This window comes from Microbacterium sp. LBN7 (assembly GCF_045690345.1).
GTDB lineage: Bacteria > Actinomycetota > Actinomycetes > Actinomycetales > Microbacteriaceae > Microbacterium.
The window spans coordinates 3,097,460-3,210,116 of the sequence record NZ_CP147856.1; the positions used below are offsets into that span (position 1 = coordinate 3,097,460).

The 112,657-nt window shown below is 69.7% G+C and carries 111 protein-coding genes, 4 tRNA genes and 1 other RNA gene (2 of these 116 cut by a window edge); 68 read left to right on the forward strand and 48 right to left on the reverse strand.

The annotated features are described in order from the left end of the window. The 3 genes in view from LBN7_RS15000 to LBN7_RS15010 are tightly spaced (at most 60 nt apart) and all read left to right on the forward strand, a layout consistent with a single transcriptional unit that may run on beyond the window. A protein-coding gene (locus LBN7_RS15000) for an ABC transporter permease (protein ID WP_407360101.1) crosses the window boundary here: on the forward strand, positions 1–638 show its 3' portion. Its footprint begins 91 nt before the window's first position; only the last 638 of its 729 coding nucleotides appear in the window; the start codon falls outside the window, past its left edge; it ends in the stop codon at positions 636–638. Continuing rightward, on the forward strand, positions 635–1,369 hold the full coding sequence (locus tag LBN7_RS15005; protein WP_407360102.1) for a hypothetical protein: 735 nt from the start codon (positions 635–637) through the stop codon (positions 1,367–1,369). The genes LBN7_RS15000 and LBN7_RS15005 overlap by 4 nt, the downstream gene beginning before the upstream one ends. Before the next feature lie 60 nt (positions 1,370–1,429). Next, positions 1,430–2,320, forward strand: a complete 891-nt coding sequence (locus LBN7_RS15010; RefSeq protein ID WP_407360103.1) for a rhodanese-related sulfurtransferase — start codon at positions 1,430–1,432, stop codon at positions 2,318–2,320. Positions 2,321–2,327: 7 nt separating this feature from the next. Here the strand turns inward: LBN7_RS15010 and LBN7_RS15015 are convergent, their stop codons facing one another. The 3 genes from LBN7_RS15015 to LBN7_RS15025 are packed head-to-tail and all read right to left on the reverse strand — an operon-like array spanning position 2,328 to position 6,771. Further along, positions 2,328–4,592: a transglutaminaseTgpA domain-containing protein gene (locus LBN7_RS15015; RefSeq protein ID WP_407361725.1), complete on the reverse strand. Its 2,265-nt coding sequence runs from the start codon at positions 4,590–4,592 to the stop codon at positions 2,328–2,330. Then, positions 4,579–5,769 (reverse strand): DUF58 domain-containing protein, encoded by a 1,191-nt coding sequence (locus LBN7_RS15020; protein ID WP_407360104.1) that lies wholly within the window; start codon positions 5,767–5,769, stop codon positions 4,579–4,581. The genes LBN7_RS15015 and LBN7_RS15020 overlap by 14 nt, the downstream gene beginning before the upstream one ends. A gap of 12 nt (positions 5,770–5,781) precedes the next feature. Then, positions 5,782–6,771 (reverse strand): AAA family ATPase, encoded by a 990-nt coding sequence (locus LBN7_RS15025; RefSeq protein ID WP_407360105.1) that lies wholly within the window; start codon positions 6,769–6,771, stop codon positions 5,782–5,784. Between the two features lie 144 nt (positions 6,772–6,915). On the opposite strand from LBN7_RS15025, the gene ffs reads away from it, so the two are divergent. The 17 genes from ffs to LBN7_RS15110 all read left to right on the forward strand — a co-directional run bounded on the left by ffs (position 6,916) and on the right by LBN7_RS15110 (position 27,886). Next, positions 6,916–7,012, forward strand: an RNA gene (gene ffs, locus LBN7_RS15030) — signal recognition particle sRNA small type. 266 nt (positions 7,013–7,278) lie between these two features. Continuing rightward, a complete protein-coding gene (locus LBN7_RS15035) occupies positions 7,279–8,769 on the forward strand; it encodes a DUF222 domain-containing protein (protein WP_407360106.1) in 1,491 nt (496 codons plus the stop codon). Positions 8,770–8,889: 120 nt separating this feature from the next. Continuing rightward, on the forward strand, positions 8,890–9,510 hold the full coding sequence (locus tag LBN7_RS15040) for a rhomboid family intramembrane serine protease (RefSeq protein ID WP_407361726.1): 621 nt from the start codon (positions 8,890–8,892) through the stop codon (positions 9,508–9,510). Positions 9,511–9,653: 143 nt separating this feature from the next. After that, entirely contained in the window at positions 9,654–10,250 is a 597-nt protein-coding gene (locus LBN7_RS15045; RefSeq protein WP_407360107.1) for a hypothetical protein, read from the forward strand. A gap of 9 nt (positions 10,251–10,259) precedes the next feature. Beyond that, on the forward strand, positions 10,260–12,416 hold the full coding sequence (pta, locus tag LBN7_RS15050; protein WP_407360108.1) for a phosphate acetyltransferase: 2,157 nt from the start codon (positions 10,260–10,262) through the stop codon (positions 12,414–12,416). After that, the gene (locus tag LBN7_RS15055) at positions 12,413–13,633 is read left to right on the forward strand and encodes an acetate/propionate family kinase (RefSeq protein ID WP_407360109.1); all 1,221 of its coding nucleotides are present in this window, start codon (positions 12,413–12,415) and stop codon (positions 13,631–13,633) included. The genes pta and LBN7_RS15055 overlap by 4 nt, the downstream gene beginning before the upstream one ends. Before the next feature lie 105 nt (positions 13,634–13,738). After that, on the forward strand, positions 13,739–14,497 hold the full coding sequence (locus LBN7_RS15060) for an HAD-IA family hydrolase (protein ID WP_116635766.1): 759 nt from the start codon (positions 13,739–13,741) through the stop codon (positions 14,495–14,497). Beyond that, positions 14,494–17,007: a glycosyl hydrolase family 65 protein gene (locus LBN7_RS15065; protein WP_341944827.1), complete on the forward strand. Its 2,514-nt coding sequence runs from the start codon at positions 14,494–14,496 to the stop codon at positions 17,005–17,007. Before LBN7_RS15060 ends, LBN7_RS15065 begins: the two co-directional genes overlap by 4 nt. Before the next feature lie 46 nt (positions 17,008–17,053). After that, on the forward strand, positions 17,054–19,315 hold the full coding sequence (locus LBN7_RS15070) for a DNA polymerase III subunit gamma and tau (protein ID WP_407360110.1): 2,262 nt from the start codon (positions 17,054–17,056) through the stop codon (positions 19,313–19,315). Further along, complete coding sequence (recR, locus tag LBN7_RS15075; protein WP_407360111.1) at positions 19,315–19,908, forward strand: recombination mediator RecR; 594 nt, start codon at positions 19,315–19,317, stop codon at positions 19,906–19,908. Before LBN7_RS15070 ends, recR begins: the two co-directional genes overlap by 1 nt. Next, positions 19,905–20,867 (forward strand): DMT family transporter, encoded by a 963-nt coding sequence (locus LBN7_RS15080; RefSeq protein WP_407360112.1) that lies wholly within the window; start codon positions 19,905–19,907, stop codon positions 20,865–20,867. Before recR ends, LBN7_RS15080 begins: the two co-directional genes overlap by 4 nt. 115 nt (positions 20,868–20,982) lie before the next feature. After that, positions 20,983–22,263: an aspartate kinase gene (locus tag LBN7_RS15085; protein ID WP_116635958.1), complete on the forward strand. Its 1,281-nt coding sequence runs from the start codon at positions 20,983–20,985 to the stop codon at positions 22,261–22,263. A gap of 135 nt (positions 22,264–22,398) precedes the next feature. Continuing rightward, entirely contained in the window at positions 22,399–23,469 is a 1,071-nt protein-coding gene (locus tag LBN7_RS15090) for an aspartate-semialdehyde dehydrogenase (RefSeq protein ID WP_407360113.1), read from the forward strand. 93 nt (positions 23,470–23,562) lie between these two features. After that, complete coding sequence (locus LBN7_RS15095) at positions 23,563–25,035, forward strand: malate:quinone oxidoreductase (RefSeq protein WP_407360114.1); 1,473 nt, start codon at positions 23,563–23,565, stop codon at positions 25,033–25,035. A 9-nt stretch (positions 25,036–25,044) separates the two neighbouring features. Continuing rightward, positions 25,045–25,698, forward strand: a complete 654-nt coding sequence (locus LBN7_RS15100) for a thymidine kinase (protein WP_116635772.1) — start codon at positions 25,045–25,047, stop codon at positions 25,696–25,698. Positions 25,699–25,866: 168 nt separating this feature from the next. Continuing rightward, positions 25,867–26,571 carry a FadR/GntR family transcriptional regulator gene (locus tag LBN7_RS15105; protein WP_116635773.1) on the forward strand — a complete coding sequence of 235 codons (705 nt, stop codon included), beginning with the start codon at positions 25,867–25,869 and terminating at the stop codon, positions 26,569–26,571. 34 nt (positions 26,572–26,605) lie between these two features. Then, positions 26,606–27,886: an alpha-hydroxy acid oxidase gene (locus LBN7_RS15110; protein WP_341944834.1), complete on the forward strand. Its 1,281-nt coding sequence runs from the start codon at positions 26,606–26,608 to the stop codon at positions 27,884–27,886. Positions 27,887–27,898: 12 nt separating this feature from the next. Here the strand turns inward: LBN7_RS15110 and LBN7_RS15115 are convergent, their stop codons facing one another. The 6 genes from LBN7_RS15115 to LBN7_RS15140 all read right to left on the reverse strand — a co-directional run bounded on the left by LBN7_RS15115 (position 27,899) and on the right by LBN7_RS15140 (position 33,692). Next, entirely contained in the window at positions 27,899–28,741 is an 843-nt protein-coding gene (locus LBN7_RS15115; RefSeq protein WP_341944835.1) for a DUF1295 domain-containing protein, read from the reverse strand. Positions 28,742–28,779: 38 nt separating this feature from the next. Beyond that, a complete protein-coding gene (locus tag LBN7_RS15120; protein ID WP_341944836.1) occupies positions 28,780–29,541 on the reverse strand; it encodes an HAD-IIB family hydrolase in 762 nt (253 codons plus the stop codon). Further along, the gene (locus LBN7_RS15125) at positions 29,538–30,014 is read right to left on the reverse strand and encodes a VanZ family protein (protein ID WP_341944837.1); all 477 of its coding nucleotides are present in this window, start codon (positions 30,012–30,014) and stop codon (positions 29,538–29,540) included. The genes LBN7_RS15120 and LBN7_RS15125 overlap by 4 nt, the downstream gene beginning before the upstream one ends. Positions 30,015–30,080: 66 nt before the next feature. Beyond that, positions 30,081–30,157, reverse strand: a tRNA-Pro gene (locus LBN7_RS15130). A gap of 56 nt (positions 30,158–30,213) precedes the next feature. Continuing rightward, entirely contained in the window at positions 30,214–31,155 is a 942-nt protein-coding gene (locus LBN7_RS15135; RefSeq protein WP_341944838.1) for a metallophosphoesterase, read from the reverse strand. After that, a complete protein-coding gene (locus LBN7_RS15140; RefSeq protein WP_243408931.1) occupies positions 31,146–33,692 on the reverse strand; it encodes a transglycosylase domain-containing protein in 2,547 nt (848 codons plus the stop codon). Before LBN7_RS15140 ends, LBN7_RS15135 begins: the two co-directional genes overlap by 10 nt. 139 nt (positions 33,693–33,831) lie before the next feature. Here LBN7_RS15140 and LBN7_RS15145 point away from each other — a divergent pair, with 139 nt between their 5' ends. After that, complete coding sequence (locus LBN7_RS15145; protein WP_116635780.1) at positions 33,832–34,056, forward strand: hypothetical protein; 225 nt, start codon at positions 33,832–33,834, stop codon at positions 34,054–34,056. Next, positions 34,053–34,511 carry a RidA family protein gene (locus LBN7_RS15150; protein ID WP_407360115.1) on the forward strand — a complete coding sequence of 153 codons (459 nt, stop codon included), beginning with the start codon at positions 34,053–34,055 and terminating at the stop codon, positions 34,509–34,511. The genes LBN7_RS15145 and LBN7_RS15150 overlap by 4 nt, the downstream gene beginning before the upstream one ends. Before the next feature lie 54 nt (positions 34,512–34,565). Here the strand turns inward: LBN7_RS15150 and acs are convergent, their stop codons facing one another. After that, positions 34,566–36,533, reverse strand: coding sequence for an acetate--CoA ligase (acs, locus tag LBN7_RS15155; protein WP_116635782.1), 1,968 nt, complete (start codon positions 36,531–36,533; stop codon positions 34,566–34,568). A gap of 406 nt (positions 36,534–36,939) precedes the next feature. Between acs and LBN7_RS15160 the strand changes: the two genes are divergently transcribed. The 13 genes from LBN7_RS15160 (at position 36,940) to LBN7_RS15220 (ending at position 48,106) form a co-directional block, all read left to right on the forward strand. Continuing rightward, a complete protein-coding gene (locus LBN7_RS15160) occupies positions 36,940–37,950 on the forward strand; it encodes a TadA family conjugal transfer-associated ATPase (protein ID WP_407360116.1) in 1,011 nt (336 codons plus the stop codon). Then, the gene (locus LBN7_RS15165) at positions 37,944–38,846 is read left to right on the forward strand and encodes a type II secretion system F family protein (protein WP_407360117.1); all 903 of its coding nucleotides are present in this window, start codon (positions 37,944–37,946) and stop codon (positions 38,844–38,846) included. The genes LBN7_RS15160 and LBN7_RS15165 overlap by 7 nt, the downstream gene beginning before the upstream one ends. A 38-nt stretch (positions 38,847–38,884) precedes the next feature. Then, positions 38,885–39,082, forward strand: a complete 198-nt coding sequence (locus LBN7_RS15170; protein ID WP_341944843.1) for a DUF4244 domain-containing protein — start codon at positions 38,885–38,887, stop codon at positions 39,080–39,082. Then, positions 39,079–39,438, forward strand: a complete 360-nt coding sequence (locus LBN7_RS15175) for a TadE family type IV pilus minor pilin (RefSeq protein ID WP_407360118.1) — start codon at positions 39,079–39,081, stop codon at positions 39,436–39,438. Before LBN7_RS15170 ends, LBN7_RS15175 begins: the two co-directional genes overlap by 4 nt. Beyond that, positions 39,438–39,767 (forward strand): helicase, encoded by a 330-nt coding sequence (locus LBN7_RS15180; protein ID WP_116635786.1) that lies wholly within the window; start codon positions 39,438–39,440, stop codon positions 39,765–39,767. The genes LBN7_RS15175 and LBN7_RS15180 overlap by 1 nt, the downstream gene beginning before the upstream one ends. A gap of 77 nt (positions 39,768–39,844) precedes the next feature. Beyond that, positions 39,845–42,739, forward strand: a complete 2,895-nt coding sequence (topA, locus tag LBN7_RS15185; protein WP_407360119.1) for a type I DNA topoisomerase — start codon at positions 39,845–39,847, stop codon at positions 42,737–42,739. Beyond that, positions 42,736–43,371, forward strand: coding sequence for a dTMP kinase (gene tmk, locus LBN7_RS15190; protein WP_341944845.1), 636 nt, complete (start codon positions 42,736–42,738; stop codon positions 43,369–43,371). The genes topA and tmk overlap by 4 nt, the downstream gene beginning before the upstream one ends. A 74-nt stretch (positions 43,372–43,445) precedes the next feature. After that, positions 43,446–44,603 carry a DNA polymerase III subunit delta' gene (locus LBN7_RS15195; protein WP_116635789.1) on the forward strand — a complete coding sequence of 386 codons (1,158 nt, stop codon included), beginning with the start codon at positions 43,446–43,448 and terminating at the stop codon, positions 44,601–44,603. Then, a complete protein-coding gene (locus LBN7_RS15200; RefSeq protein WP_407360120.1) occupies positions 44,600–46,156 on the forward strand; it encodes an alpha/beta hydrolase in 1,557 nt (518 codons plus the stop codon). Before LBN7_RS15195 ends, LBN7_RS15200 begins: the two co-directional genes overlap by 4 nt. 69 nt (positions 46,157–46,225) lie before the next feature. Continuing rightward, a tRNA-Thr gene (locus LBN7_RS15205) sits at positions 46,226–46,298 on the forward strand. 67 nt (positions 46,299–46,365) lie between these two features. Then, positions 46,366–46,947, forward strand: coding sequence for an isochorismatase family protein (locus tag LBN7_RS15210; RefSeq protein ID WP_407360121.1), 582 nt, complete (start codon positions 46,366–46,368; stop codon positions 46,945–46,947). After that, positions 46,944–47,477 (forward strand): DUF1697 domain-containing protein, encoded by a 534-nt coding sequence (locus LBN7_RS15215; RefSeq protein WP_407360122.1) that lies wholly within the window; start codon positions 46,944–46,946, stop codon positions 47,475–47,477. The genes LBN7_RS15210 and LBN7_RS15215 overlap by 4 nt, the downstream gene beginning before the upstream one ends. Then, positions 47,474–48,106, forward strand: coding sequence for a M23 family metallopeptidase (locus tag LBN7_RS15220; RefSeq protein ID WP_407360123.1), 633 nt, complete (start codon positions 47,474–47,476; stop codon positions 48,104–48,106). Before LBN7_RS15215 ends, LBN7_RS15220 begins: the two co-directional genes overlap by 4 nt. 9 nt (positions 48,107–48,115) lie before the next feature. Here LBN7_RS15220 and LBN7_RS15225 read toward each other — a convergent pair whose 3' ends face one another. Then, positions 48,116–48,331: a hypothetical protein gene (locus tag LBN7_RS15225; protein ID WP_407360124.1), complete on the reverse strand. Its 216-nt coding sequence runs from the start codon at positions 48,329–48,331 to the stop codon at positions 48,116–48,118. A 25-nt stretch (positions 48,332–48,356) separates the two neighbouring features. Between LBN7_RS15225 and LBN7_RS15230 the strand changes: the two genes are divergently transcribed. Beyond that, positions 48,357–48,875: a CGNR zinc finger domain-containing protein gene (locus tag LBN7_RS15230; RefSeq protein ID WP_407360125.1), complete on the forward strand. Its 519-nt coding sequence runs from the start codon at positions 48,357–48,359 to the stop codon at positions 48,873–48,875. 9 nt (positions 48,876–48,884) lie between these two features. Here LBN7_RS15230 and LBN7_RS15235 read toward each other — a convergent pair whose 3' ends face one another. From LBN7_RS15235 to LBN7_RS15260, 6 genes are all read right to left on the reverse strand, one after another. After that, entirely contained in the window at positions 48,885–49,430 is a 546-nt protein-coding gene (locus LBN7_RS15235; RefSeq protein ID WP_407360126.1) for a type 1 glutamine amidotransferase domain-containing protein, read from the reverse strand. 121 nt (positions 49,431–49,551) lie between these two features. Further along, positions 49,552–50,013 carry an SRPBCC domain-containing protein gene (locus LBN7_RS15240; RefSeq protein ID WP_341944852.1) on the reverse strand — a complete coding sequence of 154 codons (462 nt, stop codon included), beginning with the start codon at positions 50,011–50,013 and terminating at the stop codon, positions 49,552–49,554. Beyond that, positions 50,010–50,672: a dihydrofolate reductase family protein gene (locus LBN7_RS15245; RefSeq protein ID WP_407360127.1), complete on the reverse strand. Its 663-nt coding sequence runs from the start codon at positions 50,670–50,672 to the stop codon at positions 50,010–50,012. The genes LBN7_RS15240 and LBN7_RS15245 overlap by 4 nt, the downstream gene beginning before the upstream one ends. Before the next feature lies 1 nt (position 50,673). Then, a complete protein-coding gene (locus tag LBN7_RS15250; protein ID WP_407360128.1) occupies positions 50,674–51,012 on the reverse strand; it encodes an ArsR/SmtB family transcription factor in 339 nt (112 codons plus the stop codon). 4 nt (positions 51,013–51,016) lie between these two features. After that, positions 51,017–51,538, reverse strand: a complete 522-nt coding sequence (locus tag LBN7_RS15255) for a hypothetical protein (protein ID WP_407360129.1) — start codon at positions 51,536–51,538, stop codon at positions 51,017–51,019. A 517-nt stretch (positions 51,539–52,055) separates the two neighbouring features. After that, complete coding sequence (locus tag LBN7_RS15260; protein ID WP_116635798.1) at positions 52,056–52,712, reverse strand: fasciclin domain-containing protein; 657 nt, start codon at positions 52,710–52,712, stop codon at positions 52,056–52,058. A gap of 198 nt (positions 52,713–52,910) precedes the next feature. Here LBN7_RS15260 and sigK point away from each other — a divergent pair, with 198 nt between their 5' ends. From sigK to LBN7_RS15280, 4 genes are all read left to right on the forward strand, one after another. After that, positions 52,911–53,498 carry an ECF RNA polymerase sigma factor SigK gene (gene sigK, locus LBN7_RS15265; protein ID WP_407360130.1) on the forward strand — a complete coding sequence of 196 codons (588 nt, stop codon included), beginning with the start codon at positions 52,911–52,913 and terminating at the stop codon, positions 53,496–53,498. Next, positions 53,495–54,301, forward strand: a complete 807-nt coding sequence (locus LBN7_RS15270; RefSeq protein ID WP_407360131.1) for an anti-sigma factor domain-containing protein — start codon at positions 53,495–53,497, stop codon at positions 54,299–54,301. The genes sigK and LBN7_RS15270 overlap by 4 nt, the downstream gene beginning before the upstream one ends. 29 nt (positions 54,302–54,330) lie before the next feature. Further along, positions 54,331–54,960, forward strand: a complete 630-nt coding sequence (locus LBN7_RS15275; protein WP_116635801.1) for a DNA-directed RNA polymerase subunit beta — start codon at positions 54,331–54,333, stop codon at positions 54,958–54,960. 176 nt (positions 54,961–55,136) lie between these two features. Beyond that, complete coding sequence (locus LBN7_RS15280) at positions 55,137–56,021, forward strand: aminodeoxychorismate lyase (protein ID WP_116635802.1); 885 nt, start codon at positions 55,137–55,139, stop codon at positions 56,019–56,021. Positions 56,022–56,135: 114 nt separating this feature from the next. Here LBN7_RS15280 and LBN7_RS15285 read toward each other — a convergent pair whose 3' ends face one another. From LBN7_RS15285 to LBN7_RS15320, 8 genes are all read right to left on the reverse strand, one after another. Further along, entirely contained in the window at positions 56,136–56,936 is an 801-nt protein-coding gene (locus LBN7_RS15285; protein ID WP_407360132.1) for a DUF559 domain-containing protein, read from the reverse strand. 257 nt (positions 56,937–57,193) lie between these two features. After that, complete coding sequence (pstB, locus tag LBN7_RS15290) at positions 57,194–57,973, reverse strand: phosphate ABC transporter ATP-binding protein PstB (protein ID WP_116635803.1); 780 nt, start codon at positions 57,971–57,973, stop codon at positions 57,194–57,196. Positions 57,974–58,002: 29 nt separating this feature from the next. Then, on the reverse strand, positions 58,003–59,094 hold the full coding sequence (gene pstA / locus LBN7_RS15295) for a phosphate ABC transporter permease PstA (RefSeq protein WP_407360133.1): 1,092 nt from the start codon (positions 59,092–59,094) through the stop codon (positions 58,003–58,005). A gap of 1 nt (position 59,095) precedes the next feature. Next, a complete protein-coding gene (pstC, locus tag LBN7_RS15300) occupies positions 59,096–60,073 on the reverse strand; it encodes a phosphate ABC transporter permease subunit PstC (protein ID WP_116635805.1) in 978 nt (325 codons plus the stop codon). A gap of 105 nt (positions 60,074–60,178) precedes the next feature. Next, entirely contained in the window at positions 60,179–61,282 is a 1,104-nt protein-coding gene (locus LBN7_RS15305) for a phosphate ABC transporter substrate-binding protein PstS (protein WP_407360134.1), read from the reverse strand. Between the two features lie 159 nt (positions 61,283–61,441). Further along, a complete protein-coding gene (locus LBN7_RS15310; RefSeq protein ID WP_407360135.1) occupies positions 61,442–62,440 on the reverse strand; it encodes an NUDIX hydrolase in 999 nt (332 codons plus the stop codon). Continuing rightward, positions 62,437–64,602 (reverse strand): RNA degradosome polyphosphate kinase, encoded by a 2,166-nt coding sequence (locus LBN7_RS15315; protein WP_407360136.1) that lies wholly within the window; start codon positions 64,600–64,602, stop codon positions 62,437–62,439. Before LBN7_RS15315 ends, LBN7_RS15310 begins: the two co-directional genes overlap by 4 nt. Positions 64,603–64,654: 52 nt before the next feature. Continuing rightward, positions 64,655–65,338 carry a response regulator transcription factor gene (locus tag LBN7_RS15320; RefSeq protein ID WP_116635807.1) on the reverse strand — a complete coding sequence of 228 codons (684 nt, stop codon included), beginning with the start codon at positions 65,336–65,338 and terminating at the stop codon, positions 64,655–64,657. 74 nt (positions 65,339–65,412) lie between these two features. On the opposite strand from LBN7_RS15320, the gene LBN7_RS15325 reads away from it, so the two are divergent. The 3 genes from LBN7_RS15325 (at position 65,413) to LBN7_RS15335 (ending at position 67,598) form a co-directional block, all read left to right on the forward strand. After that, complete coding sequence (locus tag LBN7_RS15325) at positions 65,413–65,703, forward strand: hypothetical protein (protein ID WP_116635964.1); 291 nt, start codon at positions 65,413–65,415, stop codon at positions 65,701–65,703. 153 nt (positions 65,704–65,856) lie between these two features. Then, positions 65,857–66,459, forward strand: coding sequence for an FABP family protein (locus LBN7_RS15330; protein ID WP_341944862.1), 603 nt, complete (start codon positions 65,857–65,859; stop codon positions 66,457–66,459). 17 nt (positions 66,460–66,476) lie between these two features. Beyond that, positions 66,477–67,598 carry a YgfZ/GcvT domain-containing protein gene (locus LBN7_RS15335; RefSeq protein ID WP_407360137.1) on the forward strand — a complete coding sequence of 374 codons (1,122 nt, stop codon included), beginning with the start codon at positions 66,477–66,479 and terminating at the stop codon, positions 67,596–67,598. On the opposite strand, the gene LBN7_RS15340 is transcribed toward LBN7_RS15335, so the two are convergent. Then, on the reverse strand, positions 67,595–68,431 hold the full coding sequence (locus tag LBN7_RS15340) for a class I SAM-dependent methyltransferase (protein WP_407360138.1): 837 nt from the start codon (positions 68,429–68,431) through the stop codon (positions 67,595–67,597). The two genes, LBN7_RS15335 and LBN7_RS15340, sit on opposite strands and share 4 nt — an antisense overlap. A gap of 68 nt (positions 68,432–68,499) precedes the next feature. Here LBN7_RS15340 and LBN7_RS15345 point away from each other — a divergent pair, with 68 nt between their 5' ends. Beyond that, entirely contained in the window at positions 68,500–69,249 is a 750-nt protein-coding gene (locus LBN7_RS15345) for a phosphoglyceromutase (RefSeq protein ID WP_407360139.1), read from the forward strand. A gap of 64 nt (positions 69,250–69,313) precedes the next feature. On the opposite strand, the gene phoU is transcribed toward LBN7_RS15345, so the two are convergent. Next, positions 69,314–70,012, reverse strand: coding sequence for a phosphate signaling complex protein PhoU (gene phoU / locus LBN7_RS15350; RefSeq protein ID WP_116635811.1), 699 nt, complete (start codon positions 70,010–70,012; stop codon positions 69,314–69,316). A gap of 219 nt (positions 70,013–70,231) precedes the next feature. Between phoU and LBN7_RS15355 the strand changes: the two genes are divergently transcribed. Together LBN7_RS15355 and LBN7_RS15360 are read left to right on the forward strand one after the other, a co-directional pair. Continuing rightward, positions 70,232–71,452, forward strand: coding sequence for a sensor histidine kinase (locus LBN7_RS15355; RefSeq protein ID WP_407360140.1), 1,221 nt, complete (start codon positions 70,232–70,234; stop codon positions 71,450–71,452). After that, on the forward strand, positions 71,449–72,132 hold the full coding sequence (locus LBN7_RS15360; RefSeq protein ID WP_116635813.1) for a response regulator transcription factor: 684 nt from the start codon (positions 71,449–71,451) through the stop codon (positions 72,130–72,132). Before LBN7_RS15355 ends, LBN7_RS15360 begins: the two co-directional genes overlap by 4 nt. 70 nt (positions 72,133–72,202) lie before the next feature. Here LBN7_RS15360 and LBN7_RS15365 read toward each other — a convergent pair whose 3' ends face one another. Next, positions 72,203–72,742 (reverse strand): DNA modification methylase, encoded by a 540-nt coding sequence (locus LBN7_RS15365; RefSeq protein WP_341944866.1) that lies wholly within the window; start codon positions 72,740–72,742, stop codon positions 72,203–72,205. 135 nt (positions 72,743–72,877) lie between these two features. Between LBN7_RS15365 and LBN7_RS15370 the strand changes: the two genes are divergently transcribed. From LBN7_RS15370 to LBN7_RS15390, 5 genes are all read left to right on the forward strand, one after another. After that, a complete protein-coding gene (locus tag LBN7_RS15370) occupies positions 72,878–73,360 on the forward strand; it encodes a CarD family transcriptional regulator (RefSeq protein WP_017201416.1) in 483 nt (160 codons plus the stop codon). 93 nt (positions 73,361–73,453) lie between these two features. Further along, on the forward strand, positions 73,454–74,683 hold the full coding sequence (gene ispD / locus LBN7_RS15375) for a 2-C-methyl-D-erythritol 4-phosphate cytidylyltransferase (RefSeq protein ID WP_407360141.1): 1,230 nt from the start codon (positions 73,454–73,456) through the stop codon (positions 74,681–74,683). A gap of 103 nt (positions 74,684–74,786) precedes the next feature. Beyond that, complete coding sequence (cysS, locus tag LBN7_RS15380; protein ID WP_407360142.1) at positions 74,787–76,253, forward strand: cysteine--tRNA ligase; 1,467 nt, start codon at positions 74,787–74,789, stop codon at positions 76,251–76,253. After that, positions 76,246–77,259: a 23S rRNA (guanosine(2251)-2'-O)-methyltransferase RlmB gene (rlmB, locus tag LBN7_RS15385; protein ID WP_407360143.1), complete on the forward strand. Its 1,014-nt coding sequence runs from the start codon at positions 76,246–76,248 to the stop codon at positions 77,257–77,259. Before cysS ends, rlmB begins: the two co-directional genes overlap by 8 nt. A gap of 11 nt (positions 77,260–77,270) precedes the next feature. Further along, entirely contained in the window at positions 77,271–77,912 is a 642-nt protein-coding gene (locus tag LBN7_RS15390) for an NAD(P)-dependent oxidoreductase (RefSeq protein ID WP_407360144.1), read from the forward strand. Positions 77,913–77,924: 12 nt separating this feature from the next. On the opposite strand, the gene LBN7_RS15395 is transcribed toward LBN7_RS15390, so the two are convergent. Continuing rightward, positions 77,925–79,229 carry a DUF4032 domain-containing protein gene (locus tag LBN7_RS15395; protein WP_116635819.1) on the reverse strand — a complete coding sequence of 435 codons (1,305 nt, stop codon included), beginning with the start codon at positions 79,227–79,229 and terminating at the stop codon, positions 77,925–77,927. Positions 79,230–79,309: 80 nt separating this feature from the next. Then, positions 79,310–80,416 (reverse strand): ABC transporter ATP-binding protein, encoded by a 1,107-nt coding sequence (locus LBN7_RS15400; RefSeq protein ID WP_116635820.1) that lies wholly within the window; start codon positions 80,414–80,416, stop codon positions 79,310–79,312. A gap of 233 nt (positions 80,417–80,649) precedes the next feature. Here LBN7_RS15400 and LBN7_RS15405 point away from each other — a divergent pair, with 233 nt between their 5' ends. Together LBN7_RS15405 and LBN7_RS15410 are read left to right on the forward strand one after the other, a co-directional pair. Next, complete coding sequence (locus LBN7_RS15405) at positions 80,650–81,603, forward strand: DsbA family protein (protein WP_407360145.1); 954 nt, start codon at positions 80,650–80,652, stop codon at positions 81,601–81,603. 41 nt (positions 81,604–81,644) lie between these two features. Further along, positions 81,645–81,717 (forward strand) — tRNA-Thr (locus LBN7_RS15410). A 96-nt stretch (positions 81,718–81,813) separates the two neighbouring features. Here LBN7_RS15410 and LBN7_RS15415 read toward each other — a convergent pair. Further along, positions 81,814–82,287, reverse strand: coding sequence for a hypothetical protein (locus LBN7_RS15415; protein WP_116635870.1), 474 nt, complete (start codon positions 82,285–82,287; stop codon positions 81,814–81,816). 243 nt (positions 82,288–82,530) lie between these two features. Between LBN7_RS15415 and LBN7_RS15420 the strand changes: the two genes are divergently transcribed. The 4 genes from LBN7_RS15420 to LBN7_RS15435 all read left to right on the forward strand — a co-directional run bounded on the left by LBN7_RS15420 (position 82,531) and on the right by LBN7_RS15435 (position 88,205). Further along, a complete protein-coding gene (locus LBN7_RS15420; RefSeq protein ID WP_407360146.1) occupies positions 82,531–83,313 on the forward strand; it encodes a hypothetical protein in 783 nt (260 codons plus the stop codon). Continuing rightward, on the forward strand, positions 83,310–85,196 hold the full coding sequence (locus tag LBN7_RS15425) for a VaFE repeat-containing surface-anchored protein (protein ID WP_407360147.1): 1,887 nt from the start codon (positions 83,310–83,312) through the stop codon (positions 85,194–85,196). Before LBN7_RS15420 ends, LBN7_RS15425 begins: the two co-directional genes overlap by 4 nt. Positions 85,197–85,401: 205 nt before the next feature. After that, positions 85,402–87,189 carry a sigma-70 family RNA polymerase sigma factor gene (locus tag LBN7_RS15430; RefSeq protein ID WP_407360148.1) on the forward strand — a complete coding sequence of 596 codons (1,788 nt, stop codon included), beginning with the start codon at positions 85,402–85,404 and terminating at the stop codon, positions 87,187–87,189. Between the two features lie 62 nt (positions 87,190–87,251). Next, positions 87,252–88,205, forward strand: a complete 954-nt coding sequence (locus LBN7_RS15435) for an aldo/keto reductase (RefSeq protein ID WP_407360149.1) — start codon at positions 87,252–87,254, stop codon at positions 88,203–88,205. Positions 88,206–88,232: 27 nt separating this feature from the next. Here the strand turns inward: LBN7_RS15435 and LBN7_RS15440 are convergent, their stop codons facing one another. From LBN7_RS15440 to LBN7_RS15465, 6 genes are all read right to left on the reverse strand, one after another. After that, positions 88,233–88,910 (reverse strand): response regulator transcription factor, encoded by a 678-nt coding sequence (locus tag LBN7_RS15440; protein ID WP_116635874.1) that lies wholly within the window; start codon positions 88,908–88,910, stop codon positions 88,233–88,235. Beyond that, positions 88,907–90,178, reverse strand: coding sequence for a sensor histidine kinase (locus LBN7_RS15445; RefSeq protein WP_407360150.1), 1,272 nt, complete (start codon positions 90,176–90,178; stop codon positions 88,907–88,909). Before LBN7_RS15445 ends, LBN7_RS15440 begins: the two co-directional genes overlap by 4 nt. Before the next feature lie 9 nt (positions 90,179–90,187). Continuing rightward, on the reverse strand, positions 90,188–90,994 hold the full coding sequence (locus tag LBN7_RS15450) for an ABC transporter permease subunit (protein WP_116635876.1): 807 nt from the start codon (positions 90,992–90,994) through the stop codon (positions 90,188–90,190). Next, positions 90,991–91,902: an ABC transporter ATP-binding protein gene (locus tag LBN7_RS15455; protein WP_116635968.1), complete on the reverse strand. Its 912-nt coding sequence runs from the start codon at positions 91,900–91,902 to the stop codon at positions 90,991–90,993. Before LBN7_RS15455 ends, LBN7_RS15450 begins: the two co-directional genes overlap by 4 nt. Before the next feature lie 107 nt (positions 91,903–92,009). Beyond that, positions 92,010–92,393 (reverse strand): MmcQ/YjbR family DNA-binding protein, encoded by a 384-nt coding sequence (locus LBN7_RS15460; RefSeq protein WP_407360151.1) that lies wholly within the window; start codon positions 92,391–92,393, stop codon positions 92,010–92,012. A 3-nt stretch (positions 92,394–92,396) separates the two neighbouring features. Beyond that, positions 92,397–93,050, reverse strand: coding sequence for an SOS response-associated peptidase family protein (locus LBN7_RS15465; protein WP_407360152.1), 654 nt, complete (start codon positions 93,048–93,050; stop codon positions 92,397–92,399). Positions 93,051–93,122: 72 nt separating this feature from the next. Here LBN7_RS15465 and LBN7_RS15470 point away from each other — a divergent pair, with 72 nt between their 5' ends. Then, positions 93,123–94,061 carry a DMT family transporter gene (locus tag LBN7_RS15470; protein ID WP_407360153.1) on the forward strand — a complete coding sequence of 313 codons (939 nt, stop codon included), beginning with the start codon at positions 93,123–93,125 and terminating at the stop codon, positions 94,059–94,061. Positions 94,062–94,064: 3 nt separating this feature from the next. Here the strand turns inward: LBN7_RS15470 and LBN7_RS15475 are convergent, their stop codons facing one another. Further along, positions 94,065–94,655 carry a nitroreductase family protein gene (locus tag LBN7_RS15475; RefSeq protein WP_407360154.1) on the reverse strand — a complete coding sequence of 197 codons (591 nt, stop codon included), beginning with the start codon at positions 94,653–94,655 and terminating at the stop codon, positions 94,065–94,067. Beyond that, positions 94,652–95,056 (reverse strand): peptide-methionine (R)-S-oxide reductase MsrB, encoded by a 405-nt coding sequence (gene msrB / locus LBN7_RS15480; RefSeq protein ID WP_116635880.1) that lies wholly within the window; start codon positions 95,054–95,056, stop codon positions 94,652–94,654. Before msrB ends, LBN7_RS15475 begins: the two co-directional genes overlap by 4 nt. 71 nt (positions 95,057–95,127) lie before the next feature. Between msrB and LBN7_RS15485 the strand changes: the two genes are divergently transcribed. The 4 genes from LBN7_RS15485 (at position 95,128) to groL (ending at position 98,781) form a co-directional block, all read left to right on the forward strand. Further along, complete coding sequence (locus LBN7_RS15485; protein WP_407360155.1) at positions 95,128–96,120, forward strand: DUF2332 family protein; 993 nt, start codon at positions 95,128–95,130, stop codon at positions 96,118–96,120. Between the two features lie 9 nt (positions 96,121–96,129). Beyond that, positions 96,130–96,387 (forward strand): DUF3263 domain-containing protein, encoded by a 258-nt coding sequence (locus tag LBN7_RS15490; protein WP_407360156.1) that lies wholly within the window; start codon positions 96,130–96,132, stop codon positions 96,385–96,387. Between the two features lie 71 nt (positions 96,388–96,458). After that, positions 96,459–97,037: a LytR C-terminal domain-containing protein gene (locus LBN7_RS15495; RefSeq protein ID WP_243408937.1), complete on the forward strand. Its 579-nt coding sequence runs from the start codon at positions 96,459–96,461 to the stop codon at positions 97,035–97,037. 124 nt (positions 97,038–97,161) lie between these two features. Next, positions 97,162–98,781 (forward strand): chaperonin GroEL, encoded by a 1,620-nt coding sequence (gene groL, locus LBN7_RS15500; RefSeq protein ID WP_116635883.1) that lies wholly within the window; start codon positions 97,162–97,164, stop codon positions 98,779–98,781. A 92-nt stretch (positions 98,782–98,873) separates the two neighbouring features. Here the strand turns inward: groL and LBN7_RS15505 are convergent, their stop codons facing one another. From LBN7_RS15505 to LBN7_RS15515, 3 genes are all read right to left on the reverse strand, one after another. Then, the gene (locus tag LBN7_RS15505; RefSeq protein WP_116635884.1) at positions 98,874–99,161 is read right to left on the reverse strand and encodes a WXG100 family type VII secretion target; all 288 of its coding nucleotides are present in this window, start codon (positions 99,159–99,161) and stop codon (positions 98,874–98,876) included. 121 nt (positions 99,162–99,282) lie between these two features. Continuing rightward, a complete protein-coding gene (locus LBN7_RS15510; protein ID WP_407360157.1) occupies positions 99,283–100,974 on the reverse strand; it encodes a sensor histidine kinase in 1,692 nt (563 codons plus the stop codon). 58 nt (positions 100,975–101,032) lie between these two features. Further along, positions 101,033–101,725, reverse strand: a complete 693-nt coding sequence (locus LBN7_RS15515) for a response regulator transcription factor (protein ID WP_116635886.1) — start codon at positions 101,723–101,725, stop codon at positions 101,033–101,035. Between the two features lie 133 nt (positions 101,726–101,858). On the opposite strand from LBN7_RS15515, the gene LBN7_RS15520 reads away from it, so the two are divergent. Then, positions 101,859–102,881 (forward strand): CPBP family intramembrane glutamic endopeptidase, encoded by a 1,023-nt coding sequence (locus tag LBN7_RS15520; RefSeq protein ID WP_407360158.1) that lies wholly within the window; start codon positions 101,859–101,861, stop codon positions 102,879–102,881. A 24-nt stretch (positions 102,882–102,905) separates the two neighbouring features. Here LBN7_RS15520 and LBN7_RS15525 read toward each other — a convergent pair whose 3' ends face one another. The 3 genes from LBN7_RS15525 to LBN7_RS15535 are packed head-to-tail and all read right to left on the reverse strand — an operon-like array spanning position 102,906 to position 106,578. After that, on the reverse strand, positions 102,906–104,546 hold the full coding sequence (locus LBN7_RS15525) for a DNA repair helicase XPB (RefSeq protein ID WP_341944885.1): 1,641 nt from the start codon (positions 104,544–104,546) through the stop codon (positions 102,906–102,908). A gap of 36 nt (positions 104,547–104,582) precedes the next feature. Further along, complete coding sequence (locus LBN7_RS15530; RefSeq protein WP_407360159.1) at positions 104,583–106,292, reverse strand: helicase-associated domain-containing protein; 1,710 nt, start codon at positions 106,290–106,292, stop codon at positions 104,583–104,585. Positions 106,293–106,302: 10 nt separating this feature from the next. Then, on the reverse strand, positions 106,303–106,578 hold the full coding sequence (locus LBN7_RS15535; protein WP_116635890.1) for a multidrug ABC transporter ATPase: 276 nt from the start codon (positions 106,576–106,578) through the stop codon (positions 106,303–106,305). 119 nt (positions 106,579–106,697) lie between these two features. Between LBN7_RS15535 and LBN7_RS15540 the strand changes: the two genes are divergently transcribed. Both LBN7_RS15540 and LBN7_RS15545 read left to right on the forward strand, forming a co-directional pair. Beyond that, positions 106,698–107,078: a cold-shock protein gene (locus LBN7_RS15540; RefSeq protein ID WP_116635891.1), complete on the forward strand. Its 381-nt coding sequence runs from the start codon at positions 106,698–106,700 to the stop codon at positions 107,076–107,078. Continuing rightward, positions 107,062–107,700 (forward strand): DUF3027 domain-containing protein, encoded by a 639-nt coding sequence (locus tag LBN7_RS15545; protein WP_341944887.1) that lies wholly within the window; start codon positions 107,062–107,064, stop codon positions 107,698–107,700. Before LBN7_RS15540 ends, LBN7_RS15545 begins: the two co-directional genes overlap by 17 nt. Positions 107,701–107,709: 9 nt before the next feature. On the opposite strand, the gene serC is transcribed toward LBN7_RS15545, so the two are convergent. Beyond that, positions 107,710–108,822 carry a phosphoserine transaminase gene (serC, locus tag LBN7_RS15550; protein ID WP_116635893.1) on the reverse strand — a complete coding sequence of 371 codons (1,113 nt, stop codon included), beginning with the start codon at positions 108,820–108,822 and terminating at the stop codon, positions 107,710–107,712. Positions 108,823–108,923: 101 nt separating this feature from the next. Here serC and LBN7_RS15555 point away from each other — a divergent pair, with 101 nt between their 5' ends. The 3 genes from LBN7_RS15555 (at position 108,924) to LBN7_RS15565 (ending at position 111,487) form a co-directional block, all read left to right on the forward strand. Next, positions 108,924–109,625 carry a metal-dependent transcriptional regulator gene (locus LBN7_RS15555; protein WP_116635894.1) on the forward strand — a complete coding sequence of 234 codons (702 nt, stop codon included), beginning with the start codon at positions 108,924–108,926 and terminating at the stop codon, positions 109,623–109,625. A gap of 323 nt (positions 109,626–109,948) precedes the next feature. Next, positions 109,949–110,680, forward strand: coding sequence for a M23 family metallopeptidase (locus tag LBN7_RS15560; RefSeq protein ID WP_341944888.1), 732 nt, complete (start codon positions 109,949–109,951; stop codon positions 110,678–110,680). A 309-nt stretch (positions 110,681–110,989) separates the two neighbouring features. Then, the gene (locus tag LBN7_RS15565) at positions 110,990–111,487 is read left to right on the forward strand and encodes an HNH endonuclease (protein WP_116635896.1); all 498 of its coding nucleotides are present in this window, start codon (positions 110,990–110,992) and stop codon (positions 111,485–111,487) included. A 66-nt stretch (positions 111,488–111,553) separates the two neighbouring features. On the opposite strand, the gene LBN7_RS15570 is transcribed toward LBN7_RS15565, so the two are convergent. Both LBN7_RS15570 and LBN7_RS15575 read right to left on the reverse strand, forming a co-directional pair. Beyond that, positions 111,554–111,626, reverse strand: a tRNA-Arg gene (locus tag LBN7_RS15570). A 39-nt stretch (positions 111,627–111,665) separates the two neighbouring features. After that, positions 111,666–112,657 carry the final stretch of an MMPL family transporter gene (locus LBN7_RS15575; RefSeq protein ID WP_407360160.1) on the reverse strand. It continues 1,195 nt past the right edge of the window, so only the last 992 of its 2,187 coding nucleotides appear in the window; its start codon lies off the right edge, out of view; its stop codon occupies positions 111,666–111,668.

A 112,657-nucleotide genomic window follows, 5' to 3' on the forward strand; every position in this document is an offset into this window, starting at 1 on the left:
TCGTTCTCTTCTCCGACGGTTCGCGCTTGGCTCTCGCCGGGCTCGACTCCGGCGCGGCCACCGTTCGACTTCTGGAGCCGCTCGCCTGGTCCGGGATCTCCGCGGCGTTCGTGGGTGCGTACGGGGTCACACGTGAGTACTACTACGGCTCGATCGAAAGGACGCTCACCGGAGTCGGCTTCGGTCGCGCCTTCTCGGGAAAGCTGGTGGCGGGTGCCGCCATCTCCATCGTGTTGTCCGCGGGCATCTTCGTGATCTGGACAGCAGGTGTATCGCTCATCCTGGCCCAGAACGGGCTGGGGCTCACTCTCACACAGGATGCGTGGCGCGTGTACGCGGGTGCTCTGGTCGGTGCGATTCTCGGTGCACTCATCGGAGGAGCTGTCGGCTGGATCACCCGGAACTACTACGTCACCGCCGCCATCGTCCTGGTCTTCCCGATGGCGGTGGAATTCGCATTGCTGCGCACCGCACCCGAGGTGGCGAGGTTCTCGCCGGGGATGGCCATCGCCGCCTTGAGTGTCCCGGGACATCAGGACCGCCTGCTCGAGTTCCTCCCGGCCCTCGGCGTCGGTGTCGCGTGGGCCGCCGGGCTGGTCGCGATCGCGTGGGCCCGTGGCCGCAGGAGGGTGGGGTGATCGGCCAGGCTCTTCGAGCGCACGTTCGCACGTTCGCGGGCGACATCGTTCTGCTCTGGGTGGTGGTGGCGGCGCTCGCGGTCTCTCTCTCCCTGGCGACCAGCATCCCGCCGGAACTCGCCGAGGCGCCGGCCGACGTCCGGACAGCACTCACCGCGCCGTTCACCGCCGTGCTCGCGACGTACGGCGCAGTCCTCGCGTCCGTCTACGGTTCCTTCCGCTACACCCTCGATCGGCGCGACGGTGTGGTGGCCCAGCGTCTGGTGCTGCAGCCCCGGTGGGTGACTCTCCTCGTCAGGGCACCCGCTTCTGCCCTCGGCGGGGCGGTCGTGGCTCTTGCGGGACTCGCCGGCGGTCACGCGGCGTTGGCCTTCGCGATCGGCGGCATCGCGCTGGACGGGACAGCGGTCGGATCCACGCTCGCGCTCGGCGCCATCGCCGGGCTCTGGGGGATGGGGCTCGGAATCGTCGTACAGGCTCATCTCGTGGCTCTGTTCGCCGCGTCGCTGTCGATGGGTGCTGGGCTTCTGGTCGCGATCTTCTGGAAGGCCGGGGCCGTCTATCTGCCCCTTCTTGCGATGCTGCAGGCCCTTCGATTCGACGTCGCTGCCGTGGGGATCATGCCGGGAGAGAGTCTCGACGGCTCCACGGCCGTCCTCGTGACGGCCGGATGGGTGACGGCGGCTCTCCTGGCAGGGTTGCTCTCGTTCATGAACCGTGACGTGAGATGAGGCAGCCGCGCAGCGTCCCAGCGTTCGGACCGGCCGGGGGACACGACGTAGGATCCCTAGGTGGCAACCCCGAAGATCGTCCTGTTCTATGCCTTCACGCCGCTCGCCGATCCCGAGGCTATCCGCCTCTGGCAGCGCGACCTCGGCGAGGCGCTGGGCCTGCGCGGGCGCCTCATCATCTCGAAGGACGGCGTGAACGGCACGCTCGGAGGCGATGTCCGTGCGCTGAAGAAGTGGTCGCGCTCCTTCCGCTCCTACGTCCCTTTCGCCGATGCCGACATCAAGTGGAGCGAGGGGACCGGGCTGGATGCCGAGGGACGCAGCCTCGACTTCCCCAAGCTCAGCGTCAAGGTGCGCGACGAGATCGTGTCTTTCGGCGCCCCAGGTGAGCTGAAGGTCGACGAGCGCGGCGTGATCGGCGGAGGAACGAGGCTCACGCCCGAAGCGCTGCACGAGCTCGTGGACGAGCGTGGTGACGACGTCGTCTTCTTCGATGGGCGTAACGCCCTCGAGGCGCAGATCGGTCGCTTTCGGGGAGCGGTCGTTCCCGACACCGAGACCACGAGGGACTTCGTCGAGCTCCTCGACTCCGGCGCCTACGACGATCTCAAGGGCAAGCCCGTCGTCACGTACTGCACCGGTGGCATCCGCTGCGAAGTGCTGTCCAGCCTGATGACGGCGCGCGGGTTCGGCGAGGTGTATCAGTTGGAAGGCGGGATCGTCCGCTACGGCGAGAAGTACGGCGACGACGGCCTGTGGGAGGGCTCGCTCTACGTCTTCGACAAGCGTGGCTCGATCGACTTCTCCGAGCATGCGCAGATCGTCGGCGAATGCGTCGGCTGCGGTGCGGCGACCAAGCGCACGGCCAACTGCCCCGATCTCTCCTGCCGAGCCCAGTTCGTCGTCTGCGCCGACTGCGAGTCCGTGCCCTGCGCCGCGCACGCGGCCTGACGCAGATTCAGGCCGCAACCGCCCCCGCCGTGCTCCTCGTCGCGAACAGCGAGCGGGGGAGGAGCAGGGCGCGCACCTGCGTCGGACGATCGACGCTGCGACGCAGGCGTCCGAGGACGACACCCAACGGGGCGGCGAGGTCGATCGGCTCCGCACCGGTGCGCGCGTAGTTCGCCCGTTCGACGGCATCCGTCAGCCGGCTCATCGCCTCCGGATCGACGGCGCTGTCCCGGATGAGGTCAGCCGCACGCATCCGCGGGGTGTCGGCATCCGAGACCGGCAGCTGCAGATCGATCAGGGTGTCGCGCAGCTCGGCCCACACCGCCGCCGCATCGCCCCGTGCCGCGCGGCGCAGACGCAGCACCCGCTCGATGCGGCGGATCAGAGCGGGGAGGAGCAGCAGCACGATCGCTCCCACCGCCGTGAGAACCACGGGCAACGGGTCGAGTCGGCGCAGCTCTCCGCCGGCGCCGGCATCGTCCGCCGCGTCGCCGCGTTCGATCTCGGGTCCCGAGGACTCCTCGGCCTGCGGAGCCGTCGTCGGTGCGGGAGCGGAAGGTCCGCCCGTCCCGCCGCCCTCGACCGTGCCGGCACGGAAGGCCGTCGGAACACCGAGCGAGGCGGTGGGCTCGAACGGCACCCACCCCACGCCGGGGAACAGCACCTCCGGCCAGGAGTGCAGCTGATCGCTGGACACCGAGAACACGGACTCCTCGCCGCGCTTCTCGTCGGTCAGCGCTCCGGGCAGGTAGCCGACGACGATGCGCGTCTGCATCCCGAGGCTCTCCGCCATGAGCGCGAACGCCCCCGCGAAGTGCACGCAGTAACCCGATCGCTCATCGAGGAACTGGGCGACCGCTTCCGCGCCGGTGCCGTCGAAGCCCTCTTCGACGGGGGTCTCCAGCGAGTAGATGAACTCGGAGCGGAACCAGGTCTGCAGGGCGACGAGCCGGTCGTAGTCGGTGCCGGCCTCCGCTGTGACCTCGTCTGCGAGAGCCGCGATGATCTCGGGCAGCTCGACCGGTTCCGCGTCGGGATCGATGACGGGCTGCGCGGCATCGAGGGCGCGGATCTGCTCGAGGGTCGGGGTCACTCGCGTCGATCCGACCGTGTAGTCGTTGCCCGCGGCATCAGCGCTGCGCGAGACGAGGGTGCGGTTGTCGACCGACACCCGCCAGGAGCCGGTGAGACCCTGCACGCTGGTGGCCGGATAGGGAACGGGCAGCCAGGAACTCGACATGCGGAGGATGCGGATCGAGGTCGTCTGCTCCTCGGTCGCGACGTCCGGGCTCCACTCCGGGTCGCCGAAGCCTTCGTCCTGCGACTGCAGATCGCCGCGATCCGGCTGCCAGACGCGGCCGTCGAAGCGCGACAGGGTGGTGAGGCGCAGGTACGGGGCGATCTCGCCCTTCGCCGCGACGGTGAGCACCTCGACCGGGTTCGGCTGGCGCAGATCGTCGCCCAGCCGCAGGGAGGCGTCGACCGTGACGCCGACCCCGGTTCCCGCGAGGTTCGCGGCCACCGGGAGCGCGGGGGCGATCACGACGGTCGCCGCCAGGGCCGCCGCGCCGACGGTGACGGCGATCGACGTGGACGAGCGGCTCGGGGAGAGCGGATGCCGCCGCGCGGTGAACCGGAACAGGATGAGGACCAGCACGCCGAGCATCACGAACCAGACGACGTGGGGTTCGCCCAGCGTGACGATCATCGGGATCGCGCCGACCACTCCGGTCAGCAGCGCCGCGATCACGGCGGAGCGGTGCGCGACGAGGTGATCCAGGAGGATCGCGATGACAGCGAACCCCGAGCCCATGGCCGCCGCGAGCCCGGGTGAGGGGTCGAGTGGTGCTGTTCCGAAGACGACCTGCTCCCAGGCGGCGGCGCCGAGGGCGCCGAAGAGGGTCAGCGTCGTCGAGGTCGGGAAGATGCCGAGGAACGCGGTGTCGCCGGCGACCAGCTGCGTGACCACGGCGACCGCCACCACCAGCTGGACGGCGAATGTCAGCACGTCGCCGAGCCACGGCGGCCGCCGCCGCAGGAGGTGGCGCATCAGCATCCCGGTACCCGCCACCACGACGACGACGATGACGACGGTGAACGACCACGCGCCCGGATCGATGACGGAGGTGAACGGCCACAGGGCGACAAAGGAGGCCGCTGCGGCGAGTGCCCCCGTGGCGACCACACGGGCCGGGTCCTCGTGCTCGCGGTGCCAGCGCGGCGGCGCCGTCGGGCGCGCGCTCGCCGTCGCCGCTCGCTCAGCGCGGAACATCACCGACACCGATCCGCGCGGAGACCGCGTCTTCCCAGGCCTCGGCGACGTCGGCTCCCAGGGGCGACACGGTCCAGCCGTGCTGAGTGGCGGCGGCCGCGGCGCCGTCGAGGAGCTCGGTGCTGAACAGCATCGGCGCTGTCGCTCCGGACGGACGGAGCAGGGCGGCGTCCTCCTCGTCCAGGCGACCCGTGATGTACACCAGCGGCCCCGGCGGCGTTCCCCCGATGAGCGTGGCGAGGTCCCGGCTCTCTCCGCGCGGCGCGACCATGGCGAGCGCCACCAGCAGCCCGTCGCGATCGTCCTCGTGGCCGCGCAGCGTGCCGAGCAGCGCGCCGGCGCTGTCGATCACGTCGACGCTGTATCCCTCGCCGGCCAGGTGCACGGCCGTCGAGGCGCACATCGACACCGCGGTCTCGAAGGCCGGGTCGGCGTGCGCACCCGGGGTGTCCCACCGTCGACCGCTGCGGTCGAGCACGACCACGGCATCCGGGCTGGACTCCTCTTCCTCCTGCCGCACCATCAGCTGCCCGCGGTGCGCGGTCGCCCGCCAGTGGATGCGGCGCATGGAGTCGCCGGGGATGTAGCCGCGCGGCGAGAGGTTGTCGCTGCCCTGACCGAGACGGCTCGACGACGTGTGCGCGGTGCCGCCGGCGGCTCCCACGCGCACGGCGAGCGGTGCGAGCGTGAAGATCTCCGGCACGACGGTGATGCTCCGGGTGTCGCCGAACGACTGCTCGCGCTGCGCCAGGCCGAAGGGGTCGACGGTGCGCAGTATCAGCGGTCCGAGAGGCCAGACGCCGCGGCGCACTCCGGTGATCAGATAGCTGAGCTGTCCCGTCTCCGGCGGATACTCGCCGCCGGAATCGCCGGTCACCGCATCGGGCAGCACATCATGCCAGAGTCCGCGCGGCACCCGCAGAGCGCGGAGGGTGAAGCGCACGGTCACCCGAGACGCCTCCGACACGGTGAGCAGGTCGGTGGAGATGCGCCGCGTCACGGTGCCGGAGCGACGGGGCACGCGGACGGCGATGACCGAGAACAGCGTCAGCAGCGCGAGCAGCAGGCCGAGATAGAGGAGGATGCGCGCGCCGACGAGGTTGGCGGCGATCATGCACCCCAGCGCCGCGACGAGCGCACCCGTGCCCCGTGCGGTGAGTGTTCGGCGGCGGCGCATCGGGGGTCCCGGTCAGGAGCGCGTCGCGACGGGGACGCGCACCCGTTCCACGATCTGGGTGAGAGCGGCCTCGACGGGCTGCGCGCCGGCGCGATGCGCACCGCGTGCGGGAAGAAGTCGATGGGCGAGCACCGGGATCAGCAGCGCGGTGATGTCGTCCGGGATCACGAAGTCGCGCCCGTCGAGTGCTGCCCAGACCTTGGCCGATCGGACGAGCTGCAGCGTGGCGCGGGGGCTCGCCCCGAGGTGGAGGTTCGGGTCGGAGCGCGTGGCCTGGGCGAGCGCGACCGCGTACTCCTCGAGGGCCGGGGCGACATGGACCGACCGGGCCCAGGCGATCAGCTGCGAGATCGACACCGCGTTCGCCACCGGCGAGACCGCGGCCAGCGGATTCACCACATCGCGCTGGCGGAGCATGAGGGCTTCGGCGGCGGCATCCGGATACCCCATCGAGATGCGCATCATGAACCTGTCGCGCTGGGCCTCCGGCAGCGCGTAGGTGCCCTCCATCTCCAGGGGATTCTGCGTCGCGACCACGAGGAACGGCTTCGGCAGCGGATGCGTGGCGCCGTCGACCGTGACCTGGCCCTCCTCCATCGCCTCGAGCAGGGCGGACTGCGTCTTGGGGGAGGAGCGGTTGATCTCGTCGGCGATCACGATGTGCGCGAAGATCGCTCCGCGCTTGAACTCGAACTCGCGGTCGACCGGGTTGTAGACCGAGACGCCGGTCACGTCGCCGGGGAGCAGGTCGGGGGTGAACTGGATGCGGCGCACCGTCGCGTCGACGCTCGCAGCGAGGGCTCGAGCCAGCATGGTCTTGCCGACCCCGGGAACGTCCTCGATGAGAAGGTGGCCCTCCGCCAGCAGACAGACGAGAGCGCTGCGCACGGCATCCGGCTTCCCGTCGATCACCTGGCCGATCGACGACAGGATCGCCGAGGTCTGCGCGGCGAACGCGTCGGCGTCGATCATCGCCGGGATCCGGGGGGAGTTCTCTGGCATGCGTTCCCTCTCGCGTTGGCGCCTCGGTGCGCGTTACTCGATCGTAACCCTGCGGAGGGGTCGGCGCTCTGGCAGCTTTCCCTGAGGATGCGGACGCGGTCGCCCCACGATTCGGGGGTTCGTGCGCGTCGGGTTAGGATGGATCTCGGCTCTCCGCGTGGCGGCATCCAGGCCAATTCCCCCAGGGCGGAAACGCAGCAAGGGTAACCGGGCTCTGCTGGGTGCGCGGAGGGTCATTTTCTTTGCCCTCGAGCGGGTCGATGCCATGTGCGTCCCTGCGTCCGCGGCATCTTCCCCCGATTCCGAAATCGTGGAGGTGCCGGATGCCGTGGGTCCTTGAATGCGTCGACGAGCCATGTCTGTGCTGTCGCGGCTTCGGCGGTGGTCGTCTGCTCGGGCGGAGACGAAGCGAAGGCTCTGGAACTGCATTCTGATATACCGGAAAAGCATTCTGATCGGGGTCTTTTATGGGTCTGAATGTCGGTGGCCCCAGGTTGACTGGGGGTTATGAACAGCCGCACGGACATCTTGGATCGGGTCGTCGCCGAGCTCGATTCTGTGCTGTCCGGTGACGGGTTGGCGGGTCTGCCTGACGCGGAGCGGATGGATGTGCTGCGTATCGCGGGGGCGGCGTTCCGGCGTATCGAGGCGGTGGTGGTCGAGACGACCGCGTCCGCGGATCCGGATTTCTCGCACTCGTTCGGCTGTCGGGGGCAGAACGAGTTGTTGCAGCGGGTGTTGCGGGTGGATGTGGCCGGGGCGACGCGGGTCGGGAAGGTCGCGGATGCGGTGCGCCGGGACGTGAGCCCGTCGTCAGGGGAGCGGTTGCCTGCCCGGTATCCGGCGTTGCGGGAAGCGCTGCTCGACGGTGTGGTCGGGGTTGCGGGTTTCCTTGCGGCGATCACGACGATCGACAGGGCCGCGCACCGGTTCGGGCGCGAAATTCTCTGGGAAGCGGATGCCGCGCTCGCGGATTACGCCCGCGGGTGCCGTGCAGCGGAGCGGGATGTCGAGACCGACGCGGATGACAGCGACATCGACGCTGCACCCGAGGCGGATGACGCGCCCGCGGCGACGCCGGAGGATCTGCGGCAGTTCGCGCAGGTGTTGGCGATGGTGTGGGACCCGGACGGTCCGGAGCCGTCGGAGCAGGGCGCGCGGCATCAGCGGTCCCTCACGATCGGCCGGTTGAAGGACGGGTTGCATGCGATCCGCGGGCATCTGCTCCCGGATGTCGCGGCGCAGTTGCAGGCGATCATCGACGCGCGATGCAACCCGAAGACCGACGGACCCCCGATGCCCGGCGTGCAGTTCCAGGACTCCGATCAGCCCCCAGGGGACGCAGCGCGCACGGATGAGCCGCACCGGAATGACTCGGCCGCCGATGAGCCGGAGGCGTTTGATCGGCGCAGTGCGGGACAGAAGCGGCACGACGCGCTCGCTGCGGCGCTGGGGATCGCGGCGCGGCATGAGGAGATGCCCACTCTGGGTGGAGCGTCGCCGACGCTGGTCGTGCACGTGGACGCGAAGGATGTCGCGGCCGGTACCGGGTGGGCGCGGATCGCCGGGTCCCTCGCCCCAGTCGGGCTGCATGTCGCTGCGCACACGGCCTGTGCCGGGTCGATCCAACGTGTCCTTTTCGACGAGGGACGGATCGGGGGCATCAGTGTCACCGATCGGGTGTTCCCGGTGCATCAACGGCGGGCGATCCTCGCTCGCGACAAGGAGTGCCTGATCCCCGGGTGTCATGTCCCGGCGTCGTGGTGTGAGATCCATCACGTGGTCGAGCATGCGCGGGGTGGGCCGACCCATACCGATAACGGGGTCGCGTTGTGCTGGTGGCATCACCGGTCGCTGGACACGTCGGGGTGGGAGATCCGGATGAACGCCGGCGTCCCCGAGATCCGCGGACCGGCCTGGTGGGACCCCCACGGGAGATGGCGCGCCCCGAGACCGAGCATCCCCACCCGCCTCACCCACATCCGCGCCGGCAGCTGAACCCGAACCTGGCATCCGCGGCCGACGTCGCTGCCGCGCGCTCGACCGCGATGCGACCGATCGGCTTGCCGTGCTCAGTCGTCTCCGGGGTACGCCTGCGACAATCAGCAGGTGACCGTCATGCCGCCCGGCAACAGCCCGAACACCCAGAGCACCTCGAACGCTCTCGGCCGTTTCGTGTCGCCGGTCGCGCTGCTCGCGTTGATGTGGCTCGTCCAGACCCTCGACGCGATCCTGCCCGGTTCGTTCACCGGATTCGGCCTGCGGTCCTGGGACGTCACCGGTCTCGGCGGCATCGTGCTCGGCCCGCTGTTGCACGCGAACTGGGCTCACCTCATCGCCAACTCCGTGCCTTTCCTCGTGCTCGGCTGCCTGGTCGCCGTCGAAGGCGCACGGCGGTTCTGGGCGGTCACGTCGATCGTCGCGATCGTCGGCGGACTCGGCACGTGGCTCGTCAACGCGCCCGGCACCCTGACCGTCGGCGCCTCCGTCCTGGTGTTCGGCTACTTCGGCTATGTCGTGATGCGCGTCTTCGCTCCCGGCCGCGTCGCGCACCGTATCCTCTATGCCGTCATCGCCCTCATCGTCATCTCCCTCTACGGAGGGTCGATGCTCGCCGGTGTCTTCGGGGCGGCGGAAGGCGTGTCCTGGCAGGGGCATCTGTTCGGCGCCATCGGCGGCGGCGTCGCCGCGCTCGCCGGGCGGCGACGACGACCGGATCGCGAAGTGCTGACCCCATGAGCCGCGGTCGGGCCAACCCGCAGCGAAGGGCGCGACCTCGGAAGACCTCGAAGCCCCGCGCCGCCGCGGCGCGAACCGCCGCGCGGGGGACGACGAGGAAGAGGGCGACCAGGCGCCGGAAGCCCGGAGCCCGCCGTCAGGCGGTGAGCCGCCTGCGTCGTCGGCGGATGCTGCGTCGCATCCTGATCTCGACCGGAGCGGTCGCGGCGGCCGTCGCGCTCCTGGTGCTGATCCCACTCGGGCTCGCCCGCGATCCCGCGGCGATCTGCCTCGACGACCCGAAGACCTTCCCGGAGGCGGGCATCGAAGGCTGGAGCGGCGAGCAGCTCGAGAACGCCGCGACCATCGTGCGCACGGCATCCGCCCTCGGGTTCGGACGCGACGGGCAGATCCTCGGCGTCATGACGGCGATGGGGGAGAGCAGCCTGGAGAACATCGACTACGGCGACTGGGAGACCAGGGGCTTCACCAACCCCGACGGCACGCCCACCACCAGCATCGGCCTGTTCCAGCAGCAGGAGTGGTGGGGCACGGTCGAGGCGCGGATGGATCCGGCCACCGCGGCGACGATGTTCTACGAGCGACTCGGACGACTGCCCGACTGGCAGCAGCTGCCGCCCTCGCACGCGATCCATCGCGTGCAGATCAATACCGACCGCGACTACTACGCCCGCTTCCAGGAGGACGCCACCGCGATCGTCGACACCCTGTCCGGCGCGTGCACGGCAGACCCCGCCTAAGCTGAACCCGTGGCGCGGAGCATCTACATCACCTCGGCCGAAGGCCATACCGGAAAGTCGACGATCGCCCTGGGGGCGCTCGACGCCTTGATGCGCGTGTCGCCGCGGGTGGGCGTGTTCCGCCCGATCGCCCGGTCGGTCACCGAGCGCGACGAGATCCTCGACCTGATGCTCGCCCACGACGGCGTGCATCTCGACTACGACGACTGCATCGGCGTCACCTACGACGACGTCCGCGGCGATCCCGACGCCGCGCTGTCGACCATCGTCGCGCGTTTCAAGGCGGTCGAGGCGCAGTGCGACGCGGTCGTGATCATCGGCAGCGACTACACCGACGTCGCGAGCCCGGCCGAACTCGGCTACAACGCCCGGATCGCCGCGAACCTCGGATCTCCCGTGCTGCTCGTGCTCAGCGGCCGCGATCAGCAGCGTCAGGCCGAGCAGCTCGGCACGACGACCGCGCGCACCGCGTCGGCCGTCAGCCAGATCGCCGCCCTCGCGCTGTCGGAGCTCGCCGAGGAGCGCGCCGAGCTGTTCGCGGTGGTCGTCAACCGCGCCGATCCCGCCGCCCTCGACGACATCGTCGCCGAGGTCTCCGGAGCGCTTCCGGAGGCAGGGACGCCCGTCTGGGCGATCCCGGAGGACCGTGCGCTGGTCGCGCCCTCGATCCGCAGCATCCTCGCCGCCGTCGACGGAAAGCTCCTCAAGGGCGACGACGACAGGCTCGGACGCGAGGCGCTCACGATCGTCGTCGCCGGGATGTCGATGGTGAACGTGCTCCCGCGCCTGACCGAGGAGGCGGTCGTGGTGATCCCGGCGGATCGCACCGAGGTGCTCCTCGCGGCGCTGCTCGCCGATTCGTCCGGCACGTTCCCGCGCATCGCCGGCATCATCCTCAACGGACCGTTCCCTCTTCCGGAGCCGATCGTGCAGCTCCTCGACGGCTTCTCGTCGTCAGTGCCGATCATCACGACCGACCTCGGCACCTACGACACGGCGGTGCGGGTGATGGGCACCCGCGGCCTGATCTCGCCGGACTCGCGAGCCCGCTACGATCGCGCCCTCGGCCTCTTCCAGACGCACGTCGACATCACCGAGCTGACCACGCAGCTCGGGCTCGCCGAATCGCGGGTGGTGACGCCGCTCATGTTCGAGTACGGCCTCATCGAGCGGGCGCGCGCCGACCGGCGCCACATCGTCCTCCCCGAGGGCGACGACGACCGCATCCTCCGTGCCGCCGCCACGCTGCTCGCCCGGGAGGTCGCGGATCTCACGATCCTCGGCGACGAGGCGTCGGTGCGGGCGCGGGCCGTCGAGCTCGGCGTCGACATCACCGCGGCCCGGGTCGTCAGCACCACCGATCCCGAACTGGTCGAGCGCTTCGCCGCCGAGTACGCCCGCCTGCGGGCGCACAAGGGCATCACCCTGGCGCAGGCGGCCGACACCGTGACCGACGTCTCGTACTTCGGCACGATGATGGTGCACCTTGGCCTGGCCGACGGCATGGTCTCGGGTGCCGCGCACACGACGGCGCACACGATCCGGCCGTCGTTCGAGATCATCAAGACGAAGCCGGGCGTGACCGTCGTCTCCAGCGTCTTCCTCATGGCGCTCGCCGACCGCGTGCTCGTCTACGGAGACTGCGCCGTGATCCCCGACCCGACGAGCGAGCAGCTCGCCGACATCGCCGTGTCCTCGGCGGCGACGGCCCGCCAGTTCGGCATCGAGCCGCGCATCGCGATGCTCTCGTATTCGACGGGGGAGTCGGGATCCGGAGCCGACGTCGACAAGGTCCGTGCGGCCACCGCCCTGGTGCGCGAACGGGCTCCCGAGCTGCTCGTCGAAGGCCCGATCCAGTACGACGCGGCGGCGGACGCCGCCGTCGCCAAAGCCAAGCTCCCCGACTCCGCGGTGGCGGGCCGGGCGACCGTCTTCGTCTTCCCCGACCTCAACACCGGCAACAACACGTACAAGGCGGTGCAGCGCTCCGCCGGCGCCGTCGCCATCGGGCCGGTGCTGCAGGGCCTCAACAAGCCGATCAACGACCTCTCCCGCGGGGCTCTCGTCGACGACATCGTCAACACGGTGGCGATCACGGCCATCCAGGCCCAGAGCGCGAGAGACCGGAGCGCGGAAGACCAGAGCGCGGACGAGGGCGCGGCATGAGCGCCATCCTGGTGATCAACAGCGGATCCTCCTCGTTGAAGTACAGCCTGATCGACGTCGAGACCGAGGAAGAGCTCGCGAACGGCCTGATCGAGCGGATCGGCCAGGACGCCAGCCCGGTCTCGCACACGGTCCGGCCGGAGACGACCGCGGATGCCGTGCCGACCGTGCTCGATGCGACCTACCGGTCCGAGCTGCCGGTGGCCGACCACCACGCCGCCTTCGCCGTGATGCTGGAGCAGTTCGCGGCGCACGGCCCGTCGCTGGAGGAGCGCCCGCCGGTGGCCGTCGGCCATCGCGTGGTGCACGGCGGCGCCCGGTTCTACGCCCCGACGCTGATCGACGCCGACGTCGAACGCCAGATCGACGAGCTCGCGGTGCTCGCGCCGCTGCACAATCCGGCGAACCTGGCCGGCATCCGTGCGGCGAAGGCCGTGTTCACCGCCGTGCCGCACGTCGCCGTGTTCGACACCGCCTTCCACCAGACGCTGCCGCCGGCCGCCTTCACCTACGCGATCGACGCCGCGCTCGCCGCCGAGCACCGGGTGCGCCGCTATGGCTTCCACGGCACCAGCCACCAGTACGTGAGCGAGAAGGCGGCAACGTTCCTCGGCAGAGATCTCGCCGACCTCCGGCAGATCGTCTTCCACCTCGGCAACGGCGCCTCGGTCACCGCGATCGACGGCGGTCGCTCGGTCGAGACGTCGATGGGCCTCACCCCGCTCGAGGGCCTCGTGATGGGCACCCGATCCGGCGACCTCGATCCCGCCGCCCTCGTGCACCTGTCGCGGCGCGCCGGGCTGTCGATCGACGACCTCGACCGCCTGCTCAACAGCCGCAGCGGGCTCCTCGGCCTCGCCGGTCGCAGCGACATGCGCGACATCCTCGCCGGTGTGGACGAGGGAGACGATGCCGCGACGCTCGCCTTCGACGTCTACATCCATCGACTCCGCGCGTACGCCGGCGCCTACATCGCCCAGTTGAGCGGGGTGGACGTCATCTCCTTCACGGCGGGCGTGGGAGAGAACGCGGCGCGCGTGAGAGCCGAAGCCCTGGCGACCCTCGGATTCGCCGGGGTCGAGATCGACCCCTCGCGCAACGAGGCTCGCGAGCGCGGCATCCGTCGCATCTCCGCCGATGCGTCTCCCGTCACGGTCCTCGTGGTCCCGACGAACGAGGAGCTGCAGATCGCCCGCCAGACCGCAGGGCTCCTCTGATCGGATGCCGGGTCAGGGGTTACCCCGCCGGGCCGCACCGCATTACGCTTGCACAGTGGCACGGAGAGGTGCCGAACCCTCATCGCCCTTCTCCTGGAGGCTCCTGTGCCAGAAGCCCTGCCCGATCTGCTCCACGCCGACGGTGTGCTCTTCGACCTCGACGGCGTCCTGACGCCGACGGCGGAGGTGCACATGCGGGCATGGAAGGTCGTGTTCGACGACGTCTTCGCACGCTGGGGCATCACTCCTGCGTACACCGACGCCGACTACTTCGACTTCGTCGACGGCAAGAAGCGCTACGACGGCGTCGCCAGCCTGATGCAGAGCCGCAACGTCGAGGTCCCCTGGGGCGACGTCGACGACGATCCCGCCGCCGAGACGATCTGCGGCATCGGCAACCGCAAGAACGCCGCCTTCGCGGTCTCGCTGCGCAGCGAGGGCATCGCGCCGTACCCCGGATCACTCGCCCTCGTCGAGAAGCTGCACGCCGCCGGTGTGCCCCTGGGCGTGGTGTCGAGCTCGAAGAACGCCGAGGAGGTGCTCGGGGCCGCAGGGCTCCGTGACTTCTTCCGGATCGTCGTCGACGGCGTCGTCGCCGAGCGCGACGGCCTCGCCTCCAAGCCCGCCGCCGACATGTTCGCCGCGGGCGCCGCCGCCCTCGGCGTCGACCCGGCCCGGTCCGTGGCCGTCGAGGACGCCACGTCGGGCGCCGCATCCGCCGCCGCAGCCGGCTTCGCCACGGTCGTCGGCGTCGATCGCGGTACGGGCGCCGACGCGCTGCGCGACGCCGGGGCCACCGTCGTCGTCGACGACCTCGATGTCTTCCTTTCCGAGACCCGCACCGAGAACCCGGAGACCGCATGATCGACCGCGACCGCTTCCCCGTCGACCCGTGGCGTCTCATCGAGACGAGCTACTCCGAGGAGGGCGTGGGCGAGACGCTGTTCTCGGTCGGCAACGGCTACCTCGGCCTCCGCGGCAACCACATCGAGGGCCGCGGCGCCCACGAGCACGGAACCTTCATCAACGGGCTCCACGAGACCTGGCCGATCCGCCACGCCGAGCAGGCCTACGGCTTCGCCGAGGTGGGGCAGACCATCGTCAACGCGCCCGACGCGAAGATCATGCGCGTCTACGTCGACGACGAGCCGATGTCGTTCGACGAGGCCGACGTGCGCGAGTACCAGCGCACCCTCGACATGCGCACCGGCGTCCTGGAGCGACTCGTCGTCTGGGAGACCCCGTCGGGCAAGCGCGTGCGCATCCGCGACGAGCGCATCGTCAGCTTCGAGGAGCGGCACCTGGCGATCCTCCGCCTCGAGGTCACGGTCGAGAACTCCGACGCCCCGGTGACGATCAGCTGCCAGCTGCTCAACCGGCAGGACGGCGGCAACGTCTATGCCGGAACGCCGGTGGCGGCGCAGAAGAAGAAGGCCGGCTTCGACCCTCGCAAGGCCGAGAAGATCGCGGATCGGGTGCTCGAGCCCGCCGAGTACTGGCAGGACGGCCTCCGCGCGACGCTGTCGTACCAGGTGGCCGACTCGGGCATGACGGTCGCGGTGGTCGCCGACCACATCATCGAGACCGACAACGAGTACAGCGCCCGTCAGCTCGTCGAACCCGACATCGCCAAGAACGTGTTCCGCGTGCAGGCGAAGGCCGGCGTCCCGATCCGGATCACCAAGCTCGTCAGCTACCACACCTCGCGGGGTGTGCCGCCGCGCGAGCTCGTCGACCGCTGCCGCCGCTCCCTCGACCGGGTCGCGGTGGAGGGCGTCGAGACGCAGTTCCGTCGGCAGGCCGACTGGCTCGCCGCGTTCTGGGAGCGCAGCGACGTGCAGATCGGCGGGCGCGACGACATCCAGCAGGCGACCAGGTGGTGCCTGCTGCAGCTCGCGCAGGCATCCGCGCGCGCCGACGGCACCGGCGTGCCGGCCAAGGGCGTCTCGGGCTCGGGTTACAGCGGCCACTACTTCTGGGACACCGAGATCTACGTGCTGCCGTTCCTCACGTACACGTCGCCGCAGTGGGCGCGCAACGCCCTCCGCGCTCGCGTGCAGATGCTGCCCGCCGCCCGCCGCAGGGCCGCGCAGCTGAACGAGGCTGGCGCGCTGTTCCCGTGGCGCACCATCAACGGCGAGGAGGCATCGGCCTACTACGCCGCCGGCACCGCGCAGTACCACATCAACGCCGACGTGAGCTTCGCGCTCGGCAAGTACGTGCGCGCCACGGGCGACGAGGACTTCCTGCGTCGCGAGGGCGCGGACATCGCGATCGAGACGGCGCGTCTCTGGGCGACCCTCGGATTCTGGCGGGGCTCGCGGCTGATGGAGGAGCCCGGCGCGGGGGAGACGATCGAGACCTTCCACATCCACGGCGTGACCGGCCCCGACGAGTACACGACCGTCGTGAACGACAATCTGTACACGAACGTGATGGCGCGGTACAACCTCCGCTATGCGGCGCGGATCGTGCGGGAGATCCAGGAGACGTATCCCGAGGACTACACCCGGCTCGTCGAGCGCACGGGTCTCGGTTCGGGCGAGGCGGAGGCGTGGGAGCGCGCCGCAGAGGCCATGTTCATCCCGTACAGCGAGAGCCTCGGCATCCACCCGCAGGATTCGCTCTTCCTCGAGCGCGAGGTCTGGGACCTCGCCCAGACGCCGGCCGATCAGCGTCCGCTGCTGCTGCACTTCCACCCGCTGGTGATCTACCGGTTCCAGGTGCTGAAGCAGGCGGATGTCGTGCTCGCCCTGTTCCTGCAGGGCAACCACTTCACCCCGGAGGAGAAGCGGGCCGACTTCGACTACTACGACCCGCTGACGACCGGTGATTCCACGCTGTCGGCGGTCGTGCAGTCCATCCTCGCCGCCGAGGTGGGATATCAGGACCTCGCCCAGCGGTACTTCGAGCAGTCGCTGTTCGTCGACCTGCACGATCTGCACCACAACGCCGCCGACGGTGTGCACGTCGCCTCCGCCGGCGGGGTGTGGACGGCGCTCGTCTGCGGCTTCGGCGGCATGCGCGATTACGCGGGCGAGCTCAGCTTCGATCCGCGCCTGCCGGCGGACTGGCCCTCGCTGTCGTTCCCGCTGCAGTGGCAGGGATCGGATCTGCAGGTCACGGTGACGAAGGATCAGCTCCGGCTGCGGGTGCGCAGCGGGGCGCCCGTCGCGTTCACCGTGCGGGACGTCGCGTACATCGCGACGACCGACGAGGCCATCGTGGTCCCGCTCGCCGACCAGGGGCCGCTGATCCCCGGACGCCCGACGCTGCGGCAGTTCGCCGACGCGCTGCGCGAGGACGGCACGAGGCTCTCGGCATCCGTTCCGGTCATCACGACGACGATCCCGATCATCGAGCCGATCGACTGATCAGGTGACCCGCCGAAGTGTCGGTGGCACGCCGTAGGCTGTTGAGGTGACCACAGCCCTCTACCGCCGCTACCGACCCGAGACGTTCGGCGAGATGATCGGGCAGTCCCAGGTGACCGACCCGCTGATGACCGCGCTCCGCGGAGACCGTGTCGGGCACGCCTACCTGTTCTCCGGGCCGCGCGGGTGCGGCAAGACGACCTCGGCGCGCATCCTCGCCCGCTGCCTGAACTGCGCGGCAGGGCCGACCGACACGCCCTGCGGCACCTGCGACAGCTGCGTCGAGCTCTCCCGCGCCGGCGGGGGATCGCTCGACGTCGTCGAGATCGACGCCGCGAGTCACAACGGCGTCGACGACGCGCGCGACCTCCGCGAGCGGGCGACGTTCGCCCCGAGCCGTGACCGCTACAAGATCTTCATCCTCGACGAGGCGCACATGGTGACGCCGCAGGGGTTCAACGCGCTGCTGAAGCTCGTCGAGGAGCCGCCGGAGCACGTGAAGTTCATCTTCGCGACGACCGAGCCCGAGAAGGTGCTCGGCACGATCCGCTCGCGCACGCACCACTACCCGTTCCGGCTCGTCCCGCCCGCCGCGATGCTCGAGTACGTCGCGAAGCTCTGCGGCGAAGAGGGCGTGATCGTCGAGCAGGGCGTGCTCCCGCTCGTGGTCCGTGCCGGCGGAGGGTCTCCGCGAGACACCCTGTCGCTGCTCGACCAGCTGATCGCCGGCTCCGACGCCCCGGCCGGCTCCGAGACCGTCACCGTCGGGTACGCCCGTGCCGTCGCCCTCCTCGGGTACACGCACGCCGCCCTGCTCGACGAGATCGTCGACGCGCTCGCCGCGGGCGACGCCGCAGCCGCCTTCCCCGCGATCGACCGCGTCGTGCAGACCGGTCAGGACCCCCGTCGCTTCGTCGACGACCTGCTCGAGCGGCTGCGCGACCTCATCGTGATCGCCGCCGTCGGCGCCGGCGCGTCCGCTGTCCTGCGCGGCATCGCCGAAGACGACCTCGAGCGCATGCGCGGGCAGGCGGCGGCCTTCGGCGCGTCGCGCCTCTCGCGCACGGCCGACGTCGTCAGCGCGGCTCTCGACGACATGAGCGGTGCGACGTCCCCGCGCCTGCACCTCGAGCTCATGGTGGCGCGCGTGCTCGCCGGAGCGACGGATGCCGTGGCGACCGCTCCAGCGGCCGCTGCCGAGCGCCCGGCGGCTCCCGTCGCCCGTGCCCAGGTGCCGGCCGCCGAGGCATCGAGGCCCGCCGCGGCGCCGGCACCCGCGGCATCCGCACCGGCACCGGCCGCTGCGGCACCCGCGCCGACGGCCGCTGCTGTCGCGACCCCTGCCGTCGATGCTCCGACCGTCGAGACCTCGGCCGAGGTCTCGGCCGATACGACGGCGGCTCCGGATGCCGTGGCGCCCGAGCCGGAAGCCGCTCCCGCAGCGGCCGTCCCCACGGGGCCCGTCACCTTGGAGAGCGTCACCGCCGCCTGGCCCGCCGTGCTCACGCGTCTCGAGGGCATCAGCCGCACGTCCTGGCTGCTCGCGACAGCGGTGCAGCCGCTGGCGTACGTCACGGAGAGCGACGTGCTCACGCTCGGCTTCACGAGCCAGCACGACGTGGCCAAGTTCAAGGGGACGACGCCCGGCTCCGGACCGTCCGACCACCTGCGCACGGCCATCGAGCAGGAGCTCGGCGTGCGTGTGAAGTACATCCCCGCTCCGATGCCTTCCGGCGGTGCGCCGCGCCAGCCCGCGGCATCCGCCGCCTCGGCACCGTCCGACGCCGCGCCCGCATCGGAGCCTGCGTCAGCGGGATCCTCCCGTCCGCAGGTCCGTGGCGCGTCCGCTCCCTCCGTGACGGAGTGGGCCGTCGCCCCCATCCCCACGGCGGAGCCCGCGGATGCCGCGCCGGCGCCGGCATCCCCGCTTCCCGTCGATGACGAGCCCGAAGAGGTCGAGGCGGCGGCATCCGCGCCCGTTCCCCCCGCCGACGGCGCCGTGGATCGTGACGAGCCTCCCCTTCCGGGCGACGACGATGCTCCCGCCTTCGACGACGAGCCGCCGTACGACCCGGCCTACGAGCCGGCCGGAGCGTCACAGGGACCGCCGCCGCGTCAGGAACAGCGGGGGCCGTCCGCTCCCGCTGCTCCCCGGGCGCAGCGTGCGCCCTCCGCCCCTCCGGTCGTCACCGAACGCGCACCCTCCGTCGGGGGAGTGCAGCGCTACGGTGAGGCCGTGATCCGCCAAGTGCTCGGCGCGACCTTCCTGCGCGAAGAGCCCTACGAGCCCCCGACGAGGTTCTCCTGATGTACGACGGCATCGTTCAGGAGCTGATCGACGAGTTCGGTCGGCTCCCCGGCATCGGGCCGAAGTCGGCCCAGCGCATCGCGTTCCACATCCTGCAGACACCGACGTTCGACGTCGCCCGCCTCGCGGAGCTTCTGTCGGAGATTCGTCTGCGTGTGCGCTTCTGCGAGGTCTGCGGCAACGTCGCGGAGCAGGAGCGGTGCGCGATCTGCCGCGATCCGCGTCGCAGCCAGGCTCTGATCTGCGTCGTCGAAGACGCGAAGGATGTCGCGGCCATCGAGCGCACCCGGGAGTTCCGGGGCCTGTACCACGTGCTCGGCGGCGTGATCAGTCCCATCGCCGGTATCGGCCCCGACGACCTGCGCATCGCCCAGCTCATGACGCGCCTGGCAGACGGCACCGTGCAGGAGGTCATCCTCGCGACCAACCCGAACCTCGAGGGCGAGGCGACGGCGAGCTACCTCAGCCGGCTCCTGACCACGATGCAGATCACCGTCTCGCGGCTGGCCTCCGGCCTGCCCGTCGGCGGCGACCTCGAGTACGCCGACGAGGTCACCCTCGGTCGCGCCTTCGAGGGCCGGCGCGTCCTGTGAACACCCAGGGAGGGTTCTCCCGACGCGGCTGGCTCCTCTTCGGCGCGATGGCGCTGCTGTGGGGCGTGCCCTATCTCTTCATCAGCATCGCGGTCGAGTCGCTCTCCCCGCCCGCGATCGTGGCCGGACGCACTCTCATCGCCGCAGTGCTGCTGCTGCCGTTCGCCCTCCGCGGCGGGGCGCTGCGCGCCGCCCTCAAGCACTGGCCGTGGGTGCTGGCCTTCGGGCTGGTCGAGATGGCCGGTCCCTTCGTGCTGCTGGGGCATGCCGAGATGACGTTGCCCTCGGGCATGACCGGTCTGTTGGTCGCCACGGTGCCCCTTTTCGCGGCCCTGATCGCCCTCGGCGGAGGGGATCGCGGCGTGCTCCGCCCTGCGCGGGGCATCGGCCTCCTCGTCGGCTTCGTGGGCGTCGGGATCGTGGTGGCGGGACCGGGGCTGTTCGGCGGCGAGGTCAGCCTGCTCGCCGCGGGCGAGGTGCTGCTCGTCGCGGTCCTCTACGCGATCGCCCCGTTCATCGTGGCGCGCAAGCTCACCGATGTGCCCTCGCTCGGCACGATCACGCTGTCGCTGCTGATGATCGGCATCCTCTACCTCCCGATCGGTCTGCTCACCCAGCACGAGGTCCCGACGCTGCCGTCCATCGGCGCGCTCCTCGCTCTCGCGGTGATCTGCACGGCCGTCGCGTTCCTCGCGTTCTTCGCCCTCATCCGCGAGGTCGGACCGGTGCGCGCGCCGCTGTTCACCTACGTGAACCCCGTCGTGGCGATCGTGCTCGGCGCGATCGTGCTCTCCGAACCGCTGACGCCCGGGCTCCTCATCGGATTCCCGCTGATCATCGCCGGATGCTGGTTCGCGGCGACCGGCGGGCGCCTGCGGCGCGCCACCGGCGACCCGCTCGGCTCCGATCCGCTCGGCTCCGATCCGCCTCCCGCCGCGGCGCTGCCGCCGGCTCCCTGACGCCTCGTCGCGCGGCCCGTCTGCTCGTCCCTCCACGACACATGCGCGGCGGGGTATACGGGCCGATCGTAGAATGAGCGGTGGGCGGATCCGCCCGACATCCCCGGGAGTGAACGTGGCCCTCATCGTGCAGAAGTACGGCGGCTCCTCTGTCGCCGACGCAGAGAGCATCAAGCGCGTCGCCAAGCGCATCGTCGACACGCGTCGCGCCGGGCACGACGTGGTCGTCGCCGTCAGCGCCATGGGCGACACGACCGACGAGCTGCTCGACCTCGCGAACGAGGTCGCTCCCATCCCCGCGCCGCGCGAACTGGACATGCTCCTCTCGAGCGGTGAGCGCATCTCGATGGCGCTGCTGGCGATGGCCATCCATTCGATGGGTTTCGAGGCGCGTTCCTTCACCGGCAGCCAGGCCGGCATGATCACCGACTCGCAGCACGGCGCGGCCCGCATCGTCGATGTGACGCCGGTGCGCCTGCGCGAAGCGCTCGACGAGGGCGCGATCGTCATCGTCGCCGGCTTCCAGGGCTTCAACCGCGACACCCGAGACATCACGACCCTCGGCCGCGGCGGCTCCGACACCACGGCCGTCGCCCTGGCCGCAGCGCTCGGGGCCGACGTCTGCGAGATCTACAGCGACGTCGACGGCATCTACACGGCGGACCCCCGGGTGATCCCGAAGGCGCAGAAGCTCGATCACGTCTCGACGGAGGAGATGCTCGAGCTCGCCGCCAACGGCGCCAAGGTGCTGTACATCCGCGCCGTCGAATACGCACGCCGTCACGGCGTGCTCATCCACTCCCGGTCGACGTTCTCGTCGGCCGAGGGCACGTACGTTCTGGGCGAGGGTATGAAGAACCCGCGCGAAGCCGAGGGAGCAGTCATGGAAGAACCGATCGTCGCCGGTGTGGCCACCGATTTCAGCCATGCCAAGATCACCGTCGCCGGTGTCCCCGACGTGCCGGGCAAGGCGGCCGAGATCTTCAAGATCGTGGCGAGGTCCGGCGCGAACGTCGACATGATCGTGCAGAACGTCTCCGCGACGGGCCGCACCGACATCTCGTTCACCGTCCCCAAGGCGGATGCCGCGGCAGCGCTCAAGGCCCTGGCCGCCGAGCAGAACGAGGTCGGATTCCAGAACCTCGTGCACGACGACCAGATCGGCAAGCTCTCGGTCGTCGGCGCCGGCATGCGCACGCACTCCGGCGTCTCGGCGACGCTGTTCGAGGCCCTCTCGGCCGGCGGCATCAACATCGAGATGATCTCGACCTCCGAGATCCGCATCTCGGTCGTGCTGCGTGGTGACGACCTCGCCGAGGCGGCACGCACCGTGCACACGGCCTACGGCCTCGACGGCGACTCCGAGGCCACCGTCCACGCCGGCACAGGTCGTTGACCCCACCCGCCCTCGCCCCCGTGACGGCGCGGTAGACTCACCGCAACCCTGACACCGGCGCCAGGCGCGGCATCCGCATCCCGACGCTGCGCCCGACGCTTCGTACGCAGCATCCGCACGACGCCAAGGAACATCATGACCCGCATCTCCGATTCAGGACTCTCCGTCGCCATCGTCGGCGCCACCGGCCAGGTGGGCACCGTCATGCGCGAGATTCTCGCCGAGCGGGCGTTCCCGATCCGCGAGCTGCGGCTCTTCTCGTCGTCGCGCTCCGCGGGCACGGCGATCGAGTTCGGCGGAGCGACCGTGATCGTCGAAGACGTCGAGACAGCGGATGCCGCCGGCATCGACATCGCCCTGTTCTCCGCCGGCGCGACCGCCAGCCGCGCCTACGCGCCGCGCTTCGCCGCGGCGGGCGCCGTGGTCGTCGACAACTCGAGCGCCTGGCGCAACGACCCCGAGGTCCCGCTCGTCGTCAGCGAGGTCAACCCGCACGCGATCGATGACCGCCCCAAGGGCATCATCGCGAACCCGAACTGCACCACGATGGCGGCCATGCCCGTCCTGAAGGCGCTGCACGCGGATGCCGGCCTCGAGCGCCTGATCGTCTCGACGTATCAGGCGGTCTCCGGCTCCGGCCTCGCCGGTGCGCAGGAGCTGCTCGGACAGGTCGAGGGGGTCCTCGCTCAGGGCGACACTCTCCGCCTCGTGCACGACGGCTCGGCCGTCGACTTCCCCCAGCCCGAGAAGTACGTCGCCCCCATCGCCTTCGACGTCATCCCGTTCGCGGGCAACCTCGTCGACGACGGACAGAACGAGACCGACGAGGAGAAGAAGCTCCGCAACGAGAGCCGCAAGATCCTCGAGCTGCCCGACCTGCGCGTCGCCGGCACCTGCGTGCGTGTCCCGGTCTTCACCGGGCACTCGCTGTCGATCCACGCCGAGTTCTCGAAGGACATCACACCGGAGCGCGCCACCGAGCTGCTCGCGGCGGCCCCCGGCGTCGCCCTCGAAGAGGTTCCGACCCCGCTCCAGGCAGCCGGCAAGGACCCGAGCTTCGTCGGTCGCATCCGCGCCGACCAGTCCGCACCCGAGGGCAAGGGTCTCGTGCTGTTCATCAGCAACGACAACCTGCGCAAGGGAGCGGCGCTCAACGCGGTGCAGATCGCCGAGGCGCTCGCCGAGCGTCTCGCCGTCATAGCCTGACCGCATCGCCGCCATGCGCATCCGGTCTCATCGGGCCGTCCGCGCGGACCTGGGCTGGCTCTGAGACCCGTGCGGCCGAACTAGACTGATCTGGTGACTGAAAACGTCGATGTCGTCCTGATCGGCGGTGGCATCATGAGCGCCACCCTGGGTACTCTGCTGCACGAGCTGCAGCCGGAGTGGAAGATCGTCGCCTTCGAGCGACTCTCCGATGTCGCCCAGGAGAGCTCGAACCCCTGGAACAACGCAGGAACCGGTCACGCCGCCCTGTGCGAGCTGAATTACATGCCGCAGCAGGGCGACGCGCCTCTCGACCCGGCGAAGGCCGTCTCGATCAACGAGCAGTTCCAGCAGAGCCGTCAGTTCTGGTCGTCGCTGGTCGACAAGGGCGTGCTCGACGCGCCGTCGACCTTCATCAACGCGACTCCGCACATGACCTTCGTGCGTGGCGAGAAGGACGTCGCCTACCTCAAGGCCCGCTACGAGGTGCTCAAGGAGCAGCCGCTGTTCGCGGGCATCGAGTACAGCGAGGACTCGCGCGTCATCAACAAGTGGGCGCCGCTCCTCATGCAGCAGCGTCGCAAGGGCGAGCCGTTCGCGGCCACACGCGTTCCGGCGGGGACCGACGTCGACTTCGGCGCCCTCACGCACCAGCTGTTCGACCACCTCACCGCCTCCGGCGTCGAGCTGCGCACGAACCACGAGGTGCGCAGCCTGAAGAAGCAGAAGGACGGCGGCTGGCTGGTCAAGTACCGCACGACGATCGGCCGCACCCCGAACGAGGTCAAGGCGCGCTTCGTGTTCGTCGGTGCGGGCGGCTGGGCGCTCAAGCTGCTGCAGAACTCCGGCATCCCCGAGATCAAGGGCTACGGCGTCTTCCCCATCGGAGGACAGTTCCTCAAGACGACGAACCCGACGGTCGTCGCGCAGCACAAGGCGAAGGTGTACTCGCAGGCCTCGGTCGGCGCCCCGCCCATGTCGGTCCCGCACCTCGACACCCGCGTCGTGGGCGGAGAGGCCTCGCTCATGTTCGGCCCCTTCGCGACGTTCAGCCCCAAGTTCCTCAAGAACGGCTCGATGCTCGACATCATCTCGCAGGTGCGCGCGCACAACCTGATGCCGATGCTGCAGGTCGCGGTCAAGAACCCCGATCTCATCACGTATCTCGTGGGCGAGCTGCTGAAGAACCACGCGAAGAAGGTCGACAGCCTGCGCACCTTCATGCCGACCGCGAAGGACGAGGACTGGACCCTCATCGACGCCGGTCAGCGTGCCCAGGTGATGAAGAAGGATCCGCAGAAGGGCGGCATCCTCCAGTTCGGCACCGAGGTGGTCTCGTCGGCCGACGGATCGATCGCCGGTCTCCTCGGCGCATCGCCCGGCGCATCGACGGCCGTCCCGATCATGCTCCAGCTGCTCAAGACCTGCTTCCCGGCTGAGTACGCGGGCTGGGAGCCCGAGCTGCGCGCGCTCATCCCGACGTTCGGCGAGCAGCTGAACAAGGATGCCGAGCTCGCGGAGGAGTCCACGGCGGCGACCGCCGCTACCCTCGGCATCAACGCCTGAGCCGGCACCGTGGCGAAGCTCTACTTCCGCTACGGCGCGATGAACTCCGGCAAGTCGACCTCGCTGCTGCAGGCCGCGTACAACTACGAGGAGCGCGGGCAGCATGTGCTGCTCGCCAAGCCCGCGATCGACACCAAGGGGGCGTCCGAGATCGCCAGCCGGCTCGGCGTCACGCGCGAGGTGGACTTCCTGATCGGCCCGGGGGACGACGCCCGGCGCCTGTTCGGCGAGCACCGCGAGCGCATCCGGCGTTCGGCGGAAGAGGAGCTGATCCCGAGCGGGCCGATCGACGTGGCCTGCCTCCTGATCGACGAGGCGCAGTTCCTCACGCCGCCCCAGGTCGACGACCTGTTCCGGATCGCGATCGAGGATCGCATCCCGGTCATGGCCTACGGCATCCGCAACGACTTCCTGACCCATGCGTTCCCCGGCTCCGCCCGCCTGCTGGCGATCGCGCACTCGCTGGAGGAGCTCAAGACGATCTGCCGCTGCGGACGGAAGGCCGTGTTCAACGGCCGCGTCATCGGAGGACGGTTCGTCTTCGACGGCGATCAGGTCGCGATCGACGAGGGGGCCGACGGCTCCGCCGCGCCCGAGCTGACGACGTACGAGTCGCTGTGCGGCACCTGCTACCTCGAGGAGTCCGGCGGACGCCTGGGCTGAGCGCTCGCCCTCTTCTCGCCCACTCTCTTCTCGCCGACTCTCTTCTCGCCGACTCTCTTCTCGCCGAGGTTCGCGCCGCCGACGTTGCGTGGTCTGACCACACGCGCTACTGTGGTCAGACCACATGCCGGCGGCACCCGCGACCGCGTGCCGCAACGAGGAGGACGGATGCCGGAGCAGCAGCCCGCGCGCGCCTGGCGTCTCGTGCTCGAGCACATCGAGCGCGATCTCCTCGACGGACGCCTCGGCCCGGGCGACCGGCTGGCCTCGGAGCGGGACCTGGCGAGCGAACTGGGTGTCGGTCGATCGAGCGTGCGCGAGGCCTTCCGCGTCCTCGAGGTCATGGGGCTGATCCGCACAGCCACGGGCTCCGGGCCCCAGTCCGGTGCCATCGTGATCGCGACCCCGACCGGCGGGATGTCGGCGCTGCTGCGGCTCCAGGTCGCGGCCCAGGGGTTTCCGCTCGCCGACGTGGTGCAGACGCGTCTGGTGCTCGAAGACGCCGTCGTCGGGGCTATGGCGGCATCCGATGAGCGGGACACGGCCCGCGCACACGAGCTCCTCGAGGCGATGGACGCGGCAGACCTCACCCCGGAGGAGTTCCTCGCCCTCGACGCGCAGCTGCACCTCTCTCTGGCCGAGGGCAGCGGCAACACCGTCATCGCGGCGATGATGGCGGGGCTGCGCTCGTCGATCGAGTCGTACGTGCAGGGCGGGGTCGCCGCGATCCCCGACTGGGAGGCCATGGCCGCCCGGCTGCGCATCGAGCACCACGAGCTGGTCTCCGCGATCGACGCCGGCGACGCCGATGCCGCGCGATCCCTTGTGCGCGCCCACATCACCGGCTACTACACGCAGATACTGACCCCCTGATCCCGACCCCCTGATCCGCACCGAGAGGCACACCATGGTCCAGCGCCAGCTTCCCAACCCCGCAGAGCTGCTCGAGCTCATGAAGTTCAAGAAGCCCGAGCTCGACGGCCGCAAGCGCCGCCTCGACGCCGCTCTCACGATCGACGATCTGCGCTCGATCGCCAAGCGCCGCACCCCGAAGGCGGCCTTCGACTACACCGACGGCGCCGCTGAGGGCGAGCTCTCGCTCACCCGCGCGCGTCAGGCGTTCCAGGACGTGGAGTTCCACCCGGGCATCCTCCGCCCAGCGCCGACCGTCGACACGAGCGTCGAGATCCTCGGCGGGCCGTCCGCTCTGCCGTTCGGCATCGCCCCCACCGGCTTCACGCGGCTCATGCAGACCGAGGGCGAGGTCGCCGGTGCCGGGGCAGCGGCCGCCGCCGGCATCCCGTTCACCCTCTCGACGCTCGGCACGACGTCGATCGAGGGCGTCAAGGCCGCCACCCTTCGAGAGCCTCAGGGACCGGTCCCCGGACGGAACTGGTTCCAGCTGTACGTGATGCGCGACCGTGAGATCTCCTACGAGCTCACCCGCCGCGCGGCCGCCGCCGGCTTCGACACCCTGCAGTTCACGGTCGACACCCCGGTCGCCGGCGCCCGTCTGCGCGACAAGCGCAACGGCTTCAGCATCCCTCCGCAGCTGACGCTCGGCACGATCATCAACGCGATCCCGCGGCCCTGGTGGTGGTTCGACTTCCTGACCACCCCGAAGCTCGAGTTCGCGTCGCTGAGCACCACGGGCGGTACCGTCGGCGAGCTGCTGGACGCCGCGATGGACCCGACGATCAGCTACGACGACCTGGCGGTGATCCGCGACCTATGGCCCGGCAAGATCGTCATCAAGGGCGTGCAGAACGTCGAGGACTCGATCCGCCTGCGCGATGAGGGCGTCGACGGCATCGTGCTCTCGAACCACGGCGGGCGCCAGCTCGACCGCGCCCCGATCCCGTTCCACCTGCTTCCCGAGGTCCGCAAGGCGGTCGGGGACGACTTCACGGTGATGATCGACACCGGCATCATGAACGGCGCCGACATCGTGGCGGCGGTGGCGCTGGGGGCGGACTTCACGCTCATCGGGCGCGCCTACCTGTACGGACTGATGGCGGGTGGTCGCCAGGGCGTCGATCGCACGATCGCGATCCTGCGCAGCGAGATCGAGCGCACCATGCGGCTGCTCGGCGTCTCGTCGCTCGCGGAGCTCGAGCCCGGACACGTCACGCAGCTCACCCGCCTGGTGCCGGTGTCGCGCGCGGTGACCGAGGCGGTCGTCCGCTGACCGGGGAAGCGGTCAGGCCGAGGTGACGGCGGCGCGGGCGCGTGGCGGCCAGGGCACGAGCATCGAGGTGGTGCGCCGGTACTCCGCATAGGCGGGATACTTGCCCGCTGTGATGGACTCGGTGAAGATCGTCGATCCGATGAACAGCACGGTGAGCAGGGCGGGACCGATGATGGTCGGGTTCAGCGCTCCGCCCAGGATGCCGGCGCCCCCGGCCACCGCGGCCGTCGCGCCGATGGCGTAGAACGCCCACCACTGCGCCTGCTCGAAGAAGAAGTTCGGGTGGCGGCTGTAGCGGAACAGGCCGTCGGTCGCGAAGCCGGGAGCGAGCGTGCCGCCGGCATTCTTCTTGCGCTGGTGGAAGCGCCACTGCTGCTGGTCGGCGACGGTCTCACCCACGAGGAACCCCAGGAACGCGGCCACGAAGAGCGCGTCCCACCCGGTGAGGCCGGAGGGGTTCTGCGCGGCGACGGCGGCGGGGAGCGTGATCAGCACCAGCAGCGTCATCTGGTAGCCGATGATGAACAGCACGTTGAAGACCTGGAACTGCCACGGCTTCATCCGCTTCCGCAGGATGGCCCACCGGTAGTCCTCCATGCCCGTGTACCCGCCCTTGCGGGCGAAGTTGAAGGTCAGACGTACGCCCCACAGGGTGGCGAGCACCCCCATCAGCACCACGCGCGCCGAGCCGTCGCCCGCGGCGAAGGCCCCGCCGACGAAGATCCACACGTACACGACCGGAACGATCGACCAGGCGCGATCCACCCAGGACGTGTCACGGGTGATCAGCGAGAGCGCCCAGCAGGCGAGACCGGCGATCGCGGCGACGATGATGACGATCAGCAGGGCATCCATGACGCCATGCTAGATCCCCGTCGCGGATCGGCGGCGATTCAGAGCGTCGGGAGGAGCGCGTCGAGCCGGTCGGCGGTGTCTTCCCAGCCCTCGACCGACACGGACGGCACGCCGATCGCGAGCACCGGGTAGTCGTTGCCGCCCTCGTCGAGGCGGTCGCCGTAGAAGAGCATGGCGGACAGGGGGATGCCGGTGTGCTCGGCGAGCCGCCGCATGCCGAACGCCTTGTCGATGCCCGCCTGCGTGATGTCGATCGAGGTCGACCCGCCGGAGCGCACCTCGAGCCCGGGCAGCCGTGCGCTGACGGCGTCACGCAGCAGGGCGCGCTTGGAGCCCGTCGGGTCCCACGCGTGCTTCGCCGCGCGCGGGGCGCGCTGGCCGAGGGCCGAGAAGGTGATCTGCGAACCTCGGTCCTCGAGGATCTCGCCCCAGGGCTCTGTCTCCCACAGCCCGAGGCGTTCGGCCTCCTCGCGGAGCGCGGTCAGCGCGGCGGTCTTCTCGGCGTCGCTGAGGTCGTGCGCGTACACGGGAGTGAAGTCGGTGCCGTCGTGCCGAAGGTACCGCGTGCCGCAGGTCGGCAGCAGGTGCAGGCGCGCGAGGTCGGCGGCATCCGCGTCGCCGAGCCGGGCGATCACCTGCGTGCGGAACTGCGCCTCGTTGCCGCCCGAGATGATCGCGACATCGACGGAGCGCAGCAGCGCCCGGAGGAGGTCGGCGATGCGCTGGTCGATCAGGCCCTTCGACGGAGCGAGCGTGTCGTCGAGGTCGAAGGCGACGAGTGCGGGAGCGGGAGCGGTCATGATGCCTCCAGCGTAGGAGATGGCTGCGGAGCGAAGCGCGGCGCGAACGCGAGTGTGCACAGCACAGCGAACGCGACGCCGGCGGTCGCTCCGGAGGAGTTGGCGATCACGTCGGTCAGGGTCGCCGCGCGGTGCGGCAGCGCGACACGCTGAGCCGCCTCGATCGAGAGCGACAGCAGCGGGCCGACCAGCAGTGACAGCAGCCACACCCGGCGGGGGAGCAGCACGAAGGCGAGCACCCCGACCGGGAGGAAGACGAGGATGTTGGCGATGACTTCGAGGCGCGTGAAGTCGAGGGCGGTCCACCCCAGCTGCTGGATCGTCGAGAGCACGAGATCCAGCAGATTCGGCATCGTCTGCTCGACCCGCGACGGCGTCAGCGTCAGCAGGGCGAGGCCGGCAAGGAAGGGGATGCCGAGGGCCAGAGCCCATGCGCGGGTGTGACGGCGCGGCGGGGGAAGCAGAGAGCCCATGAGTCCCTTCCGTGCGCTGTCTCCGTACAGAGAAGGCCGCCCCTGAGGGCGGCCTTCCGGTGTCACTGGTCGGGGTGACAGGATTTGAACCTGCGACCTCTTCGTCCCGAACGAAGCGCGCTACCAAGCTGCGCCACACCCCGTTTGCAACCCTCCGAGTCTACAGGGAAATGTCCCGTGCGCCGAATCGTGAGCGCGATCACGTCCGAGCGGTCAGGGTGAGCAGCGTGGCCTCCGGGCGGCAGGCGAAACGGACCGGTGCATAGATCGAGTGGCCGCAGCCGGCGCTGACGTTCAGGGGGACCGTGCGGTCGCCGTGGGACCAGGTGCTGAGTCCCTTGGCCTGCTTCAGCGGGATGTCGCAGTTCGCCACCAGCGCGCCGTAGCCGGGCAGGCACACCTGGCCGCCGTGCGTGTGGCCCCCGAAGATCGCGTCCGCGCCGAGGCCGGTGAAGCCGTTGAGGATCCGCTGGTACGGAGCATGGGTGACGCCGAGCCGCGTGATGCCGGCATCCGCTGCGCCGAGGTCGCCGATCGCGGCGGGCAGCAGATCGAGCCGATCCCAGTCGCGGTGCGCGTCGTTCACGCCGAAGAAGTCGACCGTGTTGCCGGCGACGGTCAGCCGCGCGGCCGCGTTATCGAGATCGGTCCAGCCGAGCTCGTCGGTGAAGTACCGATCCAGCGCCTCGGTGTCGAGGGTCTCGGGTTCGTGCTGCTTCTTCGACGGGCCGAGGAAGTACCGCAGCGGATTGCGCGGAGACGGGCCGACGACATCGTTCGAGCCGTGCACGAACACCCCGGGGATGCCGGCGAACGGATCGAACGCGCGGCGGATGCCCACGAGTCCGTCGCGGTGCCCGAGGTTGTCGCCGGTGTTGACGACGAGGTCGGGCTTCAGCTGCGCGAGCGACGCCAGCCAGTCCTGCTTGCGATGCTGCCAGGGCGCCATGTGCGCATCCGAGATGTGCAGGACGCGGATGGGCGTCGAGCCGGGGGAGAGCGCGGGTGCCGTCTCCTCACGAAGCGTGAAGAGATAGCGCTCGATGCCGATGCCCCACACCGCCGCCGCGACACCCGCGGCCCCCACCGCGCCGAGCGCGATGAGGGCCGGGTGTGCGGATCGGCCGGAGGCTACTGGCACGTCACGCCGACGGTGGTGGCCTTGCTGGCCGCGGCTCCCGGGGCGGGATCCGACCCGGTCACGGCGGCCGTCGGAGGATTGCAGGAGGCGTCGAAGCTGATCTTCGTGAAGCCCGCCGCGATCAGTGCGGCCTGAGCCTGCGCCTTCGACATCCCCACCAGGTTCGCGGGCACGGTCGTTCCGGAGCCGTTGCTGGTCGCGACTGTGATCGTCGCACCGGCCGGAGCCTGGCCGTTCGGATCCTGGGCCGCGACGAGACCGGCGGCGAGGTTGCTGTCGATCTCTCCACCCTGCGAGAACTGGAAGCCGGCGCCCTCGAGGGTCGCCTTCGCGGCATCCACGGTCATGCCCACCACGCTGGGCACGTCCGTCAGAACGACCTTGGTGAGGTTGCGGTCGGGCTGCGGGAAGTCGTCACCGCCGTAGGCCGCGTTCGCGGCGGCCTGCGCCACCTCGGCCAGCGGGTAGCGCAGATCGTTGAGCTGCCAGTCGCCGTACCACTCGCGGTAGATGTTGTCCTGACCCTGGGTGCGGCCGACCCACGCGGCGGTCGCGACCTTGGTGCTGGCCTCGATCATCATCGTGCCGTATTCGTTGTGCGTGCCCGTCTTTCCGATCAGCGGCGTGCCGTCGCCCGGGTTGGCCCGGCTTCCGGTGCCGCCCGAGTTCATGACGCCCTGGAGGGCATAGGCGGCGGTCGCCGCGACCTCGGGGCTGATGACGCCGGCGGTGCACGATGATGCCGGGAGCTCGCGGTCCTTGCCGTCGGCGCCGATGACGCGATCGATCGCGCGGGGGGTGCACAGCGTGCCGCCGCTCGCGACCGTCGCGTAGGCGTTGGCCATGGCCAGCGGCGAGATGTTCTTCGAGCCGAGCACGTCGAAGGGGACGTTGCTGTCGGTGGTCTTCTCGCCCGTGGCGACCGTGACGCCCATGCGGTCGGCGACCTTGTTGATGTCGCAGAGGTCGAGCTTGGACGCCATCGCGAAGAAACCGCTGTTCAGCGACTGCGCCGTGAAGTTCATCACGGTCCCGGTGTAGCCGGCCGCGCTGTTGAAGTTCCCGATCTCGCGGGTGTTGGCGGTCATGGTGCCGCCGCCGCAGGCCGCCGCGGTGAACTTCATGTTCGTCTGCAGGCTGCCGTCGACCCGCTCGTTGACGGAGTGCCCCTTCTCGAGCCAGTCGATCAGGGTGAAGAGCTTGTATGTCGACCCGACGGGGAACCCGACCGAGTCGCCGTTCTTCTTGTCGCCGGCGAACACCAGCGAGGTGTAGTCCGGACTGTCGGTGATCGTCTCGCTGAACAGCGTGTTCTGCGTCATCGAAAGGATGCGGCCGGTGCCGACCTCGATCGAGGTGCCCGTCGCACCGAAGTACGCGCCGTAGCTCGTCGGGACGATGTCGGCCATCGTCTGGGCGGCCGGCTCCTGGATGCGGAAGTCCAGCGACGTGAAGATCTTGAGGCCACCGCGGCGGAGCAGATCACGACGATCCTGCAGGGTCTCGCCGAACGACGGGTCCGTCTCGATGATCGACTTCACGTACTGGCAGAAGTACGCGTTGCGTCCGGCCGACGCGCAGCCCTGCGTCGGCGGGTTGAGCAGCGGCTCGATGGCGGAGGCATCCGCCTCGTCGTACTGCGCCTGCGTGATCTTGCCGTCGGTGAGCATGCGGCCGAGCACGTAGTGACGCCGGTCCTTGGTCAGCGAGTACCCGTCTTCGGCTCCGTTGACCGCGGTGCCGTCGTCGTTCGTCGACGTGCCCTCCGGCTGGTCGATGCGGAAGGTGTTCGGGTTCTGCACGATGCCGGCGAGCGTCGCCGCCTGCGCGACGGTGAGGTTCGCGGCGGTCGTGGAGAAGTAGTAGTTGGCTGCGGATTCGATGCCGTAGACCGTGCCGCCGAAGTTGGCGATGTTGAGGTAGCCGAGAAGGATGTCGTTCTTCGAGAAGTCCTTCTCGATCTGGATCGCGTAGCGCATCTCCTGGAGCTTGCGCTCGATGCCCTTGCTGCCGACCGCGTTCGTCGCGTCGAGCCAGCACTGCTGCAGCTCTTCCGAGTACGTCTCGGAGGTCGTGTCGACCTCCTGCTCGCACTGCTGGATCAGCACGTTCTTGACGAACTGCTGGCTGATCGTCGAGGCGCCGCGACTCGACGTGCCGCGCACGTTGTCGACCAGGGCCTTGACGGTGGCGCCGACGTTCACGCCGCCGTGGCTGTAGAAGTTCTTGTCCTCGCTCGAGAGGATCGCGTCGTACAGTGCCGGGGCGACCTGCTCATAGGTGACCGGGACGCGGTTCTGCTCGTAGAACGAGGCGAGCTCGACCGGGGTGCCGTCGGGAGCCGTCGCGTAGATGGTCGACTGCTCCATCGGAGTACCCGGGTTGAGGTTCTCGGGGAGCTGGTCGAACAGGGTCAGAGCCTGGGTGCCGGCGACTCCGGTCATGGCGAGGACCGGGGTGACGCTCGCCGTGACCAGCAGACCGGCGACGGCGCTCAGACCGACGAGCCCGACGAGACCGCCGAGCACGCCTCTCACCGTTCGATTCTTCTTTTGGGGCATACGCTTGATCGTAGGGGAGTTCCCTGAATACCGCCTTTGACGAGCCTGCACCCTCGAACCGCCGGGTTTCGAGCCTGCCACCACGGGGTGCGGCGCCCGAATCGACAGGAGTGCCATGACCACGTGGGAATACCTGACCACGCCGCTGCTGATCCACAACACGGCTGCGATCCTCAACAACTGGGGCAAGCAGGGCTGGGAGCTGGTCCAGGTCGTACAGGGTCCGGAGGGCGGTCTGGTCGCCTACCTGAAGCGTCCCGTGACGTCCGACGCCTCGGCGAACGCCGGCCTCGCGGCCGCGGCTGAAGCCGCTCGCCAGTTCGAGGGAGGCGCGGCATGACCGTCTCCGCACGCCTCGCCGAGCTCGGCATCAAGCTGCCGGCCGTCGCCGCTCCCGTCGCGGCATACGTGCCCGCCGTCGTCCACGACGGCCTCGTCTACACCTCCGGTCAGCTGCCGTTCACCGCGGGCGCCCTCCCCGCGACGGGCAAGCTCGGCGCAGAGGTCACGGCTGAGGACGCCAAGGGCTACGCCCGCACCTGCGCGCTGAACGCGCTCGCCGCGGCAGCGGATGCCGCGGGCGGCGTCGACCGCATCGCCGGCGTGCTGCGGGTCGGCGGCTTCGTGGCATCCGTCCCGGAGTTCTCCGGGCAGCCGGGCGTCATCAACGGAGCCAGTGAGGTCCTCGGCGAGATCTTCGGCGACGCCGGGCGGCACGCGCGCGCCGCCGTCGGTGTGCCGGTGCTCCCGCTCGACAGCCCGGTCGAGGTCGAGGTCACGTTCATCCTCGCCTGACACGTCGACAGGCTCAGCGACCGGTGGGTCCCTGAGCCTGTCGAAGGGCGCCGGCTACTTGACCTGCGCCGAGATGATGCTCATGACCGCCGTGTCGGCCAGTGTCGTGGTGTCGCCGACCTCGCGTCCCTCCGCGACATCGCGCAGCAGACGGCGCATGATCTTCCCCGAGCGCGTCTTCGGCAGCTCGCCGACGATGTACACGTCGCGAGGACGCGCGATCGCGCCGATCTGCTCGCCGACCCAGAGCCGCAGCAGCTGGGCGAGTCCCGCGGGGTCGTGCGCGGCGAGGTAGCTCTCCTTGATGATCACGAAGGCGACCACCGCCTGGCCCGTGGTCTCATCCGAGGCGCCGACGACCGCCGCCTCGGCCGTGGCCTCGTGCGCCACCAGCGAGGACTCGATCTCGGCGGTCGACAGGCGGTGACCCGACACGTTCATGACGTCGTCCACGCGTCCGAGCAGCCAGAGGTCGCCGTCCTCGTCGAGGCGCGCGCCGTCGCCGGCGAAGTAGTACCCCTGCTCCTCGAACTTCTCCCAGTACGTCTCGCGGAAGCGCTCCGGGTCGCCCCAGATGCCGCGCAGCATGCTGGGCCACGGCTCGGTGACGACGAGGAGTCCGCCGCTGCCGTTGCCGACCTCGACGCCCTTCTCGTCGACCACGTCGATCGTGATGCCGGGCAGCGGCACCTGCGCGGAGCCGGGCTTGGTCGCGGTGACCCCGGGGAGGGCCGAGACCATGATCGCGCCGGTCTCGGTCTGCCACCAGGTGTCGACGATCGGCGCCTTGTTCGCGCCGATGACCTCGCGGTACCACATCCACGCCTCGGGGTTGATCGGCTCGCCCACCGAGCCCAGCAGGCGGAGCGACGAGAGGTCGAACTTCGCGGGGATGCTGCGTCCGATCTTCATGAACGAACGGATCGCGGTCGGTGCGGTGTAGAAGATCGAGACCTTGTACTTCTCGATGATCTCCCACCAACGGCCGGGGTGCGGAGCATCCGGCGTGCCCTCGTACAGCACCTGCGTGGCGCCGTTGGCGAGCGGACCGTAGGCGACGTACGAGTGCCCGGTCACCCAGCCGATGTCGGCCGTGCACCAGTACACGTCCGTCTCCGGGTGGAGGTCGAACACGTACTTGTGCGAGTACGCCGCCTGGGTGAGGTAGCCGCCGGACGTGTGCAGGATCCCCTTCGGCTTCCCCGTGGTGCCGGAGGTGTAGAGGATGAAGAGCGGGTTCTCGGCGGGGAAGGCCTCGGCCGTGTGATCGGCGGATGCCGTGGGCACGGCGTCGTGCCACCAGACATCGCGACCCTCCACCCAGTCGACGTCGTTTCCGCCGCGCTGGACGACGAGCACGTGCTCGACCGTCTGCTGCTCGCCCTCTCCGCGGTCGCCGAGCGCCTGGTCGACGGCCGGCTTCAGCGCGGACACCTTGCCCTTGCGGTAGCCGCCGTCGGCCGTGATGACGACCTTCGCGCCCGCGTCGTCGATGCGTGCGCGGAGGCTGTCGGCGCTGAATCCGCCGAAGACCACGGAGTGGATGGCACCCAGTCGGGCCACGGCGAGCATGGAGGCGATGGCCTCGGGGATCATCGGCAGGTAGATCGCCACGCGGTCGCCCTGGCCGACGCCGAAGCCCGCCAGCACGTTGGCCGTGCGCTTGACCTCATCGGTGAGCTCGGCGTACGTGATGCTGCGGCTGTCGCCGGGCTCGCCCTCCCAGTGCAGCGCGATCCGGTCGCCGTTGCCCTCCTCGACGTGGCGGTCGAGGCAGTTGTACGCGACGTTGAGCTCGCCGTCGTCGAACCACTTCGCGAACGGCGGGTTGGTCCAGTCGAGAACCTGCGTGAAAGGCGTGTGCCAGTGCAGGAGGTCGCGGGACTGCTCGCCCCAGAAGGCCTCGCGATCCGCGGACGCGCGCTCGTAGAGCTCGGGCGACGACACGGACTGGGCGACGAATTCCTCCGACGGCGGGAACTTCCGGGTCTCGTCGAGAAGGTGGTCGATCTGGCTGCTCATCAGCAGGCGCTCCTTTGCGGCATCACGGGTCATGCGGGCACGGCGTGACTCTGCCACCGCCGTGTCAGGGCGAATCTATCCCCGGCGCCCGAGCGCGCATACTGCCGAAAGTCGGTAGTGGAGCGGGTTTTGTCAGGACGGTCGCCTTGCGTACACTCGACGTCAGCCGAATTCTCATTCGTGCCTTGGTGCGCCCGATTCCCCCGATCGTGGCCCACCGTGGGCGGCATCTCATTCCCCCCGTGAGATGCCGCCCATTTCCGTTGGGAGCGCTCTCGCTCTCAACTGGTGCTGCGCCATCTCCCGGTTCTGCACGGGAACACCGATGCCGGGGCTTCTGCACAGCACACGGCGTCGGCCGCTGTGCGGCGGTCGCCGTGACCGAGGCTCGGCATAGCTTCGCGTCATGGCCGATTCCTTCGTCATCCAGCCGCGAGGCGGAACGCGCTCAGCGCTCGCCGCAGCCGGCGCCCCCGAGCGACTGCGTGTGGACCCGGCCTTCGGACCGCTCGCCGAGCACTGCGTCGATGACACCGTCACCGACGTCTTCGTCAACGGAGCGGACGGATTGTTCATCGACCGGGGGAGCGGCGCCGAGCCCGTGCCCACCTGGAGGGCGTCGGAGTGCGAGGTCCGCGACCTGGCGGTAGCGCTCGTCGGGCTCGGAGGTCGGCACCTCGACGATCAGGCGCCGTGCGTCGATGTGCGCCTCGACTCCGGCATCCGCGTCCACGCCGTGCTGGCGCCGGTGTCGACGACGGGGACCGCGCTGTCCATCCGGATTCCTCGTGTGCGCGCCGCCGACCTCGATGCACTCGCGGCGCTCGGATCCTTCGACGCCCGCCAGCAGAGCTGGCTCACGACGCTGGTCGCCGAGCGGGCGAACATCCTCATCACGGGCGGCACCGGCACGGGCAAGACGACCCTGCTCTCGGCGCTGCTGTCCGAGGTCTCCGCCGCCGAGCGCATCGTCACGATCGAAGACGTCGCGGAGCTCCGCCCTCGCCACCCTCATCACGTCGCGCTCGAGGCGCGTCAGGCCAACCTCGAGGGCGCGGGCGGGATCAGTCTCGCCCGGCTGGTGCGGGAGTCGCTGCGCATGCGGCCCGATCGCCTCGTGGTCGGGGAGTGTCGCGGTGAGGAGGTGCGGGAGCTGCTCACCGCCCTGAACACCGGGCACGACGGCGGCGCGGGCACCTTGCACGCGAGCGGTCTGCGCGACGTGCCGGCGCGCCTCGAGGCGCTCGGGGCCCTCGCCGGGATGGATGCCACGGCGCTCGCCCGGCAGGCCGTCAGCGCCTTCACGATTGTGCTGCACCTCGAGCGCGCGCCCGACGGCACCCGGCGCATCGCCCAGGCGGGACGGCTCGTCCTGGACCGAGAGCGACTCGGCATCGAGGAGGTCCGGCCGTGGTGATCCGGTTCGGCCGACCGGCCGTGATCGAACCCGATGCGGCGGATGCGGCGACCTCGGTGCAGACCCTCGCCGTGCTGCTCCAGGCGGGTGCCGTGCCGCTCGTCGCCTGGCGACACCTCGCCGAGACGGGCGATCGACATGCCGCGTCCGTCGTGGACCGCGTGGCGTCCGGGATTCCCCTGCTCGACGCGATCGAGGCCGAGGGTGGCGCGTGGGCCGATCTGGCCGCCGCGTGGGAGATCGCGACGACCGTCGGCGCGCCGCTGGCCGAGGTGCTCCGCATGATCGCCGAGACGCTGCGTGACGCGGCCTCCGCGGCCGACGACGTGCGCATCGCGCTGGCGGAGCCCGCGGGAACCGCGCGCCTCCTGCTGTGGATGCCGTTCGGCGGACTGCTGCTGGGCTTCGCCCTCGGCTTCGACACGCTGGGCGTGATCATCGCCAACCCGCTCGGCGCCGCGTGTGTGGTGGCGGGGCTGCTGTTGGTGGTGGCCGCGCGGCAGTGGACGCGGAGCCTGCTGAAGAAGGCGCGTCCTGCTCCGGGCACCCCGGGTATGAGGGCCGAGCTGGTCGCCGTCGCGCTCGCCGGCGGTGCCTCCATCGACCGGGCGCTTCGGCTCGTCGCGGAGAGTGCGGTCTCCGGAGCCGGAGAAGAGGAGCGCGTGAGGACCGTGCTCGACCTCTCCCGCGCGGCAGGCGTTCCGGCGGGCGAACTGCTCCGAGCAGCCGCGGCCCAGGACCGGCATTCCGCTCGAGTGCAGGGCCGCCTGCGCGCGGCGAAGCTCTCGACGCGCCTGCTCATCCCGCTCGGCGTCTGCACGCTGCCGGCATTCCTGCTGCTGGGCGTGGCACCGCTGCTGCTCAGCGTGCTCGCCTCGACCCCGCTTCCGCTGTGAACGACAGCGGAAGACATCACAGAGAAAGAAGGAACACCATGAACGCCCTTCCCACGCTGGATCGCCGCCGCGCGGCACGTCTCTTCGGCGACGACACCGGAGCAGCCACAGCCGAGTACGCGATCACGACCATGGCCGCCGTGGCCTTCGCCGGACTGCTCGTCGTCATCATGAGGTCGGACGAGGTGCGCGGCATCCTCACCGACCTCGTGCGCCGAGCGCTCACGGTGGCGTGAGCGTGCTCTCCGCGGCAGCGCGCCTCGGCGGGGAGCGCGGCTCGGTGGCCGCCGAGCTCGCGCTCGCGCTCCCGGCTGTGCTCCTCGCTCTCCTCCTGGGCGCCGGCGCCCTCGGGGCGGCATCCCGTCAGGTCGCTCTGCAGGATGCCGCCGCCGATGCCGCTCGTCTCCTCGGGCGCGGCGAGGGGGCCGGTGCGGCGGAGGGGATCGTGGGCCGCGCTGTCCCGGGAGCGGGGATCTCGTCATCCCGCTCCGGCGACCTCGTGTGCGTCACCGCATCGATCGACGTGTCGCTCGGCGCCGTCATCCGTCTCCCGTTGCAGGCATCGAGCTGCGCGCTCGACGGCGGCCGCTGATGGCCGGCACGGCGCTCGCGGCGGGCCTCCTGACCGTCGCGGCGGCGCTCTCCCTGGGGCTCGCCGCCGTCGGCGGGGCGGCTGTGACGGCTCAGCGCGCCGCCGGGGCAGCCGACGCCGCCGCGCTCGCCGCCGCCGATGCCGCCAGCGGTGCGGTGCCGTCGGCCGACGGCCCCTGCGCACTCGCGGCGCGGGTGGCGGGAGCCTCCGGAGCGACCCTCACCGGCTGCACCGTGCAGGGCTTCGTGGCGACTGTGCAGGTGCAGGCGGCGTACGCTGGTCTGGCTGCCGTCTCCCGCGCCCGTGCCGGGCCACCCGAGGGTCACTGACGGCCGCGCGACCTCACTCACTGTGAACGACCCCACACAGTGGTGTGTATGGTGTGCTTCGAAGAAAGGACGCCCCCTTGGCTGAAGGCAAGAAGCTCGTCATCGTCGAGTCCCCGACGAAGATGCGGTCTATTCAGGGATACCTCGGCGACGGCTATGAGGTGCTCAGCTCCGTCGGCCACATCCGCGACCTCGCTGACAAGAAGGACATCCCGGCCGCCGACAAGGAGGCGTACGGGAAGTACTCGATCGACATCGAGAACGGCTTCGACCCGTACTACGTCGTGTCCGATCGGAAGACCAAGACGGTCGCCGAGCTCAAGCGCGCGCTCAAGACCGCCGACGAGCTCCTGCTCGCCACTGATGAGGACCGCGAGGGCGAGGCGATCGCCTGGCACCTGCTCGAGACTCTGAAGCCCAAGGTTCCCGTCAAACGCATGGTCTTCCACGAGATCACCAAGGACGCGATCCAGGCGGCTGTGGGAAACACCCGCGAGCTCGACCACGACCTCGTCGACGCGCAGGAGACCCGCCGCATCCTCGACCGCCTCTACGGCTGGGACGTCTCGCCGGTGCTCTGGTACAAGGTCAAGACCGGCATCTCCGCCGGGCGCGTGCAGTCCGCCGCCACCCGCCTGATCGTCGACCGCGAACGCGAGCGCATGGCGTTCGTCTCGGCGGAGTACTGGGACGTCGATGCCGCCGCCGCAGCGACGGGGACGTCCTTCAAGATCCGCCTCGTCCGGGTCGACGGCGGGCAGCTCGCCCGCGGCACCGACTTCGACGACACCGGCAAGCTCAAGAAGGCCGTCGTCATCCTCGACGAGGCCACGGCCGCGTCGCTCGCCCAAGCCGTCGACGCCGTCGGTGCCGGCACCGTGACCAAGGTCGAGGCGAAGCCCGGAACCCGCAGCCCCTACGCGCCGTTCACGACCTCGACCATGCAGCAGGAAGCCGGCCGCAAGCTCTCGATGGGCGCGAAGCAGGCGATGGGCGTCGCCCAGCGTCTGTACGAAAAGGGCTACATCACCTATATGCGTACCGACTCCACGGCGCTGAGCACCCAGGCGGTGCAGGCGGCGCGGAGCCAGGCGGTCGCGCTCTACGGCGACGCCGCGGTGCCGCTGAAGCCGCGCGTCTACAAGTCGAAGAGCAAGAACGCGCAGGAGGCTCACGAGGCGATCCGTCCCTCGGGCGAGAACTTCCGCACGCCGGCATCCCTCTCCAGCGAGCTCGACCGCGACGAGCAGCGTCTCTACGACCTCATCTGGAAGCGCACCGTCGCCAGCCAGATGGCCGACGCGAAGTACGAGACGACGACCGTCACGATCGCCGTCGACACTTCCGCGGAGCTCAAGGGGCAGGGTGCCGCCCAGCTCGCCGAGTTCACGGCATCCGGCACCGTCTACACCTTCAAGGGCTTCCTCGAGGCCTATGAAGAGGGGCGCGACGAGAAGCGCGGGGATGCGGACGCGGCGGAGAACCAGTCCCTGCCCGCCGTCGCCGTCGGCGACGCGCTCGCCGTCTCGGATGCCGAGGCCAAGGGCCACCGCACCACGCCCAAGCCCCGCTACACCGAGGCCTCGCTCGTCAAGGTGCTCGAGGAGAAGGGCATCGGCCGCCCGTCGACCTTCGCCTCGATCCCCGAGACGATCCTCGACCGCGGCTACGCCGTCAAGCGCGGTCAGGCGCTCGTTCCCACCTGGCTCGCGTTCAGCGTGGTGCGTCTGCTCGAGGAGCACTTCGCCGCGCTCGTCGACTACGACTTCACTGCGGCGCTCGAAGACGATCTCGACACGATCGCGCGCGGCGAGCAGAACCGGGTGGAGTGGCTCAAGTCGTTCTACTTCGGATCCGAGAGCCGCACCGGCCTCCGCCAGGTCGTCGACAACCTCGGCGAGATCGACGCCCGTGCGCTGAACTCCACCCGCATCACCGACACGGCCACGCTCCGATTCGGCAAGTACGGTCCCTACCTCGAGGTCGCCGATCCGGAGAACCCCGATGCCAAGCCGCGCATCGTCAACGTGCCGGAGGACCTCGCGCCCGACGAGCTCACGCAGGCGAAGGCGCAGGAGCTCATCGATGCTCCCGTCGCCGGCGACCGCGTGCTGGGGGAGAACCCCGAGAACGGCAAGATCATCGTCGTCAAGGACGGTCGATTCGGTCCCTATGTGCAGGAGAACGACCCGGTGTCGGAGGATGCCGCGGTCGACGAGTCGACCGGCGAGGTCGTCGAGGCTCCCAAGCCCAAGCGGGGAGCCAAGAAGGAGACCGCCCCCAAGCCCCGCACCGGGTCGCTGTTCCGCTCGATGTCGGTCGACTCGATCGATCTCGAGACGGCCCTGCAGCTGCTGAACCTCCCGCGCGTCGTCGGCACCGATCCGGAGTCGGGTGAGGAGATCACGGCCCAGAACGGTCGGTTCGGTCCGTACCTGAAGAAGGGCACGGACTCGCGGTCGCTCGAGAGCGAATCGCAGATCTTCGATGTCACGCTCGAGCAGGCGCTCGAGATCTACGCGCAGCCGAAGTACGGCGCTCGACGCGCGTCCAGCGCGCTCGCCGAGTTCGACGCCGACCCGGTCAGCGGCAAGCCGATCCGCATCCGCGACGGTCGTTTCGGGGCGTACGTGACCGACAGCGAGACCAACGTCACGATCCCGCGCGGACAGAAGGTCGAGGACATCACGTTCGAGATCGCCGTGCAGATGCTCGCCGACAAGCGCGCGAAGGGGTCGGCTCCCAAACGCGGCGCCAAGAAGCCCGCAGCGAAGAAGGCTCCCGCGAAGAAGCCGGCGGCGAAGACCACGGCGGCGAAGACCGCGACGGCGAAGACCGCGGCCAAGAAGCCGGCCGCCAAGAAGCCGGCCGCCAAGAAGACGGATGCCGCGACCTCGGCCGCGCGCTCGGCCGCGGCGAAGAAGGCCGCCGCGACACGGGCCGCGAACGCCGCTGCGAAGGCGGGCTCGTGACCCCAGGCGGTGGTGTGTGGATCACGCTCGAAGGCGGCGACGGCTCGGGCAAGACCACGCAGTCGAATCTGCTCGCCTCCTGGTTGACGGATGCCGGGCGCACGGTCGTGCGTACCCGTGAACCCGGCGGGTCAGAGGTCGGTCAGCTGATCCGCGACATCGTGCTGCATCACCGCGGCGATATCGCGCCGCGTGCGGAGGCGCTGCTGTATGCGGCCGACCGGGCGCACCATGTCGCGACCGTGGTCCGGCCCGCCCTCGACCGCGGCGAGGTCGTGCTGCAGGACCGCTATCTCGACTCCTCGGTCGCGTATCAGGGTGCGGGACGCGTGCTCGACGCGACCGAGATCCGCGACCTGTCGCTCTGGGCCGCCGAGGGCGCGCTGCCCGATCTCACGATCCTGCTCGACCTTGACCCCGGCGCGGCGCGCGTGCGCCTCGATTCCGCGGACAAGCCCTTCGATCGGCTCGAGGCGGAGCAGGTCGACTTCCACGCGCGGGTCAGGGACGCCTACCTGGCGCTGGCCGCTGCCGAGCCCGAACGGTTCCTGGTGGTCGACGCCGCCGCATCCGCCGACGACATCGCCGGGCTGATCCGCGCCCGCGTCGACAGCCTGCTCGCCTCACGGTGAGCCGGCACCCGCGGTCGCGGGGGCCGCGCCGATGCCGTGCCGCGGGCGTCGGTGCTCCCGATTAGGCTGAGGTCATGCCCCAGACCGTCGCCGCCCCGTTCCCGTGGGCCGATGTGTGGGGGCAGGACGCAGCGGTCGAGACGCTCCGCGCCGCAGCATCCGATCCCGCAGCGCTCTCGCACGCCTGGCTGATCACCGGTCCACCCGGGTCCGGCCGTTCGACGCTCGCGCACGCCTTCGCCGCCGCGCTGGTCGCCGATCGTCCCGACGACGAGGCGGCGATGCGCCAGGTGCTCGCCGGCACGCATCCCGACGTCACGGCGCTGCGCACCGACAAGGTCATCATCACCATCGCCGAGGCGCGCGCGCTCGTCGAGCGCTCGTACTTCGCGCCCTCCGCCGGACGATACCGGGTGATCGTTGTCGAAGACGCCGATCGCATGGTCGAGCGCACCTCGAACGTGCTGCTGAAAGCGCTGGAGGAGCCCCCGGAGCAGACCGTCTGGATCCTGTGCGCCCCGAGCGAGGCCGACCTGCTGCCGACCATCCGCTCCCGGGTGCGGTCGCTGCGGCTCCGCGAGCCCGACGTGGCCGACGTCGCGCGTCTGATCAGCCTGCGGACCGGCGTCGACGGGGAGATCGCCGAGCAGGCCGCCCGGCATGCGCAACGCCACATCGGCATGGCGCAGCGGCTCGCGACCGATGAATCGGCTCGCCGTCGGCGCGACGAGACCCTGCGCTCCGTCCTCGGCGTGCGCGGTGTCGGCGACGCCGTCGAGGTGGCCGGTCGCATCATCCAGGCCGCCACCGAGGACGCGAAAGCGCTCACGGCCGAGCGCGATGCGACGGAGAGGGCCTCGATGCTCCGGACCGTGGGCATCGCCGAGGGGCAGCCCGTCCCGCCGGCTCTGCGCACGCAGCTCTCCGCTCTCGAGGACGACCAGAAGAAGCGCGCCACGCGCAGTCTGCGTGACGGCATCGACCGGGTGCTCACCGACCTCCAATCCCTGTTCCGCGACGTCGTCATGCTGCAGTTCGGCAGAGATGACGATCTGATCAACACCGAGCTGCGCGCCGAGCTGGCAGGCCTCGCATCCGCCTGGCCCGAGACACGTACTCTTGTCGTACTTGACCACCTTGCCGAGACGCGGCAGTCGCTGGAGCGCAACGTCGCCCCGCTGCTCGCCCTGGAGAGCTTGCTCGTGACGATCACGAGCGGGAGGAAACCGTGAACAACCGATCGACTTCCCGCTTCCGCCGCGCCGCCGCGATCGTCGCCGGCCTGGCAGCGGCATCCGTCGCCCTCTCCGGGTGCCTGTACGCCATGATCCCCGAGCAGGCGGCTCCGCGGCCCTCGTCGACGAACGCGCCCGACACCGAGGGCGTCTCCGCCGATCTGCTCCCGTTCTACTCGCAGACGCTCACGTGGACGACGTGCGGCACCGGCTTCGACTGCACAGACGTGACGGCGCCGCTCGACTGGGAGAACCCGAGCGCGGGGGAGATCACGCTCTCCGTGGTGCGCCACCAGGCCGAGGGCACCGCGATCGGCTCCCTGCTGACCAACCCGGGCGGGCCCGGTGCCAGCGGCGTCGAGCTCATCCAGGGCAGCCTCGACTTCGCGGTCGGAGCAGACCTCATCGAGAACTATGACGTGATCGGCTTCGATCCTCGCGGTGTCGGCGCTTCGACGGCCGTCACCTGCTACGACGCAGCGCAGATGGACGACTACCTCTACACGATCCCCGACGCCCCGCGCGGGACGCCCGAGTGGGAGGCCGAGCTGCTCGAGTCGCACAAGGCCTTCGCCGAGGCGTGCGACGCGAACAGCGGCGGCATCCTGCCCCACATCACCACGATCAACTCCGCTCGCGACATGGATCTGATCCGTGCGGTGCTCGGCGACAAGCAGTTGAACTACCTCGGCTACTCCTACGGCACCTTCCTCGGCGCCACCTACGCGAAGCTGTACCCCGAGAAGGCCGGTCGGCTCGTGCTCGACGGCGCGATCGACCCCGCGGTCCCGGGCCTCGAGGTCGGCGCGACCCAGGCCCTCGGCTTCGAATCGGCGCTGCGCGCCTACATGCAGAACTGCCTCGATTCCGGAAGCTGCCCGTTCAACGGCACGGTCGACGAGGCGATGGCCGATCTCGGAGCCCTGCTCGCGAGCGCCGACCGCACGCCGCTCAAGAACGGCGACGGACGCCTGATGGGCGCCGACTCGATGATGACCGCCATCATCGCGGCGCTCTACTCGGAAGACAGCTGGGGCTACCTCACCCAGGCGCTCGACGAGGCGCTGCAGGGCGACCCGACGACCGCCTTCCTGCTCGCCGACTTCTACAACGAGCGGGAGAACGGCGCCTACCTCAGCAACTCCTCCGAGGCGTTCCGTGCGTACAACTGCATGGACTACCCGGTCGAGGACGACCCCGATGCCGAGGCCGCGATCACGAAGAAGATCGCCGAGGGCGCTCCGACCATCGCCCCGTACTGGAACGGCCCCGACTCGTGCTCGGTCTGGCCCTACCCGCCCACGGGAACCCGCGGTGAGATCAAGGCCGAGGGCGCGGGGCCGATCCTCGTGATCGGCACCACGAACGATCCGGCGACGCCGTACGAGTGGTCCGAGTCGCTCGCGAACCAGCTGGAGGAGGGTGTCCTCATCACCCGTGTCGGCGAAGGCCACACCGGCTACAACAAGGGCAACGCCTGTGTCGACGACGCCGTGGAGGCATTCCTGCTCGACGACGTGGTGCCGGAGGACGGTCTGCGCTGCGAGTGATGCGGGCTCGATTCGCGACGAGCCGCGAGACAGGGTAATATCGGTGATCGCGCCGCTCACGCGTCGCACGCCGCTTTAGCTCAGTCGGCAGAGCATTTCACTCGTAATGAAAAGGTCGTCAGTTCGATTCTGACAAGCGGCTCCGAAGGCCCCGTGATGCGAAGAACATCACGGGGCCTTTCCCTTTCCCCACGGCGTACCCTCGAACCATGAGCAGAGCGCTTCTCATCGTCGATGTCCAGAACGACTTCACCGAAGGCGGCGCCCTCGCCGTCGCCGGGGGTGACGCGGTCGCCTCCGCCGTCTCCACGTTCCTGGCCGTGCACGCAGCCGACTATGCGGTGATCGTCGCGTCGCGCGACTGGCACGATGCCGAGGGCGACAACGGCGGGCACTTCGCGGCGGAGCCGGACTACGTCGACACCTGGCCGGTCCACTGCGTCGCCGGAACCGAGGGGGCGGAGTACGACCCCCTGTTGACGACGGATGCCGTGACGCATCATGTGCAGAAGGGACAGGGCGTTGCCGCCTACTCGATGTTCGAGGGCGTGACAGAGGAGGGATCGACCGTCGGCGCCGTGCTCACCGGAGCCGGGGTGCTCACAGCGGATGTCGTGGGCATCGCGACCGACCACTGCGTACGGGCGACCGCCCTCGACGCGATCGCCCACGGCGTGCGGGTGCGCGTGCTCACCGATCTCGTCGCGGGCGTCGGTGCGGAATCCAGCGAGGCTGCCCTCACAGAGCTCGCGCACGCGGGCGCCGAGCTCGTCGAGAGCGCAGAGGCGTGACCCGCAGCGTCCTGCTGCTGCGGGCCGTGAACGTGAGCGGGCGCAACAGCGTGCCGATGGCGCGGCTACGCGACGTCCTGGCCGCGGAGACCGACCTCGAGGACGTCTCCACGTACATCGCCAGCGGGAACATCATCTGCGAGACGCCGACCACGCCGGATGCGGCCTGCACCGCCGTGCGGAAGGCGATCGCCGCGGAGTTCGGCGTCGACACCCCCGTGATCCATCGCCGCCATGCCCAGCTCGTGGCCTCCGAGAAGGCTCAGCCGTTCCCCGACGGTGAGGAGAAGTTCGTGCACGCCATGTTCCTCGAGAGGGCCGGCAAGGCGGGCGCGCTCGAGGCGCTGGAGGAGCGGCTCCAGCCCGGAGAGCGCCTCGCGCTCGTGGACGACGATCTCTGGATCGACTATGGCAGCGGCGGCGTGCACTCGACGAAGCTGACGAAGGCGGTGCTGGACCGCGCTCTCGGCGTCGCGGGCACGGCGCGCAACCTCCGCACGGTCCGGAAGCTCATCGAGCTGACCGCGTGAGCGCTGCGGATGCCGTCGAGCTGGCGCTGCCCTTCACCGGGCGGTGGCTGGTGCAGAACAGCCCGGCTGCGCGAGTTCCCAGCCACGGCACCACGCTCTTCGGCACCTCGCACGCGATCGACTTCGTGCCCGTCGGCGAAGACGGACGGAGTGCACCTCGCACGCTGAGGAGCGTCTTCGGCACGGAGCGCCCCGAGTCGTTCATCGGCTTCGGTCGGCCGATCCTCGCTCCGGCATCCGGAGAGGTCGTCTCGGTGCTCGACGGCGAGAGCGATCACGTGGCACGCCGCTCCGTGATCGCGCTGCTCGGGTACGCGCTCAGCCAGCCGTCCCGCGTCCGCCGCGGCGCCTCCGCGATCGCCGGCAATCACGTCGTGATCAGGGTGGGTGGAGCGCTGGTGCTGCTCGCACACCTGCGCCGAGGGAGCATTCGCGTGCGCCCGGGGCAGCGCGTGACGGCGGGGGACGTGCTCGGCGAATGCGGGAACTCCGGCAACAGCACCGAGCCGCACGTGCACGTGCAGGCGTCGGAGTCGTTCGGGCGGAACGCCCGCGGCATCCCCCTCGTCTTCACGAGCGCGGCCGGTGTGCGGCGAGTGCCCGAGAACGGCGAGATCGTCGTCGCCTGAGCCTCCGAGTCAGTTCGTGCGCGCGGAGACCTCGGTGCTGAGCGCCGAAGGAGGGGTGTGCGGGTGCGGCTGCAGGTCGACGCGCCGCACTGCGCATCCGGCGCAGCGGACGTAGAGCACGATGCCGTCGCTCGTCGGATGCCGCGATTCGACGAGCCATGCGTGCTCGTGCGGCGTCGTGGATCGAGGGATGCGGGGGATCGGGCGGGTGTGCAATGCGGTCATGCATCCAGCGTGATGTAATGCTCTTATGCATCTCAACCCTTACGGCGAGTACGCGGTCCTGCTGGCGGCGTCGCTCGCCAACGACTGGCCGGCGGACCGCACGGGAATCGAGGAACGCACGCTCGAGCTCGGGATGACGCAGACCTTCCCACCTGCTCCGGGCGATCATGCCGAGGTCAGGGCGGTCATCGACGATTGGCTGAAGATCGTCGACGAGCCGGATCCCGCCGCCCGAGCCGACCTGCTGAACGCCGAGCTCGCCGCGACGGCCGCCTACCCGCGGCTGACGAACCACGACGGCGAGGGATGGCACCTGCACTACCGCGACGACGTGAAGTCGCTGCCCTACGTGCTCCGGGCCGTCATCAACCTGGGAACCTCGCTGCATCTCGTCACTCGCGGCATGAGCAGGCTGGGTCGCTGTCAGGCTTCGCCGTGCACGAACGTCGTCGCGGACGTCACGCGCAACGGTCGCCAGCGCTTCTGCTCGGTGCGCTGCGCGAACCGGGCGGCGGTCCGCCGGCATCGGGCGCGAGCAGCCTGACCGCGCGGATCAGGCGGTCTGGCCGGCGTGCGGCCCCTCGCCGATCTCCTCGACGAGCTTCGCGTTGAAGGCCGGCAGATCATCGGGGGTGCGGCTGGAGACCAGGCCCTGGTCGACCACGACCTCCTCGTCGACCCAGGATGCCCCGGCGTTGCGGAGGTCGGTCTGCAGGCTCGGGTAGCTGGTGAGGGTGCGGCCGTTCACGACGCCGGCCTCGATGAGGATCCACGCGCCGTGGCAGATCACTCCCACCGGCTTGTGCTGCTCGAAGAAGGCGCGGGCGAGAGCGATCGAGGGTGGGTCCATGCGCAGGTGGTCGGCGTTCACGACGCCTCCGGGGAGCACGAGGGCGTCGAACTGCTCGGCGGCCGCCTCTGCGGCGGTGAGGTCCACCGACTGCTCATGACCGTTCTTGCCGGTTATCCGGCCGCCGTCGGGGGCGATCAATGTCGCGGATGCGCCCTCTGCGGTCACGGCATCCCACGGGCTCGTCAGCTCGCTGTCCTCGAATCCGTCTGTCGCCAGGAATGCCACTCGGCTGCCGGTGAGAGTCATCGTTCGTCCTTTCGTGGGAGAGTCGTCCCCGCAGGTCTCGGGGACGTGTCGACTCTCTCGCGGGCCCCCGGAGGAGTGAAGGGGGTGGCCGAAGTCGGGCGGCGGTGATACGGCGGGTGCGTCAGCCGAGGTATCGGCCGAGCGCCCCCAGCAGTCCTCGCGTGCCGTCCTCGCGCCCCTGCCCGTCGGCCCAGAACCTATCGAAGAAGACGCCGTGCTCGATGTGCGTGAACCGTGTCCCGCCGTCGATCGGCTCGAACTCCAGCGACGCCACGGATGTCGACATGTGCGCCCCGTCGATCCACATGTCGTAGGTGGTGACGATGCGGATGTGCTCGACGATGTCGGTGTAGGTCGCCTCGTAGCGCGAGACCGGACGATCGTGGAACCGGCTCTCGGCGACGTCGCGACCGCCGACGCGGAAGTCGAACGCCCACTCGCGCGTCTTCATCGACTCGCCGGCGCCCCACCAGCGGAGCTTCTGCTCCTCCACGGCGAAGGCGTCCCAGACGCGCTCGACGCCGGCGGGGTAGTCGCGGGTCAGGGTGAATCCGGAACGGGCGAGTCGGCGTTCTGTCGTCATCGGTCGCCCTCCCGTGTCAGGGTGACGTGGATCTCGCCGCTCTCGGCGACCTCCGTCGTCACGGTGTGGGTGAGGTCGAAGCCGCGCAGATCATCCCAGAGACGGTGGCCGCGGCCGAGGAAGATCGGCGCCACCATGAGGTGCAGGTCGTCGACCAGGCCCGCGCGGAGGAAGTCCCGCGCTGTGCGGTATCCGCCGCCGATCCGCACATCCAGACCGCCCGCGGCTTCTGTCGCCTCGGCGAGCACGTCTTCGATCGCCGCGTCTCGGAAGTGGAAGGTCGTACCGCCGTCCATCGCGATCGACGGGCGAGGGGCGGAGTGGGTGAGGACGTACACCGGGGTGCCGAACGGCGGGGCGTCGCCCCACCAGCCCTTCCAATCCGGGTCGTCGGGGAAGGCGTGCAGGCCGAACATCCCCGCGCCCATGATCTCGGCACCGATGCCGTCGAAGAACGCCGCGGCGTATCGATCGTCGATGCCGGTCGTTCCGGCGCCGCTCGTGTCACCGAAGATCTTCGCGCGGAAGGTGCGGGTCGCCGCGTACGCGGCCGTGAGACGGCCCCAGTCCTCACCCATGGGGTTCTCGGGCGTCGGTGTCGGGTCGTCGGGCGTGTAGCCGTCCAGCGACGTGAAGAGGGCCATGCGCACGCGGGTCATGTCAGTTCTCCTGGGGGGTGGTGAGGGCGAGATGGATGCCGAGGCGGTCGGCCTGGTGCTCGGCGGGCGTGCGCTGGTCGCCCAGCCACAGGTGCAGCACGTCGAGTGCGCCGGGGCGCAGAGTCACGGTGCGGACGCGGCCGCGCTTCTCCGAGCTGATGACCCCCGCGTCCTCGAGGATGCGGAGGTGCTGCATGAGCGACGGCAGCGCCATCGCGAACGGCTCGGCGAGCTCGGAGACCACCGCGGGGGACTTGGCCAGGCGCTCGACGACAGCGCGGCGCGTCGGATCCGCGAGAGCGCGGAGCACGGCGTCGACGTCATCCTGATACTTAGGCATTTGCCTAACTGTATGACTCGGGGACGGAGGTGCGCAAGAGGTCGTTCATCGCGAGTGAGCGCCAGTTCTCTCCCATCCGCTCGTAGGTCACGATCGCGTGGCAGTTCCGACAGCGCACGTCGCACTTCTCGACCTCGGCAGCCACGACGGCGATCCTGAAGCCGTTCCGCACCAGCTGCATGACGCCGTCCCGCTTCTCGCTCCCGGGGCGATGGTCGAAATCGAGGACTCGGAGATCTGCTTCACCGCAATCGGCGCACGGGTGATCCCGCAGATACTCGCAGACGAACGCGATGCTTGCTCGCTTCTGGGCGTTCGTGCGTTCTCGGATCACGGCGACGTGATGCTCCCGATTCCGGCGATAGTACTCGCGCGACGACGTCCGATTGCACTCTCGGCAGACTTCCTGCCGTCCGTCCGCGCGAGAGGACTTCCGATTGAACGCGGTCAGCGGCTTGATCGCCCGGCACGAGCCGCAGCGCTTCTCCGATTCATCCGGTGCGGATGACGACAGCGCGTCGTGCATGTCGGCCTCCCCGCTCTCTCGCTGAGGGGCACGATATCCCGACCGTGCGACATGACTGCTCGTCGCGCTCGGGATCAGACGGGGTGGGCCCTGTGGGGATCGAACCCACAACCCGCGGATTAACTTGCCACTTCGACTTTCGCCGCCGCCGTCTCCGGCGTTCGTGGTCTGGACTGTCCCTTCACCGTGGCTCTCGCCGTAGGTGCCACCCGTCCAGTCTCTACACCTTCCGGACCGCTGGTCCGGCTTGGCTCGGGATTGCCAACTGGTTTCCCAGGAAGGGTTCCCCGACTTTGAGTGGTGTCATCCCCGGAGTTTCCTCCGAGGCGCTCCTATTTTGTTGAAGTCCGCTGCTCTGCCAATTGAGCTAAAGGCCCGTCCGACAAGTCTAGTGCGCACAGAAGGGGCCGCCGGTGAACACCATCACCGGCGGCCCCTTCTCCTTCTCACGTTCCTCCCCCGAGACGAGAGAAGGTCGCTTGCCGGGAGATCCCCACCCGGCAGGTCGTGTCCCTGATTACATCGGGGGCATCAGGACCGTGTCGATCAGGTACACGGTCGCGTTGGCGGTCTGGACGCCACCGCAGATGACGGTCGAGGTTCCGTTGACCATCAGGTCGTCACCGCTGCCGGTGACCTCGAGGTCGGCGCCCTGCACGGTGGTGTGCATGCCGGCGATCTCGTCCGGTGCGATCTGGCCGGGGACCACGTGATACGTCAGGATCGAGCTCAGCAGTGCGCTGTCGGTCTTGAGCGTCTCGATGGTGGCGGGGTCGATCTTCGCGAAGGCGTCATCCACCGGTGCGAAGACGGTGAACTCGTCGCCGTTGAGCGTGTCGACGAGGTTCACGTCGGGGTTGAGCTGACCGCTCACCGCTGCGACGAGCGTCTTGAGCAGCGGGTTGTTGGAGGCGGCCACGGCGACCGGGTCCTTCGACATGCCCTCGACCGATCCGGCACCGTCCGGGACGGCCTCGGCGTAGGCGGAGCAACCGGCTCCGACGAGGTTGGCGGCCGGATCCATCGCCTCGGTCGTGGGCTCAGCCGACTCCGACGTCGTCGGCTCCGACGACTCCTCGGCGGGCGCTGTGCCGGTCGAACACGCGGAGAGCAGGAATGCTCCGGCGAGCGTCAGGGTGAGTGCTGCGGTGACCTTCTTCTTGGTGCTGAACATCTCGAGCTCCTTCAGAAACTTCAGCCACGGCCTCTCCGTGGCGTCGACATCTGTTCGGAGCCCCGTCGGTATCGGATGGGAGAAATCTCAGAATCGATCGGGTCCCGTGCCTCGATCCGCAGAATCACGGGAGAAATTCCCTCACGATCGGGTGACGGCTGCACGGGAACACGGGGGAGATGCGGCATGCTTGGAGAGATGATCATTGACGGAATGGACGTGCCCGAGGACGGGACGGCGAGAGATGCGGTCGCCGCACTCCTCGTCCGCGTCGCCGACGGGGATCAGCGGGCATTCGCCGAGCTCTACGACTCCCTCTCCGCGCGCGTGTTCGGGCTCATCCTGCGCGTGCTCGTGAACCGCGCGCAGAGCGAGGAAGTGCTGCAGGAGGTTTTTCTCGAGATCTGGCAATCCGCTTCGCGCTTCGCTCCGAACAGAGGTCAAGGACGAGCATGGGTGATGACGATCGCACATCGTCGGGCCGTGGACAGGGTGCGTGCATCCCAGTCCAGTGCGGACCGTGATGTGCGAGCGGGGCTGAGGGACATCGGCGTTGCGCACGACAGTGTGGCAGAGCAGGTGGAACTCGGGATCGACGGCGAGAAGGTCGTCGAAGCGCTCACGGAGCTGCCGGAGGTGCAGCGAGAAGCGCTCGTGCTCGCGTATTACGGCGGTTACAGTCAGAACGAGATTTCGGTGCTTGTGGGAGCACCATTGGGGACGATCAAGACAAGGATGCGAGACGGGCTCACCCGTCTCCGGTCAGCCATGGGGGTGACAGCATGAACGAGCAGGAGTTCGCAGAGCTCGCGGCAGGGGCCGCCCTGAACGCGTTGTCGCCCGACGACGCGCGTCGCTTCGACGACGCTCTCGTCGCGCATCCCGAGTGGCGGGCGATCGCCGAGGCGGATGCCGAGACGGCCGATCTTCTGTCCGCCTCCGCCACGCCTGTCTCCCCGCCTCCCGGCATCCGTGCCGCGCTCCTCGCCCAGATCGCGGTGACGCCCCAGAACAGCGAGCCGACGACGCCTGTCGAGCCGGTCGCGACCGACGTTCTCGCAGACGAGCGACCGCGCGTCGACGAGACGTCGGCGAACGATGCGGAGAAGGATCGCGCCCCCTCCCCGAAGCGCCGCTGGAGCCGCGTCGTGTTCGCGCTCGCCGCATGCCTCGCCGTGCTGGTGGGCGTCGGGATCGGCGCCGTCGCGCTCAACGGGCAGCTCAACCGTCCGGCATCCGTCGTCGCTCTGGAGCAGATCCAGTCGTCGTCCGATGCGGAACAGGCGTCCGTGGAGCTCCCCTCCGGGGGAACGGCGACCGCGCACTGGTCGGCATCCGCGGGAGCAGCCGTGCTCGTGACCGACGGCGTGCCCGCCCCGGCCGACGGCAAGACCTACGAGCTCTGGTACGTGCGCGGGGACGACGCGATCCCCGCCGGCGTCTTCGACGTCGAGGACGGTCGGGCGACGGCGGCGCTCGAAGGCGACATGCACGCGGGCGATGTGATCGCGGTCACCGTCGAGCAGGCCGGAGGATCCCCTTCCGGCACGCCGACGTCCGACCCTGTCATCGTGATCCCCACGGCCTGATCGGCCGCGATCGCGGGTACCCTGGTTCGATGCCCGAGCAGCATCACCGTCCCATCCGTCGACCGACCAGCGCTTTCGACAACATCGTCGGCGCGCACGATCCCGCCGAGGAGACGCGCGTGGCGCACGCGACGGCATCCGCTCTGCTGACGCGGGTGCGGGCCGACGAGAGCGGGGCGAGCGCCGAGCGTCTGGTCGCGTTCACCGCCGAGCACGGCATCGACGAGATCGCCGAGCTGTGGTCCAAGGCGCCTTCGCGCACACTGCCCGGAGCGCTCTGGAGGCTGTACCTGCTGCAGCTGGCGATCCACGGCGACCCGCAGACGGCGGCACTGCTCTATGAGCGCGGACGCGTCGAGCTGCCGTCGGCGGATACGGTCATCGCGGGTGCTCCTGCCCCTGCGGAGCCGGCTGAGCTCGTGGCGCTCATCGACACGATCCTGCGCGGGGCCTTCCGTGGGGACTTCGCGGTCGCGCTCGACCGCGCCGCCGCCTTCTGTCGCGTGCAGGCCTCAGGCGCGACCCACACGGCCGACGACTATGAGCCGACCGAGCCCGCGCGGGCCAGCGAGCTGACGACGCGAGCCCTGCGTCTCAGCAGCTACGCGCAGGATCTCTCCGCGTCAGCGGTGCTCTGGCGCACGGGTTCTCTGGCCTAGGAACGGCCGCTGTCGGCCGCGAGAGGGCCCTGGGCAGAGAAAGACCGGGCCGCAAGAACGCCTCTCGGCGGAAGGCCGCTCAAAGCGGCAAAAATTGGAGCCCGGGGTTATGCGGCCCGGCCGTTCAATTATAACGCGAGACCTCCATGGGTATTCCCTGACCGTAGGCTCGAGGCATGAACCGGCGCTTCGCACTGATGATCGATCCCGTCGCGGCCGACGAGGACCGCCCCGACTTCGCAGACACCTTCACGGCGGTGGATGCCGCGGCCCCCGCTCTGAGCGTGGGCGAGCTGAGCACGCAGCGGGGTGACGGCGTCTTCGAGTCCATCGGCGTGGTCGACGGCCACGCGCAGGAGGTCGTTCCGCACCTGGAACGTCTCGCGCACTCGGCACGGCTGTGCGACCTCCCGGCTCCGAACCTGCCGCAGTGGCGACAGGCGATCGACCACGCGGCGTCGCGGTGCGGAGAGGGCGAAGCGGTGATCAAGCTGATCCTCAGTCGCGGAGTCGAGCACGGTCCGACCCCGACCGCCTGGGTCACCGCATCTCCGGCATCCGACTTCTCGCGCGTGCGTGCCGAGGGCGTGCGCGTCGTCACCCTCGACCGGGGCTACGACCTCGGCGCCGCAGAGCGCGCGCCATGGCTGCTGCTCGGCGCGAAGACCCTCTCATACGCGGTGAACATGGCGGCCCTCCGAGAGGCCCACCGCCGTGATGCGGACGATGCGATCTTCCTGTCGAGCGACGGGTTCGTGCTCGAAGCGCCGACCGCGTCCCTCATCCTCCGCTTCGGCGACCGCTTCGTGACGCCGGCGCCGAACGGCGGCATCCTGCACGGCACCACGCAGCTCAGCGTGTACGAGCATCTCGCCGGGCGCGGCTTCGAGGTCGGATACGACCGCATACCGGCATCCGATCTTCCTCGTGCCGACGCGGCGTGGCTGGTGTCGAGCGTTCGTCTCGCCGCGGCGATCACGGCCGTCGACGGGGTCGCCCTGCCCGTGGACCAGACCCTGACCGACGAGCTGAACGCCTACCTCCTGTCCCCGCGGGACTGACTCGGAGCCTCGCGCGGCTCACGCCCCTGGAAATCGCAGATCTTCGAGTGACCGCGCGGCGCGGCGACGGGCGACACACCCTGATTCAGGAGTTCGGTCTGCGCTTTCGGAAGGTCAGCGGAGCAGATGCGCCCCGCGAGCGATCGCGCCCGTGATCGCGGCCTCCACCAGCGGCCATTCGTGCACGATCAAGGCATACGTGAAGCGCAGTGTCGTGAATCCTCGACCAGCGGCGATCGCATCGCGGCGGAGGTCCTTTGCACGTTCCCTCTCGCGCTCGTGGTTCTCCCGCCCGTCGGCTTCGACGATGAGGCGTTCGCCGACGACGAAGTCGACCTCGCCCACATCGCGAATGCTCACCTGCGTGCGCACGCTGATGCCGATCCTCTGAAGCCTGAGGCGGATCAGCGACTCGAGACCGCTGTCGGCATCCGATCGTGCGAACGCGACCAGCCACCGCAGCTCGAGAGGAAGATGCCGCCAGAGCCATGCGGTTTCACCGGCGGAGAGTCGTGAATGTCGGAACGCGGATTCGAGAGCTGCGAAGAACGGCTCCTCGCCCTCGCACAGCGCGACCTGCAGCAGGACATTGGCGACGGGTGGGAGGATGCCGACTTCGACGCGGCCCGCGTCCCAGTGGAGACGGCATTCCGTACAGCGGGATCGTCGTGTACCCGCGGTGCCCATCCAGATGTGATGCTCTGCCGGGACCGCCAAGATCCACAGCCCGTGCAGTGCCGCGGCACCGCAGCATCCGATGACGCCGCCATGTTCTGCGGCGTGGACGATCGCTGCGGGTTCCTCGGGCAGCGCGTACACGCCGTTGCGCGGTCGCAGCACTCTGCCTTCACGCACAGCGCTGGTCAGCTCGGCTTCGGTCACACCGCGTCGAGTGAGCTCCGAGGTCCGCGCCATGCGCCCCAGTGAGCGAAGGGCCACGTCTGCGCGAAGGAAGGACATTCGACGAGCTTGCCTGTGCCGGCACCTCGTGCCAGGCCGTTCTCACGGCAACTGTGCAGAGGCAAGGTCGACCGCCGGTTGTGCAGGACTGCCCACCCACGAGAAAACCCAGACCATCACGCGGCGAGCCGGTGTGTCGAAGTGGGACACGCCGAACTCCGCACAGTTGATCTGGGTTTTCCGGAGCGGAAAGGGAGGGCAGAAGCCTCAGCTCATCCGAAGCGGCCCGAGACGTAGTCCTCGGTCGCCTGCACGGACGGGGTGGTGAAAATCGACGTGGTGTCGTCGTATTCGATCAGCTTCCCGGGCTTTCCCGTGCCGGCGATGTTGAAGAACGCGGTCTTGTCGGAGACGCGGCTCGCCTGCTGCATGTTGTGGGTGACGATGACGATCGTGAACTCGTTCTTCAGCTCGCCGATCAGCTCCTCGATCGCGTAGGTCGAGATCGGGTCGAGGGCCGAGCACGGCTCGTCCATCAGCAGCACCTCGGGCGACACGGCGATGGCGCGGGCGATGCACAGACGCTGCTGCTGGCCACCGGACAGGCCGGATCCCGGGCGGTCGAGACGGTCCTTGACCTCGTTCCAGAGGTTCGCGCCGGTGAGCGACTTCTCGACGAGTGCGTCCTGGTCGCTCTTCGACATGCGGCTGTTGTTGAGCTTCACGCCCGCGAGCACGTTCTCCTTGATGGACATCGTGGGGAACGGGTTCGGCCGCTGGAAGACCATGCCGACCTGGCGACGCACGAGCACCGGGTCGACGCCGGGGCCGTAGAGGTCCTTGCCGTCGAGGAGCACCTCGCCCTCGACGCGGGCGCCGGGGATGACCTCGTGCATGCGGTTGAGCGTGCGGAGGAAGGTGGACTTGCCGCAGCCCGAGGGGCCGATGAACGCGGTCACGCTGCGCGGCTGGATGTCGAGCGACACCCCTTCGACCGCGAGGAAGCTGCTGTAGTAGACGTTGAGGTCGTTGACTTCGATGCTCTTGGACACGTGGTTTCCTGTTCTGAGTGGTCGGGTGCTCAGCGGCCGGTCATCTTCGGTGCGAACAGCTTCGCGATGAGACGCGCCAGCAGGTTCAGCACCATGACGATGAGGATGAGGGTGAGCGCGGCGGCCCAGGCGCGGGCGACGGCCGCATCCGGGTTCGTGCCCTGGTTCATGTACTGGTTGTAGGCGAACACCGGAAGGGTCATCATCTGACCGCTGAAGATGTTCGTGTTCAGGCTCTGGGTGAATCCGGCGGTGAGCAGCAGCGGGGCCGTCTCGCCGATCACGCGGGAGATGGCCAGCATGATCGAGGTCGTGATGCCGGCGATCGAGGTGGGGAGCACCACCTTCAGGATGGTCAGCCACTTCGGCACGCCCAGCGCGTACGACGCCTCGCGCAGCTCGTTCGGGACGATCTTCAGGAGCTCCTCGCTGCCGCGCACGACGACCGGGGTCATCAGCACGGCGAGGGCGAGGGCGCCCATGAAGCCCATCGAGATGCCGGGGCCGACCAGCAGGGCGAACACGGCGTAGATGAAGAGACCGGCGACGATCGACGGGATGCCGGTCATCACGTCGACGAAGAAGGTGATGCCCTTCGCGAGCCGGCCGCGCCCGTACTCGACCAGGTAGATCGAGGTCATGAGTCCGATCGGCACCGAGATGATCGTCGCGGTGAGCGTGATCATCACGGTGCCCCAGATCGCGTGCACGATGCCGCCGCCGTCGCCGACGACGTTGCGCATGGAGTAGCTGAAGAACTCGGCGTCGAACCGCTCGATGCCGTTCGCCACCACGGTCCACAGCAGCGAGACTAGGGGCAGCAGCGCGATCAGGAACGCGGTGGCGACCAGGGCGGTCATCAGGCGATCGACGGCCTTGCGGCGGCTCTCGACGATCGAGGAGATCACGGTGATGATCACCATGTAGAGCAGGATGCCGACGATCACCGTTCCGGCGATGTTGAAGTCGGCCAGGCTCGACCCCGCGGCGGCGACGCCGAAGACGGCGGCGGAGATGACGAAGGAGCCGGCGAGGAGGGTCCAGGGCGCCCACTTGGGCAGTCGGCCGGAGGTGAGGACCGCCGTGTGCGGCGTGACGGGAGCAGCGGTGAGGGTGGTCATGTCAGTTCGCTCCCGAGAACTCGGCGCGGCGGGCGACGATCCAGCGCGCCAGCGCATTGACCGCGAAGGTCACGACGAAGAGGATGAGGCCGGTGGCGATGAGGGTGTTGACGCCCGTGTCGTGCGCCTCGGGGAAGGCGAGCGCGATGTTCGCGGGGATGGGCGTCGGGTTCGTCGAGGTGAGCACGAGGAAGCTGACGACCGCGGAGGGGGAGAGGACCATGGTCACGGCCATGGTCTCGCCGAGTGCGCGTCCGAGGGCGAGCATGGCTGCGGAGACCATGCCGCCGCGGGCGAACGGCAGGACCGCCATGCGCACCATCTCCCAGCGCGTGGATCCGAGCGCGAGCGCGGCCTCCTCGTGCAGCTTCGGAGTCTGCAGGAAGACCTCGCGGCAGATCGCTGTCATGATCGGGATGCACATCACGGCGAGCACGAGCGATGCGGTGAGGATGGTCTTGCCGGTCGACGAGACCTGGCCCTGGAAGAACGGCACCCACGAGGCGTTCGTGTTCAGCCAGGCGTAGATCGGCTGCAGGAGGGGCGCGAGCACCAGACCGCCCCAGAGGCCGAAGACCACCGAGGGGACGGCGGCCAGCAGGTCGATGATGTAGCCGAGGAACGCGGCCAGACGCCGGTGGGCGTAGTGCGAGATGAACAGCGCGATGCCGATCGCGATCGGAGCGGCGATGAGCAGCGCGATGAACGACGCCCACAGCGTTCCGAAGACGAGCGGCCCCACATAGGTCCAGAAGGACTCGCCGCGGAGGATGTGGTTGTCGCTCGTGTCGAGCTGGAACGCCGGGATGCTCTGGATGACGAGGAAGGCGGCGACGAGCACCAGGACGATGAGGATGACCACCCCCGCCCCGAGCGCGGTGCCGGAGAAGACCCGGTCGCCGAGTCGCTGCTTGGCCTTGATCGGTGCGGGCGGCGCCTTGGTCGGTGCCGGAGTCGGCGCCTGCGCGGTCGTGCTCATGATCTCCCTGTTTCGGGCCGGGTCGAGGTGGAGCGGGTGCTGACCCGGCGGAGCCCCCGCGTCCGATCGGGACGCGGGGGCACCGCCGTCAGTGGGTGGGCGGGATCAGCCGACCTGGATCAGATCGATCGCGGCGAGCACCTGCTCGCGCAGACCCTCCGAGATCGGTGCGCTGCCGGCGTTGTCGGCAGCGGCCTTCTGACCGTCCTCGCTCGCGATGTAGGAGAAGTACTCCTTCACGAGCTCGGCGACGTTGGTGTCCTCGTACTGCTCGCAGCCGATGAGGTAGCTGACCAGCGCGATCGGGTAGGCGCCGTCCGCGGCGGATGCCGGGTCGACATCGAAGACGAGGTCGCCCTCGCCGCGGCCCTCGACCAGCGGCGAGCCCTCGACGAGCTTCGCGGCAGCCTCGGCCGAGTAGGCCACGAAGTCCTCGCCGACGCCGACGTGCACCTGGCCGAGGTCGCCGACCTGCGACGCGTCGGCGAAGCCGATCGCACCGTTGCCGGCGCCGATCGCCTGGACGACACCCGAGGTGCCCTGAGCGGCTTCGCCGCCCTGGATCGGCCAGACGTCGGCCGGCTCGTAGGTCCAGACGTCACCGGCGGTGGCGCTGAGGTACTTCGTGAACGTCTCCTGCGTGCCCGAGGGGTCGGAGCGGTGGACCGGCGAGATGGCCAGGTCGGGCAGCTTGACGCCGTCGTTCAGGTCGGCGATGGCCGGGTCGTTCCAGTTGGTGATGGTGCCCGCGAAGATGCCCGCGATGGTGGCGGCATCCAGGTTCAGGGTGTCGACGCCCTCGAGGTTGAATGCGACCGCGACAGGGGAGATGTAGAGCGGGACCTCGACGATGTCGTCGGTCATGCAGGCGCCGAAGCCCCCGGCTGCGACCTCTTCGTCGTTGAACGCGCGGTCGGAGCCGATGAAGTTGCTGCCGCCTTCGAGGAAGTTCTCACGACCCGTGCCCGAACCGGTGGGCTCGTAGTTGACGGTGACGTCGGGGTTCGCGGTCTGGAACGCGGCGACCCAGGCCTCCTGGGCGGCGGTCTGCGAGGACGCGCCGGTCGCGTCGATGGTGCCGGAGAGCGTGGACTCCGAGGGCTGGTCGGCGGAGCCGCCGGTGCCGCCTTCGTTCGCGGCACAGCCGGCGAGTGCGAGAGCGGCGACGGCGCCGATGGCGCCGATTCGTGCGATTCGGGAGATCTTCACTGTGGATCCTTCGATCTTGGAGGGTGGGGCCCGGTGCAGGGCACACAGTGACGCTAAGTGCGGCGGTTAACGAGACTCTCCCGCGCAGGTGAACGGCAGGTGAACGACGAGCGACTCTCTGGGGCGGACCCGGAGGATTGCGGGGGACGCGCGAGGTCGTCAGACCTTGGGGATGTGGGTCTCGATCGAGATGATGCCGGAGCCGGGGTTCGTGGCGGAGAGGTGCACGACCGAGAAGGCCCCGGGCTCGAGGTCGGCCGCGCTGCTGAGATAGGACCCCTGGATGGTGCCGGTCGCGAGAGCGATCTCCGACAGCAGACCGGGGAGCACGGGGCCGTGACTGCAGAGCACGGCCGGCTTCCCGGCACGGACACGGCGGCCGACGACGGCACGGAGATCGGAGGTGCCGTCCTCCCACGCGTCCTGGCTGATCTTCTCGGTCTTCACGAGTTTGCGATCGAGGGCCTTGGCGAGCGGTCTGACCGTCTCGATGCATCGCACGGCATCGCTGGTGACGATCTTGCGGGCGCCGAAGGCGCGCAGCGGACCCACGATCGAGGCCGCCTGCTTCCGTCCGCGCTCGGTCAGCGGACGCGCGGCATCCGTGCCGTCCCACTCCGACCGCGACAGCGCCTTCGCATGCCGCAGGGCGATCACCGGGAACGTGCGCAGGACGCCGTCTTCGACGAGGTTCGTGAAGAAGTCGAGGATCTCGAGGTCCACCGGGTAGCTGAGCCGCTCCCGCGCCTTCTTGGCGCTCACCCACTCCACCGCGGCGATCTCGCGATTCGGCACGAACGTGGACGTGCGGATCGCGTCGTCGGTCGCCTCGGCGGCCCAGTAGTGCACGACTTTCTGCTTCTGCGAGGCGAGGTGATAGCGGCTCACGCCCACCGGCACGCCCAGGGACACCCGGATGCCCGTCTCCTCGTGCACCTCGCGCACGGCCGTCTCGGCGAGCATCTCGCCCGGGTCGACCTTGCCCTTGGGGAGCGTGACGTCGCGGTACTTCGTGCGGTGGATCAACAGGATGCGGAGCTTGCCGTCGACGATGCGCCAGACCACGGCGCCCGCGGCGTACACGGCCTTATCGGTCCACTTCGACGCCGGGGGCGGCGTCCGCTCGGCCCGGGCCCTCTGCTCCTGCCGGACCGTCATCGCACCGCCCGTGCGCGGCGCCGCCGCTGGATCAACCCCATGGTCTTATCCTGCAGGTCGACGAGCGGCTTGCCGTCGGCATCCTCGGCGTGCCGCGTCCACACGCCCTCCGCGCCGAGGTGCCACGATGTGGTGCCGGCGTCCATGGCGAGGTCGAAGAACGACAGCAGCTCCTTGAGGTGGGCGGGGTCCGAGACGCGCACGAGCGCCTCGACCCGACGGTCGAGGTTGCGGTGCATCATGTCGGCGCTGCCGATGTAGACCTGCGGGTCGCCGTCGTTCTCGAAGGCGAAGATGCGCGAGTGCTCCAGATACCGGCCCAGGATGCTGCGCACCGTGATGTTGTCGCTGATCCCGTCGAGGTCGGTCCGGAGGCTGCAGATGCCGCGCACCCACACCTCGACCTTCACCCCGGCGGCGCTGGCGCGGTACAGGGCGTCGATGATCTCCTCGTCGACCATCGAGTTGACCTTGATGCGGATGTGCGCGGGCTTGCCGGCCTCGGCGTTCTTGCGCTCGGCGTCGATCTGGCGCACCAGGCCCTTGCGCAGGTGGAGCGGCGCGACGAGCAGGCGCTTGAACTTCTTCTCGATCGCGTAGCCGCTGAGCTCGTTGAAGAGGCGGGTGAGGTCCTTGCCGACCTGCGCGTCGGCCGTGAACAGACCGAAGTCCTCGTAGATGCGGCTGGTCTTCGGGTTGTAGTTGCCCGTGCCGACGTGGGAGTAGTGCTGGAGCTTGCCGTCCTCCTCGCGGATGACGAGGGCGAGCTTGCAGTGGGTCTTCAGACCGACCAGACCGTAGACGACGTGCACGCCGGCCTTTTCCAGCTTGCGGGCCCAGACGATGTTGTTCGCCTCGTCGAAACGGGCCTTCACCTCGACCAGGGCGAGCACCTGCTTGCCGGCCTCGGCGGCGTCGATGAGCGCCTGCACGATCGGGCTGTCGCCCGACGTGCGGTACAGCGTCTGCTTGATCGCCAGCACGTGAGGATCGCGGGCCGCCTGCTCGAGGAACGCCTGCACGCTGGTCGTGAACGACTCGTACGGGTGGTGCACGAGCACGTCGGACTTGCGGATCGCCTTGAAGATGTCGGCGCGCGAGTTGGATCCGGTGGGCTGGAAGGCCACGGCCGTGGTGGGCAGGTGCGGCGGGTAGCGCAGGTCCGGCCGGTCGATGCGGGACAGGTCGAAGAGACCGCGCAGGTCGAGAAGGCCCGGCAGGCGATAGACCTCGAGGTCCGTGATGTCGAGCTCGCGGACCAGCAGGTCCATCGTGACCTCGTCCATGTCGTCGGTGATCTCGAGACGGATCGGCGGGCCGAAGCGTCGGCGGAGGAGCTCCGCCTCGAGAGCCTGGATGAGGTTCTCGCTCTCGTCCTCCTCGATCTCCACGTCTTCGTTGCGGGTGAGCCGGAACGCGTGGTGGTCGAGCACCTCCATGCCGGGGAAGAGGTCGCCCAGGTGGTTGGCGATCAGCTCCTCGAGGCGCAGGAACCTCTTGATCTCGCCGTGACCGGGGACCTCGACGAAGCGCGGGAGCATCGGCGGCACCTTGAGGCGGGCGAATTCCTGGCGGCCGGTGCGGGCGTTGCGGATGCGGATGGCGAGGTTCAGCGAGAGACCGGAGATGTACGGGAAGGGGTGGGCGGGGTCGACCGCCAGGGGCATCAGCACGGGGAAGACCTGCGCGCCGAAGTAGTCCGACAGCGCGGAGCGCTCCTCCTCGGTGAGCTCGGACCAGTCGGTGATCTCGATCCCGGCATCCGCGAGGGCGGGACGGACGAGGTCGGTCCATGCCGCGGCATGGCGCAGCTGCAGGGCGTGCGCCTCACGGGAGATGTCGGCGAGGGCGTCGACGGGGGAGCGGCCGATGTTCGTGGGCACCGCGAGGCCGGTCATGATGCGTCGCTTGAGACCCGCGACGCGGACCATGAAGAACTCGTCGAGGTTGCTGGCGAAGATCGCCAGGAAGTTCGCCCGCTCGAGCTCGGGCAGCGACGGATCCTCGGCGAGCTCCAGCACGCGCTGGTTGAACGCCAGCCAGCTCAGCTCCCGGTCGAGGTACCGGTGGTCGGGGAGCAGGGCGTCGGGCGACTCGACGGCGTCGAAGTCGTCGTCTTCGGCGTCACCGAGGCCGGCGTCGGTGAGTGCGGGATCGATCATGGGGTACATCTAATCACCGCGAGGTGACGCGCGTGTGAACGGACCCGATCCGTTACCGGGCTGCCGCCACGGTCTCGTCTTCGTACACGTTGAACCGGTAGCCGACGTTGCGCACCGTTCCGATGATCTGCTCCTGGTCGCCCAGCTTCGCGCGGAGGCGGCGCACGTGCACGTCGACCGTGCGGGTGCCGCCGAAGTAGTCGTAGCCCCACACCTCGCTGAGCAGCTGCTCACGCGTGAAGACGCGCGACGGGTGGGTCGCGAGGAAGTGCAGCAGCTGGAACTCCTTGTAGGTGAGATCCAGCGGCTTGCCGCGCAGCTTCGCGGAGTAGGACTGCTCGTCGATCGTGACGCCCGAGGCCTGCACCCTGGAGGGTTCGGCGACCTCGTCGCGGCGGGCGAGCGCGAGCCGGATGCGCGCGTCGATCTCGGCGGGGCCGGCGGTCACGAGCAGGACGTCGTCGATTCCCCAGTCGCCGGAGAGGGCGCTCATGCCGCCCTCCGTGACGACGAGGAGCAGCGGGGCATCCTGCCCGGTGGCGCGGAGGAGGCGGCACAGCGACTTCGCGCCGACCAGGTCGTGGCGGCCGTCGACGACCACGACGTCATAATCCGGGGCGCTGACGAGCTGTGCCGGTTCGGCGGGGATCTGGCGGACCCGGTGGCTGAGCAGTTCGAGGGCGGGCAGAACCTGCTCCGACAGCGGAGCGTTGGTCAGAACCAGCACCAGGGCCACGCGCACTCCTCACCGGCGCGGGGGTCGACGCCGTGCCGCCATGATACCGGCACCGGATGCGCAACAATGGTGTCATGTCCGAACCAGCGCTCGCACCGCGTAATGCCCTCGTCGGCGTGGTCGCCGTGTGGGTCACCGCCTTCGTCGCGACCGTGGCCGTCGGGATCTTCGTGCCGGAGGAATGGCGCGTCCCGTGGATGCTCGTCGCCTTCGGCGGCATCGTGCTGCTCTCGTTCGCCGTGCAGCTCTGGTACGGCCGCACCCAGGGGTTCATCTTCCGGGTGGCCGGCAGCGTCACGGGCGCGCTCGTGCTGATGGGATTGATCTCGGTCGGCTTCGGCATCGCCGCGCTGCTGCCGACCTGACCTCCGCGTCCCGCCGCGCGGTAAGGTGGAGGCATGGACCTCATGGCGCTCGAAATCTTCTTCATCGGCCTGCTGGGCCTTGCGAGCCTCGCTATCGTCTTCGTCTCGGCAGTGGTTCTGCGCAACCTCTTCCGCGGCCAGCGCTGACGCATCGTGCTCGATCTGCCCACCGACCTCCCCGCCGACCTCGCCCCGCTCGCGTGGCTGATCGGCGTGTGGGAGGGCACCGGTGTCATCGACTACCCCGTCGGCGACGAGCGCCTGCAGGGCGAGTTCGTCCATCGGGTCAGCTTCAGTCATGACGGCGGCCCGTACCTCAACTACTCGGGGACTGCGACGTTCACCGGCGAGGACCAGGCGGTGTCGATCCCGCTGATCGCCGAGACCGGATTCTGGCGCCTCTCGCGCCCGGCGTCCGCGGCGGACCCCGGTCCGGCGCTGCTTCCCCCGCAGGCCGATGTCGTCACCCGCACGGTCGACGACGTCGAGAGCCTGCGCGCGGCGAACGGCGCCTTCCCGATCGAGGTCTCGCTCGCGCATTCCGACGGCATGCTGGAGCTCTACCTGGGCGAGATCAACGGCCCGCGGGTCGACATCGCCTCGGATGCCGTCGTGCGCGCGGCCGGCACGAAGGACTACGGCGCGGCATCGCGCATGTACGGACTCGTCGACGGGCACATGCTGTGGGCGTGGGACATCGCGGCCCTCGGAACGCCGCTGCGCGCGCACGCCTCGGCGCGACTGGCCAAGGTCTGAGACGGGCGGGATCCGACGTGAGCGTGTTCGAGAGCTTCCCCGGAGCCGTCGCCGGCGATGCGGGCATCGCGCATTTCGGCGATCCGTTCCGCGAGCAGCGCCGCCTCGCGGCCGGTGACGCCGTCGTCGCGCTCGACGACCGCACCGCGATCGAGGTCTCGGGTCCGGAGCGGCTCGGCTGGCTCGACTCGATCACCTCGCAGGCGGTCGGTCGCCTGAGCGCGGGAGACAGCACCGAACTGCTGGTGCTCGACCCGCAAGGTCGTGTCGAGCACGCGGCCGGTGTCGTCGACGACGGAACGTCCACCTGGTTGATCGCCGACGCGGCGGATGCCGAGGCGCTCGCGACCTGGCTGACGCGGATGAAGTTCCGCACGCAGGCGAGCGTCGACGTGCGCGCGGACCTGGTGCTGCTGGGCTTCGTCGACGGCGGGTCCGCCGCTCGAGCCGTGCATGCCGCTGCCGCGTCGCACGACCGCCTCCCGCTCGTCTGGGAGGACCCGTGGCAGCAGGTCGCCCTGGGCGGCCACCAGTACGCCGAGGTCGCGGATCACCCCGGCGCCTCGCTCGCGTGGCGCATCGCGGTGCTCTCGCCGGATGCCGCGGACGAACTGGCTGCGACCCTCGACCACGATGCCGCCGCAGGTCTCCTGGCCGCCGAGGCTCTGCGCATCGCCGCCTGGCGCCCGCGCTGGGCGGCAGAGGTCGACGACAGGTCGCTCCCGCACGAGTCGGACTGGATCCGCACCGCCGTGCACCTGAACAAGGGGTGCTATCGGGGGCAGGAGACCGTCGCCAAGGTCCACAACCTCGGACACCCGCCGCGTCGTCTCGCCGCTCTCCAGCTCGACGGCAGCGATGCCGTGCTGCCCGAGCCCGGGTCTCCCGTGTTCGCGGGCGATGACGAGATCGGCCACGTCACCTCGGTCGCCCGTCATCATGAAGACGGTCCGATCGCGCTCGCGATCCTGGCGCGACGCGCGCCGATCGGCGACCTCGTCGTGCGCGCCGACGGCATCGACATCGCCGCCTCGCAGCAGGTGATCGTGCCCGCGGATGCCGGGGCGACTGCCGACATCCCGCGCCTCACGCGGCTGTCACGTCGCCCGTCGGCGCCGGATCCCCGCGCCGCGAGCTAGGCGCGAGGCGAGTCGACCGGCGCCACGGCCGCCCACGGAAGCGTGAGCTCGCCCAGGCGCCAGCGGCTCCGCCCGCCCACGATCGGCCAGCCCTGATCCCGCAGGGCGGCGACCGTCGACAGGAACCGCTGGGTGGCGCCGAACGTCGCGAGCGCGGCCGCCCGATCCCACTCGCGGTCGAGGTCGACGAGGAGGGCGTGGATCCGTTCCCCCGGGACGTTGCGGTGGATCAGGGCCTTGGGCAGCCGCTCGGCGACGATGCTCGGATGCTCGAGCCCGGTCAGGCGCAGCGAGATCGTGAAGCGCACCGGGATCCCGTCGGGCTGCACGTCGGCCCAGCTCGCCACACGACCGATCTCGTCGCACGTGCCCTCGACGAGGAGCCCGTCCGGCGCGAGTCGTGAAGCCGTCGTCCGCCAGGCGGCCGGCACGTCGGCCTCGTCGTACTGGCGCAGCACATTCATCGCGCGGATCACCGCAGGCCGCCGGCCGTCGGGGAGGGGGACCTCGAAGCCGCCGCGCGCGAACGAGACGCGGAGGTCGTGGGGGAAGCCCGTGCGGCCGGCGCGGACCTCGGCGAGCTGGGCATCGGCCGTCGCCACCCGCGCCGGGTCGATCTCGAGACCGCGCACCTCGGCATCGGGTCGGACTCCGCGCAGCCGTGCGGCCAGTTCGAACGCGGTGACACCGCTCGCTCCGTAACCGAGATCGACCACCAGCGGATCCGCGGCACGGCGGAACGCGGGGCTCGCGGCGATCCAGCGGTCGTTGCGGCGCAGCCGGTTCGTCCCGGTCGTGCCGCGCGTCGGCCGGCCGACGGGAGATGACGCCATGAGTCAATCCTCTCCCTCGATGAGCCCTCGGGCCAATCCGGAGCGGCCGTCGCGGATAAACTGGCCGCATGACTGCGACGCGCACCCTGATCCTGCTCCGCCATGGCCGGAGCGAGTGGAACGAACGGAACCTGTTCACCGGCTGGGTGGACGTCCGCCTGAACGAGCAGGGGGAGAAGGAGGCCCGCCGCGGCGGTGAGCTGCTCGCCGAGTCCGGCATCCTGCCCGACGTGCTGCACACGTCGCTCCTGAGCCGGGCGATCCAGACGGCGAACATCGCGCTCGACGCCGCCGACCGGCTGTGGATCCCCGTGACCCGCTCGTGGCGGCTCAACGAGCGCCACTACGGCGCCCTGCAGGGCAAGGACAAGGCGCAGACGCTCGAGGAGTTCGGTCCCGAGCAGTTCCAGCTGTGGCGCCGCTCCTTCGACGTGCCGCCGCCCGTGCTCGACGACGCGAGCGAGTTCAGCCAGGTGAACGACCCGCGCTACGCCGGGATCGACGGAGAGGTGCCGCGCACCGAATCGCTCAAGCTCGTGATCGACCGTCTGCTGCCCTACTGGGAGAGCGCGATCGTCCCCGACCTCGAGGTCGGCAAGACCGTGCTCGTCACGGCGCACGGCAACTCGCTCCGCGGTCTCGTCAAGCACCTCGAGGGCATCAGCGACGCCGACATCGCCGAGCTGAACATCCCCACCGGCATCCCGCTCGTCTACGAGCTCGACGAGAACAACGTCCCCACCGGTCCCGGCCGCTACCTCGACCCGGAGGCCGCTGCCGCCGGTGCCGCAGCGGTCGCCGCGCAGGGCAAGAAGTAGCACCACGCAGAAGAGGAGGGGCGGATGCTGTCACAGCATCCGCCCCTCCTCTTCTGCGTGCGCGTCAGGCGTGCCCGAGCTCCTGCTGCTGCTCGACGGCCAGAGCGATCTCGGCCTCGGAGACCTGCCAGTCGCCCGTGGCGAGGTAGACCATCTTCTTGGCGACCGCGACCGCGTGGTCGGCGAAGCGCTCGTGGTACCGGCTGGCGAGCGTGGCATCGACCGTCGCCGTCGCCTCTCCCTTCCAGTTGTCGCTGAGCACCTTCTCGAAGACGCTGGCGTGCAGCTCGTCGACGTCGTCGTCCGCGTTGCGGATCGTGTCGGCGAAGCGCAGGTCGCCGGTGCGGAGGAGCTCGGAGAGCGTGCGGGAGATCTCGACGTCGAGCTCGCCCATCTTCACGAAGGTCCCCTTGAGGCCCTTCGGGATGGCGCGCTCGGGGAACCGCAGGCGAGCGAGCTGGGCGATGTGCTCGGACATGTCGCCCATCCGCTCCAGCGAGGCGCTCACCCGCAGCGCCGTGACGACGATGCGGAGGTCGCGGGCGACGGGCTGCTGGCGAGCGAGGATCTCGATGGCCTGCTCGTCGAGCGTGACCGCGAGCGCGTCGATCTTGGCGTCGTCGGCGATGACCTCTTCGGCCAGGGCGACGTCGCTGGTCGCGAACGCGCGAGTCGCCTTGTCGATCGAGACCGTGACGAGGTCCGCGATCTCGACGAGGCGGGACTGCAGGTCCTCGAGGGACTGGTGGAAGACTTCGCGCATGGTGGGGCGCAACCTTTCATTGGGATCTCGGCTGTGTGCACGGCGCGAGACGGCGGTTCGTCCGCACGGGGGCGGGTCCACGCTCTCGCGCAGGCCCGAAGAGATTGTGTGCTCCGAAGGTTAACGAACGGTGCCCAGCACGTGAATAGTACTTCTCGCGTTGCCGTCAGGGCGCAGGAACCCGCTGTTCGGACGGTGAACGCACTCTACGCTGGAGTCATGACCCTGCCGCAGCTCGCGCTGTCTTCACTCGCCATCGGGCTGGTGATCGGCATCGGCCTCTCTCTCCTCGTGGTGTGGGCGTACCGTGCCCGCGCGCGGGCCGAGGAGGAGACATCGCTCGCGATCCCCGCCGGGATCACCGATGTCCTCGGCAGCATGGACGACGCCGCCTGCGTGGTCGACTCCTCCGGTCTGGTCCTCGCCGTCTCGCAGGCGGCGACCCGCTTCGGCATCGAGGTCGGCTCCACGCTCGACAACCCCGAGCTCCGCCAGCTCGTGCGCGCCGCGAAGGCGACGGGTGGCTCGACCACCGAGTCGTTCCGCATCACCCGCGGCGGGCTGAGCCTCGATCCGCGGCTCGTCTCGGCCCGAGCGAGCGTGATCGGTGCGCGTCTGGTGCTGCTGATCATCCGTGACGTCACGGAGCAGGAGCGACTCGACCAGATGCGGCGCGACTTCGTGGCGAACACCAGTCACGAGCTGAAGACGCCCGTGGGTGCGGTCAGCCTCCTCGCGGAAGCCATCGAGTCCGCGGCAGACGATCCGGCGCAGGTGCGCATCTTCGCCGCGCGGATCTCCGCGGAGGCCGGACGTCTCGGCCAGCTCACGGGACGGATCATGAGCCTGTCGCGGCTGCAGGCGGAGGGCGGGCTCACCGAGGTCGCCTCCGTCTCGATCGACGAGGTGATCGCGTCGTCGATCGAGGCCCACGTCGTCCAGGCCGACTCCGCCGGTGTGGAGCTCGCCCGCGGCGGCGATCGCGGCGTCTGGGTGCGCGGCGACGCGCAGATCCTGGTCGAGGCCGTCGGCAACCTGATCGCGAACGCCATCGTCTACTCGCCCCGCGGATCGCGGGTCGGCGTCGGGGTCAAGGCCGACGCCGAGGTCGTCGAGATCGCGGTGTCCGATCAGGGCATCGGCATCGCCGAGGCAGACCGCGAACGCATCTTCGAGCGTTTCTACCGCGCGGACGAGGCCCGCTCGCGGCGCACCGGCGGCACCGGTCTGGGATTGTCGATCGTCAAGCACGCGACGCAGCGGCACGGCGGCGAGGTGCGCCTGTGGTCACGTCCGGGTCGCGGCTCCACGTTCACGATCCGGCTTCCCCGGATCGACACCCCCGGGCATATCGACTCGGACAAGAAGAGCAAGAAGAAGCGCGCGCGCAAAGCGGCCAAGGCCGCCTCCGCCCGCGTTCGAAACGGAGAGAGAGCATGACCCGCATCCTTCTGGTCGAGGACGAGCCCGACCTCGCCGACCCCCTCGCCTATCTGCTGCGCCGGGAGGGCTACGAGGTGGAGATCGCCGAGGACGGCCCCGGGGCGCTCACGGCGTTCCGGGAGCGCGGTGCCGACATCGTGCTGCTCGATCTGATGCTGCCGGGGATGCCGGGCACCGAGGTGTGCCGCCAGATCCGGTCGACGTCGGCCGTGCCGATCATCATGCTGACCGCCAAGGACTCCGAGGTCGACATCGTGGTGGGCCTCGAGCTCGGTGCCGACGACTACATCACCAAGCCGTACTCCTCGCGGGAGCTGCTCGCGCGCATGCGCGCGGTGCTCCGTCGGGTGGTCCAGGCCGACAGCGAGCTCGACGAGCGGGTGCTCGACGGCGGACGCGTCTCGCTCGACATCGACCGGCACACCGTCGCGGTCGCCGGCGCTCAGATCAACATGCCGCTCAAGGAATTCGAGCTTCTCGAGGTGCTGATGCGCAACTCGGGCCGCGTGCTCACGCGTGGACAGCTCATCGACCGCGTGTGGGGCAGCGACTACTTCGGCGACACCAAGACGCTCGACGTGCACATCAAGCGCATCCGCTCGCGCATCGAGGAGAACCCGAGCGAGCCGGTGATGCTCGTGACCGTGCGCGGTCTGGGGTACCGCTTCGAGGGCTGAGCCCCCGCGAGACGAAGAAGAGGCCGGCACCCCAGGGGTGCCGGCCTCTTCTGTCTCCGTCAGCGACGGATCACTCCGCGGGAGCGGGTGCGGCGGTGTCGGTGGGGACGGGCGTCGTCGTCGGCTGCGGCGCGCGCTCGCTGACGTCCGGGACCAGGTCCGCGTAGTAGGGGAGTGCGCCGTCGAGGACGGGCACCTCGGTCTTGACGCCGGTGGCGTCGCCCGACTGGAAGTGGATCTCGACCGTCGCGCCCGGCTTGGTGTCGAGATCGACGATGCGGAGGGGCTCCTCGTCGGCACCGAGGCTCACCGTCTCGCCGGCGGGAACCGTGACCGTGAACGGGTCGATGCCCTCGAGGGTGATCGTGAGCGTGGCCTTCTCGTCGGTCGGGTTCACGATCGCGGCGATCAGGTTGCCGACCGAGCCGTCTTCCGTCGCGACGATGAAGACGTTGCGGACGTCGATCGGAGCGTCGGGGTCGGAGACGTTCACGCCGTCCGAGGCGGCGTACTCGATCTTCGTCGCCTGGGGCGAGATGAACGTGCATCCCGTCGCGCCGAGAAGAACGACGGCGCTGAGGGCGGCAGACGCAACAAGGCGCGATTTCACGGGTCCTCCTGAGGTCCGGCGGGGTATCCGCAACCATTCTACGGGTATGCGGGCAGGCGCTCAGGGACGCCGAGGCGCGAACCTTAGCGCATATTCCCTGTGGTATCCTTGAGGTTGCCGAAAGGACACGTTTTTATGCTTTTTGAGGTTGGCGAGACCGTCGTCTATCCGCACCATGGCGCTGCGACCATCATCGAGGTCAAGGAACGCATCATCAAGGGTGAGGCGAAGAAATATCTGAAGCTCAACGTCACGCAGGGCGATCTCATCATCGAGGTTCCGGCGGAGAATGTCGACCTGGTCGGCGTCCGCGACGTGATCGGCAAGGAGGGCCTCGACCATGTGTTCGAGGTGCTGCGCGCCCCGTTCACGGAGGAGCCGACCAACTGGTCGCGTCGTTACAAGGCGAACCTCGAGAAGCTCGCCTCCGGCGATGTCATCAAGGTCAGCGAGGTCGTCCGCGACCTGTGGCGTCGTGACCAGGACCGCGGACTCTCCGCAGGAGAGAAGCGCATGCTGGCCAAGGCGCGCCAGATCCTCATCTCCGAGCTCGCGCTCGCCGAGAAGACCGACGAGGACAAGGCGGGCGCACTGCTCGACGAGGTCCTCGCCTCCTGAGGCGTCGCACGCCTGAGTAACACGTCCACGAAGGGGCGGATGCACCGTGCATCCGCCCCTTCGTCGTGCCCGGCCACGCGGTAGCGTGAGACGGTGACTCTGCTCCCTGTTCCCGATACCGCGATCATCGTCGTCGCCGCCGGTTCCGGCACGCGACTGGATGCCGGGGCGCCGAAGGCCCTGGTCGGCATCGATGCGCACTCGATCCTGCGCCACGCGCTCGACGGCGTCTTCGCCGCTGCTCCCGCGCAGGTGATCGTCGTCGCGCCGCCCGGGTACGAAGGCGACGCGGAGGCCGAGCTGGACGCCGCCGCGGGGAAGCGCCGCGACCTCGGTCGGGTCGTGGTCGGCGGCGCGACCCGACAGCTCTCCGTCGCAGCGGGACTCGACGCGCTCTGGGGCGACGTGACGACCGTGCTCGTGCACGATGCGGCCCGCGCTCTCACGCCTCCGGCTCAGATCGACGCGGTCGCCGCCGCCGTGACGCCGGACACGGGCATCATCCCCGCGCTTCCCGTCGTCGACACCCTCAAGCGGGTCGATGCCGACGTGGTCGTCGGACCTGTCGATCGCGCGGAACTCGCCGCCGCGCAGACCCCGCAGGGATTCCCCCGGGCGCTTCTCGAGGAGGCGTACGCCCGCGCGCTCTCGTCGGGCATCGACTACACCGACGACGCGGCCCTCTTCGCGGCATCCGGTCATGCGGTGCGACACGTCGAGGGCTCCGCCCGCGCCTTCAAGATCACGACCCCCGCCGACCTCGAGCGGGCGCGGCACCTGCTCGCTGCGGCGGCTCCGGTCCCCGCCCCCTCAGCCGGTCCGTCATCCGGATTCGGCGTGCCACGCGTCGGCATCGGGACCGATGTGCACGCGTTCGGGGGAGAGGGCGACCTCTGGCTGGCCGGGTTGCCGTGGCCGGGGGAGCAGGCCCTGTCCGGGCACTCCGACGGCGACGCCGTGGCGCACGCGATCGTCGATGCGCTGCTGGGCGCTGCGGGGCTCGGCGACATCGGCGAGCACTTCGGAACCGCGCATCCGGAGTACGCCGGGGCGCACGCCGCGGTGTTCCTCTCCCGCACGCGGGAGCTGCTGACGGATGCCGGCTTCGTGATCGGCAACGTCTCGGCGCAGTTCCAGGGCAACCGGCCGCGATTCAGCGCGCGTCGGGCCGAAGCCGAAGCGGTCCTCTCCGAGGCCCTCGGCGGGGCTCCTGTCTCGGTCACGGCCACCACGACGGACGGACTCGGATTCCCGGGTCGCGGGGAGGGCATCTCCGTCACCGCGATCGCCCTCGTCGTCCCGGACGTCTCCCGGAGAGTGTGACGTTTCGCGGAACTTTCTCCCCGATCCCTCCGCGATTCGTCACATGTTCCGCGATTCGTCGCACGGCGGCGGGCGTTCAGCCATGCCCGAGTAGGCTTGAGCGGTGACACTCCGCCTCTATGACACCCGCGCTGCGGAACTGCGCGACTTCGTGCCTCTCGATCCCGAGAACATCACGATGTACGTCTGCGGACCCACCGTGCAGTCCGGCCCGCACATCGGCCACGTCAGAGCCGCGCTGAGCTTCGATCTGCTGCGTCGCTGGCTCACGCACCGGTTCGGCCGTGTCACGTTCGTGCGCAACGTCACCGACATCGACGACAAGGTGCTCGCGAACGCGACGGATGCCGAGCCCTGGTGGGCTCTGGCCTACCGGATGGAGCAGGAGTTCACGGCGGCATATGCCGGAGTCGGCATCCTCGCCCCGACGTATGAGCCGCGGGCGACGGCATCCGTTCCCCAGATGCAGGAGCTCATCTCCCGGCTGATCGACCGTGGCCACGCGTATCCGGCTCCGGACGGCTCGGGCGATGTGTACTTCGATGTGCGCTCGTGGTCCGAGTACGGTGCGCTCACGCATCAGTCCGTCGACGCGATGGAGGCCGCGGAGGACGCGGATCCTCGCGGCAAGCGCAACCCTCAGGACTTCGCCCTCTGGAAGGGCGCCAAGCCCGAGGAACCCACCGACGCGACCTGGTCGTCCCAGTGGGGGCCCGGACGGCCGGGGTGGCACATCGAGTGCTCCGCGATGTCGAAGCGGTACCTCGGCGCCGAGTTCGACATCCACGGCGGCGGGCTCGATCTGCGCTTCCCGCACCATGAGAACGAGCTCGCTCAGTCGACCGCGGCCGGCGACGCCTTCGCGCGCTACTGGGTGCACAACGGGCTCGTGACCGTCAACGGTCAGAAGATGTCGAAGTCCCTGGGCAACTTCACGCTCGCTGCCGACGTGCTGGCCGTGCACGACCCGCTCGTCGTGCGCTACGCGCTCGCCGCTGCGCACTACCGCTCCAGCCTCGACCTGACCGAGTCGTCGTTCGTCGAGGCGGATGCCGCGCTTGGTCGCATCCGATCGTTCCTCGAGCGCGCGGGGCGACTCGAGAGTCCCTTCACGTGGTCGGCCGAGAGGCCGGCGCAGGAGGCCGAGCGCCCCCATGACGGCGAAGCGGAGCACGGGTTCGTCCTTCCCGCGGCCTTCGGTGATGCGCTCGACGACGACCTCGCGGTCCCGCAGGCGCTTGCTGTCATCCACGACACCGTGCGTCGGGGCAACGGCGCGCTGGATGCCGGTGACGACGCTGCGGCATGGATCGCCGCGTGGAAGGTGCGCGAGATGACCGGCATCCTGGGCATCGACCCCGGCTCGACGCAGTGGCGCGACGGCGCGGACGGCGGCGGCGCCTCGGCATCCGCTCTGGACGCCCTCGTGCAGGCGATGATCACGCAGCGCGCTCAGGCGCGCGCAGACAAGGACTGGGCGGCGGCCGATCGCATCCGTGATGCGATCGCCGCCGCAGGAATCACGCTGGAGGACACTCCGGCCGGAACTCATTGGAGTATCGATGGCTAAGCCAGGGCGCCCCGGCGCGAGCAAGGGAAACAAGAAGGGCCCGACCAAGGGCACCGGCGGACTCGGACGCAAGGCCCTCGAGGGCCGCGGACCGACCCCGAAGGCGGAGGACCGCGCCTGGCACCCGGCCGGCAAGCGCAAGGCCGCGGCCGAGCGGTACGCGGCATCCGGCGGCAAGGGCAAGCCGAACCAGCGCCAGGCGTCGGGCGGAAACCCGAACCGCTCGGCCCGCGCCAAGGACAACACCTCCGAGGCGGAGACGGTCACCGGCCGCAACTCCGTGCTCGAGGCGCTCCGGGCGAAGATCCCGGCGACCGCGTTCCACATCGCGCAGCGCGTGGAGATGGACGACCGCGTCAAGGAGATGCTGTCGATCGCGACCCACCGCGGCATCCCGGTGCTCGAGGTCACCCGCCAGGAACTCGACCGGATGGCGGGCTTCGACGGCGTGCACCAGGGCGTCGCGATCAAGGTGCCGCCGTATGAGTACGCGCACCCGCAGGATCTGCTCGAGCAGACGATCGATCGCGGTCAGGTGCCGCTGTTCGTCGCGCTCGACGGCATCACCGATCCGCGCAACCTCGGGGCCGTCATCCGCTCGGCCGCGGCGTTCGGGGCACACGGCGTCATCCTCCCGCAGCGGCGCTCGGCCGGCGTCAACTCCGCGGTGTGGAAGACCAGCGCCGGTGCGGTCGCCCGCACCCCGGTGGCGCTCGCGACCAACCTCACGACGCTGCTCAAGGAGTTCAAGAAGCAGGGCGTCTTCATCCTCGGTCTCGCGGGTGACGGCGACGTCTCGCTCCCGGATCTCCAGCTCGCCGACCGTCCCGTCGTCATCGTCGCCGGGTCCGAGGGCAAGGGACTGTCGCGCCTCGTGCGCGAGACCTGCGACCAGATCGTCTCGATCCCGATCTCCGCGTCCACCGAGTCGTTGAACGCCGGGATCGCCACGTCCGTCGCGCTGTACCAGGTGTCGACGGTCCGCGGCGCGAAGAAGAAGTCCTAGGAGCGCAGCGCATGACTCGCATCGTCGTCCTCGGCGGAACCGGATACGCCGGCCGCCATATCGTCGCGGAAGCCGTGGCCCGCGGGCATGCGGTGATCGCGGTCTCGCGTTCCGAGCCGGGCGATCCGGTGGCGGGCGCCGCATACGTGCAGCGGTCGGCGCTCGACGTCGACGCGATCGCGGAGACCTTCGAGGGAGCCGACGCCGTCGTGTGGGCGCTGTCTCCGCGGGGCGACATGGAGGACAAGGTGCTCGGCGCACTGCGGCTGGTGGCCGCGAGGCTCGCCGGCACCGAGACGCGACTCGGCGTGATCGGCGGAGCAGGTGGAAGCCTCGTCGCGCCCGGCGGCCCCCGGCTCTTCGATCAGGACTTCCCCGAGGAGTACAAGGCGGAGGCGCAGGTCGGCATCGACTCGCTCGCCTTCCTGCAGAGCACGGATGCCGATCTCGACTGGTTCTTCGTGCACCCGGCGGAGGAGTTCGGTCCCTGGGCCGAGGGCGAGCGCACCGGGCACTACCGCGACGGCGGCGACGTGATCGTGCGGGATGCCGACGGGAAGTCGTGGATCTCCGGTGCGGACTTCGCGGTCGCCATGGTCGACGAGATCGAACAGGGCGATCACCACCGCGAACGGTTCACCGTCGGGTACTGAGGTCGGCGGCGGTCAGACCAGGTCGCGCCAGTCGACCTCGTCCTCGTCGTCGGCGAGCGACAGGTTGCCCGTGATCACCGGCAGGCTCATCGTCTCGGTCGGCGGCCCCATGATGGTCGCCTCGTCGCGTCGGTGGCGCAGCACCTCGTTGATGTAGCTCGTCAGCACCTCGGCGAGCGGCACGGACCGCCCCTGCGCCTGCGACAGGTACCAGCGGTGCTCGAGAACCTGATGGAACACCTCGGCCGGCTCGAGCTTGGTGCGCAGCTCGTACGGGATCGCCCGGACGACGGGCTCGAACACGCGCGTGAGCCACTCGTGTGCGTACATCTCCTCGTCGGCCCACTGCTTGGTCGAGCGGGCGCGGAACTCGTCGAGGTCGTTCAGCAGCCGGCGCGCCTGGTTCTCCTCGACGTCGAGACCGGTGAGGCGGATCAGGCGCCGCTGGTGGTGCCCCGCGTCGACGACCTTGGGCTGGATCTCGACGACCGTGCCGTCGGAGGTGGTCGACATCGACATCTCGTCGATGTCGAAGCCCAGGGCGTTGAGGCGCTCGACGCGTTCGGTGATGCGCCAGGTCTCCGCGGCCGAGAAGGACTCCTGCGCGGTCAGCTCGGCCCACAGCGACCGGTACGACGACACGATCCCATCGGCGATCGCCACCGCGTCGACCCCGTGCTCCAGCCGCCCGCCCGCGGCGAGGTCCATGATCTCGCCGGCGATGTTCGTGCGGGCGAGGTCGAGGTCGTATGCGCGCTGGCCCGCGGTCAGACCCTCCTCGTGCAGCTCGCCGGTCTCGGCATCCACCAGGTAGGCGGCGAAGGCGCCGGCGTCACGACGGAAGAGCGTGTTCGAGAGCGAGACGTCGCCCCAGTAGAAGCCCACGTTGTGCAGGCGCACGAGCAGCAGCGCCAGGGCGTCGACGAGACGCGTGGCCGTGTCGGGGCGCAGCACGCGGGTGAAGAGGGCGCGGTACGGCATCGAGAAGCGCAGATGCGAGGTGACGAGCGCCGCGGGGAGCGGCTCGCCCGCGGCATCCGTCCGTCCGGCGATCACGGCGACGCGATCGACGCAGGGGACGTCGAGGCGCGCCAGGTTGCCGAGCATGTCGTACTCCCGCTGCGCCATCTCGGCGGTCGTCTCCTTGACGGCGACCACGCGTCCCGAGAGGTCGGCGAACCGCACGAGGTGGCGGGAGAGCCCCTTCGGGAGCGAGACGATCTGCTCGGAGGGCCACTTCGCCAGCGTCGTCGACCAGGGGAGGGACAGCAGTCCCGGGTCGACGGTGCTCGCGGTGATCCGCAGCGAATCCTGCATGGCGCTCCAGAGGGCAGTCGGGGGAAAAGCAGACGCGGCGCGGGCGACCCGAAGGTCGGCCCGCGCCGCGTCTGAGGGAATTACGAGGCCGAGACGACCGGCTTGTCGTTCAGGCGCTCGCCCGACTCGATGTCGAAGGCGTGCACGTGACCGGCGGTCGCGGCGAGCGTGACGGTCTCACCCGCGTTCGGGTGGTTGCGGCCGTCGACGCGCGCGACGAGGTCGGTGCGCTTGCCGTTGATCTCGGTGTGGCCGTACAGGTAGCCGTCAGCGCCGAGCTCCTCGACGAGGTCGACCGTGACCGAGAGGCCCTTGCCGTCGGCAGGGCCGACGACGATGTCCTCGGGGCGGACGCCGACCGTGACCTGCGAACCGTTCGCACGGCCCACGGTGTCGCGGTCGAGCGGGACGACCTCGGTGCCGAAGCGGATGCCGCCTTCGGCGAGGTCCGCCGAGAACAGGTTCATCGCAGGCGAGCCGATGAAGCCGGCGACGAACACGTTGTTCGGCTTCTCGTACAGGTCGCGCGGCGATCCGACCTGCTGGAGCAGGCCGTCCTTGAGGACCGCGATGCGGTCACCCATGGTGAGGGCCTCGGTCTGGTCGTGCGTGACGTAGACCGTGGTGACGCCGAGACGACGCTGGAGCGACGCGATCTGCGTACGGGTCTGCACACGGAGCTTCGCGTCGAGGTTCGACAGCGGCTCGTCCATGAGGAACACCTGCGGCTGACGGACGATCGCGCGACCCATCGCGACACGCTGACGCTGACCACCCGAGAGGGCCTTCGGCTTGCGGGTCAGGTAGTCCTCGAGGTCGAGGAGCTTCGCGGCCTCGAGAACGCGGGTGGCGCGCTCTTCCTTGTTGACGCCGGCGATCTTGAGCGCGAAGCCCATGTTCTCGGCGACGGTCATGTGCGGGTACAGCGCGTAGTTCTGGAACACCATCGCGATGTCGCGGTCCTTCGGCGGGACGTCGGTCACGTCGCGGTCGCCGATGAGGATGCGGCCGGCGTTGACCTCTTCGAGGCCGGCGAGCATGCGGAGCGAGGTGGACTTACCGCAACCCGAGGGGCCGACCAGGACGAGGAACTCGCCGTCTCCGACCTCGAGGTTCAGCTTGTCGACTGCGGGACGCGTTCCGCCGGGGTACAGGCGGGTGGCGTCATCGAAAGTCACAGATGCCATTGTCATTTCTCCTTCACCGGCAGGTACGTGCCGGACGATCCGTTGTGATGGAAGTGGCGGAACAGGCCGCCATGACCCGTCTTTGGGTCGGGATCAGTATGACACGAACCGTGGCACCTGGGTATTTCTCAGCCTGGCTGGTTAACATCGAACCTGGCCGCGCAACGCGGCGATCGTCGCTCCGAGCGATGGTCGGGGCCAACCCGGACCCCCTCAGACTTTCAAGAGGAACGATGTCGAGCGACGAAACGCCGAACGTCCCCACGCCTCGCAATTCCCGCGAGGCCGTGCGGGAGAAGGCCCAGCAGGTGCACGCCCAGCAGTCCAGGGCGCGTCTCATGCGACGGATCATCATCGGCGCGGTCGCCGTCATCGCCGTCGGCGCGATCGGCACCGCCGTCACCCTCGCGGTGTCCGCTCAGGTGTCCAAGCCGCAGCTCACCCCGACGGGGATGGAGTCGGACGGCGTTGTCGTGAACGACATCTCCGCCGTCGCGGCATCCGATGAGACGCTCACGACGCCGAGCCCCGAGCCGACCGAGGCCGGCGCCACGGAGACTCCCGTGCCCGAGCCGACCGCGCCGGAGCGCGTCGAGATCCACGTGTACGTCGACTACCTGTCGCCGGACGCCGGGGAGTTCGAACGCGCCAACTCGCGCCAGCTCGCCAGCTGGATCTCCGAGGGCGCCGTGTCGGTGAGCTATCACCCCGTCGCCCTGCTGACCGCCAGCTCGAACGGCACCAAGTACTCGCTGCGTGCGGCGGCCGCCGCGGCCTGCGTCGCGACGCACTCCCCGGACAAGTTCTATGCGTTCAACCATGATCTGCTCGACAAGCAGCCCAAGGTCGGCAGTGACGGGCTCTCCGACGAGCAGCTCGCCGACGCCGCAGCGGCCGTGGGCGTCGACAACACCAAAGCGGTGCGATCCTGCATCGTGGACGGCGACTTCGTGACCTGGGCCAAGGATGCGACGACCCGCGCGCTCGACGGTCCGCTCGCCGGGTCCGATGACCTGGTGCTGTCCTCCGCACCGATGATCGTCGCGAACGGCGACGCGTACATCGGTGCGCTCGACGATCCCGCCGAGTTCGCGCAGTTCGTGCTCACCGTCGACAACGACGCGTCGCAGAAGTCGACCGAGACCCCGTCGCCGACGCCCAGCCCGACCGCGACGCCCACGCCGTAGTTCGGAGCGGGGACGATGCCATCGCTAAGCTGGTGGCGTCCGCCGACTTGGCGCAATTGGTAGCGCACCGTACTTGTAATACGGGGGTTACGGGTTCGAGTCCCGTAGTCGGCTCCGTGCGAGAAGGCCCGCCTCCCCGGTGAATCCGGAGAGGCGGGCCTTCTCTGTGTCCAGCGGGAGATCACTCCCGCCCGTCAGCGCGCCCGTGTCTCAGCGCAGAGTGACGTCGATCGTCTCCGTGAACGGGTCGATGTCGATGTTGGTCGTGATCGAGTATCCGGATCCGGAGGGGCCGGTGGGACGGAACTGGATGCGGACATTGGTGATGTCGCTCGCGGTGATCACGCCGGTGATCGAGCCGTCGGGGTTCTGCGTGACGACGATGCCGATGGCGTTGACGACCTGCAGGGTGACGCCCGGATCCGGGACGATCATGACGCTGGTGCCGGCGGGGAGCAGCGCGAGGTTGCCGTCCGCATCGCTGCCCTCGACGGTGAAGTTGGTCACGTTGCCGCTCACGACGCTGACGGTCGCGCCGGTGGCCCAGAAGGTCGCAGCGGGAGGCGTCTGCGATGCGGCGGCGAGCGGCGTCGCGACGGCGACGGCGACGACGGGTACCGACCAGGCTGCGCCCTTGACGAGGGTCCGGCGCGAGAGGTCGCGGGTGCTGAGGTTGTCCTGCATTTCTTTCCTTTTCCGGCTCTGAGGAGCCATCTCTTCCACGTGTGCGCGCGTCGTGACGCGGAGAGCGCATGATCGCTGAGTGCGCCACGGAGAAGGAGTCCCATCGGCCCCCGAAGTGACGCCGAACGGAGGAATCCACCGGAGATTTCACGATCTGCTGGATCTCGCGTCACTCCTGCGACGTTTCCGACTCCTTCTCAATGTGTCGACAGACTGTCGGCCGCTTGAGGGGAGTCAAATCAGATGAAGGAACAAGAGGCAGTCCAGAAGCGTGGCCTGACGCGGAGAACGGTCGTGATCGGCGGGGCATGGTCCGTGCCCGTGATCGCGGCGGCCGTGGCCACACCGCTCACCGCCGCGTCCGTGGCATGCACCGCAGCGCTCAGCACGAGCACCGCCGTCTACTCGCGGTTGAGCGGCACCTCGTCGCTGTTCACCTGGGTGGACGTCTTCGGTGACGGCAAGGACCTCACACTCACGCTCAGCGCGGTCCCCAACGGTGCGAGCAACATGACGATCAACCAGACGAACAACCTTCGTCTCGACTCCGCCACCGTCGGCGGGGAAGCGCAGCCCAGCGTGCATCTCGCGCTCGACACCGCCGATCTCCGCAATCTCGGCGGAGGGCAGCGCGTCACGTTCAGCTTCGCTCTGGACGGAGTGGCGACCACGGTCTCGGACCTCGGCTACACGATCAAGGACATCGACGGCGTCCAGGCTCTGGACGGCCTCGGCGGTGCGGAGCGCGTGTACGTCTCCGAAGGCACCGGAACGTACAACTCCGACTGGATCCGCGGCCAGGGGACGGGCACCAACGCATGGCGGCCGTTCACCGGCTCGCCGAACCCCGAGGTCGCGCCCACCAGCGCGGCTGGAAACGTGCGGGTGACCGCGTCGGGTGTCAGCGCGTTCGACCTCACCTTCGTCGCCAACAACTCGGGGCGTGCGCTCGGAGAGCGGCCGCCCCAGAACATCTGGATCGGGCCGCTCACGTTCACCGCCCTCAACCCGGTGTGCACGGCATGAACCGCCGGAGCGGCACGGGGGTGTCGAGAGGGTCGAGCCGCGCGGGACGCTGGCTCGCCGGTGCGCTGCTCGCGCTCGGAGCCGCCATCGCACCCGGTGGCGTCAGCGCAGCCATGGCGGCCGAGGTCGAACCGGGCGATGCGGTCTACATCGGCGCCAAGGAGGGATACGGCGGCACCGGCGTCTTCCCGATCTGGTCCTCAGGGGTGCAGGACGGGGATCCGGATTACTGGGCGTACTGCATCGAGCACGACGTGTCGGCGGAGACCGGACTGCTGGGCGTCGCCGGAGGCCTCGACAGCTACCTCGGCGCCAACTACTTCACCGACCCGGCGGTCACCGGCAAGGTGCTGTGGGTGCTGGCGAACAGCTTCCCGGCCGTGAGTCTCGAAGACCTCGGTGCGGCGGCGGGGGTGCCGGGCATCTCGCGCAACGACGCCATCGAGGCGACCCAGTACGCGATCTGGCGATACACCGACCTGACCTTCGACGCCCCCTGGGCCTGGGAGACCCCCGACTCGGAGGCTGCCTACTGGTACCTCGTGAACGGGGCGAACGCCAGTCCGGGGCTCACCCCCGAAGACCTGCAGGTGACGGCCTCGGTGACGGCGCCCGGCACACCCCAGACTGCGGGGAGCCTCGTCGGACCCTTCACGGTGAACACCGATCAGGCCTCGGTCGTCGTCTCGGTCGATCCCGCCGTCACGATCACGGATGCCGCAGGGACCGCGGTCGACCCGAACGCGGTCGTCGACGGACAGGAGCTCTACCTGGATCTGCGGGGCTCGACCGCCGCGGGGAGCGCCACCGTGCGCGCGACCGCCGTCGGCTCGGGAAGCACGGGCACCGTGATCTCGGTGCCGACCACGCCGGGCGGCACCCCGACAGCGGAGGACCACGCGCAGTCGATCATCCTGGTCGCGCCGGAGACGGCGCAGACGACGGGAGAAGCCACGGTGGACTGGGCTGCGCAGCCGGGTGCCGTCGAGCCGGTGATCGGGACGTCGCTGGTCGACGCCGCAGACGGAGACCGGGTGCTGGGATGGAACGGCGGCACCGTGATCGACACGGTCGCCTACCAGAACCTGGTCCCGGGCACCGAGTACACGATCTCGGGTGAGCTCATGCGCAAGTCCGACGGTCAGCCCACCGGGATCACCGGTGCGACGACCTTCACCCCCACCGTGGCGAACGGCTCGATCGACGTCAGCTTCGTCGTACCCGAGGGATATGCGGGTGAGACGCTCGTCGCCTTCGAGGAGCTCTTCGAAGGCGCGGGCGGCGCGGGCGAGCCGGTCGCGGAGCACAAGGACATCGACGACGCCGCACAGACCGTTACGGTGGAGACGGCCCCGGAGGTGCCGGTCCCGGCGATCGGGACGTCGCTGGTGGATGCCGCCGACCAGGACCACGTACTGACCTCCGGCGGGGGGACGCTCGTCGACACGGTCGCGTACCTCAACCTCACCCCCGGGGTGGAGTACACGGTCGTCGGCGAGCTGATGGACAAGGCCGACAGCCAGCCGACCGGGATCATGGGGTCGGCCACGTTCACGCCGACGAGCGCGAACGGGTCGATCGACGTGACGTTCACCGTTCCTGCGGGGTTCTCCGGCGACGTGCTGGTCGCCTTCGAGTGGCTCTTCGTGGGTGACGACGAGGGGGACGAACCCGTCGCCGCGCACACGGACATCGATGACGCGGCGCAGACGGTCGCCGTGGAGGCGGGAACCTCCGTCGTCCCCACGACGCCGAAGCCCGGCAGCGGGAGTCTCGCCGTCACCGGTGCCGCGGCACCGACGGTGATCATCGCGGCCGCGTCGGCCGCTCTCCTCGCGGGAGCGATCCTGATGCGGTCGAGAAGGCGTGACGTCGACGCCTGACCTGCGGGTCCGCGCGGGCAGAGCGGCGAGAGGATCCGCCGCTGCTCTGCCCGCGCTTCTTCGCGGGGGAGGACCGATCCGGGATGGCCTGCACGCCTCCGGCGGGGATATCATTGAACGTCGATTCAAGATCGGATCGATCACGCGGATCGACACGCGTCGGACTGCTCGGCGGTGACGAGCGGGCGTTTCTGGAGAGGGAGACGTGGGAGATTCTCGCAGCGATCGTGAGCTCCTCCGTGCGCTCCGAGACGGCGATCAGTCGGCGTACGCCGTGCTGTGGGAGCGCCACATCGGCGCGGCGCTCCGATACGCGCATCGCCTGTTCCCCTCGCACGCGGAGGACCTTGCCTCTGAGGCACTCCTCGCCGTCTACCAGCAGGTGACGACGACGAGCGCCGGGCCCGAGTTCGCCTTCCGCTCGTATCTCAAGGCCGTGATCCGCAACACCGCGATCCGGTGGCGCAAGGACGCCGACCGCATCGACGACACCGTCGAGGCCGATCGCCCCCACTTCCGCGACGCCCTCAGCCTCGTCGAACGGGAGTCGAACGCCCAGCAGTTCCTCGGAGCGTTCCAAGAGCTCCCGGAGCGGTGGCAGCGCGTGCTGTGGCTCACGGAGGTCGCCGACGTGCCCCGCCCCGAGATCGCGCGTGAGCTCGGCATCAAGCCGAACGCCGTCTCCGCTCTGCAGCGCCGAGCCCGCACCGGTCTGAAGCTGAACTGGCTCACGTCGCAGATACCGCTCCCGCTGCGCGACGACGAGGCGCATGCCGCCCGCCTCTTCCCCCGACACCTGACCGATCCGCTCGACGACACCGTGGCGCGCGAGGTGAATGACCACGTGTCGTCCTGCAACGAATGCGGAGAACTGCTCCTCGACATGCGCAGCGACGCCCGCCGTCTGCAGGGTGTCACCCTGTCCGCTGTCGGATTCGGCGCCCTCGGGGTCGTCCTTCCGGCCACGGGGGCCCTCGCCCCCGGCACCACCGCTGCTGCGGTGGGTCTGATCGCGGCCGGTACCGGTGTCGGGATCACGAGCCTTCTCGCCGGCGGCATCGGCGTGCTCACGATCAGCGGCCTTCTGCTCGGACCGCTGTTCTTCCCCGGGGACGCTCCGGTCGCCTCCTCGGCCCCGATCGCCGCGACCGAGCGCACGTCCACCGCGCCGCCCCCTGTCACCGGCGTCGGAACGCCCGGAGGCATCGAGGTGGTGCCGATCCCGTCCAGTCCGCGGCCGACGGTCCGTACGGGGCGCTGGATCGACGACCCCGCGATCGACTCGGTCGATCTGGTCAACGACCCCGACGCCCCGGCACCGATCACCCCGACGGCGCCGGGGACGGCACCGGGAACCACCCCCGGGCCGGGATCGGGCGCCGGACTGACCCCGGGACTGGTCACCCCCTCGACGTCGTCCGGATACCTCGCGCCGGTGCTGGCGGGCACCGCGACGCCAGGGTCCACGGTCGGCGTCGACGTCGCGGGTGCGCGCTACACCCCCGCAGTGGCAGACGACGGCTCGTGGTCTTTCGATCCCCGCGCCCTCGAGCTGCCCGCCGGCACCTACGACTATCAGGCCTGGGCCTTCGACGAAGACATCCAGTCGCCCGCGATGGCCGGAAGCTTCACGATCCTTCCCATCGTCATCGAGGGCTTCGAGAACATCACCGGCATCGAGGACATGGACGTGACGGAGGCCAGCACCACCGGCCTGGTCATCGCCGCCACGGGACCGGCGAACGGGTCGATCTACATCACGAGCATCGAGGGGCATTCGGCGCTGATCCCCCTCGACAGCACCGGGCACGCGATCAAGCGACTCCGCATGCACTCCCAGGGCTGGTACTGGTTCACCTTCCGGGCGCTGGATGCCGACGGCTACTGGGGCCCGCCGGACGAGCACCCCCTCGATGTGTGGGATCCGGACGTCATCTTCGATCCCTGGGGCCCCGACCCCGCGGAGATGACCTTCGACATCAGCGACCCCTAGACGCGCGTCGCAACACGCCGTCATGAGGGAATGCCTCATCGGGGCGGGCCGTTGTCCCGAGGATGACTCGTATCGGAACCAGTGACCTCTCCGTCTTCCCGCTCTCTCTCGGGGGCAACGTGTTCGGCTGGACGGCCGACCGCGACGCCTCCTTCGCCGTTCTCGACGCCTTCGTCGCGGGTGGCGGCGACTTCATCGACACGGCCGATTCCTACAGCTCCTGGGTGCCGGGCAACGCGGGAGGGGAGAGCGAGACGATCGTCGGCGCGTGGCTCGCCTCGCGGAAGCCTGCGGACGTCGTCGTCGCGACCAAGGTGAGTCAGCACCCCGACTTCCGCGGCCTCTCGGGAGCGAACGTGCGCAAGGCCGCCGAGGCATCGCTCGCACGGCTGGGCCTCGACACGATCGACCTGTACTACGCGCACTTCGACGACGAGTCGGTGCCCCTGGAGGAGACCGTCGCCGCGTTCGGACAGCTCGTGACCGACGGCCTCGTGCGCCACGTCGCGGTGTCGAACTACACCGCGGAGCGCATCCGCGAGTGGATCGGCATCGCGGATCGCCTCGGCGTGTCCCGCCCGGTCGCCGTGCAGCCGCACTACAACCTCGTGCATCGCAATGTCGTCGAGGAGACGATCATCCCGGTCGCGCAGGAGTTCGGCATCGGCCTGGTCCCGTACTACTCCCTCGCCAGCGGATTCCTCACCGGCAAGTACCGCTCGACGGATGCTGCGGGTCAGGCGTCACCGCGTGCCCAGGGCGCCGCGAAGTATGCGACGGACGCGGGACTGCGCATCATCGACGCGCTCGAGGAGATCGGGCAGGCTCACGGTGCATCTGTCGCGGCGACGTCGCTCGCCTGGCTGCGGGCGCAGCCGACCGTCGTCGCGCCGATCGCGAGTGCCCGCACCGTCGAGCAGGTGCCGGATCTGCTCGCGGGCGGACGACTGGAGCTCGCGTCCGACGAGGTGGAGCAGCTGAACCGCGTCTCGGAGTGGACGCCCGCTCAGGCCTGAGGCCGACGAGTCGGATGCGAGCTCGCGTCAGTCCTCTCCGACGAGCCCGAGGCGATGCGCGAGGATCACGGCGTGGATGCGATCGCGAGCGCCGAGCTTGGCCAAGACCCGCCCGACGTGGGTCTTGACGGTGGATTCGCCCACGTAGAGCGTCTGCGCGATCTCGGAGTTCGTGAGACCGCGGCCGATGGCGAGGAACACATCGCGCTCGCGCTCGGTGAGGTCGGCGAGCCGGGCGGAGTCGGCGGGATCGGGTTCCGCCCGCGCGGTGCCGAGCTGCGGGGAGACGTGCTGCAGCAGCATTCGCGTGATCCGGGGTGCGAGCGCCGCATCACCGCGATGCACCGCGTGGACGGCCGAGATCATCTCGTGGCGCTGCGCGTCCTTCAGCAGGAATCCGCTGGCACCCGCCCGGATCGCACCGAACGCGTACTCGTCCAGGTCGAAGGTGGTGAGGACGAGGACCCTGGTCTGCGGATGCTCTCGCACGATGGTCTCCGTCGCCGCGATGCCGTCGAGCCCCGGCATCCGGATGTCCATCAGCACCAGGTCGGGCGCGAGCGCGGCGACCTGAGCGATCGCGGCATTCCCGTCGGCGGCCTCTCCGACGACGGTGATGCCGGGTTCCGCTTCGAGGACCATGCGGAACCCCACGCGGATCAGCTCCTGGTCGTCGACGAGGAGGACTCTGATCGTCTCTGTCATGCGTTCTCCTCGTTCGGTGATGACGGGGCGGCGGACGCGGTGCCCGCCGCGGGGAGCTCGGCGTGCAGCACCCAGCGCCCGGAGCCGTCGGGGGCGGAGCGCAGGTCGCCGTTCACATGGGCGGCGCGCTCGGCGAGTCCGCGGAGCCCGAAGCCGTCGTTTCCGGTGGCCCCGCGCACGCCGTCGTTGACGATGTCGACCGTCACGGTCTCGGCGGTGTAGGTCACTCGCACGGCGATCGCCGTGGCGGTCGGCGCATGACGCATCGCGTTCGTCACGCCTTCCTGGACGATCCGGCCGATGGCGTGCGCGACGCCGGGAGCGACGACCGCGCTTCCGCTCACCGCGAGCGTGACGGGGAAGCCGGCGCGTTGCGCGGCCGTCACCGTGTCGCGCGGCGGTGTCGGCTCCATCGGAGTGAGCGGCAGCGGCGAATCGTCGGCGCGGAGCACGCCCAGCATCGATCGCATCTCCGTGAGAGCACCCCTCGCGGTCTCCGCCGTGGCGGTCGCGGCCTTGCGTGCCTGCTCGGCATCCGGAGTCGCGGCCGCCCCTTCGGAGAGCGCCACGATGACCGTGAGGGAGTGCGACACGATGTCATGCATCTCGCGTGCGATGCGCGCACGCTCCGCGGAGGCCGCCAGCTGCGCCTGCTGATCGCGCTCGACGAGGAGCTGCCGCGAACGATCGATGATGGCGGCGAGGTAGCGCTTGCGCTCGCCGACGTTGACCCCGACGAGGGTGCCGATCAGCCCGAGGACCACGACGCCGAGCACGGTGTCGACGCCGGTCTGCAGCGTGGCGACACCGGTCAGCATCAGACACAGGGCGAAGAGCGTCAGAGCCGCCGATCCGATGCCGAAGCCGATCCATACCGCGCGGACGGACCCGTACACGGCGAGGGCGTAGCACGCGAAGAGCGGGAACGGCGTGCTGCCGGGGTGCGGGAGGAGCATCAGCAGCATCTCCAACGCGAACGCCGTGACGAACGGGATGAGGGGATGCTGCCGTCGCCAGAACAGCGTCGCGGCGGCGGCGATGATGCAGACCGGGATGAGGAACGGCGGCGCCGTGTCGTCCGGCACCGGGGCGTCCATGTCGACGATCCCCACGGTCGCAGTGGACAGCAGGAGGGTGATGCCGACGATCAGCACGTCGGCGACGACCGGATGCCGCGCCCAGAACCGTCGGAGGAGACCCGGGGCACGCGGAAGCCGCAGCTCCTCGTCCTCGCGGATCGAGTCGCTGCGGCTGCGCGTTCTGCTCACGGGCTGACTCTACGCGTCGCGCGTGCGGAGCACGGCCCACGCGGACAGCAACCCGGCGGCGACCCAGCAGGCGAGCGTCAGATAGGCGGCGGGGACATCGCTGCCCTCACCCGGGACGATGACGGTCTGCGCCGCGGCCACCGGCAGGTGCGAGGCGGCCTCCATGACCCAGCGCCCGGCTTCGCCGGCCAGGGCGAACATGCTCGCGACGATGGGCAGGACGAACAGCAGTCCGACAGTCGCGGCGATCGCACCCGCCCCGGATCGCAGGATGAAGCCGAACGCGACGCCGATGGTCGTGAACACGGCCATCGCCAGCGAGGCGACGATGATCGGGAGCGACGATGCGGACGGATCCGACCAGTCGATGCTCTGATCCCGGCCCGCGACGACAGCGGACACGACGACCGCGGCGATCCCGAAGATGATCAGCGACGACACGAACATCACGCCGGCGAGCACCACGGCCTTCGCGGCGAGGACCGAGCCACGGCCCGGGTTCGCGGTGAGCGTCGAGCGGATCATGCCGGTCGAGTACTCGCCGGTGACCGAGATCGCACCGAGGATGCCGGCGAGGAGCATCGTGAACTGGAACGGCGACACGACCGCCTGCACGGGATCGAAGCCCGGGTCGGTCACGTTCTGGGCGATCAGGACGGCGATGGCGACGGTGAGCAGGCCGGTGATGCCGATCGACCACCAGGTGGATCGCAGGGTGGCGAGCTTGATCCACTCGCCATGGAGCGCGCGGACGAAGGTCAGTCGGTGGCGGGTGTCGACACGGTGCGGGGCGACAGCCGATTCCTGGACGGTCATGAGATCTCCTTGGTCCGGTACTCGACGGCGTCGCCGGTGAGAGCGAGATACGCGTCCTCCAGCGATCCGGTGGTCGGGGTGAGCTCGTGCAGCGGGATGCCGCGGGCGGCGGCCAGATCGCCGATCCGCGCGGCGGGGAGTCCGACGACATCGAGCAGATCGGGAGCCGAGCTCACGATCTCGACGTCCGGCCCGCCGACGGCGGCGACGAGGTCGGCCGCCCGAGGGGTGCGCACGCGCACGGTGTTGGTCGTCCAGGCGCGGACGAGCTCGGGGAGCGGAGCGTCGGCGAGCACCTTGCCGCGGCCCATCACGATGACGTGGTCGGCGGTCTGCGCCATCTCGCTCATCAGGTGGCTCGAGAGCAGCACCGTGCGTCCTTCGGATGCCGCGTGCCGGACGAACTGGCGCACCCAGCGGACGCCCTCGGGGTCGAGGCCGTTGACCGGTTCGTCGAGGATCAGCGTGTGCGGGTCCCCGAGCAGCGCGGAGGCGATGCCGAGGCGCTGGCCCATGCCGAGCGAGAACTTGCCGGCGCGCTTGCGGGCGACGGAGCTGATACCTGCGAGATCGATCACCTCGTCGACGCGGGACGCCGGGATGCCGTGCGTCGCGGCCATCGCGCGGAGGTGGTTGCGGGCGGTCCGGCCGGTGTGCACGGCCTTGGCGTCGAGCAGCACGCCGACCTCGGTGAGCGGTGCGCGGAGCTTGCGGTACTCGCGGCCGGAGACCATCGCGCGGCCGGAGGTCGGACGGTCGAGTCCGACGATCATCCGCATGGTGGTCGACTTGCCGGCGCCGTTGGGGCCGAGGAAGCCCGTGACGCTGCCCGGCTGGATCGTGAACGACACGTCGTCGACGGCCGTCTTGTCTCCGAACCTCTTCGTGAGGCCTTCTGCTGTGATCATGTCGTCCACGTTACGGAGCGAGCACGATGTTCCGCGTCCTCCCTCGGTACCGTTCCCTCGGAGCGCGGGTCATCCCGGTGATGGATGCCGGTGGCTCGGCGCTGAGATCAGTCGGCCTGTCGCCCGAAGGTCTGGGGGTCGACCGGACGCTGCGCCCTCGGGAGCTTCTCGACGACGAGGAGGTACGACTCGGTCACGAGTTCCGTGACCAGGCCCTCCTCGAGCGACGAGCCGGGGGTGAGCGTGATCCAGTGCTTCTTGTTCATGTGGTACCCCGGGACGATGTCGGCGAACGTCTCTCGGAGAGCCTTCGCGTCGTCGGGCTGCGACTTGAGCGTGACACGCCCTGTGCCGTCCAGCGGCAGGAGGAGGAAGACGCGGCCCCGCACCTTGTACACGTCCCATTCGGGGCCGAACGGATTCTCGAGCGCCGAGCCGGGCAGCTCATCCGCGCGCGCGGCGGCGGCCGACGTCAGTTCCTGCGCATCCACGCGTCAGAACAGCCGTTCGGCGCGCTTGTCGTCGTTCCGCGGCTTCACCTGCACGCGATCGTCGAGGTCGGCGGCCGCGAGCAGCGCCTCGTCGACAACCTCGCGGCCGGTGTCGGCCGTCAGCCAGTCCCCGGCGAACGACGCCGGGACGAGCACCGGCATGCGATCGTGCACGCCGGCGAGGTGCTCCGGCGCCGGTCGCATCACGATCGAGTAGCAGGTGAACCACGCGCCGTCGGCGGTGCGCCCCCGCTGGGTCACGGCCGCCATGCCGAACAGCGCGCCGTCGTCGACGAGGAACTCATGCCACTGCCGGGACGGCTTCTGCATCTCGAACCAGCTCGTCGCCGGCACGATCGCGCGGGACTTCGCACTGCCGGGCCGGTCCTGCAGGCGCTCCGAGCGCGTGTTGATCGACGGGAACCTGGCGGGTTCGCCGTTCACGAGGTACCCCCACCACGCCGGCTCCAGCGTCGGCGCGGTCTCCGGCTGCACGATGATCGGATTGAGGTTCCGCAGGTTCTTCCCGGTCGGACGCAGGGTCTCGCCGGCGTTCTCCTCGGCCCAGACGCGCAGGCCTTCCAGGACCGCGTCGTCGGCCGCGGCCAGAAGCTCTGCGTCGGTGAACCGGGGATCGAGACCATAGCTCGCGCACATGTCGTCAGCGTAGCCGTGGCCGCCGACATCCGCCCGGTCTGCGGCCTTCCGCCGCTCGGGTAGTGTCGACAGGTGCCCGATACCCGCCGGCTTCCCGTGCCCCTGGCGCTCGGCGGCGCAGCAGCCATCGGCGTCATGACGGCGATCCAGGCCCGCATCAACGGCGTGCTCGGCGTGAAGGTCGACGACGGCGTCGTCGCCGGGCTGATCTCGTTCGCGGTCGGCCTCCTCGCCCTCGTCGTCGTGATCTCCTGCATCCCCTCGGCGCGTCGTGGCGTCGTGCGCCTCGTCGGCGGGATCCGACACGGGCGGATCCCGTTCTGGATGCTGCTCGGCGGCGCCTGCGGCGCCCTCACCGTCTCCACCCAGGGCCTGACCGCGGGAGTGCTGGGCGTCTCGCTGTTCACCGTCGGGGTCGTGGCCGGACAGACGCTGAACGGACTGGTGCTCGACCGGATCGGCTTCGGCCCGGCCGGAGTCGTCGCGGTCACCCCCGGTCGCCTGGCCGGGGGAGCGCTCGCGCTCGCCGCGGTCGCGATCTCGCTCTCCGGCGACGTGCTCGCATCGGCGCCGCTGTGGATGCTGCTGCTGCCGTTCGCGACCGGCGTCGGCATCGCGTGGCAGGCGGCGACCAACGGACGGCTCGCGCAGAGGGTCGAGTCGCCCATCGCCGCCACGCTGATGAGCTTCATCGCCGGCACGATCGTGCTGGCCGCTGCCGCCGGGGTGAGCATCGCGGTCCGCGGGATGCCCGACGCTCCGCCGGCCGAGCCGTGGCTGTACCTGGGTGGTTTCCTCGGAGCCGCCTACATCCTCCTCGGAGCGTTCATCGTCGCGCACACGGGCGTGCTCCTGATGGGGCTGGGGTCCGTGCTCGGGCAGCTCGTGACCTCGGTCGTGATCGACCTCTTCTGGCCGACGGCGGCGGGTCCCGCGCTCTGGCAGATCATCGCGATGGTGATCGTCGCCGTGGCATCCGTCGTCGTCGCGCGGATCCGGCCCCGGCGCTGACGACTACTTCTTCTTCGCCTTCTTCGCCTTCTTCGCCGTCTTCTCGATCGGCTCGGTCCTCGCCGGCATGCGGGTCAGGAGCTTGCGGGCATCGACGGCCTTGCGCCGGCCCGGCTTGCGCCCGGCGGGCTTGCCGCCGACGTACAGCCAGCCGAGGAGCTCCTCGTTCTTCGCGAGTCCGTGCGCCTGGGCGACCGCCTTCGACCGCGTGTAGCGCCCGGTGCGCCAGAGGACGCCCCAGCCGGCCTCGTCGAGCAGCAGGCTCAGCGTGTGGGCGACGCCGGATGCGGTGGCCTCCTGCTCCCAGCGCGGCACCTTGTCGCTCTTGCGGTAGCTGGCCACCACCGCGATGAGCAGCGGCGCGCGAAGGGGCTTCGAGGACGGCGACTTGTCGCCTTCGGCCTTCGCGATCGCGGCGCCCAGCGCCTCGCGATCGGTGCCTCGCAGCTCGATCAGACGCCAGGGACGCAGCGAGGAGTGGTCGGCGACACGGCCGGCCGCGGCGACGAGGGTCACCAGCTCCTCGTGCGTCGGCGCGGTGTCATCGACCTTCGACCAGGACTGCCTGGCGCGAACGGCGTCGAGCGCGCTCACGACTCGTCGGGCGTGAAGTTCATCGCGATCGAGTTCATGCAGTAGCGGTCACCGGTCGGCGTGCCGAACCCGTCGGGGAACACGTGTCCGAGGTGGGAGCCGCAGTTCGCGCAGCGCACCTCGGTGCGCACCATGCCGAGGCTGGAGTCCTCGATGAGCTCGACCGCCTCGGGGCGGATCGACTCGTAGAAGCTCGGCCATCCGCAGCCGGAGTCGAACTTGGTGCCGCTCTTGAAGAGCTCGGCGTCGCACGCTCCGCAGGTGTACAGGCCCGAGCGCTTCTCGTCGAGCAGCTCGCCCGTCCATGCGCGTTCGGTCGCGGCCTGGCGCAGCACGGCGTACTGCTCATCGCCGAGCTCGCGGCGCCACTCGTCTTCGGTCTTGTCCACGCTGTACGACATGTATCCTCCTGAGTCCCCTCCATTCTCCCTCCTGTGCCGGGGCGTCGGGTGCGCCGAGTCAGAATGGACGGATGACGGATGCTGTCCAACAGCGCTACGCGCGGTTCTCCCGGGATGAGGCCCCGGGCCGCAGCGCGCTCTACGAGGAGTGGGCGGCCGGCGTCGCCGCCGATCCCGAGGTGCAGCGGATCCTCCTGCGGATCCCCGAGTCGAGGCGGCAGCCGCCCCTCGTGTTCGCGGTGACGCGGCTGCTCGGCGCCGACCTCGGCGGCTACCCGGCGTGGCGGCGCTTCGTCGTGCGGAATGCCGACGAGATCGTCGCCGCGTGCACGGCGCGGCAGCTCCAGACCAACGAGCCTCTGCGGCTCGCCGCGCTGCTCCCCGTGCTGTCGGAGATCGAGGGGCCTGTCGCGATGCTCGAGATCGGCGCGTCCGCGGGGCTGTGCCTCTATCCGGACCGCTACTCCTATCGCTTCGTCGGAGAGGACGGAGCGCTCCGGGCCGCGCTCGACCCTGACGACGGCCGATCGACCGTGACCCTGGAGAGCCGGGTCTCGGGCGTCCTGCCACCGCTGCGGATGCCGGAGGTCGTCTGGCGGGCCGGCATCGACCTGGCGCCGCTGCACGCGGGGGACGACCGGGATCGGAGCTGGCTGCGAGCCCTGGTCTGGCCGGGGGAGAGCGGGCGGGAAGAGCGGATCGATGCCGCGCTCGACATCGCGGCATCCGATCCTCCTCGTCTCGTCGCGGGCGACGCGCTGGCGGAGATCGATGCGCTCGCGGCCGAGGCCCCCGCCGGTGCGACGCTCGTCATCACCACGCCGGGCGTGCTCGTGCACATCCCCCGGGCGGCGCGGACCGCTCTGATCGACCGCATCTCCGGGCTGCCCGCGCGGTGGATCACGATCGATCCACCCGGTCTGCTCGACGTCTGGGAGCCTCCCGTCGACGCGGGAGCCTGGCCGGGCTTCGTCGTCGCCCTCGACGGCCGCGTCCGTGCTGCGGCGGATCCGCTCGGGCGCTGGTGGGAGTGGCGCGCGGCCGTCGCGGCTGATGCGTCCTAACCTGGAGCCATGCTCGGAGATCTCACGGAGCGCGATCGCGCGATCCTCGCCCTCGAGGCGTCGTGGCCGCGCCACGGCGGGGCGAAGGAAGAGGTGATCCGGGCCCAGCTCGGCATGAGCGCGGCGCGGTACTACCAGATTCTGGGGCGTCTGATCGAGTCCGACGTCGCGCTCGAATACGACCCGATGCTGGTGCGCCGTCTGCGGCGGATCCGCGACAGCCGGGCCGCCCAGCGCACCGCCCGCACTCCGCGATTCGTCGGCTGATCCTGCCCGATGGCGGTTCCGCGCCCGCGCCGCGGAACGGATTGACAGGAACGTGCCGCTAGCATCGAGGGGTGTCCAAGCCCAGCCGCGATCGCTTCGATGACGTCCCCCGCTCCTCCGGACGCGTCGGGGCCCACCGTGCCGAGACCCCCGGGATGAACGGCTGGGTCGTTCTGCTGTGGTCCTTCGTCGCGGCCCTGGTGCTCATCATCGCCGGCATCTTCGGCTCGCTGGTCGTCATGGGTCGCATCTCGCTGTTCCCCGAGACCGCGCCGAGCTCCGTGCCCACCCCCGAGGAGACCGGAGTCGTCGACACGACCATCTCGGTGATGATCCTGAACGCGACGCCCGAAGAGGGGCTCGACACGCAGATGCGCGACCTGCTGATCAACAGCGGCTGGCTCGCGGACAGCGTCTATGCGAGTGACAGCGCGAGCGTGGACTTCGAGACCACCACCGTCTACTACGTCGCGGAAGAGGACGAGCTCGCAGCGATCGGCCTGGCGCGCGTCATCGGCGGCGCCGAGGTCCAGCAGAGCGACTTCTACGCGGCGCTGAACGACACCGGCGCGAAGCAGATCACCGTCGTCATCGGCCTCGATCGATCCACCACGGTGCCCGAGACTCCTGCCGAGACTCCCGCCTCCTGACATCGGGATGCGCCCCGTCCCCGGCGGCTTGCACTCGGTGGTGTCGAGTGCCAGAATGGCGTTAGCACTCTCTTACTCCGAGTGCTAAACCCAACGTCTACGTCCAGGAGGGACGAAAAAACTCATGGCAAAGATCATTGCTTTCGATGAGGAGGCCCGCCGCGGCCTCGAGCGCGGCCTCAACATCCTCGCCGACGCGGTCAAGGTGACCCTCGGCCCGCGTGGCCGCAACGTCGTCCTCGAGAAGAAGTGGGGCGCCCCCACGATCACGAACGACGGTGTCTCCATCGCCAAGGAGATCGAGCTCGACGACCCGTACGAGAAGATCGGTGCGGAGCTCGTCAAGGAGGTCGCCAAGAAGACCGACGACGTCGCCGGTGACGGCACCACGACCGCCACGGTCCTGGCTCAGGCGCTCGTCCGCGAAGGTCTGCGCAACGTCGCAGCCGGCGCCGACCCGATCTCGCTGAAGCGCGGCATCGAGAAGGCCGTCGCGGCCATCACCGAGGAGCTGCTCGCCAGCGCCAAGGAGATCGACTCCAAGGAGCAGATCGCTGCGACCGCTTCCATCTCGGCTGCCGACCCCGCGATCGGCGAGCTGATCGCCGAGGCGATCGACAAGGTCGGCAAGGAGGGTGTGGTCACCGTCGAGGAGTCGCAGACCTTCGGCACCGAGCTCGAGCTCACCGAGGGCATGCGCTTCGACAAGGGCTACCTGAACCCGTACTTCGTCACGGACCCCGACCGTCAGGAAGCCGTCTTCGAGGACGCCTACATCCTCATCGCGAACCAGAAGATCTCGAACATCAAGGACCTTCTGCCCATCGTCGACAAGGTGATCCAGGACGGCAAGGAGCTCGTCATCATCGCCGAGGACGTCGAGGGCGAAGCTCTCGCGACGCTCGTGCTCAACAAGCTCAAGGGCATCTTCAAGTCGGTCGCCGTCAAGGCTCCCGGCTTCGGCGACCGTCGCAAGGCGCAGCTGCAGGACATCGCGATCCTCACCGGTGGTCAGGTCATCACCGAAGAGGTCGGCCTGAAGCTCGAGAACGCCACGCTCGACCTGCTGGGTCGTGCACGCAAGGTCATCGTCACGAAGGACGAGACCACGATCGTCGAGGGCGCCGGTGAGGCCGACCAGATCGAGGGTCGCGTCACGCAGATCCGTCGTGAGATCGAGAACACCGACAGCGACTACGACCGCGAGAAGCTCCAGGAGCGCCTCGCCAAGCTCGCCGGCGGCGTTGCCGTCATCAAGGCGGGTGCGGCGACCGAGGTCGAGCTCAAGGAGCGCAAGCACCGCATCGAGGACGCCGTCCGCAACGCGAAGGCTGCTGTGGAAGAGGGCATCGTCCCCGGTGGTGGCGTCGCGCTCATCCAGTCGGGCACGAAGGCTCTCGACGCTCTGTCGCTCACGGGTGACGAGGCGACCGGTGCCAACATCGTCCGCGTCGCCATCGAGGCTCCGCTGAAGCAGATCGCGCTGAACGCCGGTCTCGAGCCGGGCGTCGTCGCGAACAAGGTCTCCGAGCTTCCCTCGGGTCAGGGCCTGAACGCGGCAACGGGCGAGTACGTCGACATGTTCGCTGCGGGGATCATCGACCCGGCGAAGGTGACCCGTTCGGCTCTGCAGAACGCAGCGTCGATCGCGGCTCTCTTCCTCACGACCGAGGTCGTCGTCGCCGACAAGCCCGAGAAGGCTGCGGCACCGATGGGCGACCCGTCGGGTGGCATGGACTTCTGACGCTCGCATGAGGTCAGCGACTCCGTCGCACAGAACGCCCCCGGCTCCGGCCGGGGGCGTTCTGCGTTTCCGCCCTCTGGTGAGGACCGGGATCAGCGGAACAGGCTCGCCGAGTATCGATCGGCATCCGCATACTGCGCAGCGGCCGATCCGAGCGAGGTGCCGATCGAGTCGAGCACCTGCTCCACGTGCAGCTGCGCCCCCTGCCACTGCTCGGCGCAGATCTGGAACGCGTTCGACGCATCGCCCATCCACGACGACTGCAGCTGCTGCAGCTGCGCCATGAGCGTGCGGGACTCGCTGCGAAGTCTCTCGATCGTGCCGCGGGTCGCCGCGTTCGCGGACTCGACGGCGTCGGTGTCGACGGTGAAGACAGACATGGGAACTCCTTCTCGTTGGAGCTCCGACGCTAGAGGCCTGAGGGGAGCGGCAGCCGTTCCGATCGGCGGTGCCGCCGCCGACTGTGCACAACCGGCCACGGGTGGTGGCGGTGGAGGGCGCTCACAGCTCCAGACGGTCGAGGGGCTGGGTGTCCTCGAGCAGGTGCGCGGGTGTCGCCCGGGAAGGCGCGAGGGGGAGCGTGACCGTGAACGTCGCGCCGCCGCCGGGGGTCTCCGACACCGCCACCGAGCCGTGCAGCGCCTTCACGATCGAGGCGACGATCGCGAGCCCCAGTCCGGAGCCGCCGGTCTCTCTGGCGCGTGAGGTGTCGGCGCGCCAGAAGCGCTCGAAGATCTGCTCGCGGATCTGCGGGGGGATGCCCTCGCCGTGATCGACGACCGCGATGCTCCCGGTGCCCCGCACCCGGTCGGAGTCGACGACGATCTCGATGGGGCCGTCCTCAGGCGAGAACCGCCGCGCGTTGCCGAGGAGGTTGGTGACGACCTGGCGCACCTTGTTCTCCTCGCCGAGGACGATGGGCGGGGTGCGCACGGGGGTGTCGGGAACCTCGGTGAAGTCGATCGCCGGCGGCTGCTCCGGCTGTCGCGGTCGGCGACGCAGCCGCGCCAGAGTGCCGCGGGAGAGGCCGCGCGGCGTGAGCGGAGCGGCAGCCGGGGCAGGCGCGGGGGCGATCCGCACGGTCGCGGTGTCCGTCACCTCGACCGTGCGGTCGATGACCGTGACCGTGCGCCCGGGGGCCGCGGCCCGCACGTCGAGAGCGGCATCGCGGGCGATGGGGCGCAGGTCGAGCGGTTCGATCTCGGGCTCGCGTTCCTCGTCGAGGCGGGCGAGAGCGAGGAGGTCCTCGACGAGGACGCCCATCCGGATCGCCTCCTTCTCGATGCGCTCCATGGCGCGCGCCGTGTCCTCCTCGCCCTGGATGGCACCCATCCGGTAGAGCTCCGCGTAGCCGCGGACGCTGACGAGCGGGGTGCGCAGCTCATGACTGGCATCGCCGATGAACCGGCGCATGTGCTGGACCGTGCGATCGCGCTGAGCGAGGGAGCGGTCCACGCGATCGAGCATGGTGTTGATGGCGCTGTTCAGGCGGCCCACCTCGGTGGTGGGCTCGAGGTCGGTGAGCCGCTGGCGGAAGTCGCCGGCGGCGATCGACATGGCGGTGGCCTCGACCTGACCCAGTCGGCGGAACGTGAGCGTGACGAGACCGCGGGTGAGGAGGGCCGCGATGAGGATCGTGATCAGCGCGATCGTGATGTAGATGCCGAAATACTGGCTGAGGATGCGATCGACCTCGGCGAGCGGCATGGCGACGACCTGGATGCGCAGTTCGCCGCCGTCGCCCGGAACCGTGGCGACGGCGGCGCGGTACACGGATGCATCCGCACCCGGAAGATCGAAGGTCGTGTCGGCCTCCGACTGCGCCTTCGCGAGGGGGTAGCTCTCCGGGAAGAGCGGTCCTGCCTCCGACGCGTCCGCGGTCGAGGCCTGCAGCACGCCGTCGGCGTCGTAGATCGCGAACGCGAAGTCACGGGGCTGCTGGTCGCGCGGCGTGTAGATCGTGTCGCCTTCGACGGTCGTCATCTCGAAGTAGCGGTCTGCGAGGTCGCTGGAGACGAGCGCCGGAAGCTGGGCGTCGATGTTCCCGACGAGTGCCGTGCGCAGGATCGGGACCGTGCCGATCCCGGCGACGAGCAGACCGAGGGCGAGCACCGCGACGGTGACGCCCGTGACCTTCGCCCGCAGGCTGGTCCGCCGCCACCAGCTGGTGACCGCATCGGGCTTGTGCGCCATGCGGTCCTCCCGGGTGCGGCGTCTGCGCCGCGGAACGGCGTCGGGGGTCGTGCGGTCGTCAGACCGTCTTGCCGACCTTGAGCATGTATCCGAAGCCGCGCTTCGTCTGGATCAGCGACTCCTCGGTGTGCGGATCGATCTTGCGACGGAGGTAGGAGATGTAGCTCTCCACGATGCCGGCGTCGCCGTTGAAGTCGTACTCCCAGACGTGGTCGAGGATCTGCGCCTTCGACAGCACGCGGTTCGGGTTCAGCATCAGGTAGCGCAGCAGCTTGAATTCGGTGGGGCTGAGCTCGATCGCCTCCTTGCCGACGTGGACGTCGTGCGTGTCCTGGTCCATCGAGAGCTCACCCGCGCGGATGATCGACTCCTCGTCGGCCTGCATGGTGCGGCGGAGGATCGCCTGGGCCCTGGCGACGATCTCGTCGAGGCTGAACGGCTTGGTGACGTAGTCGTCGCCGCCGGCGTTGAGTCCCTCGATCTTGTCCTCGGTGCCGTCCTTCGCCGTGAGGAACAGGATCGGAGCCGTGAATCCGGCACCGCGGAGCCGCTTCGTCACGCTGAAGCCGTTCATGTCCGGGAGCATGACGTCGAGGATGATGAGGTCCGGCTCCTCCTCGAGGACGGCCGAGATCGTGGCGGCGCCGTTGGCCACCGTCTTCACCTGGAATCCGGCGAAGCTGAGACCCGTGGAGAGCAGGTCGCGGATGTTGGGCTCGTCATCGACGACCAGGATGCGCGCATCAGTCATGTCCCCATTATGGTGACTTCGGCAATGCGGATGCTGACTATTGTCCGGAACGGCGGGGTGTCGCCGTCCGACGGGCCGCGAAATCCTCCCGTGGTCGGATGCGATCCACAGCCGCACCCGAGAGGATCGATGCATGAGCTCGACCGAGGACGACATCGCCGCCCCCGTACCCGTCACCGCCGCGCAGACGCCCGCGCCGGCCGAACAGTTCGCCTTCCACCGTCTCGCGCGTGTGCGCCCGCGGTATCGCTGGTGGCGGGTGCTGCTCACGGGGCTCGTCGCCCTCGCGTTCTACGTGGTGCTGCTGCTGCTCCTCATGGTCCCGGTGGGCGTCGCGTCGGTGCTGGTACCGGAATGGGGAGCCGAGCTGCAGATGCTCCTGGTGACCATGGAGTACTTCGACCTCGACCGCCCATGGCTTCTCGTGGTCCTCGTGCTGCCGCTGATCCTGATGATCCCGCCCCTCCTGCTGGCCTCGCGCATCGTCGAGGGACGCGGGGTGGGGCTGCTGTCGTCCGTGGCGGGGCGGCTGCGGCTCGGCTGGCTCGGCAGGAGCCTGCTGCTCGCCCTGGCCGTCTTCGCGGTGTACTTCGCCGTGTCCCTCGGCCTCTCGGCGGTCACGGGCACCGAGGTCGTCCCCGACTTCTCGCACCCGAACCTCTGGATCATGGTGCTGCTCGTGCTCCTGCTGATCCCCTTCCAGGCGGCCGCCGAGGAGTACGTCTTCCGGGGCTACCTGATGCAGCTCGTCGGCGGCTGGCTGCGGCATCCGGCGTTCGCGATCCTGCTGCCGGTCCCGCTGTTCGTGCTCGGCCACGGATACGACGTCTGGGGCGCGGCGAGCGTGGGGGTCTTCGCGATCGTCGCCGCCTGGCTGTGCTGGCGGACGGGCGGTCTCGAGGCGGCGATCTCGCTGCACATCGTGAACAACGTGCTCATCTTCCTGTTCGGGTCCGTCGGGATGGTCGACGCGAACGCGACCTCCGGCACTCCGGTCGATCTGCTCGCATCGACAGCGGCGATGGTCGTCTACGCGCTGCTGGCCGATCGGTGGGCGCGCCGGCTCGGCATTGCGCGAACGCTCGCTGTGGCGCCGATCCCGGCGTCGCGCGGCGCCGAGGGAACCCATCGTCTGAACACCGTGATCCACGGCTGACCGCGGGTCGCGGTCCGGAGGGGATCAGGCTGCGATCGCGTCGGCGTCCATGATCGTGTAGCTGTAGCCCTGCTCGGCGAGGAAGCGCTGGCGGTTCTGCGCGTAGTCCTGGTCGATCGTGTCGCGGGCCACGAGCGTGTAGAAGCTCGCCGTGTGGCCCGACTGCTTCGGTCGCAGCAGGCGACCGAGGCGCTGGGCCTCCTCCTGGCGGGATCCGAAGGAACCGGAGACCTGGATGGCGACGGATGCCTCGGGCAGGTCGATCGAGAAGTTCGCCACCTTCGAGACCACGAGCAGCGAGATGTCGCCCTCGCGGAACGCGCGATAGAGCTCCTCGCGTTCGTCCACGGGGGTCGCACCGGTGATCTGGGGAGCGTCCAGCGCTTCGGAGAGCGACTCGAGCTGGTCGAGGTACTGCCCGATCACCAGGATGCGCTCTCCCGGGTGCTTCGCGATCAGCTCGCGCACGGCCTGGACCTTGGCGGGAGCGGATGCCGCGAGGCGATAGCGCTCGTCGTCCGTCGCCGCCGCGTACTCGAGCCGGTCGCTCGGCGGAAGGTCGACGCGCACCTCGTAGCAGGCGGCGGGCGAGATGAACCCCTGCGCCTCGATCTGCTTCCACGGAGCGTCGAACCGCTTGGGGCCGATCAGGCTGAAGACGTCGCCCTCGCGGCCGTCCTCGCGGACGAGCGTCGCGGTGAGTCCGATCCGTCGTCGGGCCTGGAGATCGGCGGTGAGCTTGAACACCGGAGCGGGGAGGAGGTGCACCTCGTCGTACACGATGAGACCCCAGTCGAGGGCGTCGAGCAGCGCCAGGTGCGCGTACTCGCCCTTCCGCTTGGCCGTGAGGATCTGGTACGTCGCGATCGTGACGGGCTTGACCTCCTTGGCCTGACCGGAGTACTCGCCGATCTCCTCGGGCGTCAGGCTCGTGCGCTTGAGCAGCTCGTCGCGCCACTGCCGGGCCGAGACCGTGTTCGTCACGAGGATCAGCGTCGTGGTCTTGGTCGCGGCCATGGCGCCGGCGCCCACGATCGTCTTGCCCGCGCCGCAGGGGAGCACCACGACGCCCGAGCCGTCCTTGGAGAAGGCGTCGACGGCATCCTGCTGGTACGGGCGGATCTGCCAGCCGTCCTCGGCGAGGTCGATCTCGTGCGGGGTGCCGGGCGTGTAGCCGGCGAGGTCCTCGGCCGGCCAGCCGATCTTGAGCAGCTCCTGCTTGATCTGACCGCGTGCCCACGCGTCGACGACGAATGTCGCAGGCGTCGGGTGCCCGATCAGCAGCGGCTGGATGCGCTTGTTGTTCGCGACCTGGGTCAGCACGGCGGGGTCGGACGAGCGCAGGATGAGCGTTCCCTCGTCGTCGCGCTCGATCACCAGCCGCCCGTAGCGGTTGACGGTCTCCCGCAGATCGACCGCGACCGACGGCGGCACGGGGAAGCGCGACCAGCGGTCCAGCGTCTCGAGCATGTCCTCGGCGGTGTGGCCGGCGGCCCGCGCGTTCCACAGCCCGAGCCGCGTGATCCGGTAGGTGTGGATGTGCTCGGGGGCGCGCTCCAGCTCCGCGAAGATCGCGAGTTCGTGCCGGGCGCTCTCGGCGTCGGCGTGGGCGACTTCGAGCAGCACGGTGCGATCGCTCTGGACGATCAGGGGGCCATCAGACATAGCTGTCCAGTTTACCGGGCGCGAGAGGTGCGGGGCCTACGGCGCGACGATCGATGCGGCCAGGATGCTCGAGACGGGGAGGGTGCGCTCGACGTCGGCTGCCCGATCGCGTCCGCGCAGGCGGCCTCCGCCGATCCCGGTGGCCTCGAGCAGGAGTTCGCGCGTCGACCCGTCCGGCATCCCCACCGTGACCTGCAGCACGGCCTTGGCGCGGACCGCCGCTTCGAGCTCGCGGTCGAGCCATGCCGCATCGGCATCCGGGCCCTGATGGTCGCGCAGGCGCGTGATCAGTCCGTTCAGATCGCGATCGTCGGCGGGCGCGGCCGTGACGGGAGGTGCAGGATGCCGTTCCCGCACCGGGATGGCGCCGTCTGCCCCGACCAGGGTCGCCGGGTAGCGCGCGTCCGTGAGAGCCCAGTAGACGGTCTCCCGGCCGACGCGAGTGGTGAGCGACTCGGCGTGCTTCGCGAGCGCGAGCGGGCGCAGGGACTGGTCGACCGCCATGGCCTGGATGAGGTGGAGGTCGGTGCTCTCGATGCGCGTGCGGCCGGTCTCATCGTCGGTGGAGACGCGGACGAGGCCGTGGCGCTGCGAGGTCTGGGCGACCAGGTAGCTGAGCGGCTGCGGGATCCCCGTGAGGGAGATCCCCTTCAGGAACTCGAGGATCGACTCCTCGGTCTCGCCGGCGACGAAGGCGTGGGCCATCGACTCCGCGGTGAAGCGGTACGACGACGCCTGCGCAGCGGACTCGCGGGCGGCGATGGCGCGGAGGCGCACGTCGAGCGCGGGCTCGAGCGGTCCCGGCGCGATCGCGGTGAGATCGTTCTGCAGGAAGATGCGATCGACCTCGGCGGGGAGCAGACGGACGAGCGCGGCCGGGTCGACATCCTCGCCGCGACGCACGGACGCCGCCCATTCGGGTTCGGTGCCGTCCTCCGCGACCAGGCCGAGAAGGCGCGCCGCCTCGCGCAGGAGGCGGGAGTGCTCCGGCCAGGACGGATCCCACGGATGCGCGAGCGGCCAGGCCTCGGGGGGAATCCACCCGCCGCTCGGGGCGCGGACGCCGCGCGGAAGTGCGGCGCGGAAGCTCGTCACGAGGACGGTCCAGCGATCCGCGACGGAGGATCGCAACCAGGTCTCCGCCGAGGCCGTGGTGCGCAGCCGACGGTCCGCGGTGACCGCGAGTCCGGCGTCGAGGGCGATGGAGAGGAGCGTGTCGACGATGTCGGCCGAGATCCCCGAATCCGCGAGCTGGCGCTTCTCGCCGGCGCTGATGCTGCCGCCGGCGAGCAGCGCGAACGGTGTCTCGCGGGCGACGAGCAGCACATCGGCGAGCACGGCGACCGTGGTGAACGCTCGCTCCGCCGCGTGCGCGGCCGCGGTCTCCGCTGCCGGCCCCGGGGCTGCGACCTCGTCGACCTCGGCGACGGAGCGCCCGGCGAGCACCGACGCGAGCGGGGCATAGGGGGTGCCGTCCGGTCGGAGGAGTGCGAGTGCCGTGAGCGCATCGCGTTCGCGGCCGGCATCCTCGCCGTCGGTCGCTCGGAGCAGGGCCGCCGCCTCGGCGGCGGTGAGGGAGGGGAGGAGCTTCGTCAGGGCGGACGCATCGAGCAGCGCCTCTGCGGCGTCGAAGAAATCCTGCCACGCGACATCCGGCCGCACCCCGCGGGACGACAGGAGGTGCCGCAGTGCGTCATCGCTCGACGCGGCCAGCCAATCCGCCAGCGGTCGTGCGTGTGTGCTCATGGGCGCTGCCTCAGGAACGCGATGCCGCGCGACCCTTTCGGATGAAGCTCATCACGAGCAGCGCGATGATCATGACGAAGGCGACCGGCAGTCCCCAGAACGGGATCGCGGCGATCACCGGCCACAGTCCCTCGCCGAAGGCGGACTGGTCCATGCCGACGGCGGTGCCGATGATGATGGCGAAGAAGCAGATCACGGATGCCGCCGCGATTCCGAGCGCGGAGAACGCGAGGATGCGATCCACCCGGCGGACGGGAATCTCCGGTTCGGAATTCTGCGTGCTCATCCGTCTCACCCTACTCGCACCGTGGCCTCGATTCCGCCGGTCCGGCGACCGGTAGGCTGGGAGAGCGCGCGCAACTGCCTGCGCACTCTTCTGCATACCGATTTCAGCGAGGTTCTCCCATGCCCACCGGCAAGGTCAGGTTCTACGACGAAGACAAGGGTTTCGGCTTCATCGCCAGCGATGACGGCCAGGACGTCTTCCTGCACGCCTCAGCGATGCCCACCGGCACCGCGGTGAAGGCGGGAGCGCGCGTGGAGTTCGGAGTGGCGGACGGCAAGCGCGGTCTGCAGGCGCTCTCGGTGCGCGTGCTCGAGGCACCGCCGAGCCTGTCCAAGGCCAAGCGGATCCCGGCCGATGACATGGCGATCATCGTCGAGGACCTCGTGAAGCTCCTCGACACCATCGGCGGAGACCTGCGTCGCGGACGCTATCCGTCGTCCGGACACGGCCGCAAGATCGCGGCCGTCCTGCGCAAGGTCGCCGATGACCTCGAAGCCTGACGCCGACGCGCGTCTCCTCGACGCCCACGATCTCGCGCTGGACGCCCTCCGCGAGATCACTCCCGCGACCTCGATCGGCCCCGCCGCGGGTTACCTCCTGGAGGACGACGGGTCGGTCTCGCTGCGGTTCGAGAACCGGCTTCCCGGCTATCCCGGGTGGTACTGGACCGTGACGGTCGCCCGCGTCGACGACGCGGAGCCGACCGTGCTCGAGGTCGAGCTGCTCCCCGGTGACGGCGCCCTGCTCGCACCCGAGTGGGTCCCGTGGGCCGAGCGCCTCGCGGACTACCGCGCGCACCAGGTCGAGCTCGCCGAGCAGGCGGCCGCCGAGGCCGCCGAGTCCGGCGAGGCCCTGGACGACGATGCCGATGACATCGACGAGGACGCGGAAGAACTCGACGACGACGATCTCGAGGACGACGACGAAGAGGACGGCCACGCCACGGTCCTCCACGCCGGCGACGTCGACGGGGTCGACATCGACGAGCTCGACCCGAGCGTGTCCGACGAGGACTCGACGGATGACGGCTTCGACGAGGATGAAGACGACGCCGAGGAAGACGACGCGGACGAAGACCTCGACGACGATGCCGACGAGGACGACTCCGACGACGAGGAGTGACGCCGGCGCTCAGGCGCCGATGTTCTCCAGTACGTAGTCGAGCGAACGGGTCAGCTGACGGATGTCGTCCGGCTCGATCGAGACGAAGGTCGCCACGCGGAGCTGGTTGCGACCGAGCTTGCGGTACGGCTCGGTGTCGACGATCCCGTTGGCGCGCAGCGTCTTCGCGATCGCCGCCGCGTCGATGCTCTCGTCGAAGTCGATCGTGACGACCACCGGCGAGCGGTGTGCGACGTCGGCGACGAACGGCGTCGCGACGGCAGATGCCTCGGCCCAGTCGTACAGCGCCGAGGAGGACTCCGAGGTGCGGCCGGCGGCCCACGCGAGTCCGCCGTGGTCGAGGATCCAGCGGAGCTGGCTGTCGAGCAGGTGGAGCGTGGTGAGGGCCGGGGTGTTGAGCGTCTGGTTCAGGCGCGAGTTGTCGACCGCGTTCTTCAGGCTGAGGAACTCGGGGATGTAGCGGTCGGACGCGGCGATCCGCTCGATCCGCTCGATCGCGGCGGGGGAGACGGCGGCGAACCAGAGTCCTCCGTCGGATCCGAGGTTCTTCTGCGGGGCGAAGTAGTACACGTCGGCCTGAGTCACGTCGAAGTCGATGCCTCCGGCGGCGCTGGTCGCGTCGATGACGGTGAGGGCGCCTTCCGCGCGGACGCGCTCCACCGGAGCGGCGACGCCCGTGGACGTCTCGTTGTGCGGCCAGGCGTACACGTCGACGCCTTCCACGACCTCGGCGTTCGCACGGGAGCCCGGCTCGGACTTGCGCACGTCGGGGGCCTCGAGCCACGGGGCGCCCGCGGCGGCCGCGAACTTGCCGCCGAACTCCCCGAACACGAGGTTCTGGCTGCGGCGCTCGATGAGGCCGAAGGCGGCCGCGTCCCAGAAGGCCGTGGAGCCGCCGTTGCCGACGAGGATCTCGTACCCCTCCGGAACGCGGAACAGGGCGGCGAGCTGCTCGCGCACGCTGCCGACGAGGTTCTTCACGGGCGCTTGACGGTGGGATGTCCCGAGGATCGCCGCCCCCGACGAGAGAAGCGCCTCGAGCTGCGCGGGGCGCACCTTCGAGGGGCCGCAGCCGAAACGACCGTCAGCGGGCAGGAGGTCACCGGGAATCTCGATCGCCATGCGTCGATTCTAGGGGGCGCGCGGCATCCTTCCCCGCCGACGGCGGATCCGATGTCCGTCCGGGAATGTAGGCTTGCCTAAGAATCTCGGAGGGCCTGCACATGACCGATCTGATCGACACCACGGAGATGTATCTCCGCACCATCCTCGAGCTCGAGGAGGAGAACATCGTGCCCCTGCGCGCGCGCATCTCCGAGCGCCTCGGGCACTCCGGACCCACGGTCTCGCAGACCGTCGGTCGCATGGAGCGCGATGGGCTGGTCGTCGTCTCCGAGGACCGCACCCTCGAGCTCACCGACGCCGGGCGGCGCAAGGCCGTCGACGTCATGCGCAAGCACCGTCTCGCCGAGCGTCTCCTGTCCGATGTCATCGGGCTGGACTGGGCGTTCGTGCACGAGGAGGCCTGTCGCTGGGAGCACGTGATGAGCGAGCAGGTCGAGCGTCGCCTCGTCGAGCTCCTCGGCCACCCCACGGAGTCCCCCTACGGCAACCCGATCCCGGGCCTCGACCAGCTCGGCGACCTGCCGGCGCGCACCTTCGACGAGGGCGTCATCGGCCTGGTCCAGAAGCTGAACGCGGCGGGCGCGCCCATCGACGGCACGGTCCGCCGTCTCGCCGAACCCGCTCAGGTCGATCCGGAGCTGCTGGAGCAGCTGCGCGATGCCGGCGTCATGCCCGGCGCGCACGGCGACTTCCGCTTCAGCGAGGGCTACGTCCTGATCCAGATGGACGGCAAGGAAGACGGGCTGGAACTGCCCGTCGAGCTCGCCTCGCACATCTTCCTGGTCGGCGAACCGGCCTGATCCACGCGGAAAGTCAGGGCTCTGCGTCGATTGCCAGGTTCCCAGGGTGACATGATCGTTATCTTCCGGTAACCTCGGTCAAGTCGTCAGCGAAGAAGCCCGCTGGCGATGACCCGCGAAGATCGCCTTCCAGGCTCGTCGTCTTCACGGCAGGAACGCACAAAGTACCCGAGCTACATTCGTGCCACGAGAACGAGAGTGCCGACGAGCCAGCGCTACCCGAAAGCGCGAGGGCCCAGGAGGACAAAGTTTTGGCCGCAGACATCGAACCGACCGCGAAGACATCTGAAGACCGAGTTCCCGCCCGCCGCACCGGTGCGCGGGTGACGGCTCGCAAGGCCGTCAAGCCCCTCCGATCCGTCGCCATCTTCGCGGCCGTCGGTGCTCTGGTCGCCGCCGTCGCCCTTCCCGCCTACGCGGCGAGCAAGCCGGCAGAGGCGTCGACCACCGTCCAGCAGCTCGCGGCCGTCGACGCGCAGTCGCTCGTCGTCGCCTCGCAGGCCACCGCAGCGCCGCTCAACCGCGGAACCTTCACGGCGACGACGCCGGAGGAGATCGAGAAGAAGAAGGCAGAGGCCGCGGCCGCCGCACGTGCAGCGGCAGCCTCGCCCACGACCGCGAACTTCAACACCGCAGGCTACGCGCTGGTCTCACCCGGATCCGGGGAGGTGCGCTATCCGCTGCCTCCCGGCTCCTACACGGAAGGCCGCACGATCGGCGGCGGCCACAACGGCGTCGACATGCTCGCGCCGGCCCTCACCCCGATCTACGCCACGGCGGCGGGCGTCGTCCGTGCGTCGGCCGAGAGCATCGGCGGCTACGGCGTCTGCGTCATGATCGACAGCGTCGTGGGCGGGCAGCAGGTCCAGAGCACCTACGGTCACATGACCTACGGCTCGCGTCAGGTCGAAGAGGGCCAGACCGTCTCCGCCGGACAGCTGATCGGCTACGTCGGCAGCACCGGAAGCTCGACCGCCAACCACCTCCACTTCGAGGTGTGGATCAACGGCGGAATCGTCGAGCCCTACTCCTGGCTCGCGGCGAACGCCGGCTAATCCGCGGACACGCCTCCGTCCGTTCATCTCTCGTTTCGCCTCCCATCCAGCTGGATGGGTTAGCCTGAACCCGTTGTCGTACTGGCGGGAGAGGCAGATGGAGCGAATATCGAGCATCCGAACCATGGATGCCCTCGGTCGTCACGTCCTTCTGCATAGCCCGCAGGGATGCCACGGCGTTGCCGTGCGCGAAAGGCGCTGTCTGTAGACAGCGCCTTTTTTCGTCCCTGCGAACGCTCTGCCGCCTGCGCGACCTCGTGTGAGTCGAGAGTGCCGGGAAGCCGTCCCGGCGGATCGAGAGGATGACGAATGCGCACACTGGTCCTGAATGCCGGATACGAGCCGTTGGCGATCGTGTCGTTCAAGCGAGCGCTCGTGCTCGTGATGAACGACAAGGCCACGGTGATCGAACGCGTGGAAGACGATCCCGTCTGGGGGAGTCACGGCGTCTACGAACGCCCCGCGGTGATCATCCTCTCCCGCTACGTGCGGGTGCCGAAGAGCAGACGGGTGCCGGTGACCAGACGGGGCGTCCTCCGCCGCGACAACCACCGCTGCGGGTACTGCGGCAAGGCCGCATCCACCATCGACCACGTGCTCCCTCGCTCGCGCGGCGGCGCGGACTCCTGGGAGAACCTCGTCGCCTGCTGCCTGCGCTGCAACAACGTCAAGAGCGATCGGACGCCGCAGGAGATGCGCTGGCAGCTGCGGTTCACTCCCCGCCCGCCGCACGGCACCGCCTGGACCGTTCGCGGGACCGAGCGCAGCGACCCTCGGTGGGAGCCGTATCTCGCCCTCGCGGCGTGAAGAGTCGGGCGGACGCACCCGGAGACGGAGGAAGGGCCGCCCGTGAGGGCGGCCCTTCGCGTTCCGTGCCCGCGACAGGATTCGAACCTGCGACCTGCCCTTTAGGAGAGGGCTGCTCTATCCCCTGAGCTACGAGGGCGCGGTTCAAGTCTAGGCGACCGATCGGGCGCCCCCGCCGCTAATCCTGCCCGCGCCGCCACAGCTTCGAGGGCCACCAGATGGCCTTGCCGATGTCGTATGCGAGCGCAGGCACCAGGAGCGAGCGCACCACGAACGTGTCCAGCAGCACGCCGAACGCGACGATGAACGCGAGCTGCACCAGGAACAGGATCGGGATGACCGAGAGCGCCGCGAACGTCGCGGCGAGCACGAGCCCGGCCGAGGTGATCACTCCGCCGGTGATCGAGAGTCCGCGCAGGACGCCCTCGCGGGTGCCGTGCGCCTTCGACTCCTCCCGCACACGGGTCATCAGGAAGATGTTGTAGTCGATGCCCAGGGCGACGAGGAACACGAAGCCGAAGAGCGGGACGGCGGGATCGGCTCCGGGGAACTGGAAGACCCCGTTGAACACGAGCGCCGAGACGCCCATCGCCGTGCCGAAGGAGAGCACCGTGGTCAGGATCAGCAGCACCGGTGCGAGGACCGACCGCAGCAGCAGCATCAGGATGAACATGATCACCACGAGGATGACCGGGATGATGAGGTTCCGGTCGTGGATCGACGCGTCGTTCGTGTCGATCGAGGTCGCGGTCACTCCGCCGACGAGCGCATCCAGCTCGCTCAGCTCGGAGCGCAGCTCGCGGACCGTCGCGGCCGCGGCCTCGGAGTCCGCGGCATCCGTGAGCGTCGCCTGGAGCAGGACGTCGCCGTCGACGACCGTCGGCTCCGGGGCCGGTGTCCCCGGAGGACCGACGGCGGTCAGCCCGTCCTCTGTCACGGTCGCCGTGCCGCTGGGCGAGTCCGCCGCGGTGACGGACACCCCGTCGATGCCGTCGCTCGCGAGCAGCACGTCGGCGGCATCCTGGAGCCGGTCCTCGGCCACCACGACGTAGGCCGGGCTGCCGGACCCGCCGGGGAAGTGCTCGCCCAGGGCGGCCTGACCGTCGCGCGCCTCGGACGCCCCGAGCACGAGGTCGGACTGCGGGATGCCGACGGCATCGAGCTGGGTGA

Coding starts and splice junctions, on each gene's coding strand:
- LBN7_RS15015 (WP_407361725.1), bottom strand. CDS start 4,592: ATGTTCCGCGCTGAGCGAGCGGCGACGGCGAGCGCGCGCCCGACGGCG.
- LBN7_RS15020 (WP_407360104.1), bottom strand. CDS start 5,769: ATGCGCCGCCGCCGAACACTCACCGCACGGGGCACGGGTGCGCTCGTC.
- LBN7_RS15025 (WP_407360105.1), bottom strand. CDS start 6,771: ATGCCAGAGAACTCCCCCCGGATCCCGGCGATGATCGACGCCGACGCG.
- LBN7_RS15035 (WP_407360106.1), top strand. CDS start 7,279: ATGAACAGCCGCACGGACATCTTGGATCGGGTCGTCGCCGAGCTCGAT.
- LBN7_RS15040 (WP_407361726.1), top strand. CDS start 8,890: ATGCCGCCCGGCAACAGCCCGAACACCCAGAGCACCTCGAACGCTCTC.
- LBN7_RS15055 (WP_407360109.1), top strand. CDS start 12,413: ATGAGCGCCATCCTGGTGATCAACAGCGGATCCTCCTCGTTGAAGTAC.
- LBN7_RS15065 (WP_341944827.1), top strand. CDS start 14,494: ATGATCGACCGCGACCGCTTCCCCGTCGACCCGTGGCGTCTCATCGAG.
- recR (WP_407360111.1), top strand. CDS start 19,315: ATGTACGACGGCATCGTTCAGGAGCTGATCGACGAGTTCGGTCGGCTC.
- LBN7_RS15090 (WP_407360113.1), top strand. CDS start 22,399: ATGACCCGCATCTCCGATTCAGGACTCTCCGTCGCCATCGTCGGCGCC.
- LBN7_RS15105 (WP_116635773.1), top strand. CDS start 25,867: ATGCCGGAGCAGCAGCCCGCGCGCGCCTGGCGTCTCGTGCTCGAGCAC.
- LBN7_RS15110 (WP_341944834.1), top strand. CDS start 26,606: ATGGTCCAGCGCCAGCTTCCCAACCCCGCAGAGCTGCTCGAGCTCATG.
- LBN7_RS15115 (WP_341944835.1), bottom strand. CDS start 28,741: ATGGATGCCCTGCTGATCGTCATCATCGTCGCCGCGATCGCCGGTCTC.
- LBN7_RS15120 (WP_341944836.1), bottom strand. CDS start 29,541: ATGACCGCTCCCGCTCCCGCACTCGTCGCCTTCGACCTCGACGACACG.
- LBN7_RS15125 (WP_341944837.1), bottom strand. CDS start 30,014: ATGGGCTCTCTGCTTCCCCCGCCGCGCCGTCACACCCGCGCATGGGCT.
- LBN7_RS15145 (WP_116635780.1), top strand. CDS start 33,832: ATGACCACGTGGGAATACCTGACCACGCCGCTGCTGATCCACAACACG.
- LBN7_RS15150 (WP_407360115.1), top strand. CDS start 34,053: ATGACCGTCTCCGCACGCCTCGCCGAGCTCGGCATCAAGCTGCCGGCC.
- acs (WP_116635782.1), bottom strand. CDS start 36,533: ATGAGCAGCCAGATCGACCACCTTCTCGACGAGACCCGGAAGTTCCCG.
- LBN7_RS15160 (WP_407360116.1), top strand. CDS start 36,940: ATGGCCGATTCCTTCGTCATCCAGCCGCGAGGCGGAACGCGCTCAGCG.
- LBN7_RS15170 (WP_341944843.1), top strand. CDS start 38,885: ATGAACGCCCTTCCCACGCTGGATCGCCGCCGCGCGGCACGTCTCTTC.
- LBN7_RS15180 (WP_116635786.1), top strand. CDS start 39,438: ATGGCCGGCACGGCGCTCGCGGCGGGCCTCCTGACCGTCGCGGCGGCG.
- LBN7_RS15195 (WP_116635789.1), top strand. CDS start 43,446: ATGCCCCAGACCGTCGCCGCCCCGTTCCCGTGGGCCGATGTGTGGGGG.
- LBN7_RS15210 (WP_407360121.1), top strand. CDS start 46,366: ATGAGCAGAGCGCTTCTCATCGTCGATGTCCAGAACGACTTCACCGAA.
- LBN7_RS15225 (WP_407360124.1), bottom strand. CDS start 48,331: ATGACCGCATTGCACACCCGCCCGATCCCCCGCATCCCTCGATCCACG.
- LBN7_RS15230 (WP_407360125.1), top strand. CDS start 48,357: ATGCATCTCAACCCTTACGGCGAGTACGCGGTCCTGCTGGCGGCGTCG.
- LBN7_RS15235 (WP_407360126.1), bottom strand. CDS start 49,430: ATGACTCTCACCGGCAGCCGAGTGGCATTCCTGGCGACAGACGGATTC.
- LBN7_RS15240 (WP_341944852.1), bottom strand. CDS start 50,013: ATGACGACAGAACGCCGACTCGCCCGTTCCGGATTCACCCTGACCCGC.
- LBN7_RS15245 (WP_407360127.1), bottom strand. CDS start 50,672: ATGACCCGCGTGCGCATGGCCCTCTTCACGTCGCTGGACGGCTACACG.
- LBN7_RS15250 (WP_407360128.1), bottom strand. CDS start 51,012: ATGCCTAAGTATCAGGATGACGTCGACGCCGTGCTCCGCGCTCTCGCG.
- LBN7_RS15255 (WP_407360129.1), bottom strand. CDS start 51,538: ATGCACGACGCGCTGTCGTCATCCGCACCGGATGAATCGGAGAAGCGC.
- LBN7_RS15260 (WP_116635798.1), bottom strand. CDS start 52,712: ATGTTCAGCACCAAGAAGAAGGTCACCGCAGCACTCACCCTGACGCTC.
- sigK (WP_407360130.1), top strand. CDS start 52,911: ATGATCATTGACGGAATGGACGTGCCCGAGGACGGGACGGCGAGAGAT.
- LBN7_RS15270 (WP_407360131.1), top strand. CDS start 53,495: ATGAACGAGCAGGAGTTCGCAGAGCTCGCGGCAGGGGCCGCCCTGAAC.
- LBN7_RS15275 (WP_116635801.1), top strand. CDS start 54,331: ATGCCCGAGCAGCATCACCGTCCCATCCGTCGACCGACCAGCGCTTTC.
- LBN7_RS15280 (WP_116635802.1), top strand. CDS start 55,137: ATGAACCGGCGCTTCGCACTGATGATCGATCCCGTCGCGGCCGACGAG.
- LBN7_RS15285 (WP_407360132.1), bottom strand. CDS start 56,936: ATGGCGCGGACCTCGGAGCTCACTCGACGCGGTGTGACCGAAGCCGAG.
- pstA (WP_407360133.1), bottom strand. CDS start 59,094: ATGACCACCCTCACCGCTGCTCCCGTCACGCCGCACACGGCGGTCCTC.
- pstC (WP_116635805.1), bottom strand. CDS start 60,073: ATGAGCACGACCGCGCAGGCGCCGACTCCGGCACCGACCAAGGCGCCG.
- LBN7_RS15310 (WP_407360135.1), bottom strand. CDS start 62,440: ATGACGGTCCGGCAGGAGCAGAGGGCCCGGGCCGAGCGGACGCCGCCC.
- LBN7_RS15315 (WP_407360136.1), bottom strand. CDS start 64,602: ATGATCGATCCCGCACTCACCGACGCCGGCCTCGGTGACGCCGAAGAC.
- LBN7_RS15325 (WP_116635964.1), top strand. CDS start 65,413: ATGTCCGAACCAGCGCTCGCACCGCGTAATGCCCTCGTCGGCGTGGTC.
- LBN7_RS15340 (WP_407360138.1), bottom strand. CDS start 68,431: ATGGCGTCATCTCCCGTCGGCCGGCCGACGCGCGGCACGACCGGGACG.
- LBN7_RS15345 (WP_407360139.1), top strand. CDS start 68,500: ATGACTGCGACGCGCACCCTGATCCTGCTCCGCCATGGCCGGAGCGAG.
- phoU (WP_116635811.1), bottom strand. CDS start 70,012: ATGCGCGAAGTCTTCCACCAGTCCCTCGAGGACCTGCAGTCCCGCCTC.
- LBN7_RS15355 (WP_407360140.1), top strand. CDS start 70,232: ATGACCCTGCCGCAGCTCGCGCTGTCTTCACTCGCCATCGGGCTGGTG.
- LBN7_RS15360 (WP_116635813.1), top strand. CDS start 71,449: ATGACCCGCATCCTTCTGGTCGAGGACGAGCCCGACCTCGCCGACCCC.
- LBN7_RS15370 (WP_017201416.1), top strand. CDS start 72,878: ATGCTTTTTGAGGTTGGCGAGACCGTCGTCTATCCGCACCATGGCGCT.
- rlmB (WP_407360143.1), top strand. CDS start 76,246: ATGGCTAAGCCAGGGCGCCCCGGCGCGAGCAAGGGAAACAAGAAGGGC.
- LBN7_RS15390 (WP_407360144.1), top strand. CDS start 77,271: ATGACTCGCATCGTCGTCCTCGGCGGAACCGGATACGCCGGCCGCCAT.
- LBN7_RS15395 (WP_116635819.1), bottom strand. CDS start 79,229: ATGCAGGATTCGCTGCGGATCACCGCGAGCACCGTCGACCCGGGACTG.
- LBN7_RS15400 (WP_116635820.1), bottom strand. CDS start 80,416: ATGGCATCTGTGACTTTCGATGACGCCACCCGCCTGTACCCCGGCGGA.
- LBN7_RS15405 (WP_407360145.1), top strand. CDS start 80,650: ATGTCGAGCGACGAAACGCCGAACGTCCCCACGCCTCGCAATTCCCGC.
- LBN7_RS15415 (WP_116635870.1), bottom strand. CDS start 82,287: ATGCAGGACAACCTCAGCACCCGCGACCTCTCGCGCCGGACCCTCGTC.
- LBN7_RS15420 (WP_407360146.1), top strand. CDS start 82,531: ATGAAGGAACAAGAGGCAGTCCAGAAGCGTGGCCTGACGCGGAGAACG.
- LBN7_RS15425 (WP_407360147.1), top strand. CDS start 83,310: ATGAACCGCCGGAGCGGCACGGGGGTGTCGAGAGGGTCGAGCCGCGCG.
- LBN7_RS15435 (WP_407360149.1), top strand. CDS start 87,252: ATGACTCGTATCGGAACCAGTGACCTCTCCGTCTTCCCGCTCTCTCTC.
- LBN7_RS15440 (WP_116635874.1), bottom strand. CDS start 88,910: ATGACAGAGACGATCAGAGTCCTCCTCGTCGACGACCAGGAGCTGATC.
- LBN7_RS15450 (WP_116635876.1), bottom strand. CDS start 90,994: ATGACCGTCCAGGAATCGGCTGTCGCCCCGCACCGTGTCGACACCCGC.
- LBN7_RS15455 (WP_116635968.1), bottom strand. CDS start 91,902: ATGATCACAGCAGAAGGCCTCACGAAGAGGTTCGGAGACAAGACGGCC.
- LBN7_RS15465 (WP_407360152.1), bottom strand. CDS start 93,050: ATGTGCGCGAGCTATGGTCTCGATCCCCGGTTCACCGACGCAGAGCTT.
- msrB (WP_116635880.1), bottom strand. CDS start 95,056: ATGTCGTACAGCGTGGACAAGACCGAAGACGAGTGGCGCCGCGAGCTC.
- LBN7_RS15485 (WP_407360155.1), top strand. CDS start 95,128: ATGACGGATGCTGTCCAACAGCGCTACGCGCGGTTCTCCCGGGATGAG.
- LBN7_RS15490 (WP_407360156.1), top strand. CDS start 96,130: ATGCTCGGAGATCTCACGGAGCGCGATCGCGCGATCCTCGCCCTCGAG.
- groL (WP_116635883.1), top strand. CDS start 97,162: ATGGCAAAGATCATTGCTTTCGATGAGGAGGCCCGCCGCGGCCTCGAG.
- LBN7_RS15505 (WP_116635884.1), bottom strand. CDS start 99,161: ATGTCTGTCTTCACCGTCGACACCGACGCCGTCGAGTCCGCGAACGCG.
- LBN7_RS15510 (WP_407360157.1), bottom strand. CDS start 100,974: ATGGCGCACAAGCCCGATGCGGTCACCAGCTGGTGGCGGCGGACCAGC.
- LBN7_RS15515 (WP_116635886.1), bottom strand. CDS start 101,725: ATGACTGATGCGCGCATCCTGGTCGTCGATGACGAGCCCAACATCCGC.
- LBN7_RS15520 (WP_407360158.1), top strand. CDS start 101,859: ATGAGCTCGACCGAGGACGACATCGCCGCCCCCGTACCCGTCACCGCC.
- LBN7_RS15525 (WP_341944885.1), bottom strand. CDS start 104,546: ATGTCTGATGGCCCCCTGATCGTCCAGAGCGATCGCACCGTGCTGCTC.
- LBN7_RS15530 (WP_407360159.1), bottom strand. CDS start 106,292: ATGAGCACACACGCACGACCGCTGGCGGATTGGCTGGCCGCGTCGAGC.
- LBN7_RS15535 (WP_116635890.1), bottom strand. CDS start 106,578: ATGAGCACGCAGAATTCCGAACCGGAGATTCCCGTCCGCCGGGTGGAT.
- LBN7_RS15540 (WP_116635891.1), top strand. CDS start 106,698: ATGCCCACCGGCAAGGTCAGGTTCTACGACGAAGACAAGGGTTTCGGC.
- LBN7_RS15545 (WP_341944887.1), top strand. CDS start 107,062: ATGACCTCGAAGCCTGACGCCGACGCGCGTCTCCTCGACGCCCACGAT.
- serC (WP_116635893.1), bottom strand. CDS start 108,822: ATGGCGATCGAGATTCCCGGTGACCTCCTGCCCGCTGACGGTCGTTTC.
- LBN7_RS15555 (WP_116635894.1), top strand. CDS start 108,924: ATGACCGATCTGATCGACACCACGGAGATGTATCTCCGCACCATCCTC.
- LBN7_RS15565 (WP_116635896.1), top strand. CDS start 110,990: ATGCGCACACTGGTCCTGAATGCCGGATACGAGCCGTTGGCGATCGTG.